This is a genomic window from Acetobacterium wieringae, assembly GCF_026646375.1.
In the GTDB taxonomy this organism is placed as follows: domain Bacteria; phylum Bacillota; class Clostridia; order Eubacteriales; family Eubacteriaceae; genus Acetobacterium; species Acetobacterium wieringae_A.
This window is the reverse complement of record NZ_JAIPPU010000001.1, coordinates 173,014-288,356: the sequence shown is the minus strand read 5'-3', so window position 1 is coordinate 288,356 and position 115,343 is coordinate 173,014. Positions and strand designations below refer to the sequence as shown.

Sequence of the window (115,343 nt, the reverse complement as noted above, 5' to 3'; positions counted from 1 at the left end):
ACTCCAGCACGACCAGATCACAGCCGCATAACGCGCTGCGCATTTCTGGCGTAATAATCCCCGAGTCGGTGGCGATTCCCAACCGGCTTTTGCCGTCAGATACGACAAAACCGGCTGAATCCGCTGCATCATGAGATGTTTTAAACGCTTCAATTTGGAGATCCTGAACAATAAAAGGCTCTTCAAAATCAAAGATCTTTACATTATGCTCGGCAATTTTTCCCAAGTCCTTTTTCATTGCTGCCCAAGTTTTTTCATTGGCATAAATCGGCAGGTCAAAACGCCGTGACAACACCCCAACCCCATGAATATGATCACTATGTTCATGGGTCACCATGATACCACCAATTTCCCGGGGGTCTTCTTCAATGGCATCCATGGCACTCTGGATTCGTTTTCCGCTGAGGCCAGCATCGATGAGTATTTTTGTGCTGTTGTTTGAGACAAATAAACTATTTCCTGAACTTCCACTATATAAACTGCAAAATTTCAATCCTTGCTCCCTTGTTCATTTTAATATCTTGTAAAATTATTCCATTTAAATGCGCCAAGGACCAGCTGAATTGTTAGGATTATCCTAGCGAATGATGCTTAAACCTGACTTAACCTAACTTTACGGGATTTAAGATAGTCATCCTATCTGCCGCTAATACCCGCTAAAGACATGCAGGATCTTTCTCGGAAACTCGACGAATTACTGCCCCGAGATTTCGCAGATTTTCCTGAAGGTTTTCATAACCCCGGTCAATATGAACAATTTCAGTGATCTTTGTTTCACCATCAGCAATTAACCCTGCAATTACCATGGCCGCCCCGGCTCGCAGATCCGTGGTTCGGATTTTGGTAGCTGATAAGGACTTGACCCCGGTAATACTGGCGGTTCGACTATTGATGGAAATATTGGCACCCATCCGTCGTAATTCATCTACATATTTAAACCGGCTTTCAAAAATACTCTCTGTGATCGTGCTGGTTCCCTGGGCAATGGTCATTAATACCGCCATCGGTTGTTGTAGATCGGTGGGAAAACCCGGATAAGGCATGGTCTTAACGTTAACTGCCTTTAATGGATGTTTTCCGATAACCCGAATTCCGTCATCCTCTTCCAGAACGACGACCCCCATTTCGCTGAGCTTAGCCGTAATCGCCTCCATATGCTTGGGAATGACATTTTTAATTAAGATATCCCCTTCGGTGGCTGCTGCGGCCATCATGTAGGTACCAGTAGTAATCTGATCCGGGATCACCGAATACTCGCAGCCGTGCATTTCTTCAACGCCGACAATCTTAATGACATCTGTTCCCGCCCCCTTGATGTTTGCTCCCATCAAATTCAAAAAGTTAGCCACATCAACGATGTGGGGTTCTTTGGCAGCATTTTCTATAATTGTCTTGCCATCAGCACGAACTGCCGCCAACATAATATTGATGGTAGCGCCAACACTGACGACATCAAGAAAAATATGCGCTCCTTTGAGTTCCGGCGCTTCCATTTTTACCTGGCCATGTTCTATCACCACGGTTGCGCCTAAAGCCTGAAAGCCTTTGATATGCTGGTCAATGGGGCGATCCCCGATGTTGCAACCGCCGGGCAATGGCACAATCGCTTTACGATATCGTCCCAGCAGCGCTCCCAGCAGATAATAAGAAGCTCGCATCTGGCCGGTTTCTTCTTCATAGTCTGACACATCATAGGAGATCGATTTTTCAGTATTAATGATTAGGGTATCTTTTTCTCTATATATTTCAGCTCCCAGTTTTTCCAAAATAACAATCATCTTGTTAACATCTTTAATATCGGGAACATTATCTATTTTACTTGAGCAGGCACACAGTACTGCTGCCGGAATAATCCCCAGCACAGCATTTTTTGCCCCGGAGATCGCAACCTCACCTTGTAGGGGGTTACCTCCTTCTATAATAAAAGCATCCATATTTATTCCTTTCAGTGCAAATGTATATGCAATATCCAATTGGTTATTATATCATAAGTTTCAGTTTTATCAAGAAAACTCTCGATTTTATGCCGTTTTTTTATCAACAGAGCCGTTTTTCTTATACTCTTTAAGAATTCTTTTCCCTGCTTAATGAAAACAGGAATTCCTCACAAATTATTATCAATGTGATATAATAGCTTAACATACTATTTATCAAAACTAAAGATTTTTAGTCATGAGAAAGTATATTAATCCACAACTTGAGGTAGAAAATGAATCGTTTTGAATTAGTTTCCAGCCATGATGACTTGGGTGTGACCCCCATCGAAAATATTTTTATTAATCATTATATGCCAACAGCCCGAGGAGACTACGTGAAGGTCTATCTTTACGGCTTAAAGCGATGCTTTAATCAGGGCCTGACCCCCATCAGCAACGAAGATATTGCCAAAGATCTAAATCTTTTGGAAACCGATGTTAAAAAAGCCTGGGACTACTGGGCAGCTGAAAAAATCATTGCCATTGAATACACCGGAACCCGGGATGCCCTGGTTCGTTTTTATAATATCACAGGTACCATTCTTTATAAAAATGAGGCGATTCCCGAGACGACTGTACCTAAAAACAGCCAGTCTTCCAATAGCTTAGAAGACCGGATTCAACGGATGTATACCACCATCCAGGATATGTATGAAAGCCGGACGATCACCAAAAAAGAAACGCTGCTGTTTAAACGCTGGCTGGATGAATACAATTTTACTCCAGAAGCGGTGATTCTGATTGTCGAATATTCCATTAACATGATCAATAAAAAAGATCGCACCTTTACCCCGACTCAAGTCGTCTCCTATCTGGAAACCGTAGCACGAAGTTTTTATGCTGCTGAGGTTCGTGATCATATCGAAGCCGAAGCCTATATCAAAAACTCAGCACATCAACGAACGGCCTATTATCAGATATTTAAATATCTGGGTATCCAACGAAATCCGATGGTTTCTGAACGACAGATGATGGATACCTGGTTTAATGACTATGGTTTTTCAATGGAGATCATTGTCCAGGCTTTATCCCGAACCAACAAACCCAATATGAAATATATTGACGGTATTCTGAAGAATTGGCACGAACAAGGCTTTAAAACCTTGGATGATATAAAAAATGACAAGCCAAAACCAAAAGTTACTCATAAAGAGTCCCTTGAACCGATGAGTGATGCCCGAAAACAGGCTTATCTGGATATGGAAGTTGACTATGCCGAAGATTTATGGCCGGAACTGGAGATAAACAATGAAGACATATAATGAAGCCTTTGCCCTGCTGCAAGAAAAGCAGCAAGCCTACCAATTCAAACAACGACAGAAAAAAGCCATCCTATATAACCAGATTCCCGAGCTTTCTGAACTGGACAATGAAATCAACCGCTTGGGGGTCGCCCTGACCCGAGCCACCATCGCTAAAGAAGTCAATAAAACCACGGCTATCCGCCAGCAGATGAGTGCGCTTGAAGACAAAAAAAAAGACTTGGCCGGAGCAAAGGCCGCTCTGCTGACCCACTCTTATTATTGTTCGCTTTGTCAAGACACTGGAATTCTCCCTGAGGGAATCTGTGCCTGTCTGAATCAATGTCTGGCCGAGCTCAGTTTTTCCAGTTATGATTTAAAAACCCGGGCTCAACGGGAAACCTTTGAGAGCTTTAACCCGGACTATTATTCCGAACAGCCGATTGGTTCCGGATCAGCCAGTCATCGTAGTAACGCGCTTAGCATTAAGCAGAATATGTTAAAATATTGTCAAAATTTTGAAACCATCGAAGACCAGCTGCTTTTCACCGGTCCCCCTGGAGTCGGCAAAACCTTTATGTCCAATTGTATCGTTAATAAACTCACCGAAAAAGGCTACGGGATTGTCTACGTCACCGCCGCCCATCTGGTCGCCAGCATTCAGGATCAACTGTTCCGGGAAAAGAAAACCTCCACTGAGATTTATGAACCTCTGCTGCTCTGTGATCTTTTGATTATTGATGATTTAGGGGCTGAGTTTTCTTCAGAATATAGTCAAAAACAGCTCTACGAAGTGATCGACAGTCGCCTCAATGCCGAAAAAAAGATGATCATTTCCAGTAATTTGACGGTTCTAAAAATCAAGGAACTTTATGACGAACGACTTTCCTCCCGAATCTGCGGCCATTTTAAAACCATTCCCTTTCTGGGGGAAGACATTCGTATTCTCAAGGCCCGACGAGGCCGTTCATAAAAGAAGGTGTCCAGATCTTGCTTCTGGACACCTTTTTATTGGCAACGTTTTTGATAAATTTGAGCATTTGATACCACCGCTTCAAACTGATCGGCCAGTTCGGCTGGCAACTTTTGCGTTTGCTCCATGGCCAGATATCCCCCATCCATCAGTGAATCATGAAACATCTGAAGAACATCAATGCGTTCCTGTTCATTAAAATGCAGCAGGACATTTTTACATACAATCAGTCCAAAGTCTTTTCCAATAGCGTTTAGCGTCAGCAGATCGTGCTTCAAAAAGGTAACTGCACCCCGTATCTCAGCGGTGAGCCGATAAAAATCCCGATTTTTGACCTTGATAAAATATTTGTTAAAAATTTCTACCGGGATCCGCTGCACCTGCTCCCAGGGATATTCAGCCTGATAAATAATCTGATCAAAAAGGTCGCTGCCATCAATATCGGTCGCTTGAATCTTTACCTTTTCAAAATCACCCTGATCCAACCGCTCCCGCAATAACATCGCCAGGGTATAAGGCTCCGGCCCCATGGCACAACCGGCATCCCAGATCTTGATCGTCGGCATTGACCAAAGTTCTGGGATGGCATGGTTGCAGATCAGCTCCAAGGTATGTAAATCTCTAAAAAAATATGTAAATGCCATCGATTCCTCCCGCTTTTTTATGTGTGTCAAAAGTCATGAGCACCCGCGTATTTCCTACGTTAACAAAATTAAATCGCCTGACTATTCCGGCTTTTTCATTCCATAAATATCATAAATTTCCTGGGTATATGCACCATTTTGCTGATAAACAATCAGCGGGGCAGCGGTTTTTAACCCCGGCTTCCCGCTTTTTCGCCCCTCAATCAAAACCAGATTCGCTTCTTTTTTAATCGAAGGATAAACAAATTGCAGATGTTTGACCTCGATTTTATACAGTCGCATCAGTGAAATAATGTCGCCTAACCGTTCGGGACGATGAACCAGAAACAAACGTCCTCGATCTTTTAACATGCGTTTACTAAAAACAAGAATATCTTCGATGCTGCATAAAATTTCATGACGAGAAATTGTTTTTGTTTCACAATTGTTCTTAAGTCCATCCTCGGCCCGCATGTAGGGGGGATTACTCACCACCACATCATACGTGTTTGGTACGATCTCGTCACCTGGCGCTTTAATATCGCCTTGGATAATCTGGATCTGCTTTGATAAATCATTAAGTGCCATACTCCGCCTGGCCATTTCTACCAGCGGTTCTTGTATTTCCAGACCGGTGATCGAGGCCGCTCTGGTTTTGCCATAGAGCAGCAATGGAATAATCCCTGTACCAGATCCCAGATCGATGATATGAGGCGATCCTTTTATTTGGCAAGAAACAAACCATGATAACAAAACCGCATCCATTCCAAAACAAAAAAATTCGGGATTTTGGATTATTTTTAAATTATTTAATCCTAAGTCTTCGATTCGCTCCCCTTTTTTTAAAAAGTTATCCACAATTAACTCCTCCTAATCGTCGTCATTTCAGTATTTCACCGGATAATCAACAGATTTATCCACAATTCCGCCAATTGTATCCACTGTTTGTGGATAACTTTTGAAATTCTACCACCTTTTCCTTGTAACTCCCTAAACTACGGGATTTTTTGATCCATTGTTTTTCAATGCATATGTTGATTGTTTTTTTTTTACTTATCCACATATGCACAGCTAAAAATTGAAACAACTCATCCCCTTACCAAAATCCCGATAATATAGGGGTTTTCAACTTTCAACTTAAGAATTAAACTGATCAATCACTGTTGATAAAAATTATTTTTTTGTATTTACTGGCTTTTTTCGATTTTCTCTTTAATGTAAACAAAATCTTTGCTATAATGTGTAGTTGTAGAGGACTATTTCAAATTTATTATAATGATTCGCCGACCTCTAAAAGCTCCTTTATCATCCACGATTATGGTGATAAAGTCAATCACCAAAAAATATTGCATTGAAATTATTAGCGAAAGCGATGGATACTTATGAATAATGACAAAATCCAACCCAACAAATTGGATATTATTCTCGAAAAAAAACAGCTTCTGGATGCCACCATCCAGGAATGCGAAATACGAATTGATGAGAAGCTTGCTTCGCTGACTGATGACGGTTTCATTTCCCGTGAAGTCAGCCCCAATGTTTTTGAAGCATCCATCCAGAATCCCTACCAACCCGGTGAACATTTTCTTTCCGGGGTGGATATTTCGGATGATGACGCTCTCGATCAAGCCGTACTCAATTCCCGTCCTTTCGAAACACGTACCAACAGACTGGCCTTTGATGGTGATCACTTCACAAATCCATCCCCTCCCCCTAAACAAATGGGTGGCTTTTCAACACCCATTGGCGAAATCGAGGATGATGATGAACTGCCCACCCTGTCAAAAATACTGGGTCGAACCACACCATATGCTTTTGAATCGGAGCAGGGAGCTACTCTCCCCAAGGCATCCACGGAGACAACCACAGCTGAGCGATCGCAGCCAAATACTGTCGATGCCATTCTCAATGCCAGATTTCCGGAAACAGACAACGCATCACCTCCCGCTGGATCTGTTTTAGATAACCAAATGCCTACCCAAACTCCCGAACCGGAAATTGCCCGACCAATCGTTCAGGAGCGACCCATTTTAGCGACCGAAACGCCAACTCATAAAAAAACACCACCCGTTCCCAATAAAACTGAAACAACGCAAACAAAAACGAGCAAAGAAAAAAAGATTAAACCTGAAAAAAAAGCAACCCATCCCCCCCTCAAAAAGCCCAGCCTAACCGACATGGTTCCGCCGCTTGTTTTTTTCTTTATGGGATTAATGGTATTTGGCACTTTTTTGATTTTCACCGCTTCTGAGTTTACGTTCATTGATTATTGTGTCGTATTTATTTTGTTCACTTGTCTGATCTTTACCATCGCCATGCCGTATGGGGCCAGTATCTTTTTTATGATTCTACTCCTTGGCAGCTACGTGGTATTATCCCTTATTTCTGTTTTTTACCTGGAGATTCCTTTTGAATTATATCAGGTTGGTTGGTTGGTTGTGATCCCAATGGTATTATTGAGCAGCGCCTTGTTAATCCGGACAATCCGCGAATTGTTCCGCTTTAAAAAAACGCTCGAACAACAGATTGCTTCCTATGATAATCTGGAAGAAAGTCCCGGACTGACCATTGAAAAAGCTTATTACAAGGATCTGAAATATGCCATGGAACGGGCTTCACGGGGCGAAACCATTCTGACTCTGGAAATGATCACAATTCGTCATCTGGATGAACTCAAAACCATGAATGGTTCAAAACTTTGGGATGAGATTCTCTATAAAACCTTAAAGATCATCAAAACCCATTGCTACAGTACACACCTGATTTATATCCTCGATGGCAGTGTTTTTAGCATACTGATGGAAAACACCTCGGTCAAAAATCAATTACTGATCAATCAGGAAATCACTGATGCCTTCAATACCCTGATCTTGAACTATGAAAGTATTGAACCTGAAGTGACACTCAACATCGCTTCGATTCCATACACCCGGGATATCGCGAATCCATTTGACTACCGTGCCCAGGTTCTCAGGCATCTAAAAAAATAAAGCAGAAACCGTGTGATCGGCTTCTGCTTTTTTTAGTCTCCCAAAATGATGAAACCAAAAAGGACGTGCCACGGCACATCCTTTTTTAGTTTAATACACGATATAGGCTTCCAGATTCTGACGGCCAAACTGAATACAGGCTTCGTAGGAATCCATATAAATATCAACGATTCCTTCAGTTACTGCCCCACCTCGATCTTCCACTGTATAGGTAATCCCCATAGCCGGGATATAGATCTTCGTTCCAAACGGCAGACCACTCCAGGCTGCTACCGTGTGATTGGCTGTTGGCATCACACCTGATGCTGTGGCATTTCCGGTTGCTGTATAAGCCGTACACTGGATCGTCATTTTTACCGCACCTTCAGGAATGCTATTCGTAGCAGTTGAAGCTGTCGCCGCTGGCGTCTGAACCGCTGGTGCTGGTGTTACTGGTACTGGCGTCACCGGTGTTTCCACTGCTGGCGTTTCCACCACCGGAGCGGGTGTCGCCGCAACTGCCTTTGTTCCCACTTCAACAATTTCGGGAATTGGTGCTTTGACAATCTCGTCGTAAATCACTTCCCGTTTGACTTCCACACCGTTTTCGTAAAGAACCCGTTCAACCTGGCTGGATTCGCCATCAACACCAACCTGAACCACCTTGGTTTTACCCACTTCCATTTCCGGATTATCTTTGTTCTGGGTTGTATAGGTAATGACCTGTCGGCTTGGTAGTTCGTCTATCTGAACTCGGATAACCTTAACTTCTTTTACATCTTCCAATGGCGTTGATTGTCCCGGTACCACCCGATCCAGATCACCCAGTTCAATATTATACTCTCCCAGTAAATCACCGACCGTTTTGGCTTCGGTCTGATAAATAATGGTTTTCCCATCAAAAGACAGTTCCCCACTGGCTTTACTTTTCACTTCGACAGTGTCAACGGTAAACAGCACCGAATTGGTGTCGACATTGACCGTATATTGATCGTCCAATTCGATACCATTATCCTCCAGTACTTCCCCGACATTCTGGAACATCCCACCGCTGAGTACTCTTTCCTTATCATCAACGGTTACTTTGATCTCCTTGGCAAAAACAAAGGAACTGGCAGTCCCCACCACACAGGTGATGATCACGCTGGCCATTCCGATTTTTAAAATCGACTTTTTTCTTTTATGCGGGTTTTTATTCGCTTTTTCTATCATAAAACCTCCCCATCCATTTCAATCCGCAGATCGAAATTTCGTTTCGTTACAATTTCTTTACAAATCGATTGTACTTCATTTCCGAATAATTGTCAAGATTAGAATTTACTGATTGACTTTTCTTAATTTTTCATTTAGAATATATCTAATTAAATTAATATAAACCGTTGATGCGGAGATAACGTTGGAAAATGCCCTTACAGAGAGCGAGGTATGCTGAGAGCCTTGCAGAACGCAATCCTTCAAATGGACCGCTGAGGGCATGGTCAAAGGCTTAAGCTGAGTATTCCATGACGTGACAACTACGTCAGTGTTGAGGAATATGTTGGTATTCTGCAGAGGCAGGTTTGATCCTGCGAAAAAAGGTGGCACCACGAGTCGTTATACTCGTCCTTTACATTTAGTAGAGGACGAGTTTTTTGTATTTACAGGCTCTTTGTCTGTAATGAGTAGAATTGCAATAAGAAAGGAAAATACCATGGAAAAGATACCTTATAAGATTTATTTAAGTGAAGATGAGATGCCCAAATACTGGTTCAATCTTCGGGCCAAAATGAAAGAACTGCCCGAACCTTTTGTCAATCCCGGTACTGGCGAGTATTGCACCAAAGAAGAACTACTACCGGTCTTCTGTGAAGAACTGGTCGATCAGGAACTCAATACCACTGATGCCTACATTGAAATCCCCGAAGAAATTCGTAATTTCTACAAAATGTATCGGCCCTCACCGCTGGTTCGAGCCTATTGTCTGGAAAAAGAATTAGATACCCCAGCCGAAATCTACTATAAATATGAGGGTACCAATACCTCCGGATCGCATAAGCTAAACTCCGCCGCTGCTCAAGCCTATTATGCCAAAAAGCAAGGACTCACCTCCTTAACAACTGAAACCGGAGCTGGCCAGTGGGGAACGGCACTTTCGATGGCCTGTGCCTACTTTAATCTGGATCTATCTGTCTATATGGTTAAGGTTTCCGCTGAACAGAAACCCCATCGTCGGGCCGTCATGGAAACCTATGGGGCCAAGGTCATTGCTTCGCCTTCTGATACCACCAACGCCGGACGAAAAATTCTGGCTGAAACCCCGGACACCAACGGATCGCTGGGCTGCGCCATCAGTGAAGCCATTGAGGTGGCGGTCACCACCGACAATTGCAAGTATGTGTTGGGCAGTGTCTTAAATCATGTCGGTCTGCACCAGTCGATCATCGGTTTAGAAACCAAGGCTGCCTGTGATAAGTATGACATTAAACCGGATATCATCATCGGCTGTGCCGGTGGCGGTTCCAATTTACTGGGACTGATTGCGCCATTTATGGCTGACAAAATTGAAGGTAAGAATGACATTGATTTTGTTGCTGTTGAGCCTGCTTCCTGTCCTTCATTAACCCGGGGCCGTTATGCTCTGGATTTTGGTGACACCGGGAAAACCACCCCACTGATTCGGATGTATACCCTGGGTAGTGGCTTCATGCCTTCGCCCAACCATGCCGGTGGGCTGCGTTACCATGGTATGAGCCCGATTATTTCTAAACTATATCACGACGGCTATATCCGGGCAAAAGCGTATACCCAGAATGACGTCTTTGAAGCGGCCACCCAGTTTGCCCGTGTTGAGGGAATTCTGCCCGCCCCGGAATCCTCCCATGCCATTAAAGCAGCCATCGATGAAGCCCTGGCCTGTAAAGCAACCGGCGAAAAGAAAACGATCGTCTTTGGTTTAACGGGAACCGGCTACTTTGATATGACGGCTTACATGAACTATAATGCCGGTAACATGACCGACTATGTTCCCACCGATGAAGATCTCCAGAAAGGCTTTGACAGTTTGCCCCAGATCGATCAAAAATAATTCTTGCGCAACAATAAAGGCCGCCTGGCAATGGATGTTTTCCATTACCGGACGGCCTGTTTTTTTTTAGATTATCGCAAACGTCCCCGTTTTTTCAGGGCTGCTTTAACCGTGGGATAGAGATCAAAATCAGTATGAGGCAAAAACCGGGAGGCATACATTCGAGAAATAAAATCAGTAGCGGCACCAAATTCCAGATATTCGATCCGTTCCTGAAGCTTTGCCACTGCGTCCATTTTTTCACCGTTAATCAACAGAGTGTAAGCCCCCTCCAGAGAACTGTTACCCAAAAACACATAGCGTTCCCGGGGTAAATCCGGATAAAGGCCGATGGTAATGGCCGATTCCAGATTGATATAGGTTCCGAAAGCGCCTGACACATACACGCGTTCCACATCCATCGGCATCACCCCCAGCCGCTCCAGTAAATAAGCAACCATTGTGCTGGCGGCAGCCTTGGTGTCAATAAACTGGCTCATATCCCGCTGGGTAAAAAGTAGTTCTTCACCATTGCCGGATTCATCCTGACTGGCGTATAACACCCCATATTCCCCTTCCCGGCTGACAATTCGCCCGGATTTTTCGGGATTATAACGACCGGAAAAATCAATCCAGCCATTTAACAGCATTTGGGCAATCAGGTCAACGATCCCCGATCCACAAATGCCCAGTGGCCTGTGCCCACCGATGGTCGTCAGAACAAGCTCATTTTCGGCAATCACAACCGAATCCACTGCTCCAACGGTGGCCTTCATGCCATTTTTACTGATGCCGCCTTCCAATGCCGGTCCAGCGGCCCCAGCTCCAGCCACTAGAAAATGCTGATTTCCCAGCACCATTTCACCGTTGGTACCAATATCAATAAACAGGCCCAATTCTTCCTTTTCGTGCAAGCCAGCCACCAGCAAACCGCTGACGGTATCGCCACCTAAATAGTTAGCCACCGAGGGCATACAAAAAAGATAACCATCCGTGTTGATACCCAGCTCCCGAGCTTCCAGATACCCGGTATGGTTAAACACTGGCGCAAAGGGATATTCAAAAATTGGCCAGGGATCGATGCCCAACAAAAAGTGAATCATTGTGGTATTGCCGGAAACAACCATGATGCAAGATTCCTGAGTCCTGATTCCGGTGGTTATTTCCAGTTGCTCTAACAGTTCATTGAAGGTGTTGACGGTTGCCTGCTGAACGGCACAAAGACGCTCCGGTTTATTCTTGGCATAAAAGATCCGACTGAGAATATCATCGCCATACTGGATCTGATGGTTTAAGCTACTCTCCTCGCCCAATACCCTACCAGAGTTTAAATCAACCAATTTCATAGCCACTGAGGTGCTACCCAGATCCACGGCTACTCCAAAATGCCGTTCGCACTGATCGCCAGCTTCCAGTTGTATCAGCTCCCAGGTTGTCCCGTTATTTACCAAAGTCACAGTGATTTCCCAATTGGCTTCCCGGCACAGCGGATATACTTTTTTGAGCAGACAACGGGAAAAACGCACTGTCCCAAATTCGTGGGTCAATGCGCTAAGAATCCGTTCCTGATCACCGATAATGTCCCCATTTCCTGGCGGTGACAATTTAAGAAATATTTTTCTGGTTAATGCCTTAATCTTTTGTTCTCCCATGCACACCTCATTTTTATTTAGTGGCTTCCACTGACCGTTTCATATCTCCAGCCATTGATGCCACCCAAATTATATACGTTCTGATACCCCATTTTGACCATTTGGCTGGCTGCCCCCTGGGATCTGCCACCGCTTAAACAATAAACAAAAATAGTGGTATTCTTTTCTGGTACGAGTTCCTCCACCCGCTGAACCTGACTTAATGGCAAATTGATGCTGCCGGGAATATGCCCATTGACATACTCAGCGGGTTCTCTCACATCAAGAAGAACAATGTCTTTGTTGGCCTCCAATTGTTGCTTCGCTTCATCCGGGGAAATTCGATTGACTGAATTCCGTGATTCTGATTTTCTTGATAATAAGTTTAACATAATAATACCTTCCTTGTATAATTTATTAGTGCAAATTTTACTGCTCGTTATTATGACAATATTTTACCGTCATTTCCTATTTGTTTCTGTGATAATGTCACACAAGAAAAAACTTTAAAGAATTTTTCAGCCAGTAATCAGCGCCTGTTCACGTAATAAACACTTAGCAATATTATTCTGTTTATATTATAATGAGCAAAAGAGGTGAAGAGGATGTATAAGATATTAATAACCGATGACGAAGAAAAAATCAGAGCACTGATTAAAAAATATGCGATTTTTGAAGGCCATACGGCCGTAGAGGCCGCCAACGGGATGGAAGCTGTCGAGCTGTGCCGTAAAGAAACCTTTGATATTATTATTATGGATATTATGATGCCGGAACTGGATGGTTTTTCGGCTGTCAAAGAAATTCGAAAGAACCAGAACATTCCGGTACTGATGCTGTCAGCCCGGGGCGAAGAATACGATAAAATACACGGTTTTGAATTGGGCATTGATGATTATGTGGTGAAACCCTTTTCGCCGAAAGAATTGATGATGCGCATTGATGCCATTATGAAACGAGCCGGCCGGGAGCAGTCCCAGGAACATGACATCTTTGTGAAGGACGGCCTGACTGCTGACTTTACTGCCCGAAGAATCCTCATTGATAACGAAAATGTTGACATGTCGCCCAAAGAATTTGACCTGATTTTTTATATGATTCGCAACAAAAACATTGCCCTGACCCGCGAAAAACTGATTACCGAGGTGTGGGGTTATGATTTTTACGGGGATGACCGAACGCTGGATACCCACATTAAACTGCTCCGCAAAAGCCTTGGCGATTATGCCGGATTGATCACCACCCTCCGGGGCGTAGGTTATCGGTTTGAAGGTTAGACCCATGAAACCAGCCCAAAGATCATCTCAGAAAAAAACCGGCCCTCTTCAAATCAGCGTCAAATGGAAAATTTTTCTCTTCCTGCTTGGCTTTTGCGGTGTATTGCTGATGCTGCTGTGGTTTTTTCAGGTTGTTTTTTTGAACAGTTTTTACAAAGGCATCAAAATCAATGAAATCAAAGCCACCGCCAGCACCATTGAAAAGAGCATTAATGACGAAAATATCAAAACCATCATTTCGACAGTTTCAGAAGACAATGATATTTGTATCAAGGTGTTATCAAGTTCGGGAGAGACAATCTATTCTTCTCATGTTGTCAAAGGCTGTATTATCCACAGCAAACCAGAGTTTGATGAAAAAGCCCTGCATTCCGAAGTGACCGATAATAATGGTGAACTATTTCAATATTATAACCATGATGGTTATATCAATGAGGTGATCCCTGAACCCGCTCCCGATTCAAATCCTGACTCTGTCGAAAACGCCGAAGCTCAGACTCCCCGCCCGACTGAGGAAAGAGAAAAGGATAAGGATACGCTTATTTATTCCAAGGTCATTGTTGATGCGAACAATCAGGAATTAACCCTGGTGCTTAACTCAATGATTTCCCCAGTGAATGCGACGGTGAATACACTACGGGTGCAATTATATTATATTACCGGTTTCATGATTCTGTTCTCAGTAATCCTGGCCCTCGTGATCGCCCGACTGATTTCCCGACCCATTGAGGCCATTAATAACAGCGCCAAAATGCTGGCCACCGGCGATTATTCCACGTGCTTCAAAGGCACAGGCTATAAAGAAATCGCCGAGCTCTCAGATACCCTTAATTATACAGCCAAAGAGCTTTCCAAGGTTGAAATGCTGCGACAGGAGCTGATTGCCAATATCTCCCACGATTTGCGCACCCCGCTCACTCTCATCAGCGGCTATGCCGAAGCAATGCGCGATTTACCGGATGAAAATAATGCCGAAAATGCCCAGATTATCGTTGATGAAACCAAACGCCTTACCACCCTGGTTAACGATGTGATGGATATCTCTAAATTGCAAACCGGGAATTTAAGCATTCATCCTGCGCCTTACAACTTGACCACTAGCCTTGGCGACTCAATAAACCGGATGAATAAACTAATGGAAATGGAAGGCTATACCATCGAATTTATCGCCGACCAGGAGGTCAATCTCTCGGCCGATGAAACCCGCATCTCCCAGGCCTTTTATAACCTGCTGACTAATGCCATCAACTATACCGGTGTTGACAAAAAAATCACCGTCACCCAAACCATTTTTCCCAATCCCGCTGACAATCTGGCCAACTGGGTTAAAATAGAAGTGGCGGATTCCGGCGAAGGGATTGCCGAAGAAGATCTCCCCTACATCTGGGATCGCTATTACAAAGTCGATAAAACCCACAAACGGGCAGTCACCGGCACCGGTCTGGGGCTATCAATCGTCAAATCGATTCTGGACATGCACCATGGTGATTACGGCGTCACCTCCAAACTCAATGAAGGCTCGGTTTTCTGGTTTACGCTTAAAATTTAATCCCGCAAGAAGCTAACCCAGTACCGACAATTGTTGCATCATGTTGTGACCTAGGGGTCAGATCCTACGCATCGGAGCGGACATGGCATCGCCTGTCCGATTCTTCGCGAAGGCAACGAGCCAATCATAAGCTTGCTTATAGTTAGCGACTGCCCGCGACCAATGCGAAAGGAGCAAAGCGGATTTCGCATGGCGCAGCGAACAACAGATTAACAATTGGTCGGTACGGTAGTATATCGACAACCTTGAAGATACACCTTTGGTGTGTCTTTTTTTATTTTCAGAACGTTCACAAAAAAAACACAAAGTTAACAAACGCTTAACAAACTGCTGGCGTATACTTTAGAAAAGCAGCGATAACGCAGAAAAATATATATAAATGCTACGGAGGTAATACCATGATCACCAAAACATTTAAACGCTATGAAAATAAATATCAGTTAAATGAAACGAAGCTCAAGCAGCTGATGCCAATTCTGCTGGCACATATGAAACCCGACGCTTTCACGCTGAAAAATGGCAGCTACTCCATTTACAATATCTATTATGATACTGAAAACTATGATATTATCCGCCATTCCCTTTCCAAGCCCTATTACAAAGAAAAACTCCGACTGAGAAGTTATTCCATTCCCAACTCCCCGGAGGATCAGGTTTTTCTGGAGCTGAAAAAGAAAATCGGCGGGGTCGTTAACAAACGGCGGGCTACCCTTAGTCTCAAAGAAGCTTCCCACTTTATTTCAAAGCTCCAGTACCCCAGCGAAATCAATACCATGAATCAGCTGGTGCTGGAGGAAATCGAGTATTTCCTGAAAAATCATCCGGTCACTCCCAAAACCTACATCGGCTATGAACGGATTGCCTTTGTCGGCAAAGACGACCCCGAACTCCGGGTAACCTTTGACTACAACTTAAAAAGTCGCCAGCATTGTCTCTCTCTGGAAAAAGGCGATTTTGGCAATTTGCTCATCCCCGCCGATCAATACTTGATGGAGATTAAGATCCTTGGCGCCATCCCCCTGTGGCTGACTCACGCTTTAACCGAGCTTGATGTTTACAGCAGCAGTTTTTCTAAATACGGAAAAGCCTATAAGGATTATCGCAAACAGAGTATCGGTAAGCTGATTCCTCTGCCTATTTATGACAACAGTCAACTGACACCCTGTGTTAATAACTAAAAGGAGACTTATATGATTGAATCACTTTTTTCTACTACCCTGACAGAAACCCTGACCATCCAAACTGCTCTAAGTGTTATTTTTGCAGCTCTGGCCATGGGCTTGTTTATCAGCTTTGTCTATACCCGCACCCGGGGCAAAGACGGTTATTCCCCAGGTTTTGTGGTCACCCTGATCATGCTACCGATGATTATTGCCATTATCATTCTGTTAGTCGGCAACAATGTTGCCCGAGCCTTCAGTCTGGCCGGCGCCTTCAGTCTAATCCGTTTTCGTAGTGCCCCTGGCGACCCCATTGATATATCTTATGTATTTTTTACCCTGGCGGTTGGGCTCGCCTGTGGTATGGGTTACATCCTGTACGGTGCTATCTTTGCCGTAATCCTCTGTACCGTCATGGTTATCCTTAGCATCACCAAGTATGGTAAGCCCAAGGTAAAGAACATGCAGTTAAAAATCACGATCCCTGAAGATATCGACTTTCAGGATTGTTTTAATGACATTCTTAAACACTATACCGTCAGTTATAAAATCCAGCGGGTTAAAACCAGCGATTTTGGCGCATTATTTGAAATCATCTATTGCATCTGCCTGAAGGACGATGTCGATCAGAAAGAATTTATTGATAAACTGCGCTGCCGTAATGGCAACCTGAGCATTGTCCTCAATACCGAGATTATTGATGAAAAAGTTTATATTTAACCATCTTTATCATTGATTCATAACGAAAACAACGGGAAGCTGTAACAATCCATCTTCTCGTCGTTTTCGTTTTTTATTTTAATCATTGGGACAATACTGGCAAATCATCGCAATTGTTCACGTTATCATTTGTAAAAAGGTGTACTCTATTGACTTTATTCCCGTTTGATTTATAATGGTAAAGTAAGTTTTTTTATCAGTTCATCCGGATAAGGTTGTTTTCAATGGCGAGAACAGCCGTTACGTTATGCCTGCTGACTGATAAAGATAAGACTAATTTTCAAGGGGGAAAATTTATGAATCTTCAACAACCGAATGGCAATGATGCCACAGGTACTTTCAACCGATCTAAAAGTGTTGTCCCATGCTCCGGACTCTGTTCACGCTGTGTGGACGGCTGTCGCGGAAATTGCGAAGTTTTCAAGGCCACTTTCCGAGGCCGGGAGCTGATTTATCCAGGTCCTTTCGGTGATGTCACCGCCGGTGGCGATAAGGATTATCCGGTCGATTATTCTCATTTAAATATTCAGGGGTATGCCTTGGGTGCCAAAGGCTTACCCAACGGCGAAGTAGGGACACCCGATAATACCCGCTTCCCCAATGTCAGCACTGAATGTGCTTATGGTTGGGACTCTAAAGTGGCCATGAATGTTCCAATCTTTACTGGTGCTTTAGGATCAACTGAAATTGCCCGGAAAAACTGGGATCATTTTGCTGTGGGTGCGGCGGTATCTGGTGTGACCATCGTCTGTGGCGAAAACGTCTGTGGCATCGACCCACGTCTGGTTCTTGATAAAAACAATATGGTTATCGAAGCGCCCGACATGGATCGCCGGATTGAAGCCTATAAACGATATCATACCGGCAAGGGTGAAATCCTGATTCAGATGAACGTCGAAGATACCCGTCTCGGTGTTGCTGAATACATCATCAACAAACACCAGATTGAAACCATTGAGCTGAAATGGGGCCAAGGGGCCAAATGTATCGGTGGTGAAATCAAAGTTAATACCATTGAGCGGGCCATGGAACTGCAGCGACGTGGTTACATTGTCACTCCTGATCCAATGGATCCCGTGATTCAGGCGGCCTTTAATGACGGTGCGATTCACGAATTTGAACGCCACAGTCGTCTGGGCTTCATCAGTGAAGAAAGCTTTATGGCCGAAGTTGAGCGCTTAAGAGCCTTGGGTTATAAACGAATTACTTTAAAAACTGGCGCTTACGGTTTAAGAGAACTGGCAATGGCAATCAAATGGTCTTCTAAAGCTAAAATCGACCTGTTAACCATCGATGGCGCTCCTGGCGGAACCGGAATGAGCCCCTGGCGTATGATGGAAGAATGGGGTATGCCTTCGATTTACCTTCATTCAGCCGCAGTTGAATTTGCTCAAATACTGGAAGCTCAGGGGGAACGGGTTCCTGATCTGGCTTTTGCCGGTGGATTCAGCAGTGAAGACGGTGTTTTCAAAGCACTAGCTCTTGGTGCGCCTTATGTCAAAGCCGTTTGTATGGGCCGAGCGCTGATGATTCCGGGAATGGTTGGTAAAAACATCGAGCAGTGGATGAAAGAAAATAACCTACCAAAAACAATCAGTGAATTTGGTTCGACACCTGAAGAAATTTTTGTCTGCTACGAAGCTGTCAAAGAAATTGTCGGGGCCAAAGAAATCAAAAACATCCCATTAGGCGCTATCGGCATCTATAGCTACTCCGATAAAATCCGGGTTGGCCTGCAACAGTTAATGGCCGGTGCCCGCTGTTTCAATACTGACAGCATCACCCGTAACGAACTGATGTCCTTAACGGAAGAATGTGCCAAGGTCACCAAGATTCCATACCTGATGGACTGTGGTCGGGAAGAAGCCCTTTCGATTTTAAGAGGCTAAGCATTATTACTGAATGATTTTATCAGCCGTCTGAATTTTTCTTAAAAAAAATTCAGACGGCTGTTTTAATTTGCTATTTTGCTCCTTCACGGGTAAAATAAAATTAACTTTTTATAACGAAAAAGGAGATTACTCATGGGATTAAAAGATCTATTTAAAGATGTTACCGATCTGGCCAAGGAAAGTATTGATTCAATTCAAGCGGATTTAGCCCTAAAAAAAGAAGAACAGGAACGGTTAAGAGCAGAAATGGATCAGCGGATAAAAACTTATACCGATACCCTGGTGGAACAGCTTGTCAATCCTCCTGAAGTACCTGCCCAATCTCTGATCAATGCCAGCGATGATGAGGTACTCAAATTCACAAAAGATTTCAATGATAAACTCTTAATGCCCGCCAATAGTCCGGTATCTACAAAAATTAGTCTGCACCCTGATGACGAAAAAGCCTTAAAAAATGTAACAAAAACATTTCCCGGCTATAATCTTGAGGAAAAATTCCTGTTTCAATTTAGAGATGACAAGGGACAAACCCTGCTACTGACAACCAGTAACCTTTATTTTAAAATTGTTTTCCCTGAAAATCAGTCATTTTTTGCAGTCGGATCGATCCCCCGGGAAAAACTCTTTTGCATCACCATCAATCAGGGCGATGCCCATTGCACAATCCTGGTTAACCAGATTAGTTTAATCACCACCCCAGTAGAAGAAGTCAAAGCCATTGATATTATTACCCTGACAGAATACCTAAAGCGTCTGGGTGGTAATGATTTCGCAATTGATGACAACCAGGTTGATTCCTTCATCGCTGCCAAGCTTGATCCCACGACTCGGGAAATTGTTGCAGGTTTTCTGGAACCGGGCGAAAAGCTGGTCTATTTTGCCTGGGGGCTGGGCAGCCTAGTTGCCAAAAAGTTCATCACCTGCACCAGCCAAAGAATTGTACTTTATGATCGGGAATTGAATTCCAAAAAAAGTTTTCCCTACGACCAGATCTTGTCTCTGACCACCCAGCCCAGTACCGTTTCATTTCTGGACTTGTCCCTGACCCTGGGTATGAACCCCAATGACACCGAGATCAAAACCATTGATGCCATCGAAACCATCAGTATCCTCTATGCCCGGGAAGCCGAGCGCGTCATCCAGATTTATCAGGCCCATACGCCAGATGCTGCCACTGCAGCAACACCAGAGCATTCCCCGGCTGAACCTCTCCAAACCGAAGCCACCGAGCAGACAGCTGAAGACCCAATTGCGATGATCGAAAAACTGGCCGGTTTAAAAGAAAAAGGCATTATCAGCGAGGAAGAGTTCAATCAGAAAAAGCAGGAATTGTTGGCTAAATTATAATCTCCAATTTATTTTGATGTCACCTAAAAAACCGAGAACCGCACGTAAACGTGCAGTCTCGGTTTTTTATTCTTTCAAATTATTTCTGTTATAAGCATCAAATACCCTCCCCAATAACCGTTTTAATTTATTTTCTGACCAGTGTTGACTTTCGCCGCTTAATACTTATCCATTTCCATCGCATCCAGTATAATCTGGGGTTGACTCGACTCCGCTTTGGCGCTTCTACTGATACCATCAGTACTTTCTTTTTTACGCTGGGAGTTTTCCTTAAGTTTGAAGGCTCCAACCATTGCCTTAAGCATTTCAGCCTGACCGGTTAATTCTTCACTGGCGGCAGCACTTTCTTCTGCTGTCGCCGAATTGGTTTGCACCACCTGAGAAACCTGTTCAATCCCCTGGGTGATCTGGGCAATTTCTGAGGCCTGATCATTGGACGCCCGGGCAATATTGCCCACCAGGCCGGTTACCTTCTCAATTTCGTTTAATATTTCTCTCAGGCTTTCTGCCGTTTCATCAGCAATCTTTGTTCCAACCTCGACACGTTCCATGGAGCCTTCAATCAGTCCGGTGGTTTCCTTGGCAGCTTCGGCGCTGCGGGCCGCCAGGGTTCTGACTTCTTCGGCAACTACTGCAAAGCCTTTGCCGTGCTGTCCAGCCCGGGCCGCTTCGACAGCCGCATTCAGGGCCAGAATATTGGTCTGGAAGGCAATATCGTCAATAACCTTGATGATTTTTGAAATATTATTCGATGATTCATCAATATCACCCATGGCCGAGATCATTTTGCTCATCTGTCCATTGCCCACTTCGGCATTTTTGCGGACGCGCACGGCCAACTCGTTGGCCTCATTAGCCCGGCTGGCGTTTTGTTTGGTCTCTCCGGCCACTTCTTCAATGGAGGCAGTCAGTTCCTGGATCGAGCTGGCCTGCTCGGTGGTTCCCTGGGCCAACGCCTGACCACCATCAGAAATCTGTCGGGCACCAATCTCCACCTGAGCGGCGGCCACATCGATATCGGACATGGTGCTGCTCAAGCTGGCACTGATGCCATTAAGGGCTTCCTTAATCACCAGAAAATCCCCGGAATAGGTGGAGGTGATCTCCTGATCCAGATTTCCCCGGCTCATTTCTGCCAGCGTAATGGCAATCTCATCAACATAACGTTTCAGATTCGCAATGGTCTGATTCATCGCTTCTTTAATGATGGCATGGTCGCCCTGATAATCGCCATCCATTTGGGTATTGAGATTTCCGGCCGCCAATTCTTTGAGCGTTTCAGAGGCCTCATTGATGGGATGAATCACGGCATCCAGAGTCTGATTAAAACCTGCAATGACTTTTTCGTACTCCCCGGTAAATTTTGTCTGATCCCCTCTGAAACTCAGATCCCCCTTAACGGCAGTGTCCGCCATTTTTTGAGTTTCTGCCACCAGTAGGACAATGTTCTCCATCATTCCAATCAGACTCGGGATCAGGGTATCCTTATCACTTCGTTTGCCGATGGCTTTCAATTCGCTTAAATCGCTGAGTTCCCCGGCTTCAATATGATTGGCAATCTGCACAATGTGGACCAGTTGGCTATGAACCGCATTAATCGCTTCACCAATTTCACCATAGATTCCCTGATACTGATTTTCAATGGTTTGGCTAAGATCATTCTGGCGCATTAAGGTCAGCACCCGGTTTCCCTCTTTTAAAGCGCCCAGTCCGTCAATACAGGCATTAATGCTCTGTTTCAGTTTGTCAAAGTCGCCCTGATAGGATTTTGTAATCTTGTCGGGAATTTCGCCCTGGCCAATTTTATTCACATATTCAGCAGCAATATTGAGCGGACCAACGACCGCATCCAAAGTGGCATTGACCCCTTCGACAATGTCTCTGAAACCCCCGTGAAATACCTCCGTATTCCCTCTGGTTTCCAGTTTTCCAGCTACTGCTGCATGAGATAACCGGGTCGCTTCCTGGATTAAATTGCGGATGGTTTCAATGGTACGTTTGAGTGCTGGAGTGATCTCGTCGAACTCATCTTTTTCTTCAATATCAGCCGACACATCCCCATCTGAAATCTGGTTCATGGTTCCGATCACCACGTTCTGAAGTTCGTCGGCAAACTCGTCCATCACCTGAGCCATTTCGCCAATTTCATCCTCGGATTCCAGATTCAGCCGAATCCCCAGATGCCCTTTACCCATTTCTTTGATCATGTGGTTGACACTGGCAATCGGTTTGGTGATGGATGTCGAAAGTTTGTATAAAATAAATCCCAATACCAGAAAAACGAACACTCCCGCCAGCGCAATCAATAGAATATTTTTTGTAATTGCAGCTTGAACACTCGTCATCGAATAGCCAATATTTAGGGCCCCTTGAAGTTCACCATTGATGACAACCGGGTAGATCACATTGTAGACGTTGGCGTTTTCCGTTTCGTCAAACAGTTCCTGCGCTATCATTTCACCATCAAGCGCGACTTTTTTTATGGTCTCATCCTCCTGATAGCTCCTGCCGATATCGTCTTTGTTGCTGTTGGCCACTCCGACCAGATCTTTGTCAATGAAACTGGCCGAAACAATGCTTTCATCGGATACCAATTCATCAATCAATGCCTGATAGCCAAATTTTTCCGTCAGTTCCAGCACCCGATCCGCTGATACTCCGGCCTGAACAAACTCGCCGGTGTTGCTTCTGATATAGCCATATTTAAACAGATTTCCCGTTTCACTATCGGCCCGGATATCTTCCATCAGTTCCGGGGCGCCGCTGACCATAAACTCATGGATGGGGTGATCTGCCGGAACGGTCCAGCCCAGATATTCGCCAAAGGCGGCGTTGGTAATGGTACCGGTCGGATTATAGAGGTAAATAGGATTAATACCGGTTTGCTCAGATAGTTGCGTTAAATACTCATCGCTGACCCGATCCCGATTGGCAAAAATAATATTTCCGACACTCCGAATCTGCGCCTCCAGCATTTCATTCATCGTTTTAACGGCTTCGGTATTATCTTCAATCCGATTGACAAAGCGCTGAGATGATGAAAAGCCGCTTTCCCGCATCTCGGCCAATAAGCTGTCCCGTGTCAGAACCGAAGAAATTGCCCCGATCATGATGACTCCTGCCAGCACACAAATAAGCGGTATAAACAACAGTTTAGTCTTAATCGACTTTCTATTACGGTTACTTCTTTCTTCCATTTCCAATTACCTTCTTCCCCTCTTATTTGATTATCTCATCCGATCATGTGATCGTTTTAGGACAAAATTAATTGTTTTTCTCGCTGGCAAATGCCTTGTAGATGGCCGCACACATCATAATAATAATCAGTAAAAATGGTAGCGCCATAATGATTGAAGTATTTCGCATGGCAACCAGTCCCCCACTAAAGAGCAGGACAATCGCCATTAAAGAGAGTAGCGTCCCCCAGATAATTTTAATGCGGGTATCCGGATTTAAGTCACCATTTCGGGAAAACATCCCAATGACAAAGGTGGCGGAGTCGGCCGAAGTCACAAAAAATGTCATAATCAGAATGGTTGCCACAACGGAGAAAATGCTCCCCAGTGGCAAATGGGCCAGAGTCGCAAACAAGCCGATCGTCACGTCATTCGTCACCTTGGAGACTAAATCAGCTCCATCAAAAATTTCAAAATATAAAGCAGTCCCGCCAAAAACCGTAAACCAGATACAACAAAAAATCGCTGGCAGGATAATAACTCCCAAAACAAATTCTTTCACCGTCCGACCTTTTGAGATTCTGGCAATAAAGGTTCCTACAAAGGGACCCCAGGAAAGCCACCAAGCCCAATAAAAAATTGTCCAGGTGCCAATCCAGGGATCTTTTTCAAACGGTGACAAGGCCAAACTCATCGGCAGCAGATTTTGCAGATAACCACTGAGACTGACAAAAAAAGTATCGAGAATAAACACGGTGGGGCCAAAAGTAAAAACAAACAGCAAAAGCAACACGGCAATAATGATATTGGTGTTGCTGAGTATTTTTATTCCCTTGTCAAGGCCAGTGGTTGCGGATATTAAAAATAGCACCGTGATCACAATGATAATAATGACCTGGGTTGTGATATTATTGGGGATATTAAACAAAGCGTTTAAACCGCCATTAACCTGCAAGGCACCCATTCCCAGTGACGTCGCCACGCCGATCACCGTTAATATCAATGCCAGGATATCGATTACATGACCAATTGGCCCCTTGCTTTTTTCTCCTAACAGGGGGTAGAGGGTGGAACTGATCAGACAGGGCATTTTTTTTCGGAAGGTGACGTAAGCCAGAGCCAGTCCGACAATTGCATAAATTGCCCAGGGATGCAGTCCCCAATGCAAAAAAGTATAACGAAACGCCATCATCGCCGACTGATTTGAAGCAGGTTCGATCCCCATCGGTGGTTGGGCATAATGAAAAATCGGTTCAGCAACACCCCAAAAAACCAGGCCAATCCCCATCCCGGCACTGAAGAGCATCGCAAACCAGGAAAAGTTGGAGTACTCAGGACGAGCATCGTCATCTCCCAAACGGATTTTCCCAAATCGACTAAAGGCCAGAAAAAGCGAAAAAGCCAGAATCCCCAGCACCGTTGCCAGGTAAAACCAACCCAGATCATTGGTGATTATTCCAAACAACTGACTGGTAGCGGCCAATAATTGCTCCGGGAATAAAAAGCCAAAAATGAGAAACAACAGAATGAGTATAATTGAAACGTAGAATACCATCTTGTTCACTTCCTTTTGATGCCAGAAAGGTGCCAAAATTAAAATCATTCTGGCACCTGTTTTGGCAATGTTAAATTATTTTATCATAGTTTCTGAGAATAATCTAGGCTAATAACTGTTTACACAGCTCGACAGCTTCATCAGCTGTTTCGGCCCAGCCATCAGCCCCAATATCTTCGCCCCATTTAGCACTGGTCGGGCCACCGCCGATAATAATTTTGTACTTATCACGAAGATTATTATCATTGAGGTATTCAACCAATGTTTTTTGCGATTTCATGGTGGTGGTTAACAAAGCACTGGCAGCAATAATTTTGGCACCTACTTCATCGGCCTTGGCAACAAATTCTTCGGCTTTCTGATCGATCCCGATATCGTAAACTTTAAAGCCAGCTGATGTCAGCAGGGCCCCGACAATGTTCTTGCCGATGTCATGAATATCACCTTCAACGGTTCCCAGAACGATTTTACCCTTATCTTCATAGCCGCCATCACCTTCACCGGCAGCCAACACTTCTTCAAGAACATCCATTCCGGCTTTCATGGCATCTGCTGCCATCATAACATCCGGTAGAAAAGCTTCGCCGTTTGTCCAGGCTTTGCCAACTTCTTCAATCCCTCCGATAAAGCCCAGCTGAACGGCCTGTACCGGATCTACTTTTTCAGCGATAACTCGTTCTGCCAACTCAACTGCTAAATCTTCATCACCATCCACAATTGCATCTTTAATTTCATCAAAAATTGTACTCATTATTCTTCTCCTTTTATACCTTTATTATTGTTATTTAATCAATTCTTTGGTTCGTTTTTCAATAAATGCTTCAATTTTGGCTTTCACGTCAGCATCCAGCTCTGGTGCAGTGTAGTTAGCCAGCACTTCCTGCCATCGGGCTTTGGCTCGCTGGTTGGTATCCAACCCATCTTTGGCCCACGCATCAAATGACTGTCTGTCACTTAAGGCTGGTCGGAAGAATTCGGTTTTAAAATTCTTACGCGTATGTTTCTGAGTCAGGAAATGTCCGCCTGGTCCTACAGTCTTGATAACATCAAAAGCCATTTTTTCATCGCTGTCACAGTCAAAACCTTTTAGGTAGCGCAATACCATACCGGCGATTTCATCATCTACCATGAACTTTTCATAAGACATGGCCATGTAATATTGCAGAATCCCGGCTGTATGTAGCACAAAGTTGACGCCGGTGGTGCTGGCCGCAAAGAGAACCATCATCGATTCATAACCGGCCTGGGCATCAACGGTTTTAGCATCACTCAAACCGCCGCCCCCACGACACGGAACACCATAGAAGCGTGATAACTGGGCACTGGCTGATGCGAACAAGGCATTTTCCGGATTACCGATTGATAATGAACCGGTTGACATATCTGAGGCGGTAGAAGTTGATCCATAAACAACTGGAGTCCCGGGGTTGATACACTGAGCCAGGGTAATTCCTGCCAGGACTTCCGCATTCTGTAAGGATAGCGCCCCTGCCATGGTAGCTGGTCCGGTTGATCCGGCCATTACCAATGAAGCAATAACCATTGGCTGTCCCGTTTCAGCATAAGCCATTAAACCACCCAGCATTCGATCATCATATTTAAGCGGTGTAACCGAGTTGATCAGGCAGATCAGAGCCGGTTTTTCTTTGATCACATCCAGTCCCCCATGAAGAATGGCGGTCATCTCAATGGAGTCTCTGGCAAATTCATATCCGGAAGAGCTCCCCATGAAACATTTGTCAGAATTGGTAATATGGCTGTAAGCCATTTTAAGATGGCGGATGTCATCGGGAACGTCCGTTGGTTCAACGACTGTTCCACCGGTCATGTGGATATTCTTGCTGGCGCCAGCCAGTTTCACAAAATTATCATAGTCGGCCATGGTCGCATCGCGTTTACCACCCTCTGCATCATAAATAAAGGGAGCACCATAACCCGGCATGTAAATGGTATTACCATCACCGCAAACCAGATTGTGTTCAGGATTACGGGCATGAAGGGTAAACTGAGCTGGGGCCTTTTCAACCATTTCTTCGACAAAGTCCGGTTCCAGAAAAACGCGGTGTCCTTCGACCCGTTGACCATGTTTTTTGAAAATTTCGATGACCGGATCATACGAAAACTCAATCCCAATTTCCTTTAGAATCTTCATACTGTTCTTGTGAATCTTATTAATTTGTTCATCCGTTAATACATCAAATTTTGGTAACATCTAAAATACCTCTTTCTTTATTTATTCTTGACCTTCCACAGCCTGCTGTGCACTGCCAATGTTGTTTAACTCTTTACTGTTTATCAGTCCCTGGCTTTCATTGTAGTCGGCTTTCAGGGCTTTTAATATACTGACGCACATGACCAGCATGACCAGCATATAGGGGAAGGCGGCAACAATTGAAGCGGTTTGTAAAACTTTTAAAGCTGATGTTCCACCAACCAGGATCAGCACGATGGTAATGAGACCCTGGGCAATCCCCCAGCCGCCGCGAAGCTTTTTATCGGGATCCATATCGCCGCCGGAAGTCAGCATTGCCAACACGTAAGTGGCTGAATTGGCTGCGCCAACAAAACAGACGACAATCAGGAAGATTGCCAGAATCGAGGTGATCCCATATGCTGGCAGCTGTTGCAGCAGTGCATAGAGTCCAGTCGTATAATCTGCGCCAACGGCAGCTTCAATGGCACCATTGCTTATTGCGTTTAGATTAAAGGCGGCACCACCATAAATGGCAATCCAGATTAATGAAAAACCGGAAGGCAGTAAGGATACCGCAATAACAAATTCTCTGATCGTACGGCCTTTCGAAACCCGGGCGACAAACTGCCCAACAAACGGAGCCCAGGCAATCCACCATGCCCAATAAAAGACGGTCCAGCCATTAACCCACTCAACATTTCCCATCCAGAAGGTTTGTCCCACCAGGTTTTGCAGATAGGCGCCCAATGAATTGGTAAAATTATTTAAAATATAAACACTGCCACCAAAAACAAAGATAAATACCATAAAGGCGATTGACAGCCAAATTTTAATGTCTGCTGCCAACTGCATGGCTTTATGTAGACCAGAAACAGTCGCCAGTGTAAAGATGGCTGTCATAATTGCAATGATAATTGATATGGTCATCGGTGATGCTTCGATACCCCAGATATAGTTAAGCCCTGAAGCGATCTGGCTTGATCCGAAACCAAGGCTGGTTGCTACCCCAAAAATGGTGGCAAAAACAGCCAGAATATCAATTGTTTTACCAATCGGCCCTTTTATCTTATCACCAATCAATGGATAGAAGGCTGAACTGATCAGAAATGGCATGCCTTTTCTGAATTGGAAATAAGCCAGACCTAAACCTCCGATGGCAAAAATGACCCAGGGGTGTAATCCCCAGTGAAAGAAAACGATTCGCATCGCCAGCTCCTGAGCCGCCTGCGTTCCGCCTTCACCCATTGGCGGGGTCAGATAATGCATAATCGGTTCTGACACCGACCAGAAAACCAGTCCAATCCCCATTCCGCCTCCGAACAGCATCGAAAACCATTGAAAATTCGAAAACTCCGGTTTGTCGTCATCTTTTCCCAGTTTGATTTTTCCAAAGGGACTGACCACTAAACCGATGGCAAAAACGATAAAAATCCCCACCGCTACTAAATATAACCATCCAAAATTCGTTGTAATGATTGCAAACAGCTGATTAAAAACAGCGCTTGTGCCTTCAGTAAAAAGCAAGCTTAATAATACAAATACTAATGCAATCCCCGCAGAAACATAGAATACGGTTTTATCCTTCATCTTGGTAGCTGGTTTTTTTTCTTCCATCACACGTAATCCTCCTTCTAAATTTGTTTTTAGAATTTTTTTAGAATATTTTCATTAGTGGTGTTTCCAAAGTACCCAGTTTTGTGCCGGTAATTTTGTTGCAATAAGCCATCATGGCATCGGTTGTCGCAGTTGCCTGATATACCCAGCCTGCATTTGCCATTGGTCCATAGAGAATGAAATCAGCACCATGAGTAACTGGGAAAGTAAATACTGATGCCCCTGCCGCTTCAAAATATGGGCTTCCTTTGGACCGCATTTTTTTCCAGAGGTATAAAGCATTTGACGCTGCACAGCCACCTGGTAAACCATATTGTTCCTTGATATCGCGAATCGCCATCGCCGTCCAACTGCTGCTGGCAACATCGAGCACGCCGGGATCAATCAGGAATTGTTCGACCCCTGCCCGTTTCGCTTTGGTCAATAGGCCTTCATGTTTTTCATCCCCAACCAGCAATTTTACCCGTTTTGCCGGTTGCAGACTTTTCTTACTAAAGGCCAGAATAACAGCTGTTTTAACACCACACTCTTTTAACACTTCCAATTCTTCTTCGGTGCAGCTTTCTTCCAGCGAATTATAAATAATTCTGCTCATGGCAGCTTCATCCTTAGCAAAGTGTTTAAGGGTATCCATTCGAACTTCCGGACTGGGACTATCCAGTAAGATTGGTGAGGATGTATTCTTTAATACAAACTCGACATGTTTGGTCAATGCCACCTCGGTATCGCCAAGAACATCAACAATTCTGGGATTCCCGGTTTCTGCTGACAATTCGGCTTCGGTATCCAGTAAGCCTTTCGCTGCATCTTCATCAAAAATCCCTTTTTCTGCATCTTTTATAATTTTATGGCCCCGATAAAAAATACTGCCAATTAAAACCGTCGGATACTCACCCGGTTGTCCACCAATTTTGGTGCCATTAATGTCGTAAACAAATTGATCTGTAGTAAATCTAAACATTTTGTACTCCTTTTAAAATAGAACTTAATAATTGCGAAACTCACAAACAAAAAACAAATTGCCCTTCTCCTCTAATCATCTGGTCTTATGCGATGGCTTCTGTTTTTCTTTCTCGTAGTTGTATCGATTACACTATCTTTTTTCTCCTTTCTAATATATTTACGAGATATCGTGTTTGATCTGCCAATATGTATCGCAATTATCGTGCCAAAACTGTGATATGCAGCATATTCAATTTATAGCCATTTTTGACCATTCGTAACAATTTATTTTTTCCAGAAATGAAAAGCGACCCGTTTATTTTTCATTTTTGAAAAATCCCGATAATTTTCTTTTTCACTTGAATAACAGACGATTTTGATTTATGATCAGTTCATCGATGAAAACGATTTTTATCAGGCTGTACTTTCGTGGCACGATGAAATCGCACTAAATAATAAGGAGAACATATCTTAGAATATGTGATACGTAAATAATGATTACCAATGCATTTAATCACAGTCCGGAATATCAGGCGTATCTGAAAACCCTTTCCAGCGAATTTTTTCTGGACATTCTGGAGAATAGTTTTATTGAAGTAACCGTTACTGATAAGGATGGCAAGGTTCTCTATGCCAATCCGGCCTGTCTGGAATACCATGGCATTTCTGCCGAAAAAATGTGGAAGTTAAATTTCTTAACCTCATTCCAGGGCTTTTGGACCCCCCCTTCGACGGCAACTGCAATCAAAAAAAAACACACCATCATCTCCCGCCAACGATCCCTGCTTACCGATGAGGAACACATCACCATCACCACTCCACTTTATAATACCGATCACGAGTTGGTAATGCTGGTTTACAACACCTTAAAACGGGAGTCGTTTGTAAAATTTGATCTGGATTATCTGAATCCGGAAAAAGAAACCGATGAAGATGATGAACTAAAAGCGCACAAAGGTTCCCGTGAGGAACGAACCAAAGCCAGTAACAACATTGTTGGCCGCAGCTACATCCTCTACCAGACCCTGCACAAACTGAAAAAAGCGGCCAAATCCGATATCCCAATTCTGTTACTGGGCGAAAGTGGGGTCGGTAAAAGTCTGGTGGCCAAGTTTATTCATGATTGCAGCCCCCGTAAAGCCAACCCGTTTATTTCGATAAACTGCGCTTCCATTCCTGATAACCTGATTGAAAGCGAGCTCTTCGGCTATGTCCCCTACGCCTTCACTGGTGCCAGTCCCAAAGGAAAAAAGGGCCTGGTGGAAATGGCTGATAACGGCACCCTCTTTCTCGATGAAATTGGAGAATTACAACCCAATATTCAGGTCAAACTGTTGGATTTTTTGGAAAATAAGCGCTTCACCTCAGTTGGTGGACTGGAATCAAAAACTGTCAATACCCGGATTATCACCGCCACCAACAAGAATTTAGAGGATCTGGTCGCTAAAAATACTTTTCGTGAAGATCTGTACTGGCGGATTAACGGCATCACCCAAACCATCCCCGCACTTCGGGAACGGCGGGATGATATTTTCCCGATTGCTCAGTATTATTTGAAAGAATACAACAAAAAATACAACCAGAACAAGGTTTTCTCAAATCCAGTGATCGAATCGCTGATTCAATACGACTGGCCAGGAAATGTCCGACAGTTAAAAAATGCAGTGGAACAGATGGCTGTAATGAGTCTTGGCAGCGTGATTGGCGTTGATAAACTGCCCGAGCAACTGAGTGCCTTTTTCGCCAATGAGGGAATTAAAAAAAGACAGATCATTTTTGATGACCTGGTTGAAAATTACAAACGGGGACTGATTGAAGATTATTATGAGATTTACGGCAATATTAATGACCTGGCCGATTCTTTGGGGTTAAGCCAAACAACCGCTTATCGCCTGGTGAATAAATACATCAAAAAATAACAACACCTAAACAGGGGGGCTGTAAAGCTCCCTGTTTAGGTGTTGTATTTGAGTGGGCCGTCCCACTATGTCACTTTATAAAAACACTGGCCAATTAAAATATCAGGGAACGATCTTTTGACCAGAACGATTTTTTATCCCAACTAAACTCAATATCAGCATGAATTTCGATAAAATAGTTCTTGATCAACCCATTCAAAACATCCAGATTATCAAACCGGTTATCTTTATCCATCGATTCAATCCACATGCTCTGTCCGCCACAGGCATCGCTCAAGTGTACCTTATACGCCAGATCCTGTTCTGTAATACGTCTATTTATTTCGCTGATATTATCCCAGGTAATAATCATCTCCAGACACTCCTTCCCATAATGATTTCTTATACGTTCATGTACCCAAAAAAACTGCTTTTATTCATAAAATTTATATTGGCAATTCTTTTTAACTGACAAACGGCCGACTGGTCGATCCCGGTGCTGTTGCACCTTTAGGAACAATTCGAATTTCAATCGCCTCCAGTCGCAGTGACTTACCCTGAGTACCGGAACTGCCGCCATTTTTAGCCCAATCCAACCAGCCGTAATTCTGGCTGTGAACCCGATAATAGACATCGTAGTTGGCTGCTGCAGCGCCAGTCAAACGAATTTGAATCGCCTCCAACCGCAGTGATTGGCCAAAGGTTCCACTGGTTTGACCATCATGCTTAAACCCCTGCCAACCAATGTTCTGAACATGGGTCTGATACTCAATCCCGAGATCGTTGCCCAGATCATTCACATTGATTTCAATTCCCTCCAGTCGCAAAGATTGACCTGATGTACCACTGATCTGACCATCACTTTTCCAGTCCTGCCAGCCGACATTCTGGACGTGAGTGCGATAGGTCGTCCCCGCCGTATCGCTCGAATGAATGGCTGCCACCGCCAAACCCAACTGAATCAACCCACTACCATAGTAAGGGTCGCTACCGGTTGTTCCCAGATCCAAAGCTGTGCTTTTTAAAAGCGTTTCAACCGCTTCAGCATTGAGACTGGCATCTGCCGCCATCAATACCGCACAGGCACCAGCCACAATCGGACTGGAAAACGACGTGCCACTGGCGTATTCGTAACCGCCGCTTTTTGCGGTTGTTAAAACTGATTGGCCCGGAGCCACTAAATCCACCTGATCATTATACTGAGAAAAGGAAGCCCGGGTGTTATCCTTATTTGTAGCACCTACCGATATAACATGGTCATAGGATGCCGGATAAGCATATTGTCCCACCCGGGAATTCCCTGACTCGCCTTCGTTCCCTGATGATGCCACTACTATTTTCCCGGCGCTGACTGCCTCACTAACTGCTACAGCCAGTGAAGAAAAGGTTCCGTATCCGCCGAAACTCATATTGATGACTTTTACCTCCGGACGTTCAGCAGCTTTGAGAATAGCTGCGCATATATAAGCCACATCCAGCTGAGTATCTCCGCTGTACATCCCCCCGGTACGGTACGGAGCAATTTTAACATTGGCCAAACCGGAAATTCCCGCTGTGCCAATTCCATTATTGGCAACCGCCGCAATACACCCACTGACAGCAGTACCATGGCCAGCCAAATCCACCACATCTGTCTTACCGGTCACAAAATCATACCCGGTCACGGTATTGCCAATCAAATCCGGATGATTGACATTTAATCCAGTATCAATAACCGCCACTACCACCGGGTCGGCATTGGAGATCTGGTTCCAGATCTGATCGGCACCGACTCGTTGAAACTGCCAGGCCGAACCATTGGTCACATAAGGATCATTGGGCAATGACGTCACCTGAATTTTGTCATTTTTATCAACTGCCAGGACATTAGGATTCTGAGCCAGATCAGCCATCAGCGCATCCACATTTGTTTTTTCACTGACTTCGATCAGGTCAACCCGATTCGAAAGCTGCTCTCCAGAAGCCACCTCCTCGGTAGTCAAGGCCAGCTCTTTAACATTGTCTTCACCGCTTTCAGCGTAAACAACAATGATTTGCTGCTCCAGATTTTCGTTGGTATTCACTTCCGGCAGCTGTTCCAGGGTTTCAATCTCGGTGGGCTCCCCATTACCTGATTCAGTCCCGTCATTTAATGGCACATTGATTTCCGCCGACGCTGTTGCCATAACGGACTGAACTCCCGGATTAACCGAATCTTCTGCCTGGCTCACCGCTGGAAACAACAAACAGAAAACAATCATGATCGCCAATCCTCGTCTTAGTATACCAAATTTCTTATTCATGATGTCCTCCTGCCCTGTTGCCGGTGTTGGTTTTGTTTACATTATCTTTCATGGTGTAATCCTTTTCTTTTCTACTACTCAAACCATTTTGGATATATTACTATAACATAAATATTTTATGTTCTGCCATCATTTCAGACAATGCTTAAAGATTTTAATATTATTTTTGCTTAAACAACTCGTTTTTTTAATCAAACATCATAATAATCATTCCAATAAGGAAAATGGATAACTACTTTTGTTCCCTTTCCAGAATTAGATGAGATGGTAATACAGTGCCCCAGCTTTCTGGCTATTTTCTGACTCAGATACAATCCAATTCCCGTGGACGTGACATATTTACGACCATTGCTGCCAGTAAAATTTTTGTCAAAAACCCTGAGAATATCCTCTTCTTTTATACCAGCCCCTTGATCTTCAATCGTTAATGTCACCTCCTCTTCAAATGATTCTCCATAAATACTTATTTCCCCATTCTTTTTCGAATATTTGATGGCGTTGTCGAGGATTTGTTTGATAATAAAACCCAACCACTTTTCATCCGTATCAATATGTAAATCAAGACTTTTTAGTTGTAAATTCAAGTTTTTATTTGTAATACTCGAAAACGCTCTTTTTATACATTCATTAACCACCTTTTTCAGGTTGATGCGATTGATGATATAGTCTGTTGCAAAATCGTCGGTTCGGGAATAAAACAGTGTCATTTGGACAAAATCTTCAATCTTCTCGATTTCGTCTTCGATACTGTAGAGCACTTCTTCTGAGGGATGATCCAGACTATTTTCAATGATCAATTTTGATGCAGCAATGGGTGTTTTTATTTCATGAACCCACATAGTGATGAATTCACGGTTTTCAATGCTTTTGGATTGGTATTCACTTAATTTTCTGTTAATAGCCTGATATTGTTTTAGCAGTAATTCATTAAACATCCGTTGTTCTGAAGTAACTGGCAAGGGCAGCGAATTTACCCAGTCCAGACCTTCTAAGTCCGCTGTTTTTTTTAACTGCTTATAATATTTATTCTTACTGATAAAATCAACTACTAAATAAACTGCAAATATAAATAGTGCTACGGCAACCACATACAAACCGTTTGAACGGCTTAATGAGACGGTTTCGCCGATATATATGATAGTCCCGATAAACAACGTCGTAATGATATTGATAAGGATCAGATACTTCTTATCCCATAAATAGTCTTTGATATTCATATTTTATATCCTGAATTCTTGATTGTCTCAATATAATTTTCGAGCCCCAAATCTTTGAGTTTTTTTCTTAAACGGGTGATATTGACTGTCAGGGTATTGTCATCAATAAAACTGGCATCTTTCCAGAGACTTCGCATGATTCGCTCCCGACTGACTGTATTGCCCCGGCTCTTTAATAGTAACCCAAGGATCTGGGCTTCATTTTTTGTCAGTTTAACACTTTTTTCATTGACGGATACCACCCCGCTACCAATATTAAAAATAAGACCCTGATGGGAAATAATATCCATTTCAGTGTTATCGTAGGAATAGGTGCGCCGCAAAAGTCCAGCTACCTTGGCAAGCAAAACATCAATGGAAAAGGGTTTGATCAGATAATCGTCTCCGCCCATATTGGTTGCGATGATGATATCCATGTCGGCGCTCTTGGATGAAATGAAAATAATCGGAACCTTTGAGAGAAGCCTGATTTGACCGCACCAGTAATACCCATCATAAAATGGCAAAATGATATCCAATAATACCAGATCCGGTTTATAGGCCATAAATTCAGGCAAAACATCCGAAAAATCTGTGACCGCAAGGGAATCATAGCCAGCTTTCTTCAGATTTTCCACCACAATGTCCGCTATTTTTTTGTCATCTTCAATTAATAATACTTTAAACAATACTTTCACGCTTTCTATCAATAATCCACGCTTTTTACCGAAATACAATGAGCCTCGCCGCCTGTTTCAGACGACCGGCAGCGAAGCACATAAGCTTTTATCTAATGTTATAACATAGAATTATCCACTCTGACTATAAAACTATGTATTTGGCTTTTTAGTCATTTTAGCACTTTCAGATTATTTTTTCCTGCCGACAATAATGTGCATATAGCTGTTGACCGACAGTAAATAGAAAAAACAGTAGATGATAATGTAAATCCCCACAATTATGCCGGCGTTGATCATCGTCGGCAACTCTTTTCCGGCCAAATCCATGGTCCGGTTATAGGTTAGCAAGGCAAAAACCGAATGCAGAAGTCCGATTGATAACGACAATCCAAATACGATCGCCAATTGTTTGGCAACGGATTTTTTTATCTCCACCCTGCTCATTCCTATTTTTTTGAGGATATCATAACGACTCACTTCCTCCTGGGCCTCAATGATTTGTTTATAATACATAATACTGCCAGAGGCAAGTAAGAATAAGATGCCGATAAATAATCCGATAAACACATAGGCGCCGTACAGTGAAAAAATCGATTGATAGACCCCTATATAACTCAGGTTGGCGATGCCTAGGGTACTGCTGGATCGGGTATTCTCCGGGATAATTTTATTTAATGCCGCCACCGTATTTTCTGAATCGGCGGGATGATCAAACATAATCCCGGTAAAACTGACAACAGCATCTGCTCCGGCCTGTTCCCGATATTTGTTGTAATCCGTGTCACTTAATACCATCGTTGGTTTTAAATATAAATCCAGAATACCAATATATTTATGTAAGGAAACCCCGACAATACGATAGCCATCTGTCATATCTGAAAACTGCAGATTCATCACACTGCCGGTTAAATTCTGGCAGTAATCTTTTTTTGTATTCCCATCAATAAAATAGCATTCGCCATCTTTTAAATCCATATTGAAATCTGTTTTGATATTGTGAAACGTACCAGTTTCAACTTTGGTGTCCTTGATGATTGACTGATAGGTACTTTGTGACATCATATACCCATCAACCGTCATTCCCGGGTTGTTATCCGTTTCGGTTGAGTAATCATCATTCTGAAGCTGTGTTTTTATAATTTCAAACTGATTGGTTGCTGTCACCTTGACTTCGCCGGTCTGCTTGATCACAGCAAGCATCTCATTAAGCTGTTGATCGTCGATATTTTTACTCATATATGAAAATGGCGAGTAATAGGGTACCAGAGCGTCCAAGGCGCGATACATGGAGAAGGTTGCACTCATCATTGTGATGGTAATCGCACAGGTAATGGCGATAAAACTTAACATCTTCGAATTGGCTTTAATTCGATATACGATCTGAGAGATACTGATAATATTCTCCGCTTTAAAATAGAAAGCCTTGTTCTTTTTCAGCGCCAACATGACCATGGGAATAAAGTTTTTAAAAAGTAGCAATGTTCCGATGACAACACAAACTAAAATTACCAGTGCCGGGGTCATCAGATGAAATCCCCCTTCATTGACATTCATGACCATGGCGATTGTGTACCCCATAATAATCAACACAATTGCTAATATTCCCCCCATCACTGAATATTTTGGCAGTTTTTCACTTTCTTTATTTGCAGATAGTAACTCAATCAGTTGATAGCGGTAAATAATTCCATAGGCGTTTAACGAACTGATCATGAACAAAATCAGAAAAGCCACCACGGTTGTTAAGACTGCCTGCCATTGAACGGAAAAAGTGACTGCTGTCCCGTCAGCCATAAGCTTTAATAGGATCATTGAAAAAAAGCGTGAAAATACAATTCCTAGAATTGTCCCACAAACTGTTGCAATCAGTCCCATGATGATATTTTCATAGAACATCATCCGTCCAATCTGTCCTTTTTTCATCCCTACCAGCGAATAAATGGCAATTTCTTTTTTTCTTGTTTTAACAAAAAACTTATTGGAATAGAGTACAAAAACTGAGGAAAACAGAACAATCGCAATGGCGGCGGCTCGAAACAAAACGGTAATCTTGCCGGCTCCAAACCGATACCCGGAAAACTGCGGATTAAAATAAATTGAGCAGAAGATGCTAAAAATGGTCACTGCAAAGATGGTGCTGATTAAATAGATTAAATAACTGCCGAATTTCTTTTTGATATTATTGATCGCCAGATTAAAAAAGTTCACTGTTATCCCCCCCTAACGAAGACAGGACTTTTAGAATCTTGTCAAAAAATTCCTTTCTGGTGCCGGTGTTGAATATTTCCATAAACAGGATCCCATCCTTAATAAAGATAATCCGTTTGCAAAAACTTGCCGCAAAAGCGTCATGGGTTACCAGCATAATCGTCGCCTGATTTTTTTCATTCAATCGTTGCATGCATTGCAGCAGATCTTTGGACGATTTGGAATCCAGGGCTCCGGTTGGTTCATCAGCCAAAATTAGTTCGGGTGCATTAACCATCGCTCTGGCTGCGGATGCCCTCTGTTTTTGACCGCCGGATACTTCATAGGGGTACTTGCCTAAAAAACTTTCAATACCCAATTCCATGGCAACTTGATTGACGGTCTCCTCTATTTCATTGAGACTTTTTTTTGATAGAATCAGGGGCAGGGCGATATTTTCCTTTAAGGTTAACGTATCCAGCAGGTTGTAATCCTGAAAAATAAATCCCAATTTACTTCTCCGGAAATCTGAAAGCTGTGGTTCCTTAATGCCACAGATATCCTCCCCGCCAATGGAAATCTCTCCCGCCGTTACTGTATCGATTGTTGCAATTACGTTTAGCAGGGTAGACTTTCCTGCGCCTGATGGACCCATGATCCCAACGAACTCGCCTTTTTCAATTTCAAAACTGACACCATTGAGTGCCGTTGACACACTACCACCCTGTTTTGAACCATATACTTTTCTGACATCGCTAACTTTTAAAACTGGCATAAAGCGCCTCCAAACATTTACTTTATACTAATTCTATCACGCTGAATTTTTTCTGCCATTGATTCGCCTTACATAATTCTGGCGTTATCTTACATTTTTGAAAGGTGTCGCAACTAAAAAGAGCCTATCTACGTAGACTTTTTTAGTGGGCTTTCATAGAATAGTTTTCAAACGATGCTAGGTCAATCTCACAATAATTCGATGAAGAACATCCACCGTTTCTTCAAGGTTAGTTGACGCATCTTTAATATGATGATAAACTTCCCGTTTCTTTAGAGCCTCCATCGGATCAGCTCCGGCAAATACAAATACCATGCCATCCATATAGAGTTTTTCGATTTCCCGGTGGGTCGCTCTCATTTTGACCACCGCTTCCTCAGATTTGCCATGGTTCTTTTTAAGATCTTGAACCGCCTCAGCAAAAATTTCTACGCCTAAGTTTAACTGTTCCACCATACTGATGATGGTATCATTGGCTTTGACATCAAAGGTTTTCATGGAAATCAATGTTGATTGTGCATATTTAAGAACCCGGTTCATCCCCACCGATATAGAGTAGATATCCCCCCGGTCAAAAGGCGTTGCAAATGCTTCAGTCAGATTCTTTTCCATTTCCATCCGTATATCATCAGCTTCCTTAACATATCGGGTTAGTGCGTCGCTGTCCGATTCTGCGGAACTTTTTAGCCAATCAGACAGAGCACCTACCCCTAAAGCATTACTTTGAGCCTGCATAAACAGCATCTGATGAAAATGATATTTAATTGGAAAAATCCGGTCAATGATATTTCTTTTCTCCATTATGTTTTTCTCACTTTCTAAATCACATTAAAAACAACTGTTATTATGGTATAAATAAAGGCAGAAACCAAAGCCGACAAGGGAATGGTAATGCACCACGCTACCAGAATTTCTTTTACAATTCCCCAATGAACCATTTTATATTCGTCGCCAGCGCCCACTCCCATAATCCCGCCAACGACAACATGCGTTGTTGAAACCGGTGCACCAACCAGGTTTGCCCCTAAAATCGAACATACTGAGGACAATTGCGAATTTAAACTATGCAGCGGTTTAATATCAAAAATACCCCGTCCCAGCGTCTTCATGATACTCCATCCGCCCAACAAGGTACCCATAAACATGACAATTCCACCACTGATTCGAACCCATATCGGTGCCGAATGAACGGCCGTACCGCTCCAGGCAGCCAGAGCCAATGTGAATAGTCCAATAATCTTTTGCGTATCATTGGATCCATGGCTATACGCAAGACCCGCCACAATGAACCACTGAACTTTACTAATTCGCTTATTAATGGAAACCCTGGCATTTCGCAACAGCAGCTTTGTCATTTTTTCCAAAAAAAAGGCAATCATAAAGCCAATAACTGGAGACAAAAACAAGGCCATGATCACTTTTATGATACCGGTGATTTGGTGATTCTCACCAAATAGTTCCGCCCAGCCCCATAAGACATGTTCATAACCAGAGGATACGATCACAGCACCAATGATTCCGCCAATTAACGCATGGGTGGAACTGGAAGGCAACCCCAATTTCCAGGTAATTAAATTCCATAAGGTCGCTCCACAAACTGCCGCAAAAAGAATCGTCAATAAAGCAGCGTTGGTTGGCAGATCAATCAGCTCTGATATCGCATCAGCCACCAGATTTCCGCCGACTACCGCCCCAATCAGACCAAACGCTGAGGCAACCGCAATGGCTTGTTTCGGGCTGGCGGCTCCACAATTGATAAAGGTTGCCACCACCGAACTGGCATCGTGAAGCCCATTTGTCAATGCAAAAACAAGGCCGATTATAATGACTAAAACTAATATGACTATGGCACTTACCGATATCATTTCTCCACTCCTGAAATCTTACGAGTATTCAATATATTTTACTATTTACAACATCAGCAAACCTGATCAGATGCAATAGTAATTACCCTATAAAAAATATCTCAAGCTGCTAGAAGACAGTTTGAGATATTGTTCTTATTAATCAAAAAACATCACATTACTCGTGGTTCCATCGGTTAGAAAGACTGCTTGAAGCATGGTTCCATCCTGATTAACCCACACCCTTATATAGCTGACTTTATTATCTTCAAAGGGAATCTGGGTAGCACTGGTTTCGGTTCCATCACCACCGAGGATATTTTTGACTTCGTCATATGTCGCTCCATCGGGGATACTCTCTGCCTGCGCCTTGGTTACCGGTTTCGTTGTTAAAAAAGCCAGATCTTCGGTCATCGGATAAAACAAGGTTTTACTGGTAGCCAGTCCATTTTCATTAAATAGAACACTTACCCCAAAACCGGTGTTATCATTCACATATGCAAAGCTGTTTTTCATTTGGGCACTTTCAGTTGGAAGTACACCCAATTCGGCATCGACCTGTTCCTTGTCCTGATCCAATTGTACCTTATCATAAAACTCATAAACAGTATCCCTTGAAACATTAGATTGACCGGTAGTACTGCCACTATTTGTGTTTCCGCCGCATCCTGCCAGAACGGACACCAAAATCATCACTACACCCATCATAAGCACTAACTTAATTCGGTTCATTCCATAACCCTCGTCTTTCTTAATTTCAGGATTGAATCAGTTTGAAAATTCGGTTGATGTTTAATTATATAATTTTTACCCGAATATGTACATCTTAAATCTTGATTCTTTTCTTTTTGTCTTTTTTCCATCTCAAAAAAATCAGCACAATCTCTTTCAATAAATTAGACATGGACGATGCTTCATTTTTTATGCTATTATATCTGTATAATACAAAAGAACGAGGACAGTCCATCATGAATACCAGAGATAGAATTTATAATACCGCCAAACGGCTATACCTTGAAAATGGTTACGCCAACACACCAAACACTATGATCGCCAAAGAAGCCGGAGTCAATCTGGGTTTGGTCACCTATTATTTTAAAACCAAAGACATTATCGCCAGTGATATGCTCAATAACAATTATGAGACGCTCTATTCGCATTTGCTTAAGTATCTCCCCACTGATGATGAATTGCTACAATTAATCACCTTTTTTAAATTGCATTTTAAGCTGACCGGAATTGATCCACACTACGACCGCTTTATTTACGAAATGAATAAATTCGATTTACTTGAGAAAGCTACCCGGGATGGCAATCTTTATGAGCTCTATAAAACGTTAGTTGCTCATAACAGTCAAATTCCCATCTCTGAAAAAGGTCTCACCCTGGATTGCGCTGTAACTGCCTCATTTGGGGTAATTCGGGCTTTAACCATGAAACAGTATGAAAAGGAAATACTCATTTCGAAAGAAGAAATTTTCGATCTCTGTATCAATCAGATGTTTTACTCGCTGAAAATTGATTCGAATCATTTGCTAATTAAGTCTCTGATCAGTTCAGCCAACTGTACCATTGATCGATTGCTTGAAGAATATCCCCAATTAACGCAAGTAAAAAATTATTTGTATATTGAAGATGCCACTCTTGTTCGCAAACAATAGTGGCATCTTCATTTTTTTTTTTTTGCCAAGATATTAATCGTTTTCTAAAGACTATCTTTAGTTGTTTATTTTTATTTTACGAATTTAGTTGACTTTTTGCGATTGATCATATATATTGTAATTGCTCGCAAGCAATTACAATATTGGTTGTAAACGAGGTCATTTCACTCATCACTTTAATGTATTTGACGATTCGCTTGCGCACACACGCAAGCATCGCTAATAAAAACACCACACAAGGAGGAAAACATGTCAAAAATTGAAGAAGTCAAAGCAAAGGTCGAAGCCGGAAAATCAAAACTGGTTCCCGGACTGGTACAGGAAGCACTGGATGAAGGAAACTCACCCGCAGATATTCTCCAGGCCATGGTTGATTCCATGGGCGTTGTTGGAGATAAATTCTCATCCGGCGAAATTTTTGTCCCGGAAATGCTCATTGCTGCAAAAGCCATGTCAAAAGGCGTAGAAGTATTAAAACCATTGATGGCTGGCGATGGTTCCACCTCGCTGGGCACCTGCATCATCGGTACAGTTGCTGGTGACCTTCACGATATTGGTAAAAACCTGGTTTCGATGATGATTGAAAGTGCTGGTTTTGATATGGTTGATCTGGGCGTTGATGTCCCCGCAGATACCTTTGTTCAAGCGGTTAACGATAACGCAAATGTCAAACTGGTGGCTTGTTCCGGTTTGTTAACAACCACCATGCCAGCCTTAAAAGAAGCAGTACAGACCATTAAAGCCGCTCATCCAGAGATGAAAGTTATTGTTGGCGGCGCTCCGGTCACCCCGGAATATGCTGCTGAAGTCGGTGCTGATGGTTATGCCCCTGATGCCGGTAGTGCTGCCGTTAAAGCAAAAGAGCTGGTTACCGCTTAAATTCATCCTTCTTAAAAATCTATTGCAACAATTCCAAAAACCAACCATTTCCACTATTCTAATAAACATACCAAAATTTCAGGAGGTATTATTATGTTAACAAAACGACAAAACTTAATGGAAGTCATCAAAGGCGGAAACCCCAATCGATTTGTCAATCAATACGAGTTTATGGATTTGATCATGGAGGCTCCCATGGATTTGCCACTGGCACCGGCTCCTGGTACACGGGTAAAAAACAAATGGGGCATCACCTTCGATTGGCCTGCCGATCAAATCGGTTCATTTCCCATGCATGATGACGAACACAAAGCCTTAAAAGATATCACCGATTGGAAAAACCAAGTCAAAGCACCGGCCATTGAAACCTCCGAAGAAGCCTGGGCTGCTGCCGTTGCCCATGCCAATTCAGTTGACCGCAACGACAAATTTGTCACCGCATTTTGTGCTCCCGGTATTTTTGAAATGACCCACCATCTGATGAGCATGGAAGATGCTCTGATGGCTTTGTACGAAGAACCCGAAGCCATGAAAGAACTGATCGACTATGTTGTTGAGTATGAATTGGCCTATGCCGCAGAGTATCTTAAACACATTCAACCCGATGCTTTATTCCATCATGATGACTGGGGTAGCCAAATCTCAACATTTATCTCTCCAGCAATGTTTGATGAGTTCATTCTGCCTGCTTACAAGAAAGTCTACGGCTTCTGGAAAGCCAATGGTGTGGAACTGATTGTTCACCACAGCGACTCCTATGCTGCGACGCTCGTTCCAGAAATGATCGAAATGGGTGTTGATATCTGGCAGGGCGTTATGACAACAAACAATGTGCCAGAATTGATCAAAAAATATGGTGGTCAAATTTCGTTTATGGGCGACATCGATAGCGGTCGGGTTGATTTCCCTGGCTGGACACGTGAAAAAATTTATGAAGATGCAAAAAAAGCCTGCGAGGAATGCGGCAAGCTCTATTTTATACCAAATTTAAGTCAAGGATTAAATATTAGTTCGTTCCCCGGGGTTTATGAAGCTACCAGCGAAGTGATCGACCAACTCAGTAAAGAAATGTTTTAAATTCAAACATTTTTAAATTAAAATGCTCTATCTGAAAAGAACTCAATCGGTTCTATTTCGTGATAGAGCTATTTTTATCACCATAAATCTTAAAAAAACATTAATTTCTCATCAAATAGTCGTTGTGAGATTGTCAACAAAATCTGCTAGTGAATCTGGGGCTTGACTGTGCGATTTTGGCATACAATTGAACGTCATTTAAAAACAATAATTGCATCAATTTGCAAAATACATTGTAAAAAATTTTTAGTTTATTCAATTCTATTGAGAAATTTTTGTGGTAATTATCTTTCTTTATAGTATAATTATAAGACTCCATCGTGTTTGTAACAATCGGGGATTTTTTTAGCTTAAAATTTTACTAATATTTCTTTCAATAATGATGGATACCGATAATATATATAGAAGGAAATAATAAATTCCCATTTTATAATAATAAATACTATTGAATGTTTACTCAACCAATAGTATTCTGGTCATTACAAAAGATTTTTCTGAGGAAGGTTATAATGCGTATGAAACACACTAATTTACCACCAAAGCAGGGACTTTACGATCCCGGTTTTGAACATGATGCCTGTGGTATTGGAGCAATTGTCCATATCAAAGGAAAAAAATCCCACGATATTGTAAAGCAGGCCTTAACGACACTTGTTAATTTACAACACCGTGGCGGTCGGGGCTCCGAACAGAACACTGGCGATGGTGCCGGAATTCTGATCCAGATCCCCCACCAGTTTATGGAAAAAGCTTCGATTAAAGAAGGCTTTACTCTGCCCCAACCCGGCGACTATGGTTTGGGGATGTTATTTATGCCCACCGATGCCCACGAAAGAAGTCAGTGCGAAAAAATTCTGGAAGATATTATCATCGAAGAAGGTCAAACCCTACTGGGCTGGCGTGATGTTCCGGTGGATCTTTGTGATCTGGGAAAAACCGCCGTTGACAGTATGCCTTTCCTCAAACAGGTGTTTATTCAAAAAGATGCGGCCTTAACCGATACCATGGATTTCGAGCGCAAGCTTTATACCATTCGAAAACAGACTGAAAAGAAAACAAAAAAAGCCGGTCTATCTTTTTATGCTGCCAGTTTTTCATCTCGTACCATCGTCTATAAAGGGATGTTGACCGAAGATCAGGTCGGACAGTTTTATCTGGATTTACAGGATCCCGATGTGACCACTGCCATCGCCATGGTTCATTCCCGCTTCAGTACCAATACCTTCCCCAGCTGGGAAAGAGCGCACCCCAACCGCTATGTGATTCATAACGGCGAAATTAATACCCTTCGAGGCAATGTCAACTGGATGTACGCCCGTCAATCCCTTCTCCAAAGCGAGCTATTTGGTAATGAGCTGGAAAAGACCTTCCCGGTCGTTGATGTCGATGGTAGTGACTCGTCCATCTTTGATAACGCCTTTGAATTTTTGAGTCTGACCGGACGTTCTCTGGCTCACAGTGCCATGATGATGATCCCCGAACCCTGGGCCAAGCACCAGACCATGAGTCCTGAGAAAAAAGCCTTCTATAACTACCACGCCAGAATGCTGGAACCCTGGGACGGACCTGCTGCCATTGCTTTCACCGACGGTGTTCGTCTGGGTGCCGTTCTTGACCGCAACGGCCTCCGTCCTTCCCGTTACTATGTAACGAAGGATGACATGGTTATTCTGTCCTCAGAAGTCGGTGTTTTAGACATTCCCCCTGAAAACATCCTTTGCAAGGAGCGTTTAAAACCAGGACGGATGTTGATGATTGACACTGAAAAAGGTGAAATCATCAATGATGAAGATCTAAAACACGCCGTTGCCTCACAGCAGCCTTACGCCAAATGGCTTGAAACACATAACATCCCCATTGCCAAACTACCGGAGCCGAAGACCAAGTATGTCACCGATAAGGAAACCCTGATTCAGCGTCAAAAAACGTTCGGTTACACATACGAAGATTTAAAAGCATTAATCATCCCAATGGCCAAAGACGGTGTTGACCCAATTGGGGCAATGGGTAATGATATTCCGCTGGCCGTCTTGTCTGACAAATCGCAGGTGCTGTTTAATTATTTCAAGCAGATGTTTGCCCAAGTAACCAATCCTCCGATTGATGCTCTCCGGGAGGAACTGATCACCGGAACAGAAGTCTATCTCGGCGGCGAAGGAAACCTGATTAATCCATTGCCTGAAAGCTGCCATCAGATTAGTCTGGATATGCCAATTCTCAGCAATGAAGATCTGGAAAAAATCCGGGAGCTTAATGATCCTCGAATCAAAACCATTACCTTATCCACCTTGTTTGAAAGCAATACCGGTGGTGACGGTCTGGAAAAAGCCCTGAACGCCATTTTTGCCGCCGCTGATCAGGCAATTGCTGACGGTAATACGATCATCGTCCTTTCTGACCGGGGTGTCAATGAACAAATGGTCCCCATCCCATCGGCACTGGCGATTGCTGGTCTGCATCATCATCTGGTTAATAATCTGACCCGAACCCGAGTCAGTTTGGTTGTCGAGTCCGGCGAACCCCGGGAGGTTCATCATTTTGCCGTACTGATCGGTTATGGCGCCACCGCTGTTAATCCCTATCTGGCTTTCGAAAGCGTTGCTGATCTGATTGATCGCGGAATGTTAACCGATGTAGACTATGAAAAAGCGGTCAAAACCTATATCAAAACCGTCAGTAAAGGGGTCATCAAGGTACTCTCAAAAATGGGTATCTCAACCATTCTAAGTTATCATGGTGCCCAAATTTTTGAAGCCGTGGGGATCAACTCCGACGTTATTGATAAATACTTCACTCGAACCCCCTCGCGAATCGAAGGGATTGGTATCAACGAAATCGCCCGAGAATCTCAAATGCGTCATGATGAAGCCTACCGTAATCCCTTTGGTGATGCCAATGCGCTGGAATCCGGAGGTAACTTTCAATGGCGGGCCGATGGTGAATACCATACCTATAACCCCGAGGCCGTTTATAAACTACAAACTGCCTGCCGAAACGATGATTATCAGACTTATCAGGAATACACGGCTCTGATTAACGAACAAAGCCAACGAACCTGTACGTTAAGAGGCATGATGACCTTTAAAGATCTTGAACCAATTTCCATTGATGAAGTTGAATCCGTCGAAAGCATCTGCACCCGTTTTAAAACCGGAGCGATGTCATACGGTTCATTAAGCAGCGAAGCCCATGAATGTCTGGCCATTGCCATGAACCGCATTGGCGGCAAGAGCAATACCGGCGAAGGCGGCGAAGATCCCGAACGACACATTCCTCTGCACAACGGCGATTCTCGACTCAGCGCGATTAAACAGGTGGCTTCCGGTCGCTTTGGAGTGACCAGCCACTATCTGTCCAGTGCTCAGGAAATTCAGATCAAAATGGCCCAGGGTGCAAAACCAGGGGAAGGTGGACAATTGCCTGGACGTAAAGTTTATCCCTGGGTTGCCAAGACTCGCTATTCAACACCTGGCGTCGGCTTGATTTCACCACCGCCACACCATGATATTTATTCCATCGAGGATTTAGCCGAGCTGATTCATGATTTAAAAAATGCCAACCGTGAAGCCAGCATCAACGTCAAACTGGTTTCTGAAGTTGGTGTTGGAACCATTGCCGCTGGTGTCGCCAAGGCAAAAGCAGATGTAATTCTAATCAGTGGCTATGATGGCGGAACCGGTGCTTCACCACGAACCAGTATACGCCATGCCGGTTTGCCCTGGGAACTTGGACTGGCGGAAACCCATCAGACGCTGGTACTGAATAACCTGAGAACCCGAGTCAAAGTTGAAACGGACGGTAAACTCCTTACCGGTAAAGATTTAGCAGTGGCAACTTTGCTCGGTGCTGAGGAATATGGCTTTGCGACTGCGCCACTGGTTATTCTTGGCTGTGTCATGATGCGGGTCTGTCATCTGGATACCTGCCCGGTTGGGGTAGCAACACAAAACCCTGAACTACGCAAGCGATTCACTGGTGATCCTGGTCATGTTGTTAACTTCATGAAATTTATTGCCCAGGAACTCCGGGAAATCATGGCTGAACTCGGTTTTAGAACCATTGATGAAATGGTTGGCCGTTCTGATAAACTGGAAATGAACAAAGCCATCGATCACTGGAAAACAAAAGGACTGGATTTCTCCAGTATTTTATACCAACCAGCCATTCCAGAAGGCGGCGGTTTATATTGTCAAATCAAGCAAAACCACAATATCGAAAAATCCAAGGATCTAACCGAGCTCCTGGAGCTCTGCGAGCCTGCTTTGGAAAAAGCTGAAAAAGTGGTCATCAACACCACGATTAAAAATGTCAACCGGGTTGTCGGTACCATCGTCGGAAATGAAGTGACCAAACGCTATGGTGAAGCAGGTCTTCCTGAAGACACCATCACCATTAACCTCAACGGTTCTTCGGGACAAAGTCTTGGTGCCTTTATGCCCAAAGGCATGACCATCAAGCTGGAAGGTGATGCCAATGACTATTTTGGTAAGGGCTTATCCGGTGGAAAAATGGTCGTTTATCCACCTAAAGAAGCGACTTTTGTTCCGGAAGAAAATATCATCGTTGGAAATGTCGCCTTTTATGGTGCCACCGAGGGCGAGGCTTTTATTCGGGGTGCCGCTGGCGAACGTTTCTGTGTAAGAAACAGCGGGGTTACTGCTGTTGTAGAAGCCGTAGGCGATCATGGATGTGAATACATGACCGGCGGAAAGGTCGTCATTCTGGGAAAAACCGGGCGAAATTTTGCCGCCGGAATGTCCGGTGGAATTGCTTATGTGCTGGACTTGGATGAGAACTTCTGTGAATCTTGTAATGCTGAAATGGTCGATCTGGTAAAAATCACCGATGCGGTCGAACTGGCTGAACTTAAAGAACTCATCACCAAACACCGTGATTGTACCAACAGCTCACTGGCTCAAAAAATCCTGGATGACTTTGATCACTACGCAAAACAGTTCACCAAGGTTTTACCTCGAGATTATAAACGGATGCTGGATGCCATGGAACGGGTTAAAGCCCTCGGTCTTACCGGCGATGAGGCCTTAATGGCGGCTTTCGAAGAAAATAACCGGGATCTGTCCCGGGTAAGTGGAAACTAGAGAGGAGGTAAACAATTATGGGAAAATCAACAGGATTTTTAGAATATAACCGGGAAGTGCCCAAGGATCGGGAACCTCTTGAACGGATTAAAGACTGGCAGGAATTTCATTTAGAGCTGCCGGAAGAAAAACAACGCCTTCAGGGCGCCCGCTGTATGGATTGCGGTGTACCCTATTGCCATTCTGGTATGATGATTGCTGGCGGAGCCTCTGGCTGCCCAATCCATAATTTAATCCCTGAATGGAATGATATGATTTACAAGGGGTTATGGAAAGAAGCCCTTATTCGACTGCTTAACACCAATAATTTCCCTGAATTCACTGGCCGGGTTTGCCCGGCTCCCTGTGAAGGGGCCTGTACCGTCGGGCTAAACCAACCACAGGTAACCATCAAAACCAATGAATGCACCATTATCGATCATGCTTTTAAGGAAGGCTGGATTACGCCAAACCCACCAAAGGTTCGAACCGATAAAAAAATCGCCGTGGTGGGCTCCGGACCAGCTGGCCTGGCCTGCGCAGCGGAACTCAATAAAGCTGGCCATAACGTTACGGTTTACGAACGGGCTGATCGGATTGGGGGACTGCTGATGTATGGTATCCCCAACATGAAGCTGGATAAGATCGATGTCGTTCAGCGTCGGGTTGACCTGATGACCGCCGAAGGAATCAACTTTGTCACCGATACCGAGGTCGGTAAAGACTACGCCGTTACCGATCTAAAAGCCGATTACGATGCGGTAGTACTTTGTGGTGGAGCCACCAAACCCCGGGATCTGCCCGTGGAAGGTCGAAATCTTAACGGCGTTGACTTCGCAATCAACTTTTTATCAGCCAACACCAAAAGCCTGCTGGACTCCAACCTGACAGATGGTAATTTCACTTCTGCCAAAGACAAGCATGTGGTCATTATCGGCGGTGGGGATACGGGTACCGACTGCGTTGCCACCTCGATTCGTCATGGCTGTAAAAGCGTTCTGCAATTGGAAATCATGCCCAAACCGCCGGTTTCCCGAGCATCAACCAATCCCTGGCCGGAATGGCCCAAAACCTACAAGCTTGATTATGGTCAGGAAGAAGCAGTGGCCTTGTATGGCAGCGATCCTCGCCAATACTGTACCACCACTAAAAAAATTGTTGGTGATGCCGACGGCCATGTTAAAGAAGTTCATACCATCGAAATTGAGTGGATTGCTGATGAAAACGGACGGATGACCATGCGTGAAATCCCCGGAACTGAAAAAGTTCTGCCAGCAGATCTGGTTTTACTGGCGATGGGCTTTCTGGGGCCGGATGACCAGCTGGTTGACCAACTGGGTCTGGAACGAGATCCACGCTCCAATGTCAAAGCCGATTACGGGGTTTACCAGACCAGCGTGGACAATATCTTTGCTGCCGGAGATATCCGCCGGGGCCAGAGTCTGGTGGTCTGGGCCATCAATGAAGGCCGGGAAGCCGCCCGAGCCTGTCATAATTATTTAACTAAAAAATAAATTGCTCCTTAACGCGTCTAAAACAGCCACAAAATCCGGTTCGGATCTTGTGGCTGTTTTTCAGGTTAATATTAAATTCTTCGTCGTTTCTAGACAATCACAATTTCACCTTCTCGTATCCCGGCACTGTTCGCTTTTTCAAAATAGTTAAAGAGGGTCGTTCGGATGTCCTGAACCACTTCCAGGGAATAGCCTTCCATTCCATAGTCGGCCATATTTGTTTTGATCCGATCAATCTGATCCGGGCTGTAAACTTCCCCAATCAAATCCAGTCGCAGATTTTTTTGATCTGGGTCAATGGTTGCTCGTATGGTGGTGGTTGTCGATGAATTGACTTCTGCATTGACAAAATTTTCGACCTTGCTGGTCAAATTATTATCAATAATCGAATTTACCGCCACATAGGCAGCTGAAACGGCGGCCGGGATGGTGATCAGAATCATCCCCATAATGATCCCCCGTTTCAAAATCTTGTTGAAGCGTTCTTTAACCACCGCCGCCTGCTTGAGCTTTAACAGCTTACAAAAGGCAAAGGTTGCCAGCATAATAAAAAAAGCATTGATCGTAAATAAATAAGCCGCTGGGAGAATATAATCCGGATTGCTGTTGGCGATGCCATAGCCTACGGTACACATTGGCGGCATGAGTGCAGTGGCAATAGCGACGCCGGGAATGACATTGGTTTTTTCTTTTCTAGTCACACCGATAACCCCAGCAGTTCCTCCAAAAAAGGCGATTAGCATGTCAAAAAAAGAAGGACCGGTTCTGGCGATTAATTCACTGGTGGCCTCATGAATCGGGGTCAGCGAGAAATAGATGGAAGCACCAATCAAAGCGATAATAATCTGGATCATAAAATTAAGGGCAGCATTCCGTAGTAATAATCCATCATAGGTCGCCAGACTATACCCCATGGCAATAATCGGGTTCATTAAAGGTGAAATTAACATCGCTCCAATAATGACCGCTGTCGAATTGGTATTTAAGCCAACCGAAGCGACAATTATCGCGCAAAACAGAATGATCAGCGGAGCCCCTTTCAGTTTGACACCCGATACGATACTTTCATGGATGGCATCGGCATCCATTTGATCAGATCGGATATCAAATAAACTGTTTTTGAAATACTCAATCATACTAAATCTCCCAACCTCATTTACTCATTTACTTATTCTTTTTTTACCCAATTGGCACTCATCAAATCGACAATTCGACATTTTTATTGATTATAACAGATCCTACGACCGGATTCAGCTCTATTATTTAAAATATAACCGTTAAGCGCAAAAAAGCTGAAAGCCGATTCCACAATTATTTCTGTAGAATCGGCCTCAGCTTACAATCTCAGTTGTCATTTTTTGGGACTCACCCCTTTCTGCTTATCAAAAATCTCCCGTTTCGCTTTTCCAATGTAAATAGTTCACTAGCTTTCGGGATTATCTTACTTTTTATTTCGTTTTATAATCCTTTCCTGCCGTTTGTGCATTGAGGAATTTTTCATGAAATAAATTTCTGAACAATCTGTTCTCGCGTCCAAATTTCTCCCTTTTGTTTCTCTGAATTTCAATTGAAAATCATCTTCTCTTCTCACATTGATTACCTATTCTTGATCCATTATTTTTATTATGAACACATCTTTTTAAATGTGCAGATCATAATGTGAATACCGATCGCCAATAAATCTGACTGTGATTAACGATGTACTCCTCAATTCTTATGACTTTAAGAATTTTCCCACCGTAGAGTCTATGATCGATAAAATCATTTCCTCGAAGCTTATTTCTGACCTTCTTAGAGATCGATAATCTTCTCCCTGATTTTTTCATTCAGTAAAGTGATTCTTTACTTTTCTATGATCCTGTCATTTTAATTGGAAAAGGATTTGGTTGATCCTTGATTCAATTATATTGTATCATGTTTATGGTAAAAGTAAACAACTGTGCTGTAAACGTTTGTAACTCTTTTGTAAAGAATCAATCTGGCTTTATTATGCCATTTTAAAAAATAATACTTTGATCTATTTTTTAAATTTATCGCCCTTTGCTGATAAATTCATTCATTATGGGTATTAAATAAATGGCGATTCTTTCAAAGAGAGGTGTTGTAATGGTAAGAGTTGAAGACATAAATATGAGCTGCCGAGTTTATGGATCCGGATACCCCCTGCTTTTAATAATGGGTTATGGCGGAACCATGAACTTATGGGAGGAACGGTTTCTGCGTTCGCTGTCAAAAAAATACAAGGTCATTATCTTTGATAACCGCGGCATGGGTGAAACAAGTTCTGGTCATAAGCCTTTCACAATTGAACAGTTTGCTGAAGATACTTATGAAATGCTGGTTGCGTTAAAAATAGAAAGGGCTCATGTACTGGGATGGTCTATGGGTGCATCAATCGCTCAGGAGTTAGCTTTAAGGCATCCTGAAATTGTTAACAAACTGGTTCTTTACGCTTCACTTTGTCATCCGGAAATCTTTCCGCCTGAACCGAAGGTTCTTTTCCGGCTTGAAAACACACTGGGAATTCCGTCAGAAAAAGGTTATGAGTGGCTACGACTGATCTTCCCTCCTGAATGGATAAAACATAATCCGGATCGAATTCGGGAAATTTTTCACCGCCCACTGGGGGTTATGAATAATGATTCCATCCTGAAACAGGCCGATGCTATCAATAAATGGGAAGGTTCCTGCAATCGCATTCCTTTTCTAAATCACGAAACCCTGGTAATCGATGGTAAAGACGATCTGATTCTCCCCTCCGAAAATGCCGAGTATCTGGCCAGTCGATTACCGAACTCCAAGCTTATTTTAATTCCCGAAGCAGGACATGGTCTAATGTTTCAAAAACCCGATAAATTCACATTAATCATTGATCTATTTCTTGACTGATACGACAGATCCGTTTTTTTAATTCTGCAAATTATCAGTAACACTGTTCAATAATTGATAATTCACTGCATAACTGGAGGCTGGTTTCTAAATGAAGAGACCAGCCTTATTTATATATCGTTTTTCATTTTTTATGAATATCGGTTTGGGCTAAACAGTTCATCACAGACCGGATTTGCCTGCATAATTCCAACAAATACCGAAACAATGTCGGGATCAAATTGAGAGCCCGCGTTTTTCTGAATTTCAGCTAACGCATTTTCACAATTGGTTGCTTTTTGATAGATCCGGTTCTCAGTCATGGCATCATAGGCATCCGTAATTGCAATAATTCGTGACAACAGCGGAATCTCTTCTCCGATCAGGCCTTTTGGGTAACCACTACCATCCCAATGTTCGTGATGGCAAAGAATATACTCAGAGATCGATACCAGCTCTGGTGAAGCACACGCAATGCGATAGCCAATTTCCGGGTGCTTTTTCATTTCAATCCATTCTTTTTCAGTCAGTTTACCGGGTTTTGCCAGAATCCGATCATCAATTCCCACCTTGCCAATATCATGAAGTGTCGCCAGCAATTCCAGATTGTCCAGTTCGATTTGAGAAAGATTGAGGGCTTCGCCAATCATTCGGGACAAAGCGGCCAAGCGTTCAGAATGCTCTTCGGTTTCATGACTTTTTTCATACATCGTCGCTTTGATCGAAGCGATAATGGCACTATGGGAGCTGCGCTGTTCCAATAGCTTGCGTTGGTTCATGTATAACTCGGCTCTTTTGATGGTTTCCTTCAAATCACCATGGGGTTCTTCTTTTGTTCCCGAGCCTAGGGCCACGTTAATATGAAATGCTTCATTCAAAATTCGCCGATTATGTACAGCAAAATTTTGCTTTATTGCTTCCATCTGTATCAGCGCCGCTTCACGGGATGTTTTAGGCATCAGGATACTAAATTCATCACCACCGGTTCTGGCAATAATTTCTCCATTCTGACAACTGTTTTTTATAATTCGGGATGTTTCGATGATCATCCGATCCCCAGCTTCATGGCCAAAGGCGTCATTCATCAGTTTAATCCCATTGATGTCGCCAACAATAATTGAAATTGGCAGTTGTTCATTGATGTCAATCCGCTTTTGCTCCTCCTCCCAAAAGAGTCGATTGTATAACCCTGTCAGATGGTCATGATAACTTAAATAGCGGTATTTTTGTTCACTGGCTTCCAGGCTTCTTTGGGATCGGATGATGACTTTCGCTTGTTTATCAAGCCCATCATAAATGACTTGGATAATAAACAACAAACCAATCCCGAGAATCTGACTGCTGATGGCAACTATTGGCCATCTTGACTGATAATCAACAATGGCAAATTCGTTGAAAAAGCCACGAATCATCAAAATCGTAATAACCAGAAACGCGAATAGATTAAAGGCAATGAACTTTGAAACCCACTTTTTGTCCAATAACGACCCCGATAACACCAGAACAACTGTCACACAAACCATTCCGGCCCCCATTGGCCCTGCCACAATCAGCACCAATACACTGGCAAAATAACCGATTAGAAGAAAAAATAGTTTTTTGATTCGCAGATTGATCTTATGACTAAGCAGGACAGCGGCGGAGACAAAGTAAAGTAAAAACTCTATAACCGATACCACATATTTGCCTTCTTCATAAAATAGATAGGCGCCATAAAAGAACAGAATCGGCCCCAACAGAATAAAATAGAAAATAATATCATAAAACAAATGATTTTTTAGATAATTAAGATCCTGGTCTCGATTCCCTTCTCCGTTATTTTTTATATTATAAATAATGACTCTCAGGTTTTTTAAACACTTTTTTATGAAGCCCATCATAACAGCAATCGTTTGTCTGATTATCTGATTCATCCTTCATAACCCTTTCAACACATATTAGAACTGTCAGATTATTTTAAATATAAATGCTTAGTAATTTGATACCCTCTGTTTATACGTTTAGTCACTTACTTTTTTAAATATCCCGCCTCTGATCGTTTTTAGTCATTAAAAAAACGTCAATTGCTTATTGACAAACAATTGACGTTCTTTTTGCTTATTATACTTTTTCAGCAATGGTTCGAATTAACTCTTCTGAAGCTTTCCAGCCAAGACAGGAATCGGTGATGGATTTACCATATACCCCGCCATCGACCGGCTGGTTCCCTTCTTCAATGTAACTTTCAATCATCAGACCCTTCACATATTTTTTTAAGCTGGCATCATAATGACGATTACGTAGGATTTCTCGGGCAATTCGTGGCTGTTCGCCAAAACGCTTGTTGGAGTTGGCATGATTCAAGTCAATTATAATTGCCGGGCAGGAAAAATCACGTTTTTCATATAACTTAATCAGATGCATAATATCTTCATAATGATAGTTGGGATAGTTGCGCCCATGCTGATCCACCGATCCACGCATAATCGCATGGGTTAGTGGATTTCCATTTGTTTTTACTTCCCAACCCCGGTAGATAAAGGTGTGTCCTGCCTGAGCGGCCTGAATGGAATTCAGCATTACTGTAATATCGCCGCTCGTCGGGTTTTTCATTCCCACCGGAATTTCCAGACCCGAGACCGTTAAGCGATGTTTCTGATTTTCTACCGATCGGGCCCCGATAGCCACATAACTGAGCAAATCTTCCAGGTAGGCATAGTTTTCGGGATATAGCATTTCATCCGCACAGGACAAACCTGTTTCTTCAATGGATCGGATATGCAATCGGCGAATGGCTTTAATCCCTTCAACCATGTTTGCTTCTTTGTTGGCATCCGGTTGATGAAGCATCCCCTTATACCCTTCGCCGGTGGTTCGTGGTTTATTCGTATATATTCGCGGAATGATGATAATCTTATCGGCCACTTCCTTCTGAATTGCACTTAAACGATTCACGTAATCAATCACGGCTGTTTCATTATCTGCTGAACAAGGCCCAATGATTAAGATAAAACGATCATCGTTTCCTTCAAACACATTTCGGATCATCTGATCCCGCTGGGTTTTTATTTTTTTGCCCGTTTCAGATAAAGGCATCATTTTTAAAATTTCACTGGGTGATGGGATTTCCTGGATCAACTCAAAACTCATTTGTTACTCCCTTTTTCACAATTTTTCGCCAAATTTTACATCGATCTGATCGCTACACATAATTCTGACCGTTGTATCGGCACTTTTACTAGTATTTATTATAGTAATTAATGTTCCAACTGACAAGGATTATTATTGATTCCCCGACCATCCCGGATCGAGAGACGATCTGGAGCGATTGTCCGGCTGTTGTTGGACAACACAACCGCCACGCTAAAGATCTGATCATCGGCTTCAAATCGGGCTTCGCCGTCATATTTTTGGGCGATGGCTGTTACCGACACGATTCCAATACCGGATGACTGCTCTCTTTTCTGAGAAAGATAGACGCCATTTTTCATTGAGATTTTCCCACTAAAACGATTGTCCACCGTAATATATAACTTATTGCCAATAAACTGAGATGCCAGTTTAATCATTTTTTCCCCCGAGATGATTCGCCGGTTGGCTTCCAGAGCATTCTCCAAAATATTTCCAAAAACCACACATAAATCCGTTTCATCAATTCTTAAATCCTGGGGTACCCTTGCTTCGACGGTAAAATCAATCGCTTCCAGCTTACAAATGTTGGCGTAATAGCCCAGTATGGCATTTACCGCATCATTGCTGCAATACATAATATCTGCAATGCTCAAACGGTTCCCCAGCAATTCAGCGATATAACTTTCAGCCTTATCCCCATTCTTCTGTTGGATCAATCCCAGTACTGTGTTTAAATGATGCCTCAGGTCATGTTCACCTTTGCGGGTCTCTTCAATACAGACTCCAAATTTTTTATAGTACTCAGACTGAAATAGCAATTGTTGTTTAATAACCTCATTGCTTTCGGCCAGAAGGATGTTTTTCTGAGTTTGTTCCAGCATTTCAATGACTACATAATAAATCAGGTAAAAGCCTAAAAAGGAAACCAGATTAAACACCAGAAACTGCCATTGAGCAATCAGGGTCGCATTCAGAGCGCCAAAGGCCAGACTGATAATATAATAAACCATCGGGATAATCCAGAGGTACCCCCAGGCCTTGTTGCGAGTCGCCATCACTTGACTAATTTTCTTTCTGAAAAAAATCCATACCAGGGGATACGTCAACACCAGGATGGCGCATTGAAACAGGTTAAAGTAGAAAGAATAAGAGGTTTGAACATAAACCCGATGCAATCCATAAGTCAGATAAGCAATCTCCAGAAACTTGGCCATGGTGACAATAAACTCGGCATAGCTTTTAACCAGTAATCCAACAAACAAAAGCTTAGCGGGCGTTCCCCGAACCATTGCGGTATAAACCCCCAGGTAGAGCAATAAAAAAAAGACGCTGTGAAACGCTCGCAAACTGTTCCAATTCGGAACCCATTCAATGATCAAGATCACTGAAATAATGTTTAATACCATACACAAGGTACCCACTATAATTACCGTTTTTTTCGAATATCGGAGCTGCTTCCAGACCGGTATAAAGGCTAAAATAAAATAAGGGCCAATTGATAACGCAATCCCCCAAATGATATTCAGATTACTACTTAGCAATGGGTTCACCTCTAACTTTTGCGAAGATAAAGTCCAGATACTTTTGTCGGACAGCTACACTGTTACTTCGGGGAATTCCCACCCGATCGCCATTATTCATAATGAAATCAGTAGTCGTATAATCCTCGACGTGATTCATATTAATGATGCTGCAACGGTGGCAGCGCAAAAATGGTGTGCCGCCTAACAGACTTTCCAGCTGAGATAAGGGTAGATAGGTTTTAATTTCTTCCTTTTCTGTATGGATAACCGAAATCTTATTAAACACTTCCACATAAATAATATCTTTCAGACGGATGGGAACTTCCAGCTTTCCATTGGGAATACGAATCGCTTTCCCCCCCTCTGTCAGCACTGCTTGACAACGATCCAATGCTTCAAAGATTTTTTCTTTTGTGATTGGCTTGATGATATAATGCTGGGCTTTTAACTCAAAGCCTTCGATGGCAAAATCTCTACTTGAGGTAATAAAAACCATTTGGCAGTCTTCCCCTGCATTTCGCAGCTGTCTGCCAATTTCGATGCCGTTGCCCTCTTCCAAATATATATCTAAAAAGACGATACAAAATGATTCGGGCTGATAATGGGCCCAAAAATCCACTGCCGTCGAAAAAAAAGCGATTTCGAAATCACAGCAATTGATGTCACTGTATTCTTTTAAATACCGCTCAATTTTTTCCTGATATACTTGTTCATCTTCGCAAACTGCTATATAAACCATGCTGTCCTCCATCTGACCGTTGATTCATTAACTGTTTTTGATAATTTTATCATATTAAATCCGATTTCACAATTTATTTGCAACTTCCTGACAGTGCGAAACGGATATTTTCGCCGTGTATTTGAATTGTCATCCCACTTTTTTGTTGTTATGATTGTCTTACGTTAAATTTATTTATGAGGTGAAAAGTATGAAAAAAATGAAATTCTTCAGTGTTCTATTGGTTTTTTCGCTATCGTTGTTTATTTTTACCGGCTGTGGCAGCTCATCGGCTTCTAATGATTCTGATGATACCACCGTTTATTCTCAGGATTTTACCATTATTAACGACACTGGTATCGAGATTTACGCAATCTATGTATCGCCCACTGGTGAAGCCAGCTGGGGTGATGATCTTCTGACAACCGATACACTGCTAACCGGAAGCTCAACTGACATTGTTTTCGATACCGAGGTTGAAGAACAATACTGGGATCTGATGGTTGCTGACTCGGCTGGCACTACCGTTGAGTGGTCGAATATTGATTTGTTCTCAGTTTCCGAAATTACCTTAAAAATTGAGAATGGCAATCCTACTGCCACGTTCAAGTAAAATTACAAACCCCGCTAAGAATTGATAAAAATTCTCAGCGGGGTTTTTTCAGGCTTTATTTTAAATCCGTTTTTCTTAAAACATTAAGGCGCTCATTTTGTCAATGGCTTCGTCGTTTGATTCGTAAACACCTGGGAAGCAACCAAAATTCAAACCATGGCTGGCCCCGGGAATAAAGTAAAGTTTTCCGCACCGTTCGCAGGCTTCCTTTGTTTTTTCAAAAACAATCTCTGGTGTCCAACCTGGAAAGTCAATGACACCACTATCAATATCACCCATAAAAGAGATTTGGCCACCATATTTTTTGATCAGTTCTGGCACATTATTGGTTGTCATAACCCCCTGCCAAATGTCGATTCCCATTTCGATCATCGCAGGAACCAGGTTGGCGGCATAAGAATCGCTGTGATGAACAATCAGCTCCACGCCATTATCTTTGTAAAAACCATAGATTTTTTTATAAGCCGGAACAAAAAACTCTTCAAACATTTCCGGTGACACAAACGAAGAACGTTGGCTACCCCAGTCGTCGTGATGGAAAATACAATCGGGATGGAGGCGACTAACCATTTCTTCGGCATAAGCCAGTTCATACTCAACCAGATAATCAATCAAATCATGCATCGCTTCGGGTTCTTCATACAGGGCCATTAAAGCATCTTCCATACTCATCAGATGATGGGTCATTTCGAAGATTCCCGGTGCTACAAAGGCAGTTACAAACTCTTCATTACGATCTACGGCATTCGCATGGGCAACTGCCGCCGCCCAGGCTTCATCTGAGCTTTCCACCGCTGGAGCCTTAACCTGACTGCGCCAATCCGTGATATCTTTTAAAACCTTGTGCGCATCATCATGAATCGGAAATCCACCCAATTGACCTTCCGGCCAGGTAAAGGTAATTCCCCAGCCATTTTTTATTGTCTGTCCCGGTCCGCACATGGCGCCGATGGGCGCCTCCATAATCAAATTCATAAACTCATATTGTTTTACAAAGCGATCGGGATTTCCACCTTTAATCGTTTCCAGTAAATTCTGTCTTTTTGTCAGCATTCTAATACCTCCTAAAATTATATGGATCGTTGTGAACCTGCCTCGAGCATCGCCCGCTTGTTCTTTTATAAACCGATAATGTTACGCGGTTACCAATTCTTTGGCTTTAACTGCAGCACTGCCAGCATCGGGAGCATAGCCATCAGCACCAACTTCAGTTGCGTACTCTGGCGTAACTGGCGCCCCACCAACAATCACTTTTAAATCCGGATACGCCGTTTTAATTGTCTGAACTGCTTCTTTCAAGGCAGGCATGGTCGTCGTCAGCAGACCGGAACAGGCCACCAACTTGACATTTGCATTATCCCTTACCGCTTGAACAAAGGTATCAGCGGGGACATCAACGCCCAAATCGACCATATCAAAACCGGCACTTTCAATCATCATCGAAACCAGGTTTTTACCGATATCATGAAGATCGCCAGCCACCGTTCCGATAATACAAGTACCCAGCGACGCTGAACCGTCACCAGCCATCAGCGGTTTTAACACTTCCACGCCTTTTGACATGGCTTTTGCAGCAATCAGCATTTCCGGGACAAAAATTTCACCAGATGAGAATTTATCTCCGACCACACCCATGGAATCCACCATGGCCTGAAGAATTTCCGCCGGTGCACTGCCTTCATCTAAGGCTTCCTGAACCAATACCGGAACCAGCTTTGACTTTCCCGCTTCAACTTTTGCTTTAACTTCTTCGATTTTTGACATTTTTTCCTCCAATTTTATATCGATTTATGATATCTGGATGATATCGGTTATATTAACGATTCCACGTGTGTGCGTGTAACCCCTAATTTCTCATAGGATGACATAACAACTGATGCTATTTTCACTACTGATAAATTCTCAGATGGACTGTTTTTGGGGAATGTGATAGCGATTACATCACTTGGCTATATCACTTTATTGCCCTTCGTTTTTACAGTACTATTTTGCCGCCTATTTTAATCATTTTAACAACTGAGACAATTTTAAATCAATTTAATGTTTATGTCAACAGTTATTTATAAAATCGATCGTTTTTACTAATTAGGAAATTGGATCTATTTACAAATCAAATCGCACGCTGTCTTTTCCGACTTTGCTTCGCAGTTGATAAAAAAAATCTCCCTTTCCGGATTGGCGATTATAGCCCGACGAAAAGGGAGACACTATTTGCTTTCTGGCTTGTTTTGAAGGTTTCTGTTGTAACTTCGACTGGTTAGTTAAATAATACACAGCCAACATAGGTTAGGGTGTTGGGACCATAGTAATACTCAAGCTGATTTAATTTACACAAGTCACTGACAAGAATTCCAAAGGCTTCCATTGATGAGAAAGCTTTCTCTGGAAAGCGACAAGATTCTTCAGGGTAGGTGCATTTTTGGCACAGTGAACAACATCCATCCCCCAATGGGAGCATATCCGCTTTTTTTTCAAACAGGGCCTCAACCAGCCGATCAAAGCTGGCATTGTGCTTGTTCTTGATTTCTTCCATCCCTTCAAAATCAAAGCTGTCTTCTAATTCGCCGGTGGTTTGAACGATCACGCCATACTTGTAATTTTTTACCTTTACTCCACATTCCTCTAATGTTCCACATCCTGGTGGACATGCCCAATTGGTATCATAGATCTGACACTTATTATCGGCACACATTTGTCTGACTTCGGGGTTTAAATCAATGGTGGAAATCTCAAGTTTGGCTGCTCTCGTAAATCCACTTTTATCGGCCAGATCCAATACTTCTGCTAATTCGATCATTTCGTTTTCTCCGCTTCTTGTGATTACTATTTTTAGTTTTCACTAAATTTATGCTCATTCTAGCACATTTTTTCGTATAAATATAGCCTTTTATTGAACAACCTTATTATCGTCTACTCTTACTCGCATTTAATTTAAAGCTTATAGAAACAGTATCGGGAATCTGTGCCGAGCTTTCACATTAGCAGAAACGTGATCATTGGAATGGTAACAACCGAAGCCAGGGTCGTGATAAAGACTCCTTTTGTAGCCAGCGCAACATTGTTTTCATAGCGATTGGCAAAAAGTACCGAAGATGTTGCCACCGGCATCGCAATGATAATAATCACAATTCCCAGCAAATAGGGATTTGCAATCACATTTCTTAAAATTACCCAGGCCAGCAAGGGCAATAAAATCTGCTTAATAATCACGTAGGGATACAGTCTGAACTCAGCAAAAACACTCCGAACTGAAATCCCTGATAAGGCAATGCCGATTACAATCATGGCCAGGGGCGTCGTCGTCGACCCGACGGTTTTTAACGTATCGTTAAGAAGCTCCGGAAATTTAAAATGGGCGGCAAACATAATAACCGCAATAATTGATGACACCATCCCCGGGGATAAAAACTTTCTTACATCTAGTGCGTTACGGCCCTCCTTCGACATTAGCATAATCCCCAGGGTAAAGTTGCTGACATTAAAAATAAGATTAAAGATCGTGGCATAAAAAATCGCACTTTCTCCAAAAATGGATGCGATCACAGGAAAACCCATAAAGCCAACATTAGACCAAATGGTCATATACATGTATAAGTAACGGTCTTCTTTTGGTACCATCAGGATTCGGACAATCAAATAAGAAATAAACGGCATCACCACATAAAAAAGAATGGAAATAATAAACATCATAATAACATCTGAATTATCCGTATCCGTCGGCATGTTTGCCACCGAGGCCAGCATCATACATGGCAACGTAACACTTAAAATAAAATTCGAAAGTTGTGATCCAAAATTTCCACTGACAACTTTTTTCTTTGCTGCAATATATCCAAATGCCAAAATCAAAAACAATTCCAACATCTGGCTGATCACCACAATTATATCCATCGGCCTGCTCCTCAAATAAAAATAGCCTATCACAAGCTCGGTTTGAATTCAACCCAATTACCAAAGGAGCTTAAATTTGAAACCGTTTAAAGGATTTGAACGATTCAGTTCAGCCTTGTCTAATGCTACTACAATCGTTTTTTTCAGCAAAAATGCGATTTCAATTTTTTTTAAAAACAAGAAATAAATTACACATTTAGTTGTTTTTATGCTACAATCAATTTAGACAGGTTAGCCTCAGCGAGACTGCTCGATGTTCAGATTTTAAAACAATAGAGGTAGCGATGAGAAAGAAAAGTACACCAAAATTACGAATTAAAAATTTACCGCGTTTTCTTACATTTTCGGCGATGAGTCTGATTATTCTCGTTATCATTACCATGTCTTTGTTTTTTTTAATGAATAAAATGGCCGAGGCCTTCAATACCCAAAAACAGATTCTTCAGACTTCATCTGCTAATTCGTCTGATTCCAATGCTGCCAAAACAGAAACCGTAACTGTAAACAATAATAACCAACAAAACACCCAAACAGAAACCAACCCCCAGGTGACCGATGATGATCCGCTGGCCGATATAAAAGCTCGACTTCGTAGTGGAGACACTGCCGGGATTAAAGTAGTTTTTCTGACTTTCGATGATGGCCCCAGCGAGAATACCGGAGCGCTTCTCGATGTACTCAATGAATATGATGCCAAGGGTACTTTTTTTACCACACTCCATGACAATGACAATGCAAAAGCCATGTATCGCCGGATTGTTGATGAAGGCCATACCCTGGCTAATCATACCAGCAGCCATGATTACAGCCTTTACAGCGACCCGGAAGCATTTTTTGCCGATGTTGATCAACTGGATCAGTTCCAAAAATCAATAACGGGTCAAAAAGAAACCAGTCATGTTTTTCGTTTTCCAGGTGGTTCAACAAACTCCAATGAGGCGTGTGTCCAGGGCATCGTTAACCGGGGCTTTAATTACAGCGATTGGAATGTTTCTTCCGGAGACGGCTGCTCCGATCCACCGCCAAGTGATGTCATTGCCCAAACGATTATTGAAGGATGTCGGGAAAACGATGTATCAGTTGTTTTATGTCATGCGGAACTCAAAGAATCCAGCCGAAATGCTATTCCCATCGTCATTGAAACACTTCAAGATGAAGGTTACGTTTTTTTACCGATGGAGAAGGATTATAGTTATCCCCGTCATTTAGAAGTTTAACCGTCCGTTTTTATCCAAAATAACCAATAGGCGGATTGCCAAATAGTAAACCCACCGTAAAAACGGTGGGTTCACTATTTGAGTCTGGGTCGTATTGTCGTACTTTCGTCTTGCTTATGACGGTACATATCATCTTCAGCACGTTTAAATATTTCTTCGATATCTTCTGCCTCGTTATTTTTTGTTTCATAGCCGAAAGAGATGGAAACCGCCATTCCACCAACTTTTTCTGCTGCTGTCAACTCCTTTATCTGCGCAACCATATCTTCAATGATATGTCCTGCGGTTCTTGGCAAGATTACAATAAATTCATCACCCCCAAGCCTGGCAAGAATATCATCCTTGCGACAGACTTGGCTGAGAATCCTGGCCGTTTTGATTAATAGCTCATCCCCCATCAGATGTCCCAGCGTATCGTTGACCAACTTTAATCCATTAACATCTCCCAGCAGAAGGGTCAATGGTAAGTTTTCTTTTTTATCCAGTCTTGCCAATTCCTGTTCATAATACCGGCGATTAAAAAGTCCGGTTAAATAATCATGATAGCTTAGGTAAAGAATCTCTTTTTCATTTTGCCGTTTTTCATTAATGAAGCGGGCTTGAAGCAAATTCTGAAAGGCCAGATTTGACAGCTGATTGGCAATGGTATGGAGTAATTTTGCGATTTTTTCAAACCGTTGGATAGACATCCGAGGCACTTCTCTAAATGCCCCCAAGGCTTCTTCTTCATCGGCACCGATTTCCCGGGCGTAGGCGACTAATTGGGACTCTTTAATATTTTCATCTCTGACCTGCCCAATCAGCCAACTAGCTACGTGTTTACCACCCACCGTAATCGCCGCTCCGGCATCCCACAAACCGCCACTTAAACACCTTTTGATTATCGGTCCCTCGACTGAATAAGCACCAATTGCAGCATCCGATTTATAGCAATTCTCACAGCCCCGTTGGGTCTTGCGAATGATATCCCGACATAGCCTGGTGAAATTGGAGGTCTCGGTTATTGGTGTCCCATCGGTCATGGTGATCACTGAGGCAACACCGGTTGCATCGGAAAACTGATCCTGTAATCTCTGAATTGTCTCCAGATCGATTAATTCAGAAAAATCAATTGTACTGGTATCTTCGGCTGGTCTGGTCAACTCCAGCATCCGCTTTTCCAATCGCTGTTCGATTTTTTTTCGATCCGTAATATCCCGGGCGGCGGCATAAATCAGCTTTCCCTGGGGCCGGGAACACCATTCAATCCAATGGTAGGTTCCATCTTTGGCCCGATAACGATTGGTAAAGTTAACCACCGGGTTCTGTTCATTAAGGCGATTCATCACCTCCCGGGTTACCTGAACATCATCCGGATGGACAAAATCCAGATACTTTGTCCGGATCAATTCTTCATTAGTATATCCTAACACCTCTTCCCACGCCCTGTTTGTCTTGACAAAATATCCATCCATATCAGCAATGCATAAAAAATCCAGACTCAATTCAAAGAAATTGTTCAATTCTTCCAATTGTGTCTTTTCCTTCGTGATATCGATAAAATGGGTAATAAAAAAACCTTTTTGGGGTGAATGTACAACGACCCGACACCAGATGTTAAGGGCTGCAGTATATTGTTCAAACTCTTTTTCACCACCATTTAAGGCAATGTCGCCATAAAAACGGATCCAATCAAAGCTGTCATTAACAATTTCCGGTAAAACCTCTGTGATTCGTTTCCCAAGTATTTTAGCGCCAATGAGCCCTGTCAGCCGTTCAAAAGCCAGATTGACTTCAATAAATTCATAATCGCAAGGCATACCGACTTCATCACAGACAATTTTGTGATAAGCATAACCCATCGGGGCATGTTCCAGAACTGATTGATACCTAACGTCATTCATGCGGCTTCACCCTTTCAGCTGCTACTTGCAACTATAACTTTTTTTTATATACCCAAAATCTCAAAAAATACGCTTCAAAGTCCTGGTAATCAACCAATATTCTTTCCCGTTCCCTAATTCTTATGCAGCTGGCTTATCCACCTTTGATTGACGACGAAAAAGAGGATCTATCCCGGTTCGGATAAATCCTCTTAATTTAGTCACCGTATCTTTTTTCTCCACCGTTTATTAAAATCAGACTTTCATGTCTTTCATACCCAAAATTAAAATGCCGCCTTGTAAATGGCAATCACATCTTCTTTGGTTGGACATTTTGGATTTCCGCCGGTACAGATGTCAGCCAACGCCAGATCAGCCAATTCGCTGAAATCTTCTTCTTTAACACCAATTTCTGCCAGTCCAGAGGGAATCCCAACATCTTTAGACAGTTGTTTGATGGCTTCAATGGCCAGTTCATTGATTTCTTCTTTGCTTTTGTGCGCTGTATCAACACCCATTGCTTCTGCCACTGCTTTTAAACGATCGCCCACCGCATCAGCATTGAAGGCTGCAACATATGGAAGCAGAATGGCATTGCAGACGCCGTGGGGCAGATCATAAAAACCGCCCAGCTGGTGAGCCATGGAATGAACAATTCCCAAACCGCCGTTTGAGAAGCCCATACCGGTAACAAATTGTCCATATGCCATATCATCCCGAGCCGCCACATTTTCGCCGTTGGCAACTGCTTCTCTTAAACTACCGGCGATCGCTTTAATCGCTTCTAAGTTGAATAAATCAGTAAACCGGGAAGCTCCAGCGGTGGTATAACCTTCAATGGCATGAGTTAGAGCATCCATGCCAGTTGCTGCTGTTAAGGATTTTGGCATTTTTACCATTAAATTGGGGTCATTGACCGCCACTGTGGCCAGACAGTTTGGATCCACAATAACCATTTTTAACTTGCGTTCTTCATCGGTAATAACATAATTTATGGTCGCTTCACTGGCGGTTCCCGCAGTCGTATTGATCGCTACAATTGGTAATGATTTATTAGCAGTTTTGCCAACGCCTTCATAATCCCGCAAATCTCCGGGATTGGTGGCTAAAATGGCAATTCCCTTGGCGGTATCCTGAGGCGATCCGCCTCCGATACTGACCACAAAGTCGCACTCATTATCCTGCAAAACCTGTAACCCGGCGTTGACATTGGTAACCGTCGGATTTGGTTTAACATCAGAAAACATGGCATATGCCACCTCAGCATTATCTAACACATCGAGTACTTCCTGGGCAATTCCAGCATCGATGAGTACCTGATCGGTTACAACTAACGCTTTTTTGACATTCATCCGTTTGATTTCCGGAGCAATGAGTTCGATTGCACCGGGTTCCATAATTACAACTGGTGGAAAATAATAGGTTCTTGCCATTTTGGGTACCTCCAAATTTTTCTCAACTGTAAACAGTTACACTTTTCTCTAATTCTACCAATTTTTTGATAGGATTCAATTGACACCGCCATCTATCTGTCACATATGTGACAATTATTGCAATGTGTAACTTATCTAATCAAAAAAGCCGATCGCTATCCGATGACAGGGAACTTGTCACTAATCAGATAAAGATCGGCTTAATAAAAAAATATGAACCTATAAAAATAACAAATAGTTTTTAAGCTTTTCCGGAATTGCATCAATCAGTAATTTAGCAAATTCCGCCGGCTCCATGATCATTCCCTCGGTCACCCATTTAAAAGTCATATCCATGGATCCCTGACAATACATATCCAGCAGGAATTGATCATCCGTTTCCAGGGGCTTTCCCGTTTTTTGAACAATCCGATTGGTATAGTAATCGGTTATCAGCTTTAAATCGTAATCAAAAATTGAATTGCAGTCACTGGATTTAAATGCCGCTGTAAAAAAATCTTTCTCTGCCCGCACAAAGGCGAATTTGCGGGTTAAACCTTCTTCCAGCGTAAGGCTGACTCCCATCTGTTTAATTGATTGTTGCGCCAATTTATCAAAATACCAATTAACCAAATCATATTTATCCTGAAAATAACGATAAAACGTCTGTCTTGTTAATTCGCACTGATCAACAATTTCTTTAACGGTTATTTTATCTAAAGGCTTTGTAACCATTAGCGTTTTAATCCCCTGAGCCAACCGTTCTTTTGTTCGATCATTTGCATCCATTGATATCCCTCTTAACTAAATATTTAAATTTTTCACAGATTTATCACCAGTTTTTTATATTAATCTTATCGACCTCGGTAATCGATGTCAATGAAATATTTTATCAACTCACATTAAAATAATCTCGTTTGTGCTCTTTTTGAAGGGCCACTTAAAAAGAACTCCTTTTATTGACCGTTTCGTGATGAATCGATCAGTAATCGGAGTTCATTTTTAACAATCAGTGAACGCAATTAAAACCAATGGTTTTCGTCTACTGTACTGCCTTTTTTTGAATAGTGTGTGTATTTATGCTTTGATTTCTTTTTTGCTGATTAGATAAGCCATACCCATCAGTGCTAATAAGCTCATTGTAGCCATTAATGCATCTTGACCCATGTCTTGAGTACCAGTTTTTGGGTTAGAAGATGATTTCTGGTAACAGAGATATGGTTCCAGATACAGACAGGATGCGGTCAGATCGACGTCACCATAGCAAGGACTGATCCAAACACCTTCGCCACCATAGATAGCTAGAGGATTAACACCGCCAGAGGTACAAAGATCCAGGATACCATCTCGGATTACAACCCAGCTGGCTGCATATAATGCAGTTGCTACTCCAGTTTCGGTGGTTGATTTAACAGTTGTGTATCCGCCTTTAACGATGGCATCATCGCCAGCGCCAATGCCCATACTCTGGCCACTAACTGAATCCGTAATGACATCGATATCGCCGCCATTGATTACCAGATCATTGTCTGCCCAAAGACCAAAAGCTCCGCCGGTTCCAGTATGGACTGCAGTTGCATCAAGCCAACCATCATTGATGATTAAATCGCCATTATCAACGAGAATACCAAATGTGTCATGGGTATTATCGCCTGATAAAGCGGTTAATTCATAATCTCCATCATTGAGAACCAGATCACCATCCATGACATGAATTGCTGAATATTCGCCAACTGCCGTCAGTTCGCCAGGTCCGCCCATTGTCAGGTTTCCAACGACATCAAATGCGCAGCCATCAGGATTCACAACCAGGTTATCACCTTTGAGGATCATGGCAAAATTACTGCCCATATCTGCTGCAACAACCTGTTTTCCAACAAAACCGTTTAAGGTTAAGGCATTGGTTATTGCATCATAAGAGTAGTCAGCACCGACGGTGTTCAGGAGTACATCAATAAAAGTTGTTGCATCTCTCCATAAACCGAGTGCAGGAACTGCTTTTACCTCAATGGTTCCTTCATCTGCTGCAGTTTCGATTACTGGGGCTTCAGCAACGGCTACAACTGGTGCATCAGCAGCTGGAGTTTCAGCAGCTGGCGTTTCAACTGCAGGTACTTCTGCCACTGGCTCAACCGCCGCTGGCGTTTCTGCTGCAGGAGTTTCTGCTGCTGGCGTTTCTACTGCGGTATTTAGCACCTCATCAACTGGCGCTCCCTCAACTTCCAGAACCACGAGTGTTGGTTCTTCAACAACTTCTTCTGCGGCAAATGTTGATACCGGTATTAACATTAACACCATCATCACAACCAGCAACAAAGCCATCAATTTCGACATTTTTTTCACTTCACTATTCCTCCTTTCAATGGAATTGTTTTCTGTGTACATCACACCCCAACTGATGTGACATTACACAGTTATCACTACGGTATTGTTTTTACCCTCTTTTATCATAAATAACAAAAATATTTAAAAAAAATATGTATTATTCAAAATCTTTTTTTATTCGCCGTTTGCATTTAGTTGCAGCATTTCATCCGAGTCTTTTTCTTTTGATTTGGTTTTGCTAATTCAAGCTACTGACAAACGGCATGGCGGTCGCTCCCGGGGCCGCTGAACCACTTGGTACGGCGATGATCTGTATTCCTTCCAACCGCAAGGCCATCCCTTCAGTACCAGCACTCTCTCCGTTTTTAGCCCAGTCCAACCAACCATAATTCTGGGCATGAACGCGATAATAAACATCATATTTACCCGCATCCACACCATCCAATTCAACCCGGATTCCTTCCAGGCGCAGACTAAGACCCGTTGTTCCACTTAGGGTACCGTTGCTGACCATTGGTTGCCAGCCAATATTCTGAACATGGGTCTGATACTGAATCACCACATTGACTTCGCTGTTATCCACCAGAATTTTGATTCCTTCCAGACGCAGGCCCTGGCCAACCGTCCCACTGATTTCACCATTTTTTTTGGCACTCTGCCAGCCGACATTCTGAACATGCGTAGAATAATACACATCCACATAGGAAGCAGGCAGGCTCACAAAGGGTCGCATATTCGCATATGCATAGGATTCTGCAGTGGAACCGGCATAGCCGTAGATGGTAAGATGGGGAATGGTTCCAAACACCTGTCCATCAAAAGTCAGGGTACTGTTTAAAAAAGTAATTTTAGTCAGAGCATTGCAATTGGCAAAAGCCGCATAACCGATGGTCGTGACGGAACTGGGGATAATGATACTGTTCAGTGCCTGGGCACCCCAGAACGAGCCATTTCCGATGGTCGTTAAACCATTTCCTAAAAAGACCGAATCCAGATAGGGACAATTATAAAACGAACGCAGCCCCAGATTTGTCACACTGTTTGGCAGATTAACACCTGTTAAGCTGGTGTTTCCATTAAACACATCGCTGCCTATTTCGAGCACACTTTTTCCATCAATTGTAGCTGGGATATCGACATTGCCACCGCTTCCAGTATAGGCAACAATTCTAATCCCACCGCCGATCGTATCATACCAGTAATCCCCGGTATGAATGCTGTTAAGCGAAATTTCTGACTGTTTGGCTCCGTCATTAAGGCTCTGGTTTTCATCGCCGGCTTCCAAAGCCACGTTATCGATTAATTCGGTGTCGTGGTTCTGTTCTTTAGCCATAACGCCAATTGGAACCATCCCGATGCAGATACCCGCAATGATCAGCCCACTGAATATTTGTTTTACTATACCGTTCACTTTTAGCCTCCTTTTTTTAATACTTCTCACGTTCTTGCGACACTAAAAGCACCGCATACGACACTTTCGCAATTGCCTAAAATACTTGTTTCCCTTCTTCAATCAAACAATCTGGTCGCAGTCTGTTCATCATAGTCTGTTAAACCAAGCGCTTTTATGGTCATCTTACCCAGAAACCATGCTTTTAAACAATGAGCATTGTTCTATTGATGCCATAAAAAAAGATCCGCTGCCAGGCAACGCATCTTTTGGGGGTTTAATATGATTATCCATGCTTTTTTCTTAATATAATTCGGGTCTCCGATCTTTAAAAACGGTCATGCTCTTCCTGGTTTGATCCAGTTCAGCCACATCCACATCGGCGATAATCAATTTTTCTTCCGGGTCAGCTCCAGCATCTGCCAGTAGCTTGCCCAAAGGATCAATGATCATCGAGTTACCGGCGTTTTGTTGATCCTTTACTGCGGCACCACAGCCATTGACGGCGACCACAAAAAACTGATTTTCGATCGCCCGGGCCTGATTCAGAACCCGCCAGTGATTAACCCGGGGCAAGGGCCACTCAGCTGGTACAAAAAGCACCTTTGTGCCAGACAGCGCCTGTTTTCTGGCCCATTCGGGGAAACGGATCTCATAACAAATGATGATCCCACAGGGAATGCCATCAAGGACGAAGGTCACCAACTGCTGGCCCGCCCCGAAACGCTTGTCTTCACCGGCATAACTAAACAGGTGGGCCTTGTCGTAATCGGCAATAATCGTACCCTGCCGATTTACCACGTAGCCGGTATTGTAAAAACTGCCGCCTTTTTTAGTGGCCACCGAACCACCGACAATGTTAATCTGCAGTTCCCCTGCCAATTGGCTCAGAAACGCTTTCGCCCGTTGCCCATCCGCCAACCGCTCATCCAGATCATCGGTAACAAACCCACCGCTCCACATTTCCGGCAATACGGCTACATCCGCCCCGACGGCTGCAGCCCGACGAATTAAGCCCTCGGCATTACGATAATTAACGTCAATCTGTCTTAGGATCACCTGCATTTGAATTGCACATATTTTCATTTCATATCCTTTCAATTACATCAATGGTGCCATAATTCTTAAAACTGCCTGCCCCACTTTTGTTAAAAATGCGGTTTGCTCCCAATCCGAATAATGCACTTCCCGACTCGCTTTGATACAATCCAGCAAGTCAGCTTTGATCTCCTGCACCGTTTGCGAGCCGTAAACCCAGGTACCGCATTCGTAATTCCAGGTTAGGCTGCGGTAATCCATATTGATGGAGCCAACAATCGCAACCTGATCGTCGGTGACCAGTACCTTGCCGTGAATAAAGCCCGGGGTGTATTCATAAATCCGCACTCCTTCCGCCAGCAGCTCGCCATAAAATGCCCGGGTGGTGGCATAAACCAGCTTTTTATCAGGAATACCCGGGGTGATAATTCGCACATCCACTCCGCTACGGGCTGCCAGTAAAATACAATTCGTCAGATCCGTATCCAGGATCAGATAAGGAGTGGTCAGATAAAGATACTCTTTAGCGTTGGCAAAAATAGTCATATAGGTGTTGGCCGCTGGATTTCGGGGGTTCATCGGCCCATCACAAAACGGCATCACCAATTCATTGTCTGTCTCCGGATCGACTGTCGCCTTGAAGTCATCGAGTTGCGAAACCGCCCCGGTAGAATAGTCCCACATATTAATAAACATGGTCGTGAGGCTAAAAACCGCCGCCCCTTCGAGTTGAATTGCCATATCTTTCCAGTGGCCAAAACGCTCCTTATGATTGATGTATTCATCACCGATATTAATGCCACCGGTGATGGCCACCCGGCCATCAACAATGGTCATCTTGCGGTGATCACGAAAGCTTATAAATTTAAACAGCGATGGAGAAAAAGGGTTATACGGAATACTCTTGATCCGGTGTGCCGCACAGTTCTGATAAAAATCTTTGGGCAGAGTCGACAGACTCCCCATCTCGTCCACCATCATCCGGATTTCTACCCCGGCCGCCGCTCTTTCATAGAGGGCAGCCATCAGTTCATCGTACATTTTACCGCCCGTAACAATAAAGTATTCCAGAAAAATAAATTTTTCAGCAGTTTTAATTGCTGCCAGATTCGCTCGATGCATGTCCTCGCCCAGCTTCAAGTAGGTCGTTTGGGTATTTCGCCAAACCGGCAGATCACTCAGCCGATGAACCAGTTCCACCTGTTTTCTGATGCTCTTGTCATCAATCGATTCTAAAACAGCCTGATTCTGTTCCAGGCTTAAAAAGGTACGCTGATTCACTTCATCCCAGCGTTTTTTTGATTTTTTAGGTACCCGCTGCCGACCCCAGATAAAATAAAGCACAATTCCGATGGCCGGAAACGCCAACACAAGAATGATCCATGAAATTTTATAGGCGGCAGTCTTTTTGCGATAGACAATATTAAGTACCACAAAAACTGCCACCCCTTCAACAATCCAATAGGCAACCACTGCATCTTCAGAAAACTGCAGGATAACCAATCCGATGATTCCTAATTGCAAAGCAATTAAAACCACATTGACTATTAACCTGAATATGTTTTGATAATGGTTCGACGAACTTCTCATTGCAACCTCTCTCCCACTCATTTCATAAAAAACCGGATCTCCCCGATTTCACTGACTACTTATTTTGCATTTTTCTACTTTTCTAGATTATATGCTATGTTTAAGTCCGGCACAACCAGCTAACTGCGTTTTTAGCGAATTATCTAAACCCGTTGACTAAGCGGCTCTTGTCAGTAGCTCTTCCTGAATTGTCTCACATACATATTTTGAATTTATTTAAAATTACAGTTACCATCCATCTGAGTTTTTTCGACACCCATTAAATTACAGATCATTCCACATACTTTTTTAAGTATTATATCTATTATATTATGATATCGTAGCAAACATTGTTTTTGTAAACGATATTATAGTAAATTTAATTATTATTACAAATGTATTGACAAAACCACTTTCGAATATTAAACTTGTTTATAATTCAACCATTAAGGAGGACAAGCATGACAGCTCATTTAACTCAAAAAGAAAATTTTTTGCGGGTGGCCCGGGGCGAAATGCCGGAATATGTGCCGGTTTCATCTTATTTCGGCCCTAATGCACCGCTTCTTACCATGGCCGACCCCTGTATTTTAGGGAGCTTTCGGGGGCCTGGGGGCGGTGTCGACCCTTGGGGCGTCACCTTTGTAACCGGTGAAGAAATTAATTTTGCCGCCCTGCCAAAACCCAATGACTTTATTTTGACCGATGTGACTAAATGGCGGGATGTGATTAAAGCGCCAGACTACACCGGCTTTGACTGGGAAGCAGCAGCCCGGGCAGACCGTAAAAAATACGTTCAGGATCCTGACCAAACGGCCTTTGTTCTCAGCGGATTTGCCGACTTATTTCAGCAATTCATCGGGTTTATGGGCTTTACCGAAGGACTTTGTGCCATCTATGAAGAACAGGAAGAGGTTGAAGAGCTGCTTGACTACATGTTGGAACACTCCCTCTATATCACCAAAAATCTGCTCCACTTTTATAAACCGGAAGGCTATTACCTGCTCGATGATACCGCTTCAAAACTCAACCCCTTTATTTCGCCAAAATTATTTGAAGAAATATTTGTGCCTCGTTATAAGAAATGCCTGGATCTGGTCAGAGACGAGAACATTCCAATTTTTTACCATAATTGTGGGCGCTGTGAAGATTTGATCCCCTCAATGGTGGACATCGGGGTTAACGTCTGGGATCCCGCTCAAGTTGAAAATGATCTGGTGGGAATGAAACAGAAATATGGGGCCAAGCTGGCAATCAACGGCGGCTTTGAGTTTAGAATGCCGAGCACCTGGCCAGTGGTCGATGAAGAAGAAGTCCGGGAAGCGGTTCGAAATACCTTTGATCGCCTTGCCGGGGATGGTGGCTTCATCTTCAATGGGATGCTGACCTCACTGGATTATTTTGACCCCAAGGTTCAGGAAGTTAACGGCTGGATCGTCGATGAAGCAAATCGTTTAAGCAAAACAGTTTACAATTAATATGAACATTATTATCTTAGGCGGATTTCTGGGTTCCGGAAAAACCAGTGTTTTATTGCAGCTGGCCAGCCACCTGGTCGGGAATCAGCCCTCTGATACAACCCGGGTGGTCATTCTGGAAAATGAAATCGGCGAAGTCAGTGTTGATGACAGCTTACTCAAAAAAAACGGCTACCAGGTAACCAATTTATTTTCCGGCTGCGTCTGCTGTACCATGTCCGGAGAACTGATTCTGAATCTACATCAGATCAGAGCCGATTTCAATCCCGAGCTGATAATCATGGAAGCGACTGGCGTGGCCTTTCCCGATAACATCCGCCAGACCATCAACCAGTCACTGCCAGAATTGACGGTTCAGGTCACCTGTATCACCGATGCCAAACGCTGGTTGCGACTGCTGCGGCCCATGGAGATGCTCCTCGAAGGGCAACTGGAAGCTGCCGATGTGATTCTGATCAATAAGATCGATCTGGTCGATGACCAGACATTGTCCGAAGTGGAGACTTCCATCCGATCCTTTAACGACCACGCCAAATGCTTCCGGATCAGTGCTGCCCAGCCGATTGATCCAGTTATTTGGGGAACCATCTCAAATTCCGAAACGGAGACATCAATCAATGAATAACCAACAACTTCACCATCATCATGACAAAAATTGTAGTTGTCATGGCGACCATCACCACGCTGTGCCCGCCCATCAACCAGAGCGCCATCAGCAAATCCCCCAGGCGATTACAGTAAAAACCCATGATGCCAGCCTGGTTGGCTCATATCGCTTAACAATTGAGTCAAGCTTTGAAGAAGCAGTAACCACCCTGGATGCAGCGCTTACAAAGATCGCCGCCCAAATTACTGAACTGGGAGGAATCATCGGCCATATCAAGGCCAATCTGACTGCCGAAGGGCAAAGCTGTATGATTTCCCTCACCGAAGAAAAATCTGATCAGCATTACAGCGATAGCCACCGCTGTCAGGTAGAAGGGGTGGCTATTGTTTTTGGCATTCTACCCGAGCAGTTGACTGCGATTCTTAACACCGTACTGGGCCCTTACCGCTCCTAATTCCGTATCTAAAAGACCATAAGAAAAACCTGTTCGCAGCATTTTGACATGCTACGTAACAGGTTTATTTGTTATTCCAGTAATTCCCGGATCACCCGGTTAATATCGGTGTTGTTGATATAGGCACCCCGAACCGGGTCGGAACCCACAGCATATTTTTTAAATAACTCAGAGCCCGGCCCTTTGGCAAAAATAGGCACCAACTGATTCGTATGGCTTTGACTGTTCCAAACCATCGTCGGCATGACCCCTTTTCCGTTATTGATCACCTCATTATAAACACCGCTACTGCCCGTTAAATAGCCGGTTTCGTGATCACTGGTGACAATCACGAGGGTTTCTGACCAACTGCTGTTTGATTCCACCCAGTCACACACGGCCGCCACGGCCTGGTTAAAAGCAGTTTCTTCTTCAATCATTCGACCACTCTGATTCTTACTGGCGGCCCAATCAACAGCACCACCTTCAATCATCAGGAAAAACCCGGACTCGTTATTGTCGAGTACATTAAGTGACGCCCGGGCCATTGTCGCCAGCGTTGGCACCTGATTATTCATTTCTACCACAAAAGGCTGGGCATTAACATCACCAGTCCGGCCATACTGCAGGGTCGTATAAACCGGTGGCACGCCGATCACCCGATCCGGTGTGGCTCCGCTCTGGAGGGCTTCAAAATCGGCCTTGGTCTGGATCAACTGCCAGGGGTCAGGATCGCCATCACCATCAGCATCATTGCCCAAGACTCCCGCCTCCAAGGCCTCCCAGGTTTCCCGACCACCAACGAATTGATAGTGCTCCGCATCGATGCTGTTACGTTTAACACTGTCATCATTATATAAAGGGTTTCCGGCACCCATAATCACATCAATATTGCTGTCTCGGATCATTTCGTTGGCGATCCCACTGTAATTACTGCGATCGGTGTCATGTGCCACAAAAGCGGCTGGGGTGGCATGACTGAGTTCCACGGAAGTGACCACTCCGGTGGATTTTCCTTTTGCCTCAAAATCTTCAGTCAGATTCCGTAAATTATTCTGATTGGGATCTACTCCAATCGCGCCATTATAGGTTTTTGTACCAGTTGCCATGGCAGTAGCGGCTGCCGCAGAATCTGTCGGTCTATTTTTCAGTTCATCAAAACTGTTCCAAATCGTGGCTGGATCATAGGTGTAACGAGCATCATCTGTCGATTCAATTTTTCCGGTTGAGTAGGTGCTCATATAATATTGGGCCGGAAAGTTCTCGTAAACCTGGATTCCAGCCTGACCACCGGTGAAATAGTCGGTAGCTAAAATATGGTTGGCACCGCATCCATCTGAAATCATTACAATTACATTTTTAAAAGCGGTTATGTCGTCTGGTGGGGCTGCTCCTTTGGGGGTGATCACCACCCGGATTGCTTCCATCCGATAGGAAAGCCCTTCGGTTCCCGCTAACTCGCCGTTTTTAACCCATTCCTGCCAGCCCTGATTCTGAACATGCGCCTGATAATAAACGTCAAATTTCTCCGCCTCAGAACCGGTGAGTTTGATGCGAACTGCTTCCATCCGCAATGACCGGCCTGTCGTCCCAGCCTCGGCACCATCATCGACCCAGTTCTGCCAGCCGACATTCTGAACATGGGTTTGGTAGGTAATGCCGAGATCGGGGTGATCATTTACTTTTAATCGGATCCCTTCCAGGCGCAGTGACCGGCCCGTCGTTCCGCTGACATCGGCATCCGACTGCCAGTCCTGCCAGCCGACATTCTGGATATGGGTTTGGTAACTGCTTAGGAAAGTCACAGCTTGCGGCTTTGTTTCCACTGCGTTGACACAAGCCGACAACGAAATCATTAGTATTAATCCGAGCAACAACATCCACATTCCGGTTCTTATCCTTTTCATGTTCCCATCTTCTTTCATCATAAAGAGATTATCCCCAAAATGCGTTTATTAAGATGGCTTTTTTGTTTTTTACCGAAAAACCTCAGATTAGGTTTTTGTAGAAAAAGATAGCCAACTGAGTCCGATCCCGGAGATTCAATTTTTCCAATATTACGCTAATGCGGTTTCGGACGGTTCCTTCGCTTAAATACAGACTCTCGGCAATTTCCCGATTACTAAGCCCCTGAGCAACCCGATCGATCAGTTCCCGTTCCTTCTCACTGAGATCCAAACAATCTCCTGATCGGGGTTCCTGCTGATTGATCAGCCTCGGAATCTTGGTCACAATATCCTGCCCAAAAACGCTTTGACCAATCTGCACTGCTCTCAAAGCAGGCACAATACTTTCAAAATCCTGTTTGATAATATACCCTTTTGCTCCTAGTTTAAGCGCGTTGATAATATATTCATCATCTAAAAAGGTGGTTAAAAATAAGATTCGGGCCGTTTGATCAATGGCCAGGATGGCCGCAGCGGCTTCCAGCCCGGTCATCACCTCCATTCGGATATCCATCAGCAGTACATCCGGCTTCAACTGGTGGTATAAGTCAATGGCTTCTTCGCCATTGTGCCCGATTCCAATCACTTCAATATCCCCCTGAGCTTCAATAATGGTCTTGAGTGATGCACAAACCAGCCAGTCATCATCGACAACAAGTATTTTCATGTTTCCTCCATTCTTGGTCAATTACTAAATGATCATGCGTTTCGCTGCCGGTTTGTTCTTAACAATTTCTTCACAAGAGCAAACAGCATTTTCCTGTACTGTTTGTCTTCATGTTTCTAAACGGTTTGCTAAAACCGACATCAAAGCAAATTTCGTTCGTTTTTTTAAATTACCCACTATATTTCTGCTAATCATTTTTAGGTACGGAGATAAAGATCCGAAATCCCCGCTCCGTGGTGATATGAACATTGCCATTCAGGGCAGCCACCCGGTCACTGATGTTTTTTAGCCCGATACCGTCACCATCAAGACTGGCACTGCCACTGCCGTTATCCTGCACCACCAACTGGATCAATCCCGGATGTTCCCGTACTACCAGCTCCACTTCATTGGCCTGAGAATGACGGATCGTATTGGAAAAGGCTTCTTTGACCACTGCGATAAAACAATATTTCACGTCTTTATTCAACGGTGATTCCACATCATAGTCAAACTTAACCGGACAAAATTCAAAATTCTTAATCAGCGTCTGCAGTTCCAACTGCAAATCCAGAGATTCATCGTGAAGATCGTGAACACTGTTTCTAATGCTATCCATGGCTTCTGAAAGGGTTTCTTTGATTTGAATTAACCCTTCCCGGGTTTTTGCTTCCTGACTGATTGCCAACAGCGCCCCGGTTTGCAAAATACTCCGGGACAGCATATGGCCGACATTATCATGAATATCACGGGCAATCCGGTTGCGTTCAGTCAGAGTGGCCAGATTCAGTTCGTAGTCCTGTTTTTCCAGCAACATTTTATTCTTTTTTTCCAGCTGCAAAGCCGTTTCCCGGGTGGTATCCCGAAGAGCCTTATAATCTTGTCTCAATTTTTCCAGCGAAAGCGAGCGTTTTTTAAGAAAATAGGCCACCAGCATAAAGATTGGTATCAGTACCACCGCCGTGCCACTCAGCGCCGAAAATCCTGTGGCCGCTGGCAACAGCACAAGTACCCACAGCCATTTAAAGCGCGAAATCAGAATATCATAGCCGATCAACGGGACAAACAGAAGATAAACCGGATCAAAAAAACAGATTAGTAAATAACCGCCAAACAACCCCGCCGTGACCGGCCCTTCCGTTAAATAACTAGATGCCGCCGCAAAAATCACCGCCACCAGTACCGGAGCAATCAATAGCATATTATCCACCGTGGTCAGATATAAAGCCAGACAGAACCCAAAAATAATTACCTTATCAATCAGCTTATTCATTTTTACCTGCCTTTATCAGAATCGTAGCGCTGTTCGCATTACGGTTTTATCACTACTTTAACATAAATGGTGACATTTGTCATACCTGATCAGGAGGCATATCACTACCAAAGCATGTACCATTGGCGTAAAATAATGACATCAACGAATATAAAACTGTTTGCGCTGCTACTTAAGCAGGCATACCGATAAAGGAGAAAGAAAATGGTCATCAATGTTAAAAATCTGGTCAAACGGTATGGCGATCTGATCGCTCTCGATCACTTCAATCTGGCAGTACAGGAAGGCGAAGTCCTCGGGCTACTGGGCCCCAACGGTTCAGGAAAAACCACCGCCATTAACTGTATATTATCGCTCTTAAAATACGATAAGGGTACAATTGATATATTTGATCAGCCGATGTCTCCGGATGCCTACCATCTCAAGCGGGACATCGGGATTGTCATGCAGAATGTCGCTGTTTTTGATGAACTGACTGTATATGAAAATATTGACTACTTTTGCGGTCTGTACATATCTGATAAACAAACCCGCAAAAAACTCGTGGCTGAGGCCATCGATTTTGTGGGTCTCAACGATTTTAAAAAATTCTACCCCAAAAAACTCAGCGGTGGTCTCCTGCGGCGTTTGAACATCGCCTGTGGAATTGCCCATAAACCGAAACTGATTATTCTGGACGAACCGACGGTAGCCGTCGATCCTCAGAGTCGTAACAATATTCTCGAAGGAATCCAGAAGCTAAATCAACAGGGCGCTACGATCATTTATACCTCGCATTATATGGAAGAAGTGGAGCAGATCGCCAGCCGCATCGCCATCATGGATAAGGGTAAGATCATTGCCATGGGCACCAACGAAGAGCTTAAGAAAATGATAAAGTCCGGGGAACACATCAACCTTGAACTGCTCAACCCCGAAGATCTCGATCTGGCCGGGATCAGCGCCCTGCCTCATATCATTTCTGCCGAATTGCGTGACCATCAGCTGGTGATCAAGTCCGAACGTGGCAAGAATAATCTAATCCCGATTTTGGACACGCTGAAAGCTGAGCAAATCGCCATTGGAAAAATCTATTCCGAGCCGCCGACGCTTAATGATGTCTTTTTGGAAATCACCGGCAAAGAGCTGCGAGACTAGGAGGAGCCATGTTTTTATTTAATTACCGCTATCGCCTAAAATGCATCTTTAAAGACCGGCAACTGATGTTCTGGACTTTTCTGTTTCCAATTCTTTTGGCAATCCTGTTCAACCTGGCCTTTTCCAACCTTTCCAGCACCGATAATTTTGTGAAGGTCAATGTGGCGGTGGTTCAGAATCAGGAACTGGATCAGAACCCGGCTTTCACCCAGGCAATCAATGGCGCAGATGATCTGTTTATCGTCGAGTACACAACCCTGGTTGATGCTGATACCCTGCTCAAAGATAATCAAATTGACGGTTATATTGTTTTTGATCCTGATCTGAGCCTGGTGGTGAACCAGTCGGGTTTAAAGCAGACCATCATCCGGGGATTTCTGGATGATTTTGAACAATCATCGGCTACCATCACAACCATAATTACTCAGAATCCCACCGCTCTGGATAGTGGCATTCTGGCTGGTATTTCCAGCCGCACCGAATACCTCAAAGCCGTATCGGCCAGCCAGTCCAATCCTGATCCCGTTGTTAATTATTTCTATGCTCTGATTGCCATGACCTGTTTATATGGCGGGTTTCTCGGGGTCAAAGAGGTGGTGGCAATTCAGGCCGACCTCTCTGCTGTAGGTGCCCGGATCAATCTGGCTCCCACCAACAAACTGACGGTCTTTCTTTCCTCGATGCTGGCGGCCACCACCGTTCAGCTGCTGGAACTGCTGATTCTGCTGAGCTTTCTCGTTGGTGTGCTCGGCATCAGTTTCGGGAATCAGCTTGGTTATATTGCTCTGACCTGTATCGTGGGAAGCCTTACTGGCGTGACTTTTGGCGCCTGCATTGGTTCCATCATTAAAAATAATGAAGGTCTTAAAATTGGCGTCCTGATCGGTTCCACTATGACCATGTCTTTTCTGGCCGGGATGATGTCTGCCGACATAAAGTACATTGTGATGACTAAGGCACCCATCCTCAGTTACCTCAACCCGATCAGTCTGATCACTGACAGTTTTTATACCCTGTACTATTATAATACCCACACCCAGTTTTATACCGACATCCTGCTGCTTTGCGGCTTTATTCTTCTCTTCAGTGCCATCACGTATTTTGTTATAAGGAGACAGAAATATGCAAGTTTATAAAGCTTTTTTTAGAATAATCCAGAAAAACCGCGGTCAGATTCTGATCTACCTGGTGGTTTTTATGGTTCTGGCGCTTCTCCTCAGTGGCAACTATAATCCACCCCAAGATACCGATTTTACTAAGGTTAAGGTCAATATTGCGTTTATCAATAATGATGAAGATTCACAACTGGTGGATGGTTTAAAAACCTATCTGGATGAAAATGCCAATCTGGTGGATCTTCCCGACGATACCCAAAAGCTTCAAGATGCCCTGTTTTTCCGGCAGGTGGAATACATCCTCCGGGTTCCTGCCGGATTTACCCAAGGGCTGTTAAGTGGCCAGGACGTCCAGCTGGAAAAAACTACCGTTCCCGATTCCACCAGTAATGTCTATATGGATCTGCTGATCAATAAATACCTGAACACCGTCAAAACCTATACTACTTACACACCTGGTCTCACTCAGGAGGATCTGACCCGTTATGTGGCAAACGATCTTGCCGAGCAAAGCGATGTAACCATGCTAAGCAATGGCAGCCACTCCATCTATGCCGAAAAATCCAGCTATTACTTTAATTACCTCTCCTATTCCCTGTTTGCGATTCTGATTCTGGGAGTTTGTTCGGTAATGCTGGTTTTTAATGACACCGATTTAAAACGACGCAATCTCTGTTCGCCGATCCGTTCAGCCAACATGAACTTCCAGATGATCCTCGGTAATATCAGTTTTGCTTTCCTAACCTGGCTGGTGCTGATTTCAGCAAGTTTTGTCATGTACGGCAGCTTTATGTTTACTACCACTGGTCTGCTGCTGCTATTAAACTCCTTTGTCTTCACCCTGGCTGCCTTAAGCATCAGTTACTTAATCGGCAATCTGGTCAAAAGCCGGGGAGCGATGTCTGCGATCGCCAATGTCTTTGCTCTGGGCACCAGCTTTCTCAGTGGCGTCTTTGTTCCCCAGGAACTATTGGGCAACAATGTCCTGACCATGGCCAGCTTTACCCCCACTTACTGGTACGTTAAGGCCAATAATGAAATTACTTCAGCTGTCAATTTCAACGTTGACAATCTTCAGTCGATCTTCACCAGCATGGTACTGGTATTGGCCTTCGGGGTGGCGGTGCTGGCCGTCACGCTGGTGCTGATTAAGCAGCGCCGAGTGGAAGGGTGATTGATTCACCAAATAGAAACTAAAAACAGGTTCAGGACAACGGCGGGGTTGTCCTGAACCTGTTTTGTATTGTTGAATGATTGACAGTTTACCTGACCCAGTAGTAGCTAAACCGCAACTAAACGTTATAAAGAACTATCCAATAGAACTATAAGCGAAGCTGAATTTACCTGATTGCGCCTTCGTATCAGCCAACGCGCTTTGACAGCCCTGAAACAGTCGCTAAAGCTTGGTCGCAATACCACCATCTGGCCGTTCAACCTCATCCCGTGATATTCTGACCTGTTTCCCAACTTTAGAAGACGATAATTCACCTCGTTTGATAAGCCCATAAACGGTATTTCTGGCAATTTTTAGAATATCGGCAACTTCTTGTGCACTTAATAAATCCTTTTCCACAATTTGCCCCCATCATTTTTTTGTCCGGCGGCAACAGTGAATGTGTTAAATGTGACAAACGTTTAATAAACCTGTAAACGACCTACTGAATTATTTGTGGAAAACGTATTGACATTTCATTTTTGACGTATTAGAATACATATCAACATCAAAAGCAACCAAACATTACTAAAATGAACTAAAAATAATAACAAACAGAACTATTGATGCTTCACCATTTAATTCCATATATTTTTCCACCTAACGAACTAAATGTGACTCACGTTATTATTTGTAGTCAAAACGCCCAATCCTTCACCGAATAACAAAACACCGCCGCTGCCATGGCGCATTTTTACGACAAAAAAGTATTTATTCACGGATGTGATCCAAAGGCGGATTCCACCCGAGTCATTCTTGGTGGCAAACCGCAGGAAACCCTGATGGATGTATTAAGTGAGCAAGGCGCTCAGAAAGTTACCAATGCCAAGGTTATCCGTGATGGTTTTTTAGGCATCAAATGTGTGGAATTTGGGGGACCGGAACCCGGTGTCGGCTGTGCCGGCCGTGGTGTTATTACCGCCATTGATCTGATGGAAGTCAACGGTGCCTACACCAATGATCTGGATTTTGTTTTCTTCGATGTCCTTGGCGATGTTGTCTATGGCGGTTTCGCCATGCCAATTCGTGATGGTAAAACCGAGGAAGTGTATATCGTCGCTTCCGGCGAAATGATGTCCATCTATGCCGCTAATAATATCTGCAAAGGTCTGGTCAAATACGCCAAACAAAGTGGCGTCTGTCTTGGCAGAATCATCTGCAACAGCCGTAAGGTTGACCGTGAGCGAGAATTTTCTTAAAGTACCCACAGCCATCTGTTTCAAGGCGGATCAGGTTATTTTTACATCGATTTAAAAGATGTTATGTCCGGCAAAACATCCTATAGCTCCAAACAGGTGCTCATACCATTTTTTAAAGAAAATGAATTCAAACGACTGGAGATCATCTGTAAACATGTTCCCAAATGGTTTTCAAAGGAACTCCCGAATTTAGATTTAGATTATGATAGTCAAACGTTTGGACGGGTCATCAAGGTTCACGTTTATCCCAAAGCGATCAATAAACAGATATTTTATCTTTGAATATAATAATTTATTTATTATAGATTTCCTCTTTATGGGATTGGCCATCTGATCGAACCACCCATAAAAGTGCATCGAATTTGCGATTTGTCCAATGCATTTTATGTGATCAGCTTTGCCGATTCGCTATATAACAAAAGAACCTCTTGTGAGGTTCAGACTGTCAAAGAACCCGGTTTTCAACATGAAAATCGGGTTCTTTGCGAGGTTTTAAGATCTCTTTTTCGATAAATGTACCATGCCGACCAATCGTTAATCTATTTTTCACAGTATCGTAGGATCAGTAAACATTTCAATCAAAGGTTTTCTGTTATTATTATTAAGTAATCGCTCACCAGGATTACTTTTGTAAACGTCAATTCTTCAGACTATTCTGAGATCAAACCCTTACTCAGTAAAAATTCATGGGCAACATCTTCTGGTGTTCTTCCATTTACATCTACTTCATAAGTCAGATCTGTCATCATTTCATTGGTAAACTGTCCTCCCAAAGTGTTTAATACCGCTTCCAGATCAGGCGCGATTTCACTGTAACGTTCAAACAAATCATTTCTGACGAGCAAAGCGTCATTATATTCCGGGAAAAAGCTGCGATCATCTTCTAAAACAACCAACCCTGCTTTTTTGTTCATCCCATCGGTTGTGTAAACAATGGTAACATCAATATTACCACTTTCAATTGCTGAATACTTCAATGCCATATCGAGGGGTTTGTTCTCTTTGAAGTTCAGACCGTAAAATTCGGTAAAAGGACCATACTTCATACTTCCTTCTTCGGTATAAAAGCCGTGTTCAGCACCAAATACAAGCTGATCGGATACAGCCGACAGATCAGAAATCGTTTTTAAATTATACTTTTGCGCCGTTTCCGGAAGTACCCCGATCGCATAAGTATTTTCAGATCCTAATTTATCCAGCATATGGACACCTTTTTCGTTGGATGCCACTTGATTGGCATAGTCGTATAAGGTCATCCCTTCCGGAATGTCGGTTGTATCCAGCTTGAGATAGGTTGTCAGCAGCGTTCCATCATACGAATTCAAAATATCCACGTTGCCAGCAACCATTTCCTTAAATGTATTGACCTCATCCATTTCATCGCGAATATCAACCGTTGCATCCGTATGATCTTCAACAACCATTTTTACCATCTGATTAATAATTCGCATTTCTGAAAACGTACCATCATAAATAATAATAGATGCCTCTTCTTTTCCCGAACTACAACCGGCAACGGTCATAGTCAGCAGTAAAACGATCAGTAAACTCATTATCTTTTTCATTTTTCTTTTCCTTTCATTTCTAAAAACTTATTTTTCTTTCCACTTCTGACAATATGCAGCATAAAAAAGACCTTCTCTAAAATGCTTGATTGCGAGTTCCTTTCGCCAAGCGGCGATTAATCCAGATCATCAACACATCAAATAATACCGCCATGATCATCAGTGACACAGTCCCTGAGACGATTAAATTCATATTCTGTGTTCGAATTCCCTGGTAAATTACTTTGCCCAAACCACCTCCTCCAACTGAAGTTGCAAAAACAGCGACCCCAACCGTCGTCACCGTCGCAATCCGGATCCCCGTAAAAATCATCGGAAAAGCCAGGGGTATTTCGACTGATATCAGTCGATCAAGTTGAGTCAATCCCATTCCTTTTCCAGCCTCCTTAATCCCGCTGTCAACACTTTCCAAACCAACAAAGGTATTATGAACAATCGGCAACAGCGAATACAAAACCAAACCGGTAATCACGGTCATTTTTCCCGGGCCCAGAGCAATAATAATCAGTCCCAACAGTGCCAGCGCAGGGATTGTTTGCAATAGTTCAACCGACCATAATACTATTTTTCGCACCGACGGTTTTAAATATGCCAAAACACCGATTGGTAAGCCAACAATCACTGAGAAGATCACTGTCATAGCGACCAGATAAAGATGTTCCAGAACAATTGATGCATCCATTATTTCACACTCCTTATTCCTTTAGGTACAACTGCTCGCCGCAGCACATCAATCAGTAAACTGAGGATAATCGCCATAATTGCGGATGGAATCGCGCCTGCCAGAATCAGCTGATCATTATTCGAGGCAATGCCGATATAGATAAATTCGCCCAATCCCCCCAGTCCAATCATCGCTGCTAGTACCGCCCAACTGACGGTATAAATGGTTGACATCCTTAATCCGGTAATAATCGAAGGCGAAGCGAGCGGCAGTTCCACTTCGATCAGAGTCTGAAGCGGGGTCATCCCACATCCTTTGGCTGCTTCGATGTATTCTTTTTTTACATCAAGGAGACCAGTATAGGTATTTTTTAGAATCGGAAAGATGGCATAAACTGCCAACGCAGAAATTACCGTTGCGGGAATCATCCCGAGGTATAGAAAAAGGATTCCAATAAACACAATTCCAGGAATTGTCTGAAATACTGAAAGCAACGGCATAACAACCTTTGCGTATTGAGGAACACGAGACAGCAGAATCCCCAGTAGTAATGCGATTACAAAGCCGATCACCACTGAAGTGAGGACGTAAAATAAATGAATTTGGAAAGCAGTGATCAAGCGATCACCATATGTTTCAAAAAAACTCATTGCATGTCACCCCACAAGGTATCAGCCATGGCTGTTGCCATACTGGTTTTCGTGATGATGCCTGCAATGGTTTGGTCATTATTCAGAACAACCACATAATTGTCACCTGAACTATAAAGTTTATCAAACGAGTCCTTGGCATTTTCCAAAATGTCGGATGTGATATTCTGATACGGTTCAATCTCCCCGATTACCCCAGAAGACTTCCCATGCTTTTTGATATCCTTAATGGTTACGACACCAGCATACGTCTGATCTTCATTCTTGATGACGAGTGAATCGATATGATGCCGGGCCATTAAATCCGTACATTCACGGATACTCTTTTTTTTCTGAACACTGATGACATTCGCACTCAAAAAATCGGCGGCCGTGAGATTTAAGGTATCCGCTGCCAGTGCCGATTTTCGCATAAAGTCACGAATCAACGGACTCGCCGGATTTGCCAGCATCTCCTCTGGTGTCGCCATTTGAACAATTTTTCCATGTTCCATAAAAACAATCTTATCCGCCAGATCAAGAGCCTCGTTCATATCATGGGTTACAAAAACAATCGTTTTTTTGAGTTTTTTATGCAGGTTGGCAATCTCTTTCTGAAGCGTCGCGCGCGTCATCGGATCCAGCGCGCCAAAGGGTTCGTCCATCAAGACAATTGGCGGTGATGCCGCTAAGGCCCTTAGCACACCAATCCGCTGCTGCTGACCACCGGAAAGCTCGGAAGGATATTTATGGGCATATTCCTCATATGACATGTCGACCATTTCCATCAGATCACGGGTGATTTTTTGAATCTCTTTTTTGTCATATTTCAGTCGTTTCGGCACAACACCAATATTCTGTTCAATTGTCATGTTTGGGAACAAACCAATTTGCTGGATGACGTAGCCGATCTTTCGTCGAAGTTTAACGGGGTTGACTTGAGAGATCTCCTGTCCATTTACAAATATCTTTCCCTGATCTGGCTTTATTAGCCGATTGATCGACTTTAGCGTTGTTGTCTTTCCACAACCACTCGGACCAATCAATACGACAAACTCACCTGCTTCAATATTAAAATTTAAATCGTCGAGTATCACTGAATTCCCATATTTCTTGTTTACGTTTTCAAAACGTATCATTACAAAAACCTCTCTTTCTTTTGATCGCGGTTTTGATTTGATTCACTTTTACAAAAAAAGTTAATAAAAAAAAGCAATTCGTATCTGTTGTCGTAATTGCTAGAACCAACCAGTGTTTCTATCTCTTCCAACATCATTTATGATATTGCTTTTCTAGTGGAATAATTAAAATTAATGCCTAAGGATATAATTTCAATGTCTTTAAATGCTGATTTACCTGAAGCCCGTTGTCTCTGTTTTCACACTAACGCAATCTGTTGTTTCAAACAAAATTTTCCTGCTTTTCTGTATTGAAAACTGATTTAACCGCAGTTATTAATTTATCCTAACCCATAAAACTGCAGTTGTCAAATTTTTTTATGTATTCAAATCGCTCATTTGTGTCAAATATTTGTTTTTTAAGTTCCTTTACATCACTTCGAATTGTTTTTAAAGCATTAAAAAACAATCCTATCCTTGACCCGCTTAATGACTACGCAAATTATTCCTAGCTCAAAAAAAAACTGCCTCAAAGTTGATGCAGTTCAAAAATTGCGTTCATATCATTTATCATCTAAAACCATGACGTACTATTGTATTTCCTGTTGCTTGCCACCTTCCCGGTTGACCAGCCAGATCCCCACACTGACGCAAGCCAGAGAAACAAGAATCCGCAGGCTGAGAAATGCCTCACCAAGAAAAAGCCCCGACAGCATTACCCCAAATACCGGAATCATAAAACCATAGATCGCGACGACTCCCACCGGATTGTGTTTAAGCAGAATCGTCCAGATGGCAAAAGCCGTTGCTGACAAAACAGCAAGATAACCCAGCAAAAACAGCCCCGGAATAGTTATTTGGGTAATCGCTCCACCCATGATCAGACCCACGACAATCAATACCCCCCCACCAATCATTAGCTGATAAGCGGTCAGGATCATGGCATCAATTTTTCGGGTATAGATTCTGGTCAGAACCGCACCGAAAGCCGATGCGATACAGGCCAGAAAAAGAAACCCTTCGCCCGAAAAAGCGAAACTGCTGTCAATCTGGCGACCATTAAGCTGGATAATAATCACCCCGGCCATTCCTAACAGACAGCCAACAATTCTGGCCCGGGTCATCTTTTCATTTTTTAAAATCTGATGGGCAAAAAGGATCGCAAAAAAGGTGGAAGTCGCATTAATGATAGACGCCTTCACGCCAGTCGTATTGGCCAGCCCAATGTAGAAGAAAACATACTGAAGGGTGGTTTGTACCACCCCTAAAGATATGATATTTCGCCAATCCGCACCGCTTGGCACGACGTTTTTTTTATTGTATGCACGGGTTATCAGCCAAGTCATCATCCCAGCCAGAGTAAAACGATACCCGGCGAATAATACCCGGGCTCCCGTCGTCTGAATGTCAAATAAAACATAGCCGATCTTCACACTGGGATAGGCACTTCCCCAAAGCAGGCAGCATAGGGTTGCTAACACAAAGACAACCCATTTTTTCTGCAAGTTGTCGGTCAAATTTTCCTCCTCTTAATCTTATTTTATGAAAATTTTGAAACTTTTAAAAATTCCAACTTTTTAAAATCTTAAATTTTTATATTCTATTATTGTGATCGATTAAATCAGCTCAATCGCGCAGCCTCATTGGCCGCCCAGATGGCGGCCCGGATATTTTTTACCGCCTGACTGTCCCCAAGATGATACACTTTGGCGTAGTCGTCCTTTAGTTCTTCAAATAAGTGACCGGTCGGTTCAAAACCCACGGCAATCATCACATGGTGAGCCGGGAGCAGGCGTTCCTGATCATTTTTTTCAATCACTGCCCCCTCTTCCGTTACTGCTTTTAAGCTGGCGCTGGTGATAATTTCGCTGTGATAATAAAGCAGCAGATCCTTGAGCATCTGTTTATTGGCTGGAGCCAGCGGAATACCCGCCGAAAGGATTTCGGGCGCTGCTTCCACAATCGTCATCTTATGGCGATGCATCGCCAGATGAAGGGCGGCTTCACACCCCGCCAAACCGCCGCCAATGGCCGGGCAACGAGGGCCGACATAGGTTTTGTCAGTGATCACATCAATGGCATTGGTCACTTTTTTGCTATCCATCCCCGGGAATTGTAGCTTTCGGGCCTCTGATCCCTGGGCAATAAAAAGAATCTCGGGATTGATGGTGGCGATCTTTTCCGGGGTAGCCGGTTCATCAAGATAGATCTCGACCTTAAGTTTTTCCAGCTGAATTTCATACCAGCGGATCAGCTCGTCATCGGCGGTTTTTAAGATCCGATGGCTGCTGTATTTAAGCTTCCCCCCCAGCCGATAGCTTTTTTCAAACAAAATCACCTGATGACCCCGCAATGCGCTGACCCGGGCAGCTTCCATACCGGCCGGCCCGCCACCGACAACGACCACTTTTTTAGGGTTTTCGGAAGCGTTAATCGCATCCAGCAACTCCCGGTTACAGCCCGGATTAACGGTACAGGAAGCAGTAAACCCGGCAAGTGGCTGAGCCAGGCAGCCGTCATTACACCCCAGACAGGGTCGGATCGCTTCGGTCTGAGCGTCTGCCAGTTTTTTTGGCAAATCGGGATCGGCCAGTAACGGCCGACCCAATCCCACCATATCCAGCTGGCCGTTTTCAAGCGAGTTTATGGCCAGCTCCGGATCAGCCATTTTTCCGGCAACTAATACCGGCACCGTTACAACCTTTTTAAGGGCCTCACTTAGATGCGAATAAACTCCATTGCCAAAATAAACCGGTGGGTATTTCCAGTAGCTGGCATCCTCAAACAAGCTGGCCCCCGCCATCACATCAAAACCATCACAGCCGGCCCCAGCCAAAATACCTGCTGCAGCCAAACCTTCTTCCAAATCACGGCCCTGTTCGGTAAATGCTTCCATCGGCAGTGCCTGCTGGCCGCCGGGTTTAAGATAACTCTTCATGGCCAGCCGCACGATCACCGGATAATCCCGGCCACAGGCGTTTTTGACCGCAGTCAGAGTCTCGGTGACAATCCGGAAGCGGTTTTTAAGCTCACCGCCATAGCCATCTCGGCGCTGATTGTAAACTGACAGGGTAAAATCTTCCAGCAGACCACCCAACTGAATTTCGACACCGTCAAAACCAGCGGCTTTGACAATTTTGGCCGCATCAGCAAAGGACGCCACCAGCCCCTGTATTTCGGCACTGGTCATTATATTGCACCGCCTGCTGTATTCAAACCGCTCGTCTTTATCCAAACCAGCAGCCAGCTGAACAAAAATCTTTGTTCCTTGTGTATGGATCTGCCGCGTCAAATTAAGCCCGGCCGCAATATACGCAGCAGGGTTAAACGATGGCGTCGGTGCTGTACAAAACGTCTTTTTTTCTTCTGAATCAATGATCCGATTTCCGCCGGTGATAATCAGGCCTACACCGCCCCGGGCCCGGCGCATATAAAAAGCGATGGCCTCATTGGTATAGGCACCGTTGTCATCAACTGTCGCAATTCCCAACGCCGGCATAAACAGTCGGTTTTTCAGCTCCAGATTATTAATAGTAAATGGTTCAAATAACGCATTGACCTGCTTATCCATCATTTCTTCCCCGCTTTCATCCGTTTCAGATACCTGTGAATTGATAACACTTAAATAATTTTCAGACGGTTTGCTTTACTGCTTCTCCAAATTTGCGGACATGGTTCACGACTTCCAAATAGGTGCTCGCCATTAAATCCGGCGGTAACTCAAAAAGTTCAATGCTGTGGCGCAGCTTAACCATGCCGTTCGGTACGATTTCGTCATCGGCCGTCACATCAAAATCAGCTTCATAAACAACCTTGCAGTCAATACTGGCATTAAATTTGCTGCCCAGCGAACCCAGCAGCAGTTGTGCCAGCTGGTACTGCTCATCAATCACATAAAAGTCGACATAGGTTTCCGGACAATGATCGTCCCGCACCGCCTCAATCAGGAAGCCCTGGCAAGCGCTCATCGAAAAGAACACCGGAATGGCATTAATGGCATCGACCAACTCCCGAATCCCATCATCGATGTCCTCAGGGTTTTGCAAATAAATCGCTTTGTCAGCTTGGGTAAAAACAGTAATGGGATTGGGTTCAATCCCTAAAAATGATAAATCCATCGTACACCTACTTTCTTGGAATACTGACTACCTTCTAAATCGGCAAATTAATGCTACTAATGTTATTTAAAAAAAGATCATACCAAACCAGGTAATTACATTATATCCATTTAAAAATGACAGATTGTGCTTTTCACAGATATCCGTCACCGAAATAGCATGGCTTTCAACACAGGGATACATTTTGTCACGATGCTTGCAGGCCTCATCAGGATAGCCGCAGTCCTCACAGATGGCGCAGGATTCGGCTGTCAGAATCAACTTGTTCTGATATCTATCAAAAACATTATCCTTGATTGCCTCGACGATTTCAATATGTTCACTGCGGGTTGCCAGCATTTCGTCCATATTGAGAATGTCACTGACCTCCGAGATGGTGCTAAAAATAAAGGCATGCTCATAGCCGAGACATCGGGCTTTGCATTCTTCCAGGGTTCCGACTGCCGGAGGGCAGGACCAGGAGTTCCCATATTGTTGACATTCCAACTTGCAGATGGTTCGAACCGCCTCATAGAAATTGATTTCTGATGGACTAAAAAACGCATATTCAAATATCGGATATTCAGTGATTTTCATTTCAATATTTGCTCTTGTCATTGTTTTCCTCATTATTTAGTATTTTATCCTGATCGAATCAAATTATCCTGATCTTACTCAAAATCTCATTTGACTGAATTGATTGTCCCATTGTATAATGAAATAGACTTAAGCGCAATACATCAGGGCATTAAAGCATGACCACTGATCATCTGAATTTGAAAAACCCTTCACCATTGGAGGCGTGGCCATCACGTCTCCATCTGAATTTTAGGCCAATTAAAATTCTCTTGTTTTGGCCCTCAGAAAGGAGTCCTCATGATCAAACGCAGCATCGTCTTATCGATTATTTTTTTCATGCTTTTTTTACTGGGGGGCTGTTCCGCACAACCAACTGAGATCGAGAAAAAAGCTGAAAATGGTCGTCTTGATTTAACCCAATACGATCTCAGAAATCAAATCATTGCTCTCGATGGCGACTGGGCTTTTTACTGGAACCAGCTACTGGAACCAGCCAGTGTCGATCAGGGTACGCTCAGCGCTTATGTCTCCTTTCCTTCCTCATGGAATAAATATCAAATCAACGACGAAAAAATACCCGGATCTGGGTATGCTACCTATCGTCTGAAATTTACTGCTACAGACAATGAAATTCTGGCACTGAAGATTCCCAAAGTCCGTACAGCATACAAGCTTTTTATCAATGGTGAGCTGATTACCACCGTCGGTACCATCGGCACCACCCGGGAAACCATGGTTCCCAAATATCAGCCCCAGGTCGTCGCTTTTAATGCCGTGTCGGGAGAAAACGAGATTGTCCTGGAAGTATCCAATTTCTACCGCCCCAGTGGCGGTCTGCTCAATAGCATTCTGCTGGGCGGAGAAAGCCAACTTCTTACTATCCGCTACCTCGGTCTGGCCTATGAATTGTTCCTTTTTGGTGCCCTGATGATGATGGGCATCTATCACCTGGCTTTATTCTGTTTTCGCCGAAAAGACCGTGCTCCCCTTTATTTTGGATTGTTCTGTGTCCTGGTGGCAATCCGGACGTTATTTATCGGCGAGGCTTTCCTGTTCTCATTTTTTCAGGATTTAGATTTTGAAATTATTTATAAAGTGCAGACCCTTTCTTTCTACTTGGGGGTTCCACTGATTCTGATGTTTTTTCGCTCGATTTTACCACTGTATTTCAATCAGCTCATCGTCCGATCAACGCAGGTAATTGCTGGTGTCTACGCACTCGTTGTTCTTTTCACCCCAACCTGGATTGCAGCCATTGTTAATCCTCTTTATCAAACGTGGACCGTCTCGATGATTGTCTATCTGTTTGCCATGTTGATTAAAATTGCGCTACACCGGGAAAAAAACAGCGGCCTGATCATATTGGGCGGTCTGTTTCTAATTGCTACCTGTCTGATGGATATCATTACCCTTAGTCCCTGGATCAGCGACAGTTGGCTATCGTTTCTCCAAACATTCTTTCAGGGTGATGCTAACTCATCCACCGGACAACTGATCTTTGCAATCCTTTATTCTTTGTTACTGGCCAAAACCTTTACCGAGTCGCTGGAATACCGCATTGTCATGGGGGAAAAACTGGCGGAAATGAATGATCATCTCGATGAATTGGTGGCCCAACGAACCCGCGAACTGACCGCTTCCAACGACCGGATCGAACAACAAAATTATGAACTGGAATTAATCAACCATGAGTTACAGCGACTTTCCCTCCGAGATCCACTGACCGAACTGTGGAACCGCCGGAAATATGATGAAACCATTGTCATGGAATGGAACCGCTGTTTAAGACAGAAACGTCCGATCTCACTGCTTTTTATTGATGTCGATTATTTTAAAGACTATAACGATTTATATGGCCATATGGCTGGAGACACCGCCCTGATTAAAATCGGCAATACCCTGAGAACCGCTTTGTCCCGGCCTACAGATATGGTGGTTCGTTACGGCGGCGAGGAATTTATCGTCCTCCTTGCCGAAGCCGACAAAGAAGAAGCACTACTTAATGCCCATCGCCTGCTAAAAAAAGTTGAAGCGCTGGCCATTCCCCATGAGGGATCGGTGGTTAAAGATTGTATTACCGTCAGCATTGGGATTGCCACGCTGCTGCCTGATCATCATTCCCGTCATGAAGACCTTGTCAAACTGGCTGATGAAGCTCTCTATCAGGCCAAATCCAACGGTCGCAATCAGGTTGTCTACATGAATCAATAACACGAAACAAGACCCTACCGGGAAAACGGCAGGGTCTTGTTAGTTTAATGAATAAAACCGGAAGGTCCTTTATTCTCGGTGTCCTTGCCATGAATCAATAGCTTCGCCGCATCCAGTTCTTTGATCGCCTGGTTAAAATCATGAATAAACTGCGTTGCAATTTGCATATTAAAGTCCTGCCTTACAACCACCCGTTGAATGATGCAATCCGCCATGTTTTCCGGTAAGGGGTAGGCCGGAACCTGCCATCCGTTCATTCTCACCCGATCTGCCAAGTCATACAGACTCCATGGTTTATTTACCGTCGCTTTGAGCGTCCAGCAAACAATGGGGATATTTTTCCCATCGTTGTAGATTTCAAAGAGACCCATTTTCTCAATTTCGGCAGCGATATAAACTGCGACATTCTGGGTTCGCTGATGGATACAAATAAACCCTTGTCGCCCATAGCGCAGGAAATTATAATACTGGCCAATGATCTGACTGGCCGAACGGGAAAAATTAATGGCCATTGTCGGCATGCTCCCTCCCAGATAACTGACATTAAAAATCAACTCTGCCGGCAAGTATTTTTTGTCCTTCCATAAAATCCAACCGACTCCGGGATAAACCAGGCCATATTTGTGCCCCGAGGTATTAATTGAAACAACATTTTTGAGTCTAAAATCCCACTCTAAATCGGGATAGATAAATGGCGCAAACATCCCCCCCGATGCCCCGTCAACATGAATATAAACAGGGAGATCATGACTGTTGTTGTATTCCTCCAGAAGGTTATTCAAACCTTCTACATCATCATATTTACCGGTATAGGTAATCCCCATAATAGCGACAACACCAATTGTATAATCATCGACGAATTCTAACACGCGATCCAGATTAAGGCTCATATGATTTTTATCCAGGGGCACCAAGCGCATTTCAATATCCCAATAAACACAAAATTTTTCCCAGCAAACCTGGTAACCTGAAGAAATAACCAGATTCGGCTTCCGAGTCAGAATATCCACCCCTTTTTCTGCTGCCCGCTTGCGCCAGGCAAACTTCAGGGCCATCCCACCAAGCATGCAGGCCTCCGATGAGCCCACCGTTGATGTTCCGATAAAATCATCCTGATCTGCGGCATGCCACAGATCGGCAATAATATTGACACAACGATTCTCCAGATCGGCGGTTTGGGGGTATTCCGATTTGTCGATGGCGTTTTTTTCCAGCGTTTCGGCCATTAGGTTCACCGCTTCCGGTTCCATGTAGGACTGACAAAATGTCGCCAAATTCTGTCTGGCATTGCCTTCATCGATCAGATCATCCTTAATCAGACGGTAGGCGACTTCCGGTGCCAATGGATTTTCCGGCAGCGTATATTGGGGAATTAGTTCGTCACTTGCAACTGATCCCATCACTGGGGTCGCATAAACATTTTGCAGTTGTTCTTCCTGGCATTTTTTTGAAACTAACATTCTTTCCTCCTTTTGATGCGGTCTATAATGATTGTATTTTATATACCCATTATTACCGACTGGAACATAGCATTTGCAAAATCGTTTTTTCTGCTGGTTCTCACAAAAAATTTACAATGACCTTGTCAAAGACCATTTAAATTTTACATGCGCTAATTCCCACTCGACCGTTTAAACAGATCCAATTGATTCATTGATCTTATTATTTCGATACTTTCCCAAACGACGACTTTATTTTTTAATGAATATTGACTGATTATTTCTCCAATTAACTGTTCATCATTTTCGGTATTTCGATACTTGTCATTTTTGCTGATATCCTGGCAGATATTTTTATAATCTTTGATACAGTTTTTATTTGCCAGCAACCAGCGGTATTCGTTATAGATATTAAGGATCAATGCATGTCTGACGCCAATAAAAGACGTGATCATTTCCGCATTTGAAACTTTTATCAACGCCGATAATTTATCCTCAATCATGCCGGTAAAAAGCATAAAATTCATTATCTTATGTTTAAAATCATCCGTATAATTCTGCGCACTTCCAATATCATTGAAAAAGCCAACAATAATCTCATTATACATTTTCTTCAAATCTTTTTCTGCGTCAGATTCTTGATAGGGTAAAACGAGTTTACTCAATAACACGGCACACACGCCCCCAATAATAACATAGATAATTCTGTCAAGGCTCAGATTCGTTGAATTCTCCACTAACACAAACGAACTGATTGCCGTTATTGTTGAAAATATCATTGAATAGGTGTAATTATCCATAAAGAAGATTGTCAAAAATAAGGTGATTACCATCACGATTATTCCTGCATCTCTTAGTTGTAAAAACGAAAAGAGTATAATAACAATAACTCCGCCAATTATTGTGCCAAAAATCCGTTTTCCCGTTCTTTGCCTTGAGATTTCATAGAACGGATAGGTTAGTGAAGAAATTGTGAACAGAATCCAATTGCCATGTTGAAGGTTAAAATAGTTTACGATAAATGCAAATATAGAAATTGCAAAGGCCAATCGAAACGCATACGACCGACTTAATGGATCGATCGAAAGTTTTACCTTAAATTTTTTTGTTGACTTAAAATTATTTGTTCGTAGTTCATTTTTTGTAATCTCTTTTTTATTGATTTGATCCAGATTCCTCATTTTATTCAAATAATCGCTTAAGCACTGCAACTGATAAACCAATTTCATCATTACTAGATCTTTTGTATTATCGAGATTATATTTTTGAAAAAAGGCATCAAACAAAGGGTCTAAATGATTTGTTTGATTGACATCGCAATCTTTTACAGATCGTTTAAAACTGTTTATTAAAGCCACTGCCTCATCAAGGAAAGCGTCCGCTTCGTTGTCTTTTTTAAGGCGACTTAACAGGTCATTTATATTTTCCAAAGCAATCAGAACATTAAATTTGATTTCACTTTCATTATTAAAATAATAGTTGTCCTTTCTCGATTCATAAATCACTTGTTTCAGACGACTGATATATGCTTTTATTTTACAATCAACCAATTCATCATTCAGATTATTTTTGACATTGCTGATCTTATTTTCGAGACCACTGCAAATTTCTGGAATTATAATTTTACTTTGTTTTTTAACACTGTCCTTGTTTACCACTAATTGCACAAACATGATGCAAGCAGCGCTCGCTGCTAAAGCAGCCAGTCGCAGTGGCATTTCTTCCAAACTAACCGGAAATGAAATTAAAAACACATACTGTAAGCTAAACGGGGTAGACATTGGTGAACTAATGGTGTAGCTTAGTGCGCTTGCAATCATGAACAGACTTAAAAAATCAATCGGAATGGCCAAAAAAATATTAATCGAAGAAATATATGCAACAATGCCCATGACAACATTAAATGTTACCAATCTTATAAGATTTTCTATCGGATTCGCAGTCATATTTTTCGACAAGTATATCAGTATTGCAAAGACGGTACTAATTGCAATGACAAGATTCGCACTCCCGAACACCATTGCGAAAAGTGCAATAAATGTTACGATACTGATAAATAAAACTGCTGTTTTAATAATTTTCTTTTTCATCTTCACGTCCTTATCTCTGTCTTTTTTGATAAAACCTACTTTCTATCGGCGCAGTGTCTGGGATGTGGTTATCACTTAATTTGGGTTAATTCCATATAATATGCTTTCTACCTCCATTTTCTGTCATAACTCATATAGCCATTTCCATCGATTTTAAACAGTTCGCAATATACATCACCTTCAAAAAGCAATTGATCAATGACACCAAACATGACTGGATAAACAATACTGCATGACAGCTATCAAAATAATCCTATAAATCAGTTTATTGACAAAAAGATCATTTAATTTAGATAGAACACCCCATCATTATTAAATTCAGATGCACCCTTTATGACTAAGCCAAAGCGCGTGTAGATCGTACCTGTTCAATCCATGTCAATCCAACGGTTTTCGAGATCACTCTGAGACATCAGGCAATAACCAACGCAGGCTGGATCATTAAAATAGAATTGATATCCATCATTTGTCTTTTGATAGCCTACACAAATCACCCAGTGACCATCGGCAAGATAGGCGTGGTCTGATGCATTGGGATCGGTTGTGTTATATTTATCACTCCAGGCTTGAATACACATCATCACCGGATCGCCAGCATCAATCAATGAAACCAGTTCTTCAATTGAAATATTTTCTTTTTTCTCAACATTAACCCCTTGGGATTTAAAATAATTGTAAATCTGCTGAGGCGTCGTACCATTCTCAGGCGTGGTTCCCAGATCATGTTCGTAGGTTGACAGATTCTTATCCCCAATCTGTGGATATAGATAATTCATCAGCATCTGCACACAGGTGGTACCGCAGGTATAATCGCCATATTGGCGGAGATTCGGGACATCAATGAATTGATCGGTATCGGTTGTGTAACCAACATAAATATCACTTTTTTCATTCGCTGACTTTTCTTTGGTTTGAGTACTGCAAGCCGCGAGTGTGACAACCATACATAACACCAGTAGCACTGCCAATTTCTTTTTCATAAATCATACCTCATATTGTTTTATTCTTAATTATATCGTCACATCGAACAAAATTCCAGATAATCGCTAAAAGTAAGAATAGCATTTCTTTTTTCCAATAAAAAAAACCGCTACATAACGTAACAGGTTCTATCTAACATCATTTGATGCGTAGTTCTTGGTGGCGGAGAAGGTCATACTCAAAATCAAAAACCGCTTCAAAATTAGCCGTTTTTATACAACTAAATCTCTTAACACGCATCTGCTACATCTATAACTTAATCCGTAAAATACCATAATGCTAGGATACCTAGACCTTGTATTCTTGGCATTCCTTCCGATAGCAACTGACATGACCTATGAATAACCGTATTCACATTCAATCAAACCAACTTGCCAGACCGGGCACTTCATTCTGACAGGCTAATTATTAATTGGATGCTACCGTCAGTCGCTAGGATTTTTGAATTTATCATCGACAGCAGTTATAGTGGAAATTTACCTTATTAATGTGCTTAATGAATACATCATATTTTTCTTGACCTCACCCTAAGAGTGAGGTTTATAATGTTTTTAGGGAGGACGAGTGTGATGAACGATATAACAATTGGAGAATTTGCAAAACTGACAAGATGTACAACTAAGACCATTTTGTATTATCATAAAATCGGACTGTTACAAACACCAAGGCGATCAGCAAATGGGTATCGTATCTATGGGGCAGAAGAGATGGCAAGGATGAGTATGATTCAGCATTTAAAGGGGTTTGGTTTGGATTTGACAAAAATCAAAAAAATTTTAGGTGATGCAGGAGAAATGCATGATCTAAGAGAATTTCTTTCTTCTTGGAAACAGGAGCTAATAAGAGAAAAGGCAAGAATTGAAATGCAGTTGTTGAAAGTGGATGAGTTGCTAAATGACACGCTTATTCCAATAGAGCAGTCCACTTTTCACTCTGATACTTTCCAAGAGATAACTAAGATACTTAACCCCATACAAGAGGCTTATAAAATTCGGGAAAGTCCAGAAGCAATTCAACAGCATCATAAAGTCTTTGGGGTCATAGAAGATTTTCAGTGGGGCGAGCAGTTTAAGGAGAATTTACACGGCATTGCGCAATATTTCAAAGAACATCCCAATGACTATCAGAGAGCGGTGGCATTTGGGGAACGTTTAGCTGCTTTACGTACAATGGCAGAGAATGATCCAGAAGTGGAGCGTCTTGCCAGAGAAGGAAGCGAATTTATTAAGGCAGTGCCAGAACTGAAAGAAATGCTTTATGGTCAGATTGGCCTGGGTGAGTCCAAAGAACAACTGATGGATGATATGGCAAAGCAAGTGCTGTCACCAGCACAAATGCGTCACAAGGCACTTATTCAAAAATATTTAAATTATAAATGAACGGAGGATTATTTATGAAAGGAAAAAAGGTTCTAGTTCCATTAATTCTGACTATATTATTGTGGGTAATCTTTTTTCTGCCGGCAGGAAGTCTGTATTTTTGGGAGGCTTGGATGGTATGGGGTGGTTTTACTCTGATTACACTTGGAATCACTCTTTATTTTTCAAAAAAAGCACCTGAATTTCTAGAGCGAAGATCAACGGTTCAAAAAAAAGATAAAACCAATAAATCGCCAGCTATATTTAAATTATTTTATCTCGGATTTATTTTACCAGGACTTGATTATCGTTTTCACTGGTCAGTAGTGCCACTATGGCTTATCTTTACATCAGCTGTCTTGGCACTTTTGGGATATCTTTTTATATTTATTGTCTTTCGGGAAAATATGTTTGCGTCCGCAGTTATCCAGGTGGAAAGAGAACAGAAAGTGATAGAATCAGGGCCGTATGCATTGGTGCGACATCCGATGTATACGGGAATGATTGTAATATCCCTATTTCTTCCGTTGGCTTTGGGCTCTTACGTTGCGATTGTACCGATGCTTTTAATCGTACCAATGTTAGTGCTTCGCATCCAAAAGGAAGAAGCCTTGCTTAAAGATGAGCTACAGGGATATGATGAGTATTGCAAAAAGGTAAGATATCGATTGTTGCCGTTGATTTGGTAACTGTTGTTAAGCGCTTACGAAAGAAGTTGATGAACGGTCTCGCAAAAACTGGCCAGTTCATCCAAATAACACCAATTAATAAGCCCAAATCTCTTGTCATTGAGAGATTTGGGTTTTTATTTTTTATTCAGAAAGAAAAACTATTATGTCTTCTTTAATCTAAATTCTGGTTTTAAAACTACATATCCAGAAAAGCAAACGGTCTTAAAATTTGATAAACGATCTTTTAATATGGGATGTAGTTGACCTAAAGCTGTACTGATAGATATGCTTGCGACGCAAGGAAAAAAAGAAATATCCCACCTTCAAATGGGTCACTAAATTCTAATGGATTTGACATAAACAAACGAAATTTTTTTAATGTATCCATCCAATAGCCATCTTTATCAAATCTCATGAATTTATAAAGACGTTTTGGCGGATCTAATCTAACAATCTCTGGATTCTCCATTTTTCATGCCTCACTATTCATTTATTCTCTAATTAAAAAAACCTGCTACAATCGTAACAGGTTCTATCTAACATCATATTTGATGCGTAGTTCATGGTGGCGGAGAAGGTGGGATTTGAACCCACGCACCGCGTTAACGGCCTATACCCTTAGCAGGGGCACCTCTTATAGCCACTTGAGTACTTCTCCAAAGGTAATAATGCAAATCTAACTATTCACTTTTCAAGCATTTGATGGCCGAGAGGGTGGGATTCGAACCCACGTGGGCTTGCACCCTAACGGTTTTCAAGACCGCCCCGTTATGACCACTTCGGTACCTCTCGTAATTCAAAATGCAAGACTAATATTACCAGTGAAAACACCTATTGTCAAGTGGTTTATTAAACTTTTTTCATTTTTTTAATTTTTATAATTTGACAATCCAATTTAGCGGATCTTCCTTGTTGCCAGTTTGGACATCATAGAGGGTATCATATATTTTTTGGGAATATTTGCCGATTTTACCGTCGTTAAAGGTCATCTCCACATCTTTCCACCCTAACGTCCCAATCGGCGCAATAACGGCCGCTGTGCCGGTAGCAAAAGCTTCCGAGATTTTTCCCTGCTGATAAGCCTGATATAACTCGTCGATGGTGATTCGACGTTCTTCCACGGTTTCGCCCCAATGTTTTAATAATTCAATTACGCTTTTGCGGGTAATGCCATTTAAAATCGTGCCTTCCAGGGAAGGAGTCACAAAAACGCCATCGATTAAAAAGAAGACATTGCTGGTTCCCACTTCTTCGATGTACTGCCTTTTTTCACCATCCAGCCAGAGAATCTGTTCAAAGCCCATTTCATGCACTTTTTGCTGGGCCGCCAGACCGCCGGCGTAATTACCACCGCATTTGGCTTCTCCGGTGCCACCACGAACCGTTCGGGCAAATTCCGACTCCACATAAATGCGACTGGGAACCATCCCCCCTTTATAATAAGATCCCACTGGCGACATGATAATCATAAATTTGTAGCGTTTGGAAACCCGCACCCCAATAAATGGATCGGTGGCAAAAACAAATGGCCGGATATAAAGCGATGTTCCCGGTGATTTAGGAATCCAGCTTTCGTCCATCTTTACCAGGGCTTTTAAGGCTTCCAGTAAAAAATTCTCATCGATTTGCGGAATACACATCCGGGCGTTGGAGCGGTTCATTCGTTTGAAGTTTTCATCTGGTCGGAATAGCTGAATCTCACCGGAAGGCGTTTTATATGCTTTTAAGCCTTCAAAAACTTCCTGGGCATAGTGAAGCACCATTGCTGAAGGCATGATCTCAATGGGGCCGTAAGGCTTGATGACTGCATCATGCCAGCCAATTCCTTCAGTATAGTCCATCTCAAACATATAATCCGTAAATTCGACACCGAAGATCAACGAATCTTCTTCTGGCTTTTCCTTGGGGTTTGCTGTTTTAACAATTTTAATTTCCATGTCTTCCTCCGAGTTCCATAGCAAAATCGCTGCTATTTCATTTCATGAGATTAGTATAACAAGCTTTGTATACAAAGTACAAGTGTATTTTTTTAGAATAATGTTTTTTCTGAGTACAAAAACGATACCTCTATTTTTTCCCAACAGCACTTTTTTTCGATCCGCCATTTTACGTTTTCCTCCCACCCCATTATTCCGCCACTAAAAATCAACAAACAAAAAGACGATGAAAATCATCGTCTTTTTAAACTACTCAACAAAGTATATTTCAATGTTTTGTCGGCCCCAGGCTTCGCATTCAGCTTCGCTATCCATATAAATATCGATAATTCCATAGCCGACGGCGCCACCCCGATCTTCAACGGTATAAACACCGCCAAGCGCCGGGATATAAACTTTGGTTCCGAAAGGAATTCCTCCCCAGGTGGCAATCGTTCGGCCTGACTGTGGCACAGTTCCCGAAGCGGTGTTATTGCCAGTGGCGGTGTAAGCAGTGGCACTAACCACCATACTTCCTTTAAAACCGCTGTCTGGATTGATCGATGCACTGCCATCGCCAGTTTCGCTTTTTTCGACATTGACATTTCCAGACACAGAAGAAACCTCTACTGCTTTCGGCATTGTTATGGTTGTCGAAGGACCCACTTCAATAATTTCTTCCACCGCTGGCATGATTACTTCACAGGTAATTACTTCCCGGCTGACCTCGACACCATTTTCGTAGCGGATCTTTTCTTTCTTATTGGCTTTGCCGTTTTGTCCAACTTGAACAACAATTCGGGTGCCCATAGGCAACTCAGGATTTTCTCTGATGGTGGCCTTCATCGGCACATCTTTAATGCCCGTTGATTCCACGTAGGATATCCGGGTTACTTTGATTGTTCCGGTTTTCTCAGTTAACGGGGTATTTAACCCCGGTTCAACCTTATCATCCTCATCCGGCTTAACGCCATTCTCTTCCAGAACATCGCCAACAGTGGCACCGCCTGACAAGTAGGCAATGGTTTTTCCATCAACCAGGATATTTCCGGAAATCTTCTTTTCAATTGTTACATCAATGACATCTTTAAACAACGTTGTCAACGGCACACTATATTTATATTCGTCACTGACCGGAAGTTCATTGGCAATCAGAACTTCTTCTAGGGATTCGAGTAGTTTTCCATTGGCAGTGTATACCTTGCCTTCGAAGTTGACAGAAACTTCTTTTTCAACGGTAAAAGCACTGGAAACACCCACAACAAGAAGCAGAATCATCGCAATGATTCCAATCTTGACGCCGGGATATTTCTTGAGAAAACCACCGGTTTCTCTCTCTCTATTCATAAATAAAACCTTTCATTTTGTCAAAATTGCATAAATAAAAGTTACACGTTTGTTACAGTAAGTTTACCATCCTACCCATTTTATGTCAAGTTTTTTGTGGCGTTTACGGGTCCAAATGGTGACCCCATCCCAATTATAAACCGTGTTTTCGCCCATTCTAAGGCCATAATGGGGGATGGGGTAAATTCTTGTCCTGGCCTTTCGGGACTGATTGAACCCGAACAAGATAGTTTTTAGGAAACTGTTCTATACTACATCTTGTGCCTTATTTTATACTATGAATTGAATGAACTTTAACGAACGGAGACCAAATGCTTGATACTAAAATAAATCAGCATCAAATTGAAATATTACAGACCGATCTACTTAAATGGTTTGAAAAAGCGCAGCGTGATCTGCCCTTTCGCCGAACCCGGAACCCATATTATATCTGGATCTCGGAAATCATGGCGCAACAAACCCAGATTGATACATTAATACCCTATTATAACCGATTCATTGCAAAGTTTCCCACTGTTTTTTCCCTGGCTCAAGCCTCGGTCGATGAGGTCATTAAGACCTGGGAGGGTTTGGGCTATTATTCGCGGGCCCGCAACCTCCACCAGGCAGCCCGGATTATTGTCTCCGACTACGAAGGAATCATGCCCGATACCTTCGCCAAACTGCAAAAGCTCCCAGGCATTGGCCCCTACACCGGTGGGGCCATCGCCAGCATTGCTTTTAATGAGAAGGTTAGTGCCGTCGATGGCAATGTCCTCCGGGTGATCAGCCGTTATGGCAACAGCTTTGACGATATCGGCGATGCCAAAACAAAAAAAAAGATGACAGGCTTTATCGAAGAGATTCTACCGGATGCCGCCGGCGATTTTAATGAAGCACTGATGGAACTGGGCGCTGTGATCTGTACTCCCCAAAGTCCCAAATGCCTGATCTGTCCGATTCGCGGCGGCTGTCAGAGTCATGCTGCCGGAACCACCGGACAGCTTCCGGTAAAGAAGAAAAAAGCGAAACAGCTCACTAAAAAGATGGAAGTTGGCATCGTTAAACAAAACCGCTGCCTATTTTTTGTGCGCCGTCCAGATTCCGGCCTGTTATCCGGGCTGTGGTCCTTTCCAATTACCGAAACCGTGACTGGTCACGGCCAGGACATCAAAAAAAAGCTCGCAGAAAATTTCCACGAGCTAGATGAACCTATTTTTATTGGCACCAACCGCCATGTTTTTTCTCATATTATCTGGGAGATGTCCATCTATGGTTTTGATTTAGACAACACAATTCGGGAAACAGTGTCAACTTCCCACCACATTCCCAACCAGGAGCAAACCCAGGCAGACCATCAGTTCAAGGCGCTGTCCGAGATCGATGACCTGGCCTTGCCAATCGCCTTTTCCAAACTTTTAGATCAATTGACCCGCTTTTAATGCTTATTGATGCCGGATCACTTGAAAGCGCTGCAAAATCACATCGCTGTCGCTTTCAGCGATACCGGCTTTTCGTTTGGCAATGGCAATCTGCTCCTCCGGAGTGTTGACCCCTTCCAGATCAGGCAACAGCAAACCCCGGTGGAGATCCTTCTCGACAATAACCCCGTACTTTTTGGCATCCAGTTCGGCTATACTGTTAACCACTTCAGGCACACCCAGTACATCCACTTTGATTTCCAGCTCCATCAGTTCCTGCTCTTCGACTGGCATAAACCGGGGATCATAAGTCGACGCCTCAATCGCATTACGAATAATCTCCTGGGCAATGCTTTCGGTCACCGGCCCGGTGGTACCAATACACCCCCGCAGTTCGCCATGCTTATGCAGCGAGACAAAAACACCGGCCTGATTATTTTCCAGTTCACCCAGGACATCGGGTTCAATCTCAACCTGACTTTTATAATGATCAAAATTCAGCTTTCGGCCTCGTTGCACCCATGTATTGATGGTGGCTCGTGCCAAAGCTACCAGAGGACTTTCATTTAAACGCCGCTCTTTATAGGTAATCATTTTATCTTCTTCATAACGAGTAAGCAGACTGGGAATTTTTTTATCGGTCAAATCGATAAAGGCGGACATATAACCGACCCCAAAAGGCCCCTCATAAGAAAAGACTGTGGCTTCCGTATCCAGACCATCTGCGGCTCCCAATCCCATCACAATTGGCTTTAACCCGCATTGACCGGCTGGTTCGTAGACCTGGTGGGGAACAGTTAGAATTGAGTAGTAATTTTTGGTTTTGATGCCATTGACAATATTCTCGTCAAACAACGGCCCCATCGGATTAAAAGCATAGGGCCCCTCATCTTTAAGGCAATGGGAAAGATCAGCGGAAACCAGAATCATCGCTTCTTTACCCCGAGCTTCAATAGCTTCCCGGATCACTGTCCCCATTTTATAAAGCTCAATCAAACTCAGATCACCGATGGTGATATGGACAATTTTATAATCCCGATAGTATTTTTCGATAAAATAAAGCGGCACCAGCACCCCATGATCAAGTTCAAGGCCAATTTTATACTCTTTGGCAATTTTCTGATTTAAAAAAATAGTATGACAGTTATTTTTACCAAAGTTCATATTCAACTCATCCAACAGCCCCATATCGCAATCTTTTTCCAGGCTGATATCCGGATGCCCGAAATTGCGCAGATCACCCTGCATGTGATTTTCATAAACCACCGCTACGCCATCGCGAAATACATTCCCGTGAGGCGTAATACAAACAATCACCTCCGGCTTAATTTCGGCTACCTTCAGCGCCAGATCCCGTAATCCCCGGATCGTTTTTTGTGCTTCATTTTCTCGGCCTTGCCCAACCTCCGGGATCAACACCGGCGGATGACAGGCAATGCCCAATCCTTTTAAATACATTGTTTCACTTCCTTATTTTGTTATTTATCTGATATTATAGAATGCATCTTTCCCGGCGTAGTCACCCAATAAACCCAGTTGTTCTTCAATCCGCATCAGCTGATTGTATTTGGCCACCCGGTCCGTTCGGGATGGTGCCCCGGTTTTAATCTGTCCGGCATTGACGGCCACCACCAGGTCGGCAATGGTAACATCCTCGGTTTCACCGGAGCGATGGGAAACCACCACAGTATAACCAGCCCGCTTGGCCATTTCAATAGTATCCAGGGTTTCAGTCAGGGTACCAATCTGATTGACCTTAACCAGAATTGAATTGGCTACGCCGTTATCAATCCCCCGTTTTAGCCGCTCGGTATTGGTGACAAAAATGTCGTCCCCAACCAGCTGCACCTTTTTCCCCAGCCGCTCAGTCATGATTTTCCAGCCATCCCAATCCTCTTCGTCCAAACCATCTTCAATCGAAATAATTGGGTACTTGTCAATAAGCATTTCATAAAACGCAATCATTTCCTCGGCAGTTTTTTCAACCCCTTCACCCGCCAAAAAATATTTTTTGGTTTCTTCATTATAAATTTCCGAAGCTGCTACGTCCATCGCCAGTTGGACATCTTCACCCGGAAGATAGCCAGCGCCTTCAATGGCCTCTACAATCAACTGCAGCGCTTCTTCATTTGATTTCAGATTCGGGGCAAAACCGCCTTCATCGCCCACTGAGGTGGCCATCCCTTTTTCGCCAAGCACTTTTTTAAGCTGGTGAAAAATTTCTGAGCCCATCCGCACCGCTTCCCGAAAGTCCCGAGCACCCACCGGCATAATCAGAAACTCCTGAATATCGACGTTATTATCGGCATGTTCCCCACCATTTAGAATATTCATCATCGGGGTCGGCAACAGTTTGGCATTCACGCCGCCCAGATATTTGTAAAAGGGCATCCCTAGCGATTTGGCCGCTGCATGGGCCGCAGCCATGGAAATCCCCAAGATCGCATTGGCGCCCAGCTTGCTTTTATTTTCGGTGCCATCCAGTGAAATCAGTACTCCATCAACGGCTATCTGATCAGAAGCATCCATCCCAACCAGAAACTCCTGGGCATACGCCACGCTGTCGACCGCTTTTAATACCCCTTTACCCTGATAGCGGCTGCAATCTTTGTCCCGCAGTTCCACCGCTTCAAAGGCCCCGGTTGAGGCGCCTGATGGGACTATGCTACGACCCATGGTGCCATCTTCCAGTATCACATCCACCTCAATGGTTGGGTTGCCCCGGGAATCCAGTATTTCTCTGGCAAAAATATCTTCAATATAAGTATTCATTTTTTCCTCCGTTTTTTATTCTGTTCTCTGCCAAACACATCGGTGATAAATTTTTGGTTTTTTTATATCCTTTTTCTGTTTATACACCTATTTTATAAAAATAAACTTTTCCCGGAAATAAAATGCATACAAAAACCCTGAAAAAGAAAATCTCTTTCAGGGTCTGGTATTTTATTTTTCAGGGGCAACTAAAGGTTCACCTTCTTCATCAATTAGTACCGTGAGTCCGCCGCCAAATTCATCAAAATGATATAAATAATTGATTCCTGTTTCAGTATCTTCAATGATCTTACACCCGGAACTCTCTCCAGTGGGTTCGTTGAGAACGATTTTGAATCGGTTTTTCTTTTGTTTTTTTGTTTTCATTTTTTTCTCCTCTTAAATCAAGGTGGCCGATTTCATTATACCTAATTCCGGATAAAAAATCAATTTTTCTGGCGACTTTTTGGAAAGACAGCTTTTGGCAACTACCGGACCCCCATGATTTTCCGGGGATATCCGCTTAACTGAAGCGACGATCAATGATTCGGACGCTTTTTTTCTCGGATCGGGGCAACGATCCGAGCGAACTGGCCTGGGGAATTACACTTAAACCCACCCGGGATTTAAACTGCCGTTTGACCTCTTCTTCTATCGCTTTTTGATCAATACCATTTAAAACTTCAAACGCCAGAACCACCCGGTCCTTGCCGTCCTGATGATCCACGGTAGCCAGATATTCACTGCTGACCCCTTCGACAGTTTTTAAGAGCTCATCAATCTGACCGGGGTAGATATTAACCCCTTTAACCTTGACCATGTCGTCAGTGCGTCCAATGATCCGATCATGGCGGGGAAAGACGGATCCACAGGCACAGGGTCCGGGAATAAAGCGGGTAATATCGTGAGTGCGGTAGCGCAATAGCGGCGCCCCCTCCTTCCGGAAGGTGGTGATCACCAGTTCGCCGTACTCTCCTTCCGGCACCGGTTTTAAGGTTTCTTGATCAAGAATTTCAAAGTACAGATAATCCGACCAGTAGTGCAGCCCGTCGTGTTCGCTGCAATCAATGGAAATGCCAGGACCGTAGATTTCAGTCAGGCCATAAATATCAAACAGCTCAATCCCCAGCTCTTCGGCAATCCGGCTGCGCATCTTGTCGCCCCAACGCTCTGAACCGATGACACCACGTTTTAAATGAATCTGATCGCCGAGGTTCTGGTTGGCCACCTCTTCGGCCAGCAACAAAGCATAGGATGAGGTCGATGCCAGCACCGTAGCTTTTAAATCGACCATCATCTGCAATTGTTTCTGGGTGTTCCCCGGCCCCATCGGAATCGCCATCGCCCCCATTTTCTCGGCCCCGGCCTGAAAGCCAATACCGGCAGTCCAGAGCCCATAGCCCGGGGTAATCTGAATCCGGTCTTCTTCGGTCATTCCGGCATAGCGATAACAACGGGCAAACATTTCCGCCCAATCAGTCACATCGTTGGCGGTATAGGGAATGATCACCGGCTGACCGGTCGTTCCCGATGAAGAATGAATCCGCACCACCTCACTATCCGGCACGGCCTGTAAACCGAGGGGATAGGCATTGCGCAGGTCACCTTTATCGGTAAACGGCAGCTGTTCAAAATCAGCCATGGTTTTAATATCGGCTGCAACAATTCCGGCGGCTTTAAAACGTTGCTGATAAAAAGGACTTTTCTCTTCCAGTCGCTTGACCAGTGCTTGTAAATTTTTTAAAGTTTCCATCTTTCTTTTCCTCTTTCCTGATATAAAAAAACCCATCCCCTTATTGTCTACAACAATAAAAGGATGAGTCATAATAACCCACGGTACCACCTTTATTCACAGGCTTAATCAAACCTGTGCACTTGATCTGCAAATGCCATCACATCTGCCATCCCTTAACGTAGATGAAACGTTGTGAAATACTCAGGCCCTGCCCTTTCCTCACACCCTCAGGTGCCCATTATGCCAGTCCGCTTCCTGTCAGGCTCTCACCGCCCCCGACTCGCTTTAAATGCGCTACTGACTTTACTCCACCATCACCGGTTTGTTTTTTCTGAGTATAGCCCTAATTTATATTTTTGTCAAGAAAACATTACTGCCTTAACGATTTACAACAGCTGCACCAGTAACGACAATTGTTACATCATGTTGTTTGCATCAGAGCGGACATGGCGATAGCCTGTCCGAGTCTGCAGCATATAACAGATTAACAATTGGTCGGTACAGTAGTTTCCCACAACCTGATTAAATACAACCCCTCATTTAATCACGCCGTTTTCCAGACAGACAGCCAGATTCATTTTCTTTTCCCCGGCTGTTTCAAAATGGATACTGGCAATATCACCGTTACGGGTCAGGATCGTACCGGCTCCAAAACGCTGATGGATCACCACCCGTCCCTGCTGATAAGCCCCCAGATCAACAGTAGCGCCGCTGGCTGCCCCGGTATGATAATCCTGCCATTTCCCCTGCTGACGGCCAAAACTCTCACGATGCCGGAGCCCTTGTTTTTCCGCCGCCGCTTTTTTGCGAGGCAGGCCGTCAATTAAATAGGAAATAAACGGTGATGGTTTGATGTCCTTATCCCGGTGTTTAACACAAAGAAAAATAAGTTCCTGTTTGGCACGGGTGGCACCGACATAAAAGAGCCGGACTTCTTCGGCGTAGGCCTTGGCGTCCTCCGGAGCATTGGAGACATTGGGGATCTGCCCTTCAGTGGCATCAATGATAAAGACCTTTTCAAACTCCAGCCCCTTGCTTGAATGGAGGGTCGACAGGGTTACTCGGGGTGTTTTCGTTTTTCTGATTTGGGGCTCCTGCAATTTTTCTGCCAAGCTTTCCAATTTGTCAAAAAAGTCTGCAAAATTGCTAACCCGGCCACCAAGAATCTTAAGCACCGTCAGCTTCTGCTCAATACTCTCTTCGGATTGCCCGGAACTGATCCTGAAATTGAGATAAGAACGGTAACCCAGGCTATCCAGAATCATCACAATTCCTCGCTGCGGTGGCACTGTCAGTAGTTTTTTAAACCCAACCTTAAGTTCTTTGACCCGTTTAACCTGCCAGTCCCGATCACCACTAACCCGAATCAGGTTGTCAAGGACATTTTCGCCAGGTTTTAATCGCCGCTCCAGCTGGTTGATGGTTTCCCGGGAAATAGCCGCATCCATCTTATAGTAAAGCTGGATGAACAAATTGATATCATTCGGATTAACGGCAAACTCATAAAAAAGCCGGATATCCTTAATCAGAAAATGACCAAAAAACTGTGGACTATGTTCCTTGATCTGATACGTGATTCCAGCCACATCGAAGAGATCCACCAGGGGAATAGCCGATTCATTGTTACGATAGAGCACCGCGATTTCCTTGCCTTCCCGGCGAATCGCTTCAATGATCAATTGGTACTGGGCTTCGCTGGATGTCACCCACTCCCGAACAATTGGCACTCCGGTAAATGCCCTATCCTCTGGCACCACCATTTCTTTTTGGTAGCGCTCATAGTTTAGCTTGATAAAGGCATTGGCCTTGTCGACTATCTGCCGGCTGCTGCGGTAGTTGGTTTCCATCAGTAGTACCTCGCCCTGAGGCCAGGTCTCTTTAAAGGTTAGTAAAGCCTCAGGAAAAGCGCCCCGAAAACCATAAATACTCTGATCCTCATCCCCCACCATAAAGAGATTCCCATTTCTCCCGGTTAAAAGTTCAATGATTTTAAACTGAATCTTTGACGTATCCTGGGCTTCGTCCAAATGGATATAGGTATACTTATTCTGAAAAAAAGCCAGCATTTCCGGATATTTTTTTAATAGTCCCCAGGCATATTTTAAAATATCATCAAAATCCATCAGTTGTTCTTTATGTTTATAACATTCGTAGGCTTCATAGATTGCCAGAAAATCCACCTCCAACGGTGGCAGCAATTTTATTTCTGCCTCGGTCAGCATCATGTTTTTGCAAAAGCCAATCCGTTGACAAATTTCGCCCAATTCAACTTCACCCGGATGCTCCTGAAAAAGCTGCCGATATAACTCCCGGATCACTGGCGTGATATTCCCCAGTACCGCATGAGCCCGTCGCCGGTAGCTCCGCTCATAATGGCGGATCACCCCCAAAGCAAAGCTGTGGATGGTGCTGAAATGAAGGGTTTTTGCCTGGGCTTCACCAAACAGTCTGGTATATCGGGCTTTAAGATCCCGGGCCCCCATCCGGCTAAAGGTCAGGGTCAGAATTTCCCCCGGATCGATTTGTAAAACCTCCAGCAGATAGGCGATCCGGCAGATAATGACCGTCGTTTTACCACTGCCCGGCACCGCCAGCAAAAGACTCTGGCCCTGGGTTCGAACCACCGCCTGTTCCTGTTGGGGATTCAGTTTTATTTGATAGGATTGTTTAAAGGTTTCAAAATTTTTCATGGTTTAATTATAGCCGAAATCATTTTTTTATCCAGCTTGTGCTATACTAAACAAAATGCTTTACTAGCAAAATTACGCCGTCGCTACGGCCAAAAGGAGATCGTCATGGCAAAAGCAATCATTATGAGTGGAGTTTGTGGATTTACAACAGAGGTAACGGCTGAGAAATCGGATGGATTCAAGGTATTACTGGATATTGCTTCCGACTGCCCGGCTTTCAGCGATTTACCTGATCGTTTAAAAGAAGTGGATGGCATGACTTGCATTATGAACAAGGTTGGCGAAGGCCCGATTTATGAGGCCTGCAGCATTGATTGCAAACATAGTGCCTGCCCGGTTCCGATGGGTATCATCAAGGCAGTTGAGGTGGCCGCTGGTTTGGCCCTGCCTAAAGATGTCACGGTAACATTGACAAAATAGTCCCGTTTTGTAAATTTTTTTGATTTCTGAAAAAAATATTCGTTTCTCTTCTCAATAATCGGGTATAATTGATTTATAAAAATTTGAAATAGGGAAGGAGTATGATAATGAGTTTTGAAGATGGAATGAAGGGGTTTACCTTTGG

The 115,343-nt window shown here is 43.3% G+C and carries 93 protein-coding genes, 2 tRNA genes and 1 pseudogene (2 of these 96 only partly in view); 33 read left to right on the top strand and 63 right to left on the bottom strand.

What is annotated here, in order from left to right; all coding sequences use genetic code 11:
* Positions 1–493 carry the 5' portion of an MBL fold metallo-hydrolase gene (locus Q7P33_RS01270; RefSeq protein ID WP_303866586.1) on the bottom strand. It extends 296 nt beyond the left edge of the window, so only the first 493 of its 789 coding nucleotides appear in the window; it begins with the start codon at positions 491–493; its stop codon lies off the left edge, out of view.
* 163 nt (positions 494–656) lie between these two features.
* Entirely contained in the window at positions 657–1,934 is a 1,278-nt protein-coding gene (locus Q7P33_RS01265) for a UDP-N-acetylglucosamine 1-carboxyvinyltransferase (RefSeq protein WP_303866826.1), read from the bottom strand.
* A 275-nt stretch (positions 1,935–2,209) separates the two neighbouring features.
* Between Q7P33_RS01265 and Q7P33_RS01260 the strand changes: the two genes are divergently transcribed.
* Together Q7P33_RS01260 and Q7P33_RS01255 are read left to right on the top strand one after the other, a co-directional pair.
* Entirely contained in the window at positions 2,210–3,238 is a 1,029-nt protein-coding gene (locus Q7P33_RS01260) for a DnaD domain protein (RefSeq protein WP_303866584.1), read from the top strand.
* On the top strand, positions 3,225–4,190 hold the full coding sequence (locus Q7P33_RS01255; protein ID WP_303866582.1) for an ATP-binding protein: 966 nt from the start codon (positions 3,225–3,227) through the stop codon (positions 4,188–4,190). Before Q7P33_RS01260 ends, Q7P33_RS01255 begins: the two co-directional genes overlap by 14 nt.
* 35 nt (positions 4,191–4,225) lie before the next feature.
* Here the strand turns inward: Q7P33_RS01255 and Q7P33_RS01250 are convergent, their stop codons facing one another.
* Together Q7P33_RS01250 and Q7P33_RS01245 are read right to left on the bottom strand one after the other, a co-directional pair.
* Positions 4,226–4,834 carry a protein-glutamate O-methyltransferase CheR gene (locus tag Q7P33_RS01250; RefSeq protein ID WP_303866579.1) on the bottom strand — a complete coding sequence of 203 codons (609 nt, stop codon included), beginning with the start codon at positions 4,832–4,834 and terminating at the stop codon, positions 4,226–4,228.
* Between the two features lie 81 nt (positions 4,835–4,915).
* On the bottom strand, positions 4,916–5,671 hold the full coding sequence (locus tag Q7P33_RS01245; RefSeq protein WP_303866576.1) for a tRNA1(Val) (adenine(37)-N6)-methyltransferase: 756 nt from the start codon (positions 5,669–5,671) through the stop codon (positions 4,916–4,918).
* A gap of 524 nt (positions 5,672–6,195) precedes the next feature.
* Between Q7P33_RS01245 and Q7P33_RS01240 the strand changes: the two genes are divergently transcribed.
* Positions 6,196–7,803 carry a hypothetical protein gene (locus Q7P33_RS01240; RefSeq protein WP_303866573.1) on the top strand — a complete coding sequence of 536 codons (1,608 nt, stop codon included), beginning with the start codon at positions 6,196–6,198 and terminating at the stop codon, positions 7,801–7,803.
* Positions 7,804–7,893: 90 nt separating this feature from the next.
* Here the strand turns inward: Q7P33_RS01240 and Q7P33_RS01235 are convergent, their stop codons facing one another.
* Positions 7,894–8,994 carry a 3D domain-containing protein gene (locus Q7P33_RS01235; RefSeq protein ID WP_303866572.1) on the bottom strand — a complete coding sequence of 367 codons (1,101 nt, stop codon included), beginning with the start codon at positions 8,992–8,994 and terminating at the stop codon, positions 7,894–7,896.
* 478 nt (positions 8,995–9,472) lie between these two features.
* Between Q7P33_RS01235 and Q7P33_RS01230 the strand changes: the two genes are divergently transcribed.
* Entirely contained in the window at positions 9,473–10,846 is a 1,374-nt protein-coding gene (locus Q7P33_RS01230) for a TrpB-like pyridoxal phosphate-dependent enzyme (RefSeq protein ID WP_303866823.1), read from the top strand.
* A 71-nt stretch (positions 10,847–10,917) separates the two neighbouring features.
* On the opposite strand, the gene Q7P33_RS01225 is transcribed toward Q7P33_RS01230, so the two are convergent.
* A complete protein-coding gene (locus Q7P33_RS01225; RefSeq protein WP_303866571.1) occupies positions 10,918–12,477 on the bottom strand; it encodes an ASKHA domain-containing protein in 1,560 nt (519 codons plus the stop codon).
* A 17-nt stretch (positions 12,478–12,494) separates the two neighbouring features.
* Positions 12,495–12,848 (bottom strand): rhodanese-like domain-containing protein, encoded by a 354-nt coding sequence (locus tag Q7P33_RS01220; protein ID WP_303866570.1) that lies wholly within the window; start codon positions 12,846–12,848, stop codon positions 12,495–12,497.
* A 213-nt stretch (positions 12,849–13,061) separates the two neighbouring features.
* Between Q7P33_RS01220 and Q7P33_RS01215 the strand changes: the two genes are divergently transcribed.
* From Q7P33_RS01215 to Q7P33_RS01190, 6 genes are all read left to right on the top strand, one after another.
* Entirely contained in the window at positions 13,062–13,733 is a 672-nt protein-coding gene (locus tag Q7P33_RS01215) for a response regulator transcription factor (RefSeq protein ID WP_303866569.1), read from the top strand.
* A gap of 4 nt (positions 13,734–13,737) precedes the next feature.
* Positions 13,738–15,282 (top strand): HAMP domain-containing sensor histidine kinase, encoded by a 1,545-nt coding sequence (locus Q7P33_RS01210; protein ID WP_303866568.1) that lies wholly within the window; start codon positions 13,738–13,740, stop codon positions 15,280–15,282.
* A gap of 398 nt (positions 15,283–15,680) precedes the next feature.
* Positions 15,681–16,460: a polyphosphate polymerase domain-containing protein gene (locus Q7P33_RS01205; protein ID WP_303866564.1), complete on the top strand. Its 780-nt coding sequence runs from the start codon at positions 15,681–15,683 to the stop codon at positions 16,458–16,460.
* 12 nt (positions 16,461–16,472) lie between these two features.
* Entirely contained in the window at positions 16,473–17,162 is a 690-nt protein-coding gene (locus Q7P33_RS01200; RefSeq protein WP_303866561.1) for a DUF4956 domain-containing protein, read from the top strand.
* Positions 17,163–17,458: 296 nt separating this feature from the next.
* Positions 17,459–19,051, top strand: a complete 1,593-nt coding sequence (locus Q7P33_RS01195; protein WP_303866558.1) for an FMN-binding glutamate synthase family protein — start codon at positions 17,459–17,461, stop codon at positions 19,049–19,051.
* A 135-nt stretch (positions 19,052–19,186) separates the two neighbouring features.
* Complete coding sequence (locus Q7P33_RS01190; protein WP_303866555.1) at positions 19,187–20,401, top strand: SHOCT domain-containing protein; 1,215 nt, start codon at positions 19,187–19,189, stop codon at positions 20,399–20,401.
* Positions 20,402–20,559: 158 nt separating this feature from the next.
* Here the strand turns inward: Q7P33_RS01190 and Q7P33_RS01185 are convergent, their stop codons facing one another.
* From Q7P33_RS01185 to Q7P33_RS01160, 6 genes are all read right to left on the bottom strand, one after another.
* Entirely contained in the window at positions 20,560–23,598 is a 3,039-nt protein-coding gene (locus tag Q7P33_RS01185; RefSeq protein ID WP_303866552.1) for a methyl-accepting chemotaxis protein, read from the bottom strand.
* A 67-nt stretch (positions 23,599–23,665) separates the two neighbouring features.
* Positions 23,666–25,180, bottom strand: coding sequence for a BCCT family transporter (locus tag Q7P33_RS01180; RefSeq protein WP_303866551.1), 1,515 nt, complete (start codon positions 25,178–25,180; stop codon positions 23,666–23,668).
* 55 nt (positions 25,181–25,235) lie between these two features.
* Positions 25,236–25,883: a B12-binding domain-containing protein gene (locus Q7P33_RS01175; protein WP_070370238.1), complete on the bottom strand. Its 648-nt coding sequence runs from the start codon at positions 25,881–25,883 to the stop codon at positions 25,236–25,238.
* A gap of 30 nt (positions 25,884–25,913) precedes the next feature.
* Positions 25,914–27,344 (bottom strand): glycine betaine--corrinoid protein methyltransferase, encoded by a 1,431-nt coding sequence (gene mtgB / locus Q7P33_RS01170; RefSeq protein WP_303866547.1) that lies wholly within the window; start codon positions 27,342–27,344, stop codon positions 25,914–25,916.
* Positions 27,345–27,365: 21 nt separating this feature from the next.
* Positions 27,366–28,940 (bottom strand): BCCT family transporter, encoded by a 1,575-nt coding sequence (locus Q7P33_RS01165; protein ID WP_303866546.1) that lies wholly within the window; start codon positions 28,938–28,940, stop codon positions 27,366–27,368.
* Between the two features lie 40 nt (positions 28,941–28,980).
* On the bottom strand, positions 28,981–29,901 hold the full coding sequence (locus Q7P33_RS01160; protein ID WP_070370241.1) for a tetrahydromethanopterin S-methyltransferase subunit H: 921 nt from the start codon (positions 29,899–29,901) through the stop codon (positions 28,981–28,983).
* 475 nt (positions 29,902–30,376) lie between these two features.
* On the opposite strand from Q7P33_RS01160, the gene Q7P33_RS01155 reads away from it, so the two are divergent.
* Positions 30,377–31,801 (top strand): sigma-54-dependent Fis family transcriptional regulator, encoded by a 1,425-nt coding sequence (locus tag Q7P33_RS01155; RefSeq protein ID WP_303866539.1) that lies wholly within the window; start codon positions 30,377–30,379, stop codon positions 31,799–31,801.
* A 94-nt stretch (positions 31,802–31,895) separates the two neighbouring features.
* Here the strand turns inward: Q7P33_RS01155 and Q7P33_RS01150 are convergent, their stop codons facing one another.
* The 9 genes from Q7P33_RS01150 to Q7P33_RS01110 form a co-directional block, all read right to left on the bottom strand.
* A complete protein-coding gene (locus Q7P33_RS01150) occupies positions 31,896–32,153 on the bottom strand; it encodes a hypothetical protein (protein WP_303866537.1) in 258 nt (85 codons plus the stop codon).
* Positions 32,154–32,244: 91 nt separating this feature from the next.
* Positions 32,245–34,062 carry a S8 family serine peptidase gene (locus tag Q7P33_RS01145; RefSeq protein ID WP_303866535.1) on the bottom strand — a complete coding sequence of 606 codons (1,818 nt, stop codon included), beginning with the start codon at positions 34,060–34,062 and terminating at the stop codon, positions 32,245–32,247.
* Between the two features lie 191 nt (positions 34,063–34,253).
* Positions 34,254–35,279: a HAMP domain-containing sensor histidine kinase gene (locus Q7P33_RS01140; RefSeq protein WP_303866532.1), complete on the bottom strand. Its 1,026-nt coding sequence runs from the start codon at positions 35,277–35,279 to the stop codon at positions 34,254–34,256.
* The gene (locus tag Q7P33_RS01135) at positions 35,276–35,947 is read right to left on the bottom strand and encodes a response regulator transcription factor (RefSeq protein WP_303866821.1); all 672 of its coding nucleotides are present in this window, start codon (positions 35,945–35,947) and stop codon (positions 35,276–35,278) included. The genes Q7P33_RS01140 and Q7P33_RS01135 overlap by 4 nt, the downstream gene beginning before the upstream one ends.
* Positions 35,948–36,127: 180 nt before the next feature.
* A complete protein-coding gene (locus tag Q7P33_RS01130) occupies positions 36,128–38,146 on the bottom strand; it encodes an ABC transporter permease (RefSeq protein WP_303866530.1) in 2,019 nt (672 codons plus the stop codon).
* Positions 38,133–38,900 carry an ABC transporter ATP-binding protein gene (locus tag Q7P33_RS01125; RefSeq protein ID WP_303866528.1) on the bottom strand — a complete coding sequence of 256 codons (768 nt, stop codon included), beginning with the start codon at positions 38,898–38,900 and terminating at the stop codon, positions 38,133–38,135. Before Q7P33_RS01125 ends, Q7P33_RS01130 begins: the two co-directional genes overlap by 14 nt.
* 177 nt (positions 38,901–39,077) lie before the next feature.
* Positions 39,078–39,701 carry a DUF47 domain-containing protein gene (locus tag Q7P33_RS01120; RefSeq protein WP_303866526.1) on the bottom strand — a complete coding sequence of 208 codons (624 nt, stop codon included), beginning with the start codon at positions 39,699–39,701 and terminating at the stop codon, positions 39,078–39,080.
* A 17-nt stretch (positions 39,702–39,718) separates the two neighbouring features.
* Complete coding sequence (locus Q7P33_RS01115) at positions 39,719–40,765, bottom strand: inorganic phosphate transporter (protein ID WP_303866525.1); 1,047 nt, start codon at positions 40,763–40,765, stop codon at positions 39,719–39,721.
* Positions 40,766–40,903: 138 nt separating this feature from the next.
* Complete coding sequence (locus Q7P33_RS01110; protein ID WP_303866523.1) at positions 40,904–41,476, bottom strand: hypothetical protein; 573 nt, start codon at positions 41,474–41,476, stop codon at positions 40,904–40,906.
* Between the two features lie 236 nt (positions 41,477–41,712).
* Here Q7P33_RS01110 and Q7P33_RS01105 point away from each other — a divergent pair, with 236 nt between their 5' ends.
* From Q7P33_RS01105 to Q7P33_RS01085, 5 genes are all read left to right on the top strand, one after another.
* Positions 41,713–42,405 (top strand): TetR/AcrR family transcriptional regulator, encoded by a 693-nt coding sequence (locus Q7P33_RS01105; protein WP_303866521.1) that lies wholly within the window; start codon positions 41,713–41,715, stop codon positions 42,403–42,405.
* A 249-nt stretch (positions 42,406–42,654) separates the two neighbouring features.
* Positions 42,655–43,284 (top strand): corrinoid protein, encoded by a 630-nt coding sequence (locus Q7P33_RS01100; protein ID WP_303866519.1) that lies wholly within the window; start codon positions 42,655–42,657, stop codon positions 43,282–43,284.
* Between the two features lie 93 nt (positions 43,285–43,377).
* Positions 43,378–44,361, top strand: a complete 984-nt coding sequence (locus Q7P33_RS01095) for a uroporphyrinogen decarboxylase family protein (RefSeq protein ID WP_303866517.1) — start codon at positions 43,378–43,380, stop codon at positions 44,359–44,361.
* 509 nt (positions 44,362–44,870) lie between these two features.
* A complete protein-coding gene (gltB, locus tag Q7P33_RS01090) occupies positions 44,871–49,460 on the top strand; it encodes a glutamate synthase large subunit (protein WP_303866514.1) in 4,590 nt (1,529 codons plus the stop codon).
* A 17-nt stretch (positions 49,461–49,477) separates the two neighbouring features.
* Positions 49,478–50,953 (top strand): glutamate synthase subunit beta, encoded by a 1,476-nt coding sequence (locus Q7P33_RS01085; protein WP_303866512.1) that lies wholly within the window; start codon positions 49,478–49,480, stop codon positions 50,951–50,953.
* An 89-nt stretch (positions 50,954–51,042) separates the two neighbouring features.
* Here Q7P33_RS01085 and Q7P33_RS01080 read toward each other — a convergent pair whose 3' ends face one another.
* Positions 51,043–52,089: a DUF389 domain-containing protein gene (locus Q7P33_RS01080; RefSeq protein WP_303866509.1), complete on the bottom strand. Its 1,047-nt coding sequence runs from the start codon at positions 52,087–52,089 to the stop codon at positions 51,043–51,045.
* Between the two features lie 970 nt (positions 52,090–53,059).
* Here Q7P33_RS01080 and Q7P33_RS01075 point away from each other — a divergent pair.
* Entirely contained in the window at positions 53,060–53,842 is a 783-nt protein-coding gene (locus Q7P33_RS01075) for an alpha/beta fold hydrolase (protein ID WP_303866506.1), read from the top strand.
* 131 nt (positions 53,843–53,973) lie between these two features.
* Here Q7P33_RS01075 and Q7P33_RS01070 read toward each other — a convergent pair whose 3' ends face one another.
* From Q7P33_RS01070 to Q7P33_RS01055, 4 genes are all read right to left on the bottom strand, one after another.
* Entirely contained in the window at positions 53,974–55,734 is a 1,761-nt protein-coding gene (locus Q7P33_RS01070; RefSeq protein ID WP_303866503.1) for an HD domain-containing phosphohydrolase, read from the bottom strand.
* A gap of 187 nt (positions 55,735–55,921) precedes the next feature.
* Positions 55,922–56,950 carry a 3-deoxy-7-phosphoheptulonate synthase gene (locus tag Q7P33_RS01065; protein ID WP_303866501.1) on the bottom strand — a complete coding sequence of 343 codons (1,029 nt, stop codon included), beginning with the start codon at positions 56,948–56,950 and terminating at the stop codon, positions 55,922–55,924.
* Between the two features lie 107 nt (positions 56,951–57,057).
* Positions 57,058–58,473 carry a sensor histidine kinase gene (locus Q7P33_RS01060; protein ID WP_303866499.1) on the bottom strand — a complete coding sequence of 472 codons (1,416 nt, stop codon included), beginning with the start codon at positions 58,471–58,473 and terminating at the stop codon, positions 57,058–57,060.
* Positions 58,463–59,194 (bottom strand): LytTR family DNA-binding domain-containing protein, encoded by a 732-nt coding sequence (locus tag Q7P33_RS01055; protein ID WP_303866498.1) that lies wholly within the window; start codon positions 59,192–59,194, stop codon positions 58,463–58,465. Before Q7P33_RS01055 ends, Q7P33_RS01060 begins: the two co-directional genes overlap by 11 nt.
* 190 nt (positions 59,195–59,384) lie before the next feature.
* Here Q7P33_RS01055 and Q7P33_RS01050 point away from each other — a divergent pair, with 190 nt between their 5' ends.
* Positions 59,385–59,786, top strand: coding sequence for a hypothetical protein (locus Q7P33_RS01050; RefSeq protein ID WP_303866496.1), 402 nt, complete (start codon positions 59,385–59,387; stop codon positions 59,784–59,786).
* Between the two features lie 75 nt (positions 59,787–59,861).
* On the opposite strand, the gene Q7P33_RS01045 is transcribed toward Q7P33_RS01050, so the two are convergent.
* The 4 genes from Q7P33_RS01045 to Q7P33_RS01030 form a co-directional block, all read right to left on the bottom strand.
* The gene (locus tag Q7P33_RS01045) at positions 59,862–60,839 is read right to left on the bottom strand and encodes a uroporphyrinogen decarboxylase family protein (protein ID WP_303866494.1); all 978 of its coding nucleotides are present in this window, start codon (positions 60,837–60,839) and stop codon (positions 59,862–59,864) included.
* 81 nt (positions 60,840–60,920) lie between these two features.
* Positions 60,921–61,550: a corrinoid protein gene (locus Q7P33_RS01040; protein ID WP_303866491.1), complete on the bottom strand. Its 630-nt coding sequence runs from the start codon at positions 61,548–61,550 to the stop codon at positions 60,921–60,923.
* Positions 61,551–62,043: 493 nt separating this feature from the next.
* On the bottom strand, positions 62,044–62,583 hold the full coding sequence (locus Q7P33_RS01035; protein WP_303866488.1) for a DUF2284 domain-containing protein: 540 nt from the start codon (positions 62,581–62,583) through the stop codon (positions 62,044–62,046).
* Between the two features lie 176 nt (positions 62,584–62,759).
* Positions 62,760–63,677, bottom strand: a complete 918-nt coding sequence (locus tag Q7P33_RS01030) for an AEC family transporter (RefSeq protein WP_303866485.1) — start codon at positions 63,675–63,677, stop codon at positions 62,760–62,762.
* 284 nt (positions 63,678–63,961) lie between these two features.
* On the opposite strand from Q7P33_RS01030, the gene Q7P33_RS01025 reads away from it, so the two are divergent.
* On the top strand, positions 63,962–64,894 hold the full coding sequence (locus tag Q7P33_RS01025) for a polysaccharide deacetylase family protein (protein WP_303866482.1): 933 nt from the start codon (positions 63,962–63,964) through the stop codon (positions 64,892–64,894).
* Positions 64,895–64,968: 74 nt separating this feature from the next.
* Here the strand turns inward: Q7P33_RS01025 and Q7P33_RS01020 are convergent, their stop codons facing one another.
* From Q7P33_RS01020 to cls, 7 genes are all read right to left on the bottom strand, one after another.
* On the bottom strand, positions 64,969–66,777 hold the full coding sequence (locus tag Q7P33_RS01020; RefSeq protein ID WP_303866480.1) for a PocR ligand-binding domain-containing protein: 1,809 nt from the start codon (positions 66,775–66,777) through the stop codon (positions 64,969–64,971).
* A gap of 263 nt (positions 66,778–67,040) precedes the next feature.
* Positions 67,041–68,189 (bottom strand): iron-containing alcohol dehydrogenase, encoded by a 1,149-nt coding sequence (locus Q7P33_RS01015; protein ID WP_303866477.1) that lies wholly within the window; start codon positions 68,187–68,189, stop codon positions 67,041–67,043.
* 219 nt (positions 68,190–68,408) lie between these two features.
* Positions 68,409–68,957 carry a TetR/AcrR family transcriptional regulator C-terminal domain-containing protein gene (locus Q7P33_RS01010; protein WP_303866475.1) on the bottom strand — a complete coding sequence of 183 codons (549 nt, stop codon included), beginning with the start codon at positions 68,955–68,957 and terminating at the stop codon, positions 68,409–68,411.
* Between the two features lie 288 nt (positions 68,958–69,245).
* A complete protein-coding gene (locus tag Q7P33_RS01005) occupies positions 69,246–70,511 on the bottom strand; it encodes a hypothetical protein (protein WP_303866473.1) in 1,266 nt (421 codons plus the stop codon).
* 220 nt (positions 70,512–70,731) lie between these two features.
* Positions 70,732–71,904 carry a leucine-rich repeat protein gene (locus Q7P33_RS01000; protein WP_303866471.1) on the bottom strand — a complete coding sequence of 391 codons (1,173 nt, stop codon included), beginning with the start codon at positions 71,902–71,904 and terminating at the stop codon, positions 70,732–70,734.
* A 282-nt stretch (positions 71,905–72,186) separates the two neighbouring features.
* Positions 72,187–72,969 (bottom strand): carbon-nitrogen family hydrolase, encoded by a 783-nt coding sequence (locus Q7P33_RS00995; RefSeq protein WP_303866469.1) that lies wholly within the window; start codon positions 72,967–72,969, stop codon positions 72,187–72,189.
* A 15-nt stretch (positions 72,970–72,984) separates the two neighbouring features.
* On the bottom strand, positions 72,985–74,511 hold the full coding sequence (gene cls / locus Q7P33_RS00990; RefSeq protein WP_303866467.1) for a cardiolipin synthase: 1,527 nt from the start codon (positions 74,509–74,511) through the stop codon (positions 72,985–72,987).
* Between the two features lie 440 nt (positions 74,512–74,951).
* On the opposite strand from cls, the gene Q7P33_RS00985 reads away from it, so the two are divergent.
* The 3 genes from Q7P33_RS00985 to Q7P33_RS00975 are packed head-to-tail and all read left to right on the top strand — an operon-like array spanning position 74,952 to position 77,029.
* Positions 74,952–75,968 (top strand): uroporphyrinogen decarboxylase family protein, encoded by a 1,017-nt coding sequence (locus tag Q7P33_RS00985; protein ID WP_303866465.1) that lies wholly within the window; start codon positions 74,952–74,954, stop codon positions 75,966–75,968.
* 1 nt (position 75,969) lies between these two features.
* Complete coding sequence (locus tag Q7P33_RS00980; RefSeq protein WP_303866463.1) at positions 75,970–76,593, top strand: GTP-binding protein; 624 nt, start codon at positions 75,970–75,972, stop codon at positions 76,591–76,593.
* Positions 76,586–77,029, top strand: coding sequence for a hypothetical protein (locus Q7P33_RS00975; RefSeq protein ID WP_303866461.1), 444 nt, complete (start codon positions 76,586–76,588; stop codon positions 77,027–77,029). The genes Q7P33_RS00980 and Q7P33_RS00975 overlap by 8 nt, the downstream gene beginning before the upstream one ends.
* A gap of 71 nt (positions 77,030–77,100) precedes the next feature.
* On the opposite strand, the gene Q7P33_RS00970 is transcribed toward Q7P33_RS00975, so the two are convergent.
* The 3 genes from Q7P33_RS00970 to Q7P33_RS00960 form a co-directional block, all read right to left on the bottom strand.
* The gene (locus tag Q7P33_RS00970; RefSeq protein WP_303866459.1) at positions 77,101–78,915 is read right to left on the bottom strand and encodes an alkaline phosphatase; all 1,815 of its coding nucleotides are present in this window, start codon (positions 78,913–78,915) and stop codon (positions 77,101–77,103) included.
* 82 nt (positions 78,916–78,997) lie between these two features.
* Entirely contained in the window at positions 78,998–79,621 is a 624-nt protein-coding gene (locus Q7P33_RS00965; RefSeq protein WP_303866456.1) for a response regulator transcription factor, read from the bottom strand.
* A 187-nt stretch (positions 79,622–79,808) separates the two neighbouring features.
* Positions 79,809–80,873 (bottom strand): sensor histidine kinase, encoded by a 1,065-nt coding sequence (locus tag Q7P33_RS00960; RefSeq protein ID WP_303866453.1) that lies wholly within the window; start codon positions 80,871–80,873, stop codon positions 79,809–79,811.
* Between the two features lie 204 nt (positions 80,874–81,077).
* Here Q7P33_RS00960 and Q7P33_RS00955 point away from each other — a divergent pair, with 204 nt between their 5' ends.
* From Q7P33_RS00955 to Q7P33_RS00945, 3 genes are read left to right on the top strand one after another with little or no spacing between them, the layout of a single operon-like run.
* The gene (locus Q7P33_RS00955; RefSeq protein ID WP_303866450.1) at positions 81,078–82,010 is read left to right on the top strand and encodes an ABC transporter ATP-binding protein; all 933 of its coding nucleotides are present in this window, start codon (positions 81,078–81,080) and stop codon (positions 82,008–82,010) included.
* Positions 82,011–82,018: 8 nt separating this feature from the next.
* On the top strand, positions 82,019–83,146 hold the full coding sequence (locus Q7P33_RS00950) for an ABC transporter permease (protein WP_303866447.1): 1,128 nt from the start codon (positions 82,019–82,021) through the stop codon (positions 83,144–83,146).
* Entirely contained in the window at positions 83,133–84,299 is a 1,167-nt protein-coding gene (locus Q7P33_RS00945; protein ID WP_303866444.1) for an ABC transporter permease, read from the top strand. The genes Q7P33_RS00950 and Q7P33_RS00945 overlap by 14 nt, the downstream gene beginning before the upstream one ends.
* 222 nt (positions 84,300–84,521) lie before the next feature.
* On the opposite strand, the gene Q7P33_RS00940 is transcribed toward Q7P33_RS00945, so the two are convergent.
* Positions 84,522–84,698, bottom strand: coding sequence for a helix-turn-helix domain-containing protein (locus tag Q7P33_RS00940; protein ID WP_369693272.1), 177 nt, complete (start codon positions 84,696–84,698; stop codon positions 84,522–84,524).
* Between the two features lie 254 nt (positions 84,699–84,952).
* On the opposite strand from Q7P33_RS00940, the pseudogene nifH reads away from it, so the two are divergent.
* Positions 84,953–85,531 (top strand): annotated as a pseudogene (gene nifH / locus Q7P33_RS00935) (nitrogenase reductase); the annotation flags it as partial.
* 21 nt (positions 85,532–85,552) lie between these two features.
* On the top strand, positions 85,553–85,819 hold the full coding sequence (locus Q7P33_RS00930; protein ID WP_303866818.1) for a Fe-only nitrogenase accessory AnfO family protein: 267 nt from the start codon (positions 85,553–85,555) through the stop codon (positions 85,817–85,819).
* A 368-nt stretch (positions 85,820–86,187) separates the two neighbouring features.
* Here Q7P33_RS00930 and Q7P33_RS00925 read toward each other — a convergent pair whose 3' ends face one another.
* The 8 genes from Q7P33_RS00925 to Q7P33_RS00890 all read right to left on the bottom strand — a co-directional run bounded on the left by Q7P33_RS00925 (position 86,188) and on the right by Q7P33_RS00890 (position 94,228).
* Positions 86,188–87,102, bottom strand: coding sequence for a glycine betaine ABC transporter substrate-binding protein (locus Q7P33_RS00925; RefSeq protein ID WP_303866442.1), 915 nt, complete (start codon positions 87,100–87,102; stop codon positions 86,188–86,190).
* A 76-nt stretch (positions 87,103–87,178) separates the two neighbouring features.
* Entirely contained in the window at positions 87,179–87,784 is a 606-nt protein-coding gene (locus Q7P33_RS00920; RefSeq protein ID WP_303866440.1) for an ABC transporter permease, read from the bottom strand.
* Positions 87,784–88,416 (bottom strand): ABC transporter permease, encoded by a 633-nt coding sequence (locus Q7P33_RS00915; RefSeq protein WP_303866438.1) that lies wholly within the window; start codon positions 88,414–88,416, stop codon positions 87,784–87,786. The genes Q7P33_RS00920 and Q7P33_RS00915 overlap by 1 nt, the downstream gene beginning before the upstream one ends.
* On the bottom strand, positions 88,413–89,534 hold the full coding sequence (locus Q7P33_RS00910; protein ID WP_303866436.1) for an ABC transporter ATP-binding protein: 1,122 nt from the start codon (positions 89,532–89,534) through the stop codon (positions 88,413–88,415). Before Q7P33_RS00910 ends, Q7P33_RS00915 begins: the two co-directional genes overlap by 4 nt.
* Before the next feature lie 569 nt (positions 89,535–90,103).
* A complete protein-coding gene (locus Q7P33_RS00905; RefSeq protein ID WP_303866433.1) occupies positions 90,104–91,030 on the bottom strand; it encodes a DMT family transporter in 927 nt (308 codons plus the stop codon).
* Positions 91,031–91,134: 104 nt separating this feature from the next.
* A complete protein-coding gene (locus Q7P33_RS00900) occupies positions 91,135–93,087 on the bottom strand; it encodes an FAD-dependent oxidoreductase (RefSeq protein ID WP_303866431.1) in 1,953 nt (650 codons plus the stop codon).
* Positions 93,088–93,145: 58 nt separating this feature from the next.
* Positions 93,146–93,631, bottom strand: coding sequence for a hypothetical protein (locus tag Q7P33_RS00895; protein ID WP_303866429.1), 486 nt, complete (start codon positions 93,629–93,631; stop codon positions 93,146–93,148).
* Between the two features lie 66 nt (positions 93,632–93,697).
* The gene (locus Q7P33_RS00890) at positions 93,698–94,228 is read right to left on the bottom strand and encodes a DUF2284 domain-containing protein (protein WP_303866427.1); all 531 of its coding nucleotides are present in this window, start codon (positions 94,226–94,228) and stop codon (positions 93,698–93,700) included.
* Between the two features lie 258 nt (positions 94,229–94,486).
* On the opposite strand from Q7P33_RS00890, the gene Q7P33_RS00885 reads away from it, so the two are divergent.
* A complete protein-coding gene (locus Q7P33_RS00885; protein ID WP_303866424.1) occupies positions 94,487–96,400 on the top strand; it encodes a diguanylate cyclase in 1,914 nt (637 codons plus the stop codon).
* A gap of 44 nt (positions 96,401–96,444) precedes the next feature.
* Here the strand turns inward: Q7P33_RS00885 and Q7P33_RS00880 are convergent, their stop codons facing one another.
* From Q7P33_RS00880 to Q7P33_RS00870, 3 genes are all read right to left on the bottom strand, one after another.
* A complete protein-coding gene (locus tag Q7P33_RS00880; RefSeq protein ID WP_303866422.1) occupies positions 96,445–97,860 on the bottom strand; it encodes a glutamate decarboxylase in 1,416 nt (471 codons plus the stop codon).
* A gap of 152 nt (positions 97,861–98,012) precedes the next feature.
* Positions 98,013–99,929, bottom strand: coding sequence for an FUSC family protein (locus Q7P33_RS00875; protein ID WP_303866419.1), 1,917 nt, complete (start codon positions 99,927–99,929; stop codon positions 98,013–98,015).
* A gap of 368 nt (positions 99,930–100,297) precedes the next feature.
* A complete protein-coding gene (locus Q7P33_RS00870; protein ID WP_303866416.1) occupies positions 100,298–100,909 on the bottom strand; it encodes a C39 family peptidase in 612 nt (203 codons plus the stop codon).
* 570 nt (positions 100,910–101,479) lie between these two features.
* Here Q7P33_RS00870 and Q7P33_RS00865 point away from each other — a divergent pair.
* Together Q7P33_RS00865 and Q7P33_RS00860 are read left to right on the top strand one after the other, a co-directional pair.
* Positions 101,480–102,289 carry a MerR family transcriptional regulator gene (locus Q7P33_RS00865; protein ID WP_303866414.1) on the top strand — a complete coding sequence of 270 codons (810 nt, stop codon included), beginning with the start codon at positions 101,480–101,482 and terminating at the stop codon, positions 102,287–102,289.
* A gap of 14 nt (positions 102,290–102,303) precedes the next feature.
* Positions 102,304–102,957 carry an isoprenylcysteine carboxylmethyltransferase family protein gene (locus Q7P33_RS00860; protein ID WP_303866412.1) on the top strand — a complete coding sequence of 218 codons (654 nt, stop codon included), beginning with the start codon at positions 102,304–102,306 and terminating at the stop codon, positions 102,955–102,957.
* A gap of 247 nt (positions 102,958–103,204) precedes the next feature.
* On the opposite strand, the gene Q7P33_RS00855 is transcribed toward Q7P33_RS00860, so the two are convergent.
* The 5 genes from Q7P33_RS00855 to Q7P33_RS00835 all read right to left on the bottom strand — a co-directional run bounded on the left by Q7P33_RS00855 (position 103,205) and on the right by Q7P33_RS00835 (position 106,202).
* Positions 103,205–103,408: a hypothetical protein gene (locus Q7P33_RS00855; RefSeq protein ID WP_303866410.1), complete on the bottom strand. Its 204-nt coding sequence runs from the start codon at positions 103,406–103,408 to the stop codon at positions 103,205–103,207.
* A 97-nt stretch (positions 103,409–103,505) separates the two neighbouring features.
* A tRNA-Ser gene (locus Q7P33_RS00850) sits at positions 103,506–103,597 on the bottom strand.
* A gap of 45 nt (positions 103,598–103,642) precedes the next feature.
* Positions 103,643–103,731, bottom strand: a tRNA-Ser gene (locus tag Q7P33_RS00845).
* 83 nt (positions 103,732–103,814) lie between these two features.
* The gene (locus Q7P33_RS00840; protein ID WP_303866407.1) at positions 103,815–104,876 is read right to left on the bottom strand and encodes a branched-chain amino acid aminotransferase; all 1,062 of its coding nucleotides are present in this window, start codon (positions 104,874–104,876) and stop codon (positions 103,815–103,817) included.
* A gap of 249 nt (positions 104,877–105,125) precedes the next feature.
* Positions 105,126–106,202: a 3D domain-containing protein gene (locus tag Q7P33_RS00835; RefSeq protein ID WP_303866404.1), complete on the bottom strand. Its 1,077-nt coding sequence runs from the start codon at positions 106,200–106,202 to the stop codon at positions 105,126–105,128.
* A gap of 311 nt (positions 106,203–106,513) precedes the next feature.
* On the opposite strand from Q7P33_RS00835, the gene mutY reads away from it, so the two are divergent.
* Complete coding sequence (mutY, locus tag Q7P33_RS00830; RefSeq protein WP_303866402.1) at positions 106,514–107,623, top strand: A/G-specific adenine glycosylase; 1,110 nt, start codon at positions 106,514–106,516, stop codon at positions 107,621–107,623.
* 3 nt (positions 107,624–107,626) lie between these two features.
* Here the strand turns inward: mutY and amrA are convergent, their stop codons facing one another.
* The 5 genes from amrA to Q7P33_RS00805 all read right to left on the bottom strand — a co-directional run bounded on the left by amrA (position 107,627) and on the right by Q7P33_RS00805 (position 114,778).
* Positions 107,627–109,060 (bottom strand): AmmeMemoRadiSam system protein A, encoded by a 1,434-nt coding sequence (gene amrA / locus Q7P33_RS00825; RefSeq protein ID WP_303866399.1) that lies wholly within the window; start codon positions 109,058–109,060, stop codon positions 107,627–107,629.
* Between the two features lie 24 nt (positions 109,061–109,084).
* Complete coding sequence (gene eno / locus Q7P33_RS00820; protein WP_303866398.1) at positions 109,085–110,374, bottom strand: phosphopyruvate hydratase; 1,290 nt, start codon at positions 110,372–110,374, stop codon at positions 109,085–109,087.
* Between the two features lie 171 nt (positions 110,375–110,545).
* Positions 110,546–110,740: a DUF6440 family protein gene (locus Q7P33_RS00815; protein ID WP_070371012.1), complete on the bottom strand. Its 195-nt coding sequence runs from the start codon at positions 110,738–110,740 to the stop codon at positions 110,546–110,548.
* 136 nt (positions 110,741–110,876) lie between these two features.
* Complete coding sequence (locus Q7P33_RS00810) at positions 110,877–112,106, bottom strand: phenylacetate--CoA ligase family protein (RefSeq protein ID WP_303866390.1); 1,230 nt, start codon at positions 112,104–112,106, stop codon at positions 110,877–110,879.
* A 518-nt stretch (positions 112,107–112,624) separates the two neighbouring features.
* Positions 112,625–114,778: an ATP-dependent helicase gene (locus tag Q7P33_RS00805; RefSeq protein ID WP_303866387.1), complete on the bottom strand. Its 2,154-nt coding sequence runs from the start codon at positions 114,776–114,778 to the stop codon at positions 112,625–112,627.
* Between the two features lie 105 nt (positions 114,779–114,883).
* On the opposite strand from Q7P33_RS00805, the gene Q7P33_RS00800 reads away from it, so the two are divergent.
* The gene (locus Q7P33_RS00800; RefSeq protein WP_303866385.1) at positions 114,884–115,198 is read left to right on the top strand and encodes a hypothetical protein; all 315 of its coding nucleotides are present in this window, start codon (positions 114,884–114,886) and stop codon (positions 115,196–115,198) included.
* Between the two features lie 107 nt (positions 115,199–115,305).
* Positions 115,306–115,343, top strand: the beginning of a protein-coding gene (locus Q7P33_RS00795) for a hypothetical protein (RefSeq protein WP_303866383.1). 271 nt of this gene lie beyond the right edge of the window; only the first 38 of its 309 coding nucleotides appear in the window; its start codon is at positions 115,306–115,308; its stop codon lies beyond the right edge, outside the window.

Excerpts from the sequence above, each read along its gene's own strand:
- Q7P33_RS01110 (WP_303866523.1), bottom strand. The coding sequence starts at position 41,476 with ATGAACCGAATTAAGTTAGTGCTTATGATGGGTGTAGTGATGATTTTG.
- Q7P33_RS00900 (WP_303866431.1), bottom strand. The coding sequence starts at position 93,087 with ATGATGGATAAGCAGGTCAATGCGTTATTTGAACCATTTACTATTAAT.
- Q7P33_RS01145 (WP_303866535.1), bottom strand. The coding sequence starts at position 34,062 with ATGAATAAGAAATTTGGTATACTAAGACGAGGATTGGCGATCATGATT.
- Q7P33_RS00890 (WP_303866427.1), bottom strand. The coding sequence starts at position 94,228 with ATGACAAGAGCAAATATTGAAATGAAAATCACTGAATATCCGATATTT.
- Q7P33_RS00870 (WP_303866416.1), bottom strand. The coding sequence starts at position 100,909 with ATGAAAAAGAAATTGGCAGTGCTACTGGTGTTATGTATGGTTGTCACA.
- Q7P33_RS01220 (WP_303866570.1), bottom strand. The coding sequence starts at position 12,848 with ATGTTAAACTTATTATCAAGAAAATCAGAATCACGGAATTCAGTCAAT.
- eno (WP_303866398.1), bottom strand. The coding sequence starts at position 110,374 with ATGAATACTTATATTGAAGATATTTTTGCCAGAGAAATACTGGATTCC.
- Q7P33_RS01160 (WP_070370241.1), bottom strand. The coding sequence starts at position 29,901 with ATGTTTAGATTTACTACAGATCAATTTGTTTACGACATTAATGGCACC.
- Q7P33_RS01260 (WP_303866584.1), top strand. The coding sequence starts at position 2,210 with ATGAATCGTTTTGAATTAGTTTCCAGCCATGATGACTTGGGTGTGACC.
- Q7P33_RS00965 (WP_303866456.1), bottom strand. The coding sequence starts at position 79,621 with ATGAAAATACTTGTTGTCGATGATGACTGGCTGGTTTGTGCATCACTC.
- Q7P33_RS00875 (WP_303866419.1), bottom strand. The coding sequence starts at position 99,929 with ATGAAAAAGAAAATTATTAAAACAGCAGTTTTATTTATCAGTATCGTA.
- Q7P33_RS00945 (WP_303866444.1), top strand. The coding sequence starts at position 83,133 with ATGCAAGTTTATAAAGCTTTTTTTAGAATAATCCAGAAAAACCGCGGT.
- Q7P33_RS00995 (WP_303866469.1), bottom strand. The coding sequence starts at position 72,969 with ATGAAAATATGTGCAATTCAAATGCAGGTGATCCTAAGACAGATTGAC.
- Q7P33_RS00860 (WP_303866412.1), top strand. The coding sequence starts at position 102,304 with ATGAAAGGAAAAAAGGTTCTAGTTCCATTAATTCTGACTATATTATTG.
- Q7P33_RS01045 (WP_303866494.1), bottom strand. The coding sequence starts at position 60,839 with ATGCTGACAAAAAGACAGAATTTACTGGAAACGATTAAAGGTGGAAAT.
- Q7P33_RS00980 (WP_303866463.1), top strand. The coding sequence starts at position 75,970 with ATGAACATTATTATCTTAGGCGGATTTCTGGGTTCCGGAAAAACCAGT.
- Q7P33_RS01165 (WP_303866546.1), bottom strand. The coding sequence starts at position 28,940 with ATGGAAGAAAAAAAACCAGCTACCAAGATGAAGGATAAAACCGTATTC.
- Q7P33_RS01055 (WP_303866498.1), bottom strand. The coding sequence starts at position 59,194 with ATGGTTTATATAGCAGTTTGCGAAGATGAACAAGTATATCAGGAAAAA.
- Q7P33_RS01015 (WP_303866477.1), bottom strand. The coding sequence starts at position 68,189 with ATGGCAAGAACCTATTATTTTCCACCAGTTGTAATTATGGAACCCGGT.
- Q7P33_RS01150 (WP_303866537.1), bottom strand. The coding sequence starts at position 32,153 with ATGATTATTACCTGGGATAATATCAGCGAAATAAATAGACGTATTACA.
- Q7P33_RS01120 (WP_303866526.1), bottom strand. The coding sequence starts at position 39,701 with ATGGAGAAAAGAAATATCATTGACCGGATTTTTCCAATTAAATATCAT.
- Q7P33_RS01175 (WP_070370238.1), bottom strand. The coding sequence starts at position 25,883 with ATGAGTACAATTTTTGATGAAATTAAAGATGCAATTGTGGATGGTGAT.
- Q7P33_RS01010 (WP_303866475.1), bottom strand. The coding sequence starts at position 68,957 with ATGGATGCAAATGATCGAACAAAAGAACGGTTGGCTCAGGGGATTAAA.
- Q7P33_RS00910 (WP_303866436.1), bottom strand. The coding sequence starts at position 89,534 with ATGATACGTTTTGAAAACGTAAACAAGAAATATGGGAATTCAGTGATA.
- Q7P33_RS00920 (WP_303866440.1), bottom strand. The coding sequence starts at position 87,784 with ATGGATGCATCAATTGTTCTGGAACATCTTTATCTGGTCGCTATGACA.
- Q7P33_RS01210 (WP_303866568.1), top strand. The coding sequence starts at position 13,738 with ATGAAACCAGCCCAAAGATCATCTCAGAAAAAAACCGGCCCTCTTCAA.
- Q7P33_RS01035 (WP_303866488.1), bottom strand. The coding sequence starts at position 62,583 with ATGATCGAATTAGCAGAAGTATTGGATCTGGCCGATAAAAGTGGATTT.
- cls (WP_303866467.1), bottom strand. The coding sequence starts at position 74,511 with ATGAGAAGTTCGTCGAACCATTATCAAAACATATTCAGGTTAATAGTC.
- Q7P33_RS01040 (WP_303866491.1), bottom strand. The coding sequence starts at position 61,550 with ATGTCAAAAATCGAAGAAGTTAAAGCAAAAGTTGAAGCGGGAAAGTCA.
- Q7P33_RS00885 (WP_303866424.1), top strand. The coding sequence starts at position 94,487 with ATGATCAAACGCAGCATCGTCTTATCGATTATTTTTTTCATGCTTTTT.
- Q7P33_RS01125 (WP_303866528.1), bottom strand. The coding sequence starts at position 38,900 with ATGCCAGTTTTAAAAGTTAGCGATGTCAGAAAAGTATATGGTTCAAAA.
- Q7P33_RS00835 (WP_303866404.1), bottom strand. The coding sequence starts at position 106,202 with ATGAATAGAGAGAGAGAAACCGGTGGTTTTCTCAAGAAATATCCCGGC.
- Q7P33_RS01225 (WP_303866571.1), bottom strand. The coding sequence starts at position 12,477 with ATGGGAGAACAAAAGATTAAGGCATTAACCAGAAAAATATTTCTTAAA.
- Q7P33_RS00805 (WP_303866387.1), bottom strand. The coding sequence starts at position 114,778 with ATGAAAAATTTTGAAACCTTTAAACAATCCTATCAAATAAAACTGAAT.
- Q7P33_RS01025 (WP_303866482.1), top strand. The coding sequence starts at position 63,962 with ATGAGAAAGAAAAGTACACCAAAATTACGAATTAAAAATTTACCGCGT.
- gltB (WP_303866514.1), top strand. The coding sequence starts at position 44,871 with ATGCGTATGAAACACACTAATTTACCACCAAAGCAGGGACTTTACGAT.
- mtgB (WP_303866547.1), bottom strand. The coding sequence starts at position 27,344 with ATGTTACCAAAATTTGATGTATTAACGGATGAACAAATTAATAAGATT.
- Q7P33_RS01100 (WP_303866519.1), top strand. The coding sequence starts at position 42,655 with ATGTCAAAAATTGAAGAAGTCAAAGCAAAGGTCGAAGCCGGAAAATCA.
- Q7P33_RS01140 (WP_303866532.1), bottom strand. The coding sequence starts at position 35,279 with ATGAATATCAAAGACTATTTATGGGATAAGAAGTATCTGATCCTTATC.
- Q7P33_RS01215 (WP_303866569.1), top strand. The coding sequence starts at position 13,062 with ATGTATAAGATATTAATAACCGATGACGAAGAAAAAATCAGAGCACTG.
- Q7P33_RS00950 (WP_303866447.1), top strand. The coding sequence starts at position 82,019 with ATGTTTTTATTTAATTACCGCTATCGCCTAAAATGCATCTTTAAAGAC.
- Q7P33_RS01205 (WP_303866564.1), top strand. The coding sequence starts at position 15,681 with ATGATCACCAAAACATTTAAACGCTATGAAAATAAATATCAGTTAAAT.
- Q7P33_RS01115 (WP_303866525.1), bottom strand. The coding sequence starts at position 40,765 with ATGATATCGGTAAGTGCCATAGTCATATTAGTTTTAGTCATTATAATC.
- Q7P33_RS01190 (WP_303866555.1), top strand. The coding sequence starts at position 19,187 with ATGGGATTAAAAGATCTATTTAAAGATGTTACCGATCTGGCCAAGGAA.
- Q7P33_RS00880 (WP_303866422.1), bottom strand. The coding sequence starts at position 97,860 with ATGTTAGTTTCAAAAAAATGCCAGGAAGAACAACTGCAAAATGTTTAT.
- Q7P33_RS01265 (WP_303866826.1), bottom strand. The coding sequence starts at position 1,934 with ATGGATGCTTTTATTATAGAAGGAGGTAACCCCCTACAAGGTGAGGTT.
- Q7P33_RS01095 (WP_303866517.1), top strand. The coding sequence starts at position 43,378 with ATGTTAACAAAACGACAAAACTTAATGGAAGTCATCAAAGGCGGAAAC.
- amrA (WP_303866399.1), bottom strand. The coding sequence starts at position 109,060 with ATGTATTTAAAAGGATTGGGCATTGCCTGTCATCCGCCGGTGTTGATC.
- Q7P33_RS01180 (WP_303866551.1), bottom strand. The coding sequence starts at position 25,180 with ATGATTTTAATTTTGGCACCTTTCTGGCATCAAAAGGAAGTGAACAAG.
- Q7P33_RS00915 (WP_303866438.1), bottom strand. The coding sequence starts at position 88,416 with ATGAGTTTTTTTGAAACATATGGTGATCGCTTGATCACTGCTTTCCAA.
- Q7P33_RS01255 (WP_303866582.1), top strand. The coding sequence starts at position 3,225 with ATGAAGACATATAATGAAGCCTTTGCCCTGCTGCAAGAAAAGCAGCAA.
- Q7P33_RS00975 (WP_303866461.1), top strand. The coding sequence starts at position 76,586 with ATGAATAACCAACAACTTCACCATCATCATGACAAAAATTGTAGTTGT.
- Q7P33_RS01085 (WP_303866512.1), top strand. The coding sequence starts at position 49,478 with ATGGGAAAATCAACAGGATTTTTAGAATATAACCGGGAAGTGCCCAAG.
- Q7P33_RS01050 (WP_303866496.1), top strand. The coding sequence starts at position 59,385 with ATGAAAAAAATGAAATTCTTCAGTGTTCTATTGGTTTTTTCGCTATCG.
- Q7P33_RS01030 (WP_303866485.1), bottom strand. The coding sequence starts at position 63,677 with ATGGATATAATTGTGGTGATCAGCCAGATGTTGGAATTGTTTTTGATT.
- Q7P33_RS01200 (WP_303866561.1), top strand. The coding sequence starts at position 16,473 with ATGATTGAATCACTTTTTTCTACTACCCTGACAGAAACCCTGACCATC.
- Q7P33_RS01240 (WP_303866573.1), top strand. The coding sequence starts at position 6,196 with ATGAATAATGACAAAATCCAACCCAACAAATTGGATATTATTCTCGAA.
- Q7P33_RS01020 (WP_303866480.1), bottom strand. The coding sequence starts at position 66,777 with ATGAATGACGTTAGGTATCAATCAGTTCTGGAACATGCCCCGATGGGT.
- Q7P33_RS00895 (WP_303866429.1), bottom strand. The coding sequence starts at position 93,631 with ATGGATTTATCATTTTTAGGGATTGAACCCAATCCCATTACTGTTTTT.
- mutY (WP_303866402.1), top strand. The coding sequence starts at position 106,514 with ATGCTTGATACTAAAATAAATCAGCATCAAATTGAAATATTACAGACC.
- Q7P33_RS00970 (WP_303866459.1), bottom strand. The coding sequence starts at position 78,915 with ATGAAAAGGATAAGAACCGGAATGTGGATGTTGTTGCTCGGATTAATA.
- Q7P33_RS00815 (WP_070371012.1), bottom strand. The coding sequence starts at position 110,740 with ATGAAAACAAAAAAACAAAAGAAAAACCGATTCAAAATCGTTCTCAAC.
- Q7P33_RS00925 (WP_303866442.1), bottom strand. The coding sequence starts at position 87,102 with ATGAAAAAGATAATGAGTTTACTGATCGTTTTACTGCTGACTATGACC.
- Q7P33_RS01250 (WP_303866579.1), bottom strand. The coding sequence starts at position 4,834 with ATGGCATTTACATATTTTTTTAGAGATTTACATACCTTGGAGCTGATC.
- Q7P33_RS00960 (WP_303866453.1), bottom strand. The coding sequence starts at position 80,873 with ATGAATAAGCTGATTGATAAGGTAATTATTTTTGGGTTCTGTCTGGCT.
- Q7P33_RS00865 (WP_303866414.1), top strand. The coding sequence starts at position 101,480 with ATGAACGATATAACAATTGGAGAATTTGCAAAACTGACAAGATGTACA.
- Q7P33_RS01230 (WP_303866823.1), top strand. The coding sequence starts at position 9,473 with ATGGAAAAGATACCTTATAAGATTTATTTAAGTGAAGATGAGATGCCC.
- Q7P33_RS01065 (WP_303866501.1), bottom strand. The coding sequence starts at position 56,950 with ATGAGTTTTGAGTTGATCCAGGAAATCCCATCACCCAGTGAAATTTTA.
- Q7P33_RS00800 (WP_303866385.1), top strand. The coding sequence starts at position 114,884 with ATGGCAAAAGCAATCATTATGAGTGGAGTTTGTGGATTTACAACAGAG.
- Q7P33_RS01195 (WP_303866558.1), top strand. The coding sequence starts at position 17,459 with ATGAATCTTCAACAACCGAATGGCAATGATGCCACAGGTACTTTCAAC.
- Q7P33_RS00855 (WP_303866410.1), bottom strand. The coding sequence starts at position 103,408 with ATGGAGAATCCAGAGATTGTTAGATTAGATCCGCCAAAACGTCTTTAT.
- Q7P33_RS00985 (WP_303866465.1), top strand. The coding sequence starts at position 74,952 with ATGACAGCTCATTTAACTCAAAAAGAAAATTTTTTGCGGGTGGCCCGG.
- Q7P33_RS01070 (WP_303866503.1), bottom strand. The coding sequence starts at position 55,734 with ATGAATCAGATAATCAGACAAACGATTGCTGTTATGATGGGCTTCATA.
- Q7P33_RS00955 (WP_303866450.1), top strand. The coding sequence starts at position 81,078 with ATGGTCATCAATGTTAAAAATCTGGTCAAACGGTATGGCGATCTGATC.
- Q7P33_RS01075 (WP_303866506.1), top strand. The coding sequence starts at position 53,060 with ATGGTAAGAGTTGAAGACATAAATATGAGCTGCCGAGTTTATGGATCC.
- Q7P33_RS01155 (WP_303866539.1), top strand. The coding sequence starts at position 30,377 with ATGATTACCAATGCATTTAATCACAGTCCGGAATATCAGGCGTATCTG.
- Q7P33_RS01105 (WP_303866521.1), top strand. The coding sequence starts at position 41,713 with ATGAATACCAGAGATAGAATTTATAATACCGCCAAACGGCTATACCTT.
- Q7P33_RS01185 (WP_303866552.1), bottom strand. The coding sequence starts at position 23,598 with ATGGAAGAAAGAAGTAACCGTAATAGAAAGTCGATTAAGACTAAACTG.
- Q7P33_RS00840 (WP_303866407.1), bottom strand. The coding sequence starts at position 104,876 with ATGGAAATTAAAATTGTTAAAACAGCAAACCCCAAGGAAAAGCCAGAA.
- Q7P33_RS01235 (WP_303866572.1), bottom strand. The coding sequence starts at position 8,994 with ATGATAGAAAAAGCGAATAAAAACCCGCATAAAAGAAAAAAGTCGATT.
- Q7P33_RS00810 (WP_303866390.1), bottom strand. The coding sequence starts at position 112,106 with ATGGAAACTTTAAAAAATTTACAAGCACTGGTCAAGCGACTGGAAGAG.
- Q7P33_RS01080 (WP_303866509.1), bottom strand. The coding sequence starts at position 52,089 with ATGATTGAGTATTTCAAAAACAGTTTATTTGATATCCGATCTGATCAA.